The following is a 115,343-nucleotide window of genomic DNA, read 5'->3' as shown; positions in this document are numbered from 1 at the left end:
GCACGGAAGAGGCCGGAACAAGCCAGAAAAGCAATGTATCCATAATATTTTTGCTTTGAGGTTATATAAAATAGTTCGGGCTAAATATAACAATTCAGCCCGAATAAAACAAAGATACTGGATGTTTTCCTATGGAAAGAAAAACTACTCGACGGTGACCGCCGTTCCGGCGGCCGTAACCATGAGCATGGAGCCGCTTCCGCCTACGGTTTCGTAGTCAAGGTCCACGCCGATGACGGCGTTTGCGCCCAGGGCACGGGCCTGTTCCTCCATCTCCCGCAGGGCAGTCTCCTTGGCTTCGCGCAGCACTTCCTCGTAGGAACTGCTGCGTCCGCCTACGATGTCGCGTATTCCGGCAAAGAAATCACGGAACACATTGGCACCTATTATCGTCTCTCCCGATACGATGCCGTAATAGCGGGTTATCTTTCCGCCGTCAATCATGGATGTGGTTGTCAGTAACATAGTGCATTTGTTTTAAAAGTTATCTGTATGTATCAGTCGAAAAAAAGGGCCGGAAAGTTGCATCCGGCCCCGTTTTTTTTCGGAAAAAAGTCAGAACATGCGGCTCACCCTCTCTACTCCGGCCACCAACGCATCGACTTCCTGCCGCGTGTTGTACAGGCCGAAGGAGGCTCGGACGGTGCCTTCGATGCCCAACCGTTGCATCAGAGGCTGGGCACAGTGGTGGCCGGTGCGCACCGCAATCCCCAGGCGGTCGAGCAATGTTCCCAGGTCGAAGTGATGAATGTCGCCCACGAGGAAGGAGATGACGCTGCCTTTCTCGGCCGCTTCTCCGAAGATGCGCATGCCGGGCACCTGCCTCAGGCGCTCCATGGCGTAGGTGGTGAGGTCGTGTTCGTGGGCGGCAATGCGGTCCATCCCCAGGGCGGTGACGTAGTCCAGGGCACGCGCCAGGGCGGTTGTGCCGATGTAGTCGGGCGTTCCGGCCTCGAATTTGAAGGGCAATTCGTTGAAGGTCGTTCGCTCGAAGCTGACGTGCTGTATCATCTCCCCGCCGCCTTGGTAGGGCGGAAGCCTGTCCAGCCAGTCCTCTTTGCCGTAGAGAACGCCCACTCCGGTCGGCCCGTAGACCTTATGACCCGAGAAGACATAGAAGTCTGCATCGAGGTCTTGCACGTCAACAGGCATGTGTGGGATGCTCTGAGCGCCGTCCACCAGGACGGGTACGCCGTGGCTGTGCGCCGTGCGAATCATCTCTTTGACGGGATTGACGGTGCCCAGCACGTTGCTTACGTGCGCCACGCAGACCAGTCGGGTACGCTCGGTGAAGAGCTCGCGGTAGGCATCGAGGAGCAGTTCGCCGCGGTCGTTCATGGGAATCACCTTGAGCACGATGCCCTTCCTCGCCTGCAAAAGCTGCCAAGGGACGATGTTGCTGTGGTGTTCCATGGTGGAAAGCAGGACCTCGTCGCCGGCCTTGAGGCAGGCTTCTCCGTAGCTGTAGGCCAGGAGGTTGATGCTTTCGGTGGTTCCGCGGGTGAAGACAATCTCGTTTGTCGAGCGGGCGTTGATGAAGCGGCGTACGGTTTCGCGGCTTGCTTCGTGCAGTTCCGTGGCCCTTTGGGACAGGAAATGGACGCCACGGTGCACGTTTGCGTTGACGCTGTAGTACTCTTCCGTGATGGCTTCTACGACCGCGCGGGGCTTCTGTGTCGTGGCTCCGTTGTCCAGATATACGAGGGGTTTGCCGTACACGGTGCGGCTGAGGATGGGAAAGTCGTCCCTTATGCGGTCCACCTCATAAGGGACAGGGGTTTGTTGTTCTGCCATTTTCAATTGTCAATTCTCCATTATCCATTACAAATGGCGCATCCCTGGCACTTGTTCAGTTCGCCCCGGAAGCGCTTTTCCACCAGCAGATGCAGGCGATCCCGCAGTGCATCGAGGCGGATGGTATCGATTACTTCGCCCAGGAAGGCGAACATCAGCAGCATGCGGGCTTCTTTCAGGGGGATGCCGCGCTGCTGCATGTAGAACAAAGCCGCGTCGTCCAGCTGGCCTACGGTGGCTCCGTGGCTGCACTTCACGTCGTCGGCATAGATTTCAAGCTGCGGCTGTGTGTACATCCGGGCGTCGCGGGTGGCGCAAAGGTTGCGGTTGGTCTGCTGCGAAGAGGTATGTTGGGCCCCCGGTCTCACCAGGACTAAGCCGGCAAAAGCGCCTGTGGCCTGGTCGTCGAGGACGTACTTGAACAGTTCATTGGACGTGCATCGGGGCACGGCATGGTCGATGCTTGTGTGGTTGTCCACGTGCTGGTTCTTGTCGGCAACGGCCATTCCGCAGAGGTTAATCTCGGCATTTTCGCCGGCCAGGGTTACCTCAACGGTGTTTCGGGTCGTACCGTTGGTCAGCGTCATCCCGTTCAGAAGGACGTTGCTGCCTGCCTCCTGGCGCACGTACAGGCTGCTGATGCGGACGGTACTCGTATGCGTTTCCTCCAGTTCATAGAGGTCGAACACGGCATTGCGGCCCACAAAGACCTCCACAACCTGGGTGGCGAGGAAGTTTACGGCATCCATTGCGTGGTCACACACCAGGAGCCGTGCCTGTGCTCCCTCCTCCAAAACGATGAGCACACGGCGGTTCACCATCAGATTGACGTCGCTTCGGAGGATGTTAACCAGCTGTATGGGGCGCTCTACCACAACGTTTCGGGGCACGTAGAGCAGCACGCCGTCCTCGGCCAGGGCGGTGTTGAGGGCGGTCACTCCGTCTTTCGACGCATCGGCCAGGCGGGCGTAATACTGCTTCACCAGTTCGGGATGCTCCGTTGCCAGCTGTCGGAGGCTGCCGAACAGCACGCCTTCGGGCAGGTGCGACTTGGGCAGTGCCTTGCTGTAGAAGGCATCGTTCACCACAAAGTAGAGCGAGGTGCTCATGTTGGGCACGTCGCACTTGAACACATCATAGGGATTGACGGGGATGTCGAGCTGCTTCAAGTTGAGCCCATAGTCGGGTTCAAAGAGCTTGCTGACGTCGGTATACTTGTATTTCTCGTCCTTGCGGGTGGGGAATCCCAGGCGTTCGAAGTGGGCGAAGGCCGCAGCGCGCGGGGCATTCATCACCTCGCAGCTGTGCTGGCATACCATGGCTTCGCACTGCGAGAACAGGTCTATGTATTGTTGCTCAGGTTTCATCATCTCAATAAAGAATTATGAATGACGCATGAAGCACAAAGAATTGCCCTTCCGCCCATGCTTGAAAGGCAGCAATTCTTCATTCTTCATTCCTCATTCTTCATTTACTTGCTCTTTCTTTATCCAGTCGAAGCCGCGGTTTTCTATCTCCGTTGCCAGCTCGGGGCCGCCGGTCTTGACGATTCGGCCTCCCAGCAAGACGTGCACCACGTCGGGTTTCAGGTAGTCCAGCAGGCGTTGGTAGTGGGTGATGACCATGGCCGAGGTCTGCTTCGTGCGCAGCTTGTTGAAGCCTTCGGCCACGATGCGCAGGGCATCCACGTCGAGTCCGGAGTCCGTTTCGTCGAGGATGGCGAAGGTAGGTTCGAGCATCGCCATCTGGAAAATCTCGTTCCGCTTCTTCTCTCCCCCGCTGAAACCCTCGTTTACGGAGCGGTTGGCCAGCTTGCTGTCCAGCTCTACGATGGCCCTTTTCTCACGCATCAGCTTCAGAAACTCCGATGCCGACAGGGCAGGAAGGTGGCGGTACTTGCGCTGTTCGTTGACTGCCGTACGCATAAAGTTCACCATCGACACCCCCGGAATCTCGACCGGTGTCTGGAAAGACAGGAAGATTCCCTCGTGTGCACGGTCTTCGGGCGAGAGGGCCAGCAGGTCCTTGCCGTTGAAGGTGATGGAGCCGTGTGTCACTTCGTAGGCGGGATGGCCCACAAGGACATTGCTCAGCGTACTCTTTCCGGCACCGTTCTGACCCATGAGGGCGTGCACCTCGCCGTCGCGGATGGTGAGGTTGATGCCTTTCAATATCTCTTTGCCATTGATACTGGCATGCAAGTCTTTTATCTCTAGCATAATTTATGTAGTTAAGAATGAAGAATAAAGAATGAAGAATCACTTCTCCATTCCGACTTCCCCACTCCGTTTAAAATCCTAAATCTTCATTGTTCGTTCTTCATTTATCCCACGCTTCCCTCCAAAGAGATGCTCAGCAGCTTCTGTGCCTCGACGGCAAACTCCATCGGCAGCTTGTTGAGTACTTCCTTGGCATAACCGTTGACAATCAGTCCCACGGCGTCTTCGCTCGAAATGCCGCGCTGGTTGCAGTAGAAAATCTGGTCTTCACTGATCTTGCTCGTCGTGGCTTCGTGTTCAACGACCGCCGTTTCGTTGTGAATATCCATATAGGGGAAGGTATGGGCACCACACTTGTCGCCCAGCAGAAGCGAGTCGCACTGGCTGTAATTGCGGGCATTGTCGGCCTTGGGACTTACACGAACCAGCCCACGGTAGGAGTTTTCACTCCGTCCGGCCGATATTCCCTTGCTCACAATCGTCGAACGGGTATTCTTGCCGATGTGGATCATCTTGGTACCCGTGTCGGCCTGCTGGTAGTTGTTGGTCACGGCCACGCTGTAGAACTCGGCCACGGAGTTGTCACCCGCCAGTATGCACGAAGGGTATTTCCACGTGATGGCACTACCCGTCTCTACCTGTGTCCACGACAATTTGCTATTCACACCCTTGCAGATGCCGCGCTTGGTGACGAAGTTGTACACACCACCCTTGCCCTCAGCGTCGCCCGGATACCAGTTCTGCACGGTGCTGTACTTCACTTCAGCCCGGTCGTGTACCACGATTTCCACAATGGCGGCATGCAGCTGGTTCTCATCACGCATCGGAGCGGTACAGCCTTCCAGGTAGGAAACGTAGGCATCGTCATCGGCTACAATCAGAGTCCGTTCAAACTGCCCCGTGCCCTGTGCATTGATACGGAAGTAAGTAGACAGCTCCATCGGGCACCGTACCCCCTTGGGAATATACACAAACGACCCGTCGGAGAAGACGGCCGAGTTGAGCGCGGCAAAAAAGTTGTCACGGTAAGGCACCACAGATCCCAAGTACTTCTGTACCAGGTCGGGATGTTCGCGTATGGCCTCGCTCATCGAGCAGAAGATGATGCCTTTCTCCATCAGTGTTTCCTTGAAGGTAGTCTTCACGGAAACGGAGTCCATCACGGCGTCCACGGCCATGCCGCTCAGCGCCATCTGCTCCTCCAGAGGAATGCCCAGCTTGTTGAAGGTCTTGATCAACTCGGGATCTACCTCATCCATGCTCTTGGGGCCCTCCTTCTTCTTGGTAGGGTCGGCGTAATAAGAAATAGCCTGGTAATCAATCTCAGGAATACGGAGATGGGCCCACGTAGGCATCTCCAGCGTCAACCAGTGGCGGTAAGCCTTCAGGCGGAACTCCAGCATCCAGTCGGGCTCTCCCTTCTTTTCGGAGATAAGACGGATAATATCCTCGTTCAAACCCTTCTCGATCACATCGGTATGCACATCGGTCGTAAAGCCATACTTGTACTTCTCCTGCGTGAGTTCCTTGACGTATTTATTGGGTTCTTCTTGTTGCATATCTTGTCTATAATTCAAGTTCATCGTTCAGCCTATTGAAGAAGTTCACCGGCCACCTCCCGGGCTGCCGGCAAGAATATGCCCGCAAACTTCTCCATCGGATAATATAACACAGACTCCTGCTTCTTTGTTCTCTTGAGGAGAGTGTTGTCCGAATCAATATATTCAACCACACAAATGAGCAGGCTTACCAACAGAGCCGATTTCAACAAGCCCAATCCAGCTCCCAGCAAACGGTTGACCCACCCCAGTGCAACAGCTTCCATCGCTTTGGTCAGCAACGTGGCCAACAGCAGAAAAGCCAAGGGTACGGCCAGCCAAATGACAACAAAAGCAATGCCTTGCGCCACCGTCAGCGAGTCGGTAAGCGGCAGGAAGAAACGTTCGGCCACGGTTGCATACAGAGCTTTGGCAATCAGCAGACCCGCAACCAATCCCAGCAGGCCCGCCAATTGTTTCAGAAATCCCTTGGTAAAGCCCACAATCGCACCGGCTCCCAAAACAACGAGTATTACAATATCTATTGTTGTCATACCCTCCTCAATTTATATTATAACACCAGCCGCAGACAACACCGACAACGCAGATTTAACCTTTTCCCGCAAATCGGCAGCACGAACATTCGCGCAACATTAAAATCCGTGTCATCCGCGTTGTCTGCGGCTGAAAAATCTATTGTTCAGAATCAAAGCGTCTGCTTTACTTCCACTTCCTCATAAGTTTCAATGACGTCACCAACCTTGATATCGTTGCAACCTGTCAGGCTGATACCGCATTCGAAATTGGTGCCGACTTCCTTTACATCGTCCTTGAAACGTTTCAACGCATTGATATTGCCGGTAAATACCACGATACCGTCGCGAATCAGACGAGCCTTGTCGGTACGTTTCACCTTACCGGTCTTCACCATTGCACCGGCAACCATACCGACCTTGCTGATATTGAAGACTTCACGCACTTCGATGGTAGCCGTAACCTGTTCTTTCACCGTAGGAGCAAGCATACCTTCCATTGCAGCCTTCACCTCCTCGATCGCATCGTAGATGACCGAATACTTACGGATATCCACGCCTTCCTGCTCGGCCAGCTTAGCTGCCGCACCAGACGGGCGCACCTGGAAACCGACGATAATCGCATCGGACGCTGCGGCCAAAGAGACATCGGATTCGGAAATCTGACCGACACCCTTGTGAATCACATTGACCTGAATCTGTTCCGTAGAGAGCTTGATCAGCGAGTCGCTCAACGCCTCCACCGAGCCGTCCACATCACCCTTGACAATGACATTCAGTTCGTGGAAGTCACCCAAAGCCAGACGACGGCCCACTTCATCGAGAGTCAGCATCTTCTGCGTACGCAAGCCCTGCTCGCGCTGCAACTGCTCACGCTTGTTGGCAATTTCACGGGCTTCCTGCTCGGTTTCAATCACATGGAAAGTATCACCGGCGGCAGGTGCGCCATTCAATCCTAGGATAAGGGCAGGTTCAGACGGACCAGCCTGAGTCATACGCTGGTTACGCTCATTGAACATGGCCTTCACCTTACCATAGTTGGTTCCTGCCAGAACGATATCGCCGACTTTCAATGTACCATTAGAAACAAGTACCGTGGCCACATAACCGCGACCTTTGTCGAGCGACGATTCGATAATGGAACCCGTAGCCTTACGGTTCGGATTTGCTTTCAGCTCCAGCATTTCAGCTTCCAGCAAGACCTTCTCCATCAGTTCATGCACGCCGATACCCTTCTTGGCCGAGATGTCCTGTGACTGGTATTTACCGCCCCATTCCTCTACCAGGAAGTTCATATTGGCCAGTTCCTCCTTAATCTTGTCGGGATTGGCCGTCGGCTTATCAATCTTGTTGATGGCAAACACAATGGGAACACCTGCAGCCATAGCATGGTTGATGGCTTCCTTGGTCTGCGGCATGACATTGTCGTCGGCAGCTACAATGATGATGGCAATATCAGTCACCTTGGCACCACGGGCACGCATGGCGGTAAACGCCTCATGACCCGGAGTATCCAGGAACGTAATCTTACGTCCGTCTTCCAACGTCACGTTATAGGCACCGATATGCTGGGTAATGCCACCCGCCTCACCGGCAATTACATTTGCCTTGCGGATGTAGTCGAGCAACGACGTCTTACCATGGTCCACATGGCCCATCACAGTGACAATCGGCGCACGAGGCTGCAGGTCTTCCTCCGCATCCTCTTCCTCGACAATGGCCTGGGCTACCTCAGCACTGACATACTCGGTCTTGAAGCCAAACTCCTCAGCTACCAGATTGATAGTTTCCGCATCCAGACGCTGGTTGATAGACACCATGATGCCGATGCTCATGCAAGTGGCGATAACCTGCGTAACGGGGACGTCCATCATGCTGGCCAGCTCGTTGGCCGTCACGAACTCGGTCAGCTTCAGCACCTTGCTCTCTGCCCGTTCCTGATTTTCAAGTTCGTGCATGCGGTCAGCTACCTGTTCACGTTTTTCCTTACGGTATTTGGCTCCCTTGTTCTTTCCTTTCGATGTCAGACGGGCCAGCGTTTCCTTTACCTGCTTGGCCACATCTTCTTCGTTCACCTCCTGCTTGATGACAGGTTTCTTGAAGCGGTCCTTATTCTTCTTTCCGCCTCCCTGCTGGCCACCGGCATTGGCGCCCTTCGAGTGGTCGCTGCCTTTCTGATAGTTGGATACATTATTTATGTCAACCTTCTCCTTATTGATCCGGTTGCGTTTCTTTTTGCTGTTTCCTTCGCCATCCTGATCGTCTTTCAGCTTGTTGTCTTCCCGACGGATTTCTTTCATGATGGCTTCCTTCATCTGACGCTTCTGATCCATCCGCTGCTTTTCCTTTTCCTCGCGTTCCTTTCGCTTTTCCTCTTTGGACTTTTTCTTGGGACGGGTAGACTGGTTCAAAGCGGCAAGATCAATCTGGCCAATAACGTTAATCTTTGAGACGAATTCAGGTTTATGTAACTTGAAGATTTCTTCTTCGTGTTCTTTTGGAGCATCCATCTGCTGCGTTTTTTCTTCGTTTTCTATTTCTGTTTGCCCTTCGGCTGAAGAAGCCTCCTCCTCATGCGAAACGGCTTCTGCTTCCACTTCTCTCGTAGCTTTTTCTACTTCCACTTTTTCTGCGACAGGTGCAGCAGCCTCCTCTGAAGCGACTTCAGCAGCTTCTTCCGACGCCTTCACAACCGGTTGCGGCTCGGCGGCAATCGGTTCCTCTTTCTTTTGTTCAGGCTCTTCCGACACTTCAGGCTGCACAACAGGCTCCGGTTCAATCACAGGCTTCTTGCCGAGATTGCTCAAATCGATTTTACCTACAGGCTTGAACTTCGGACGAATATCTTCAGGAATCATAGTCTTGATTTCATCAGACTTTGCCTTGGTTTCGTCCTTGGTCTCATAACCCTCAATGGCGACTGAGCCCTTACGTTCTTTCGACTGACGCTCCTGCAAGAAACGTTCAGACTTTATTTTAAGGTCCTTATCTGTGCTGAATTCTTTCTTCAGCATCTCAAACTGTTCGTCGGTAATTTTTGTATTGGGGTTTGCCTCTACGACAAAACCTTTCTTTTGCAGGAATTCGACTGCCGTCGTAATGCCTACATTCAAATCTCTTGTTACTTTATTTAACCTTATCGTCATATATTACTTTTAATGATTTAATGTGCCAATGTGCCAGTGTGCTTCCAAGTTGTATACGTTCTTTCCTCAATGTGCCTCAACCGGGCTTAAGCAGCACACATTGGCACATCCAACCATCAGCACATCAATTACTCTTTTTCAAACTCCTGTTTCAGTATACGCAATACTTCATCCACCGTTTCTTCCTCCAAGTCGGCTTTCTCGATCAGCATTTCGCGCGGAGCGTTCAACACGGCTTTTGCCGTATCGATGCCGATGCCCTTGATGGCGTCGATTACCCAACCTTCTATTTCATCGCGGAATTCATCGAGATAGATGTCTTCATCCTCCAAGGTCGTATCATCCACCTCGCGGAAGACATCGATTGTGTATTCCGTCAGCATGCTGGCCAACTTGATGTTCAGACCTCCCTTACCGATGGCCAAGGATACTTCTTCGGGCTTCAGGAAGACTTCGGCCTTGTGCTCCTCTTCATTCAGACGGATGGAAGAAATCTTGGCCGGGCTCAGGGCACGCTGGATGAAGAGCTGGATATTCGACGTATAGTTGATGACGTCGATGTTTTCGTTGCGCAGCTCACGCACGATGCCATGGATGCGGCTGCCCTTCACGCCCACGCAGGCTCCTACGGGGTCGATGCGGTCGTCATAGCTTTCGACGGCAATCTTGGCACGTTCGCCGGGGATGCGGGCTATCTTGCGGATGGTGATGAGACCGTCGTTGATTTCGGGCACCTCCATCTCGAACAGACGCTGCAGGAACACAGGTGACGTACGGCTCAAGATAATCTTGGGATTGTTGTTCTTGTTGTCCACACGGGCCACTACGGCACGCGCCGTCTCACCCTTGCGGTAGAAATCGCTCGGTATCTGCTCGGTCTTGGGCAAGAGCAGTTCGTTGCCTTCGTCGTCCAACAAAAGGATCTCCTTCTTCCAAATCTGATAAACTTCGGCATTCACCACCGTACCTACCTTGTCAATATACTTGTTATAAAGGCTGTCCTTTTCCAGTTCCAGAATCTTGGAAGCCAAGGTCTGACGCAGATTCAGAATGGCACGACGGCCGAACTTGGCAAAATTCACTTCATCGGTCACCTCCTCACCTACTTCATACGAAGCGTCAATCTTCTGAGCTTCACTCAGAGAAATCTGCAGATTGGGATTGGTCAGGTCCTCATCGGCCACCACTTCCCGGTTACGCCATATTTCAAAGTCACCTTTGTCAGGGTTCACGATGACGTCATAATTCTCATCCGTACCAAACATTTTCGCAATCACGCTTCGGAACGACTCCTCGAGCACGCTCACCATCGTGGTTCTGTCTATATTCTTCAGTTCCTTAAATTCCGAGAATGTGTCAACCATGCTGACTGTTTCTTCTTTCTTGGCCATAATCTTATTTAAAGCTGATTAAGTATTTAGTATATTTTATTTCTTCGTACGTGAAGTCCAGGTCTTCGTCCACCATCTTCGGACGCTTCATTCCTTCTTCCTTCACCTTCTTCTGAACGGTAACGGTAAAATGCTGTTCGTCGGCATTCTTCAGTACGCCTGTCAGCTTGCGTCCGTCCTTGGTCATCACTTCCACTTCTTCGCCAATGTGGTTGAGGTACTGCTGAAGCACCTTGAAAGGCTGTCCGATGCCGGCCGAGCCCACTTCCAGTTCGAAGTCTTCGGCATCGCGGTTCAAGCGCGACTCAATGTAGCGGCTCAGGTCCACACAATCTTCAATCCAAACACCGTCCTTGTGGTCAATCTCTACCACAATCTTGTCATCCGGGCTTACGGAAACTTCTACCAGGAAATAATCCTTGTCCTTCAGCCACTCTTCTACAAGTTCACAAATCGTTTTTTTCTCTATCATACCAGATTAAACCGTATAAGAATAAAAAAGAGGAGCTTGACTGCCCCTCCACCTTTCATCCGTTTCCGACGGCAAAGATATAAATAATCTCTTCGAGTACAAAATATTAGAAGAAAAAAGTAGGAAAATCTGCCATCGGAGCCAGGGCCTTTGACGGAAAATCCTCGGAAACCCATTCTCTCCATACCGAAAGTCAGACGCAAAACAGGCCTCAGAGTTACCTGAAAGGACAACAGACAGTCAGACTGCCAGCTTCAATGGCATGATCGAAAACTCCCAAACGGGCCACAGAATGTAAAAATAGGAGAAAGCCCGAATACAAGCAGAAACATCCATTGGATCCATACTCAAGAGGTAACAATCCCTCCCGACATCCGCCACTCCCGGCAGAACGTCCATTATAACGAACAACGCAGATAATCAGCTGATAATCAATGCTGATTTTTTCAGATGCATCCTTTTATTTCCCTGAAAAGTTTTCAGGCTTTATTCAGGTAGCACCTGAAAGGTTTTCAGGTTAGGACTGAAAGGTCTTCAGGTAGGGACTGAAAGGTCTTCAGGTACTGCCTGAAAAACGACATCTGCAAGAGATGTTCATCCTATGGGGCGGGAGGCGCTATAAAAGCCTTCCATTCTGTAAAAATAAATGGTTCAGATCCGGTACATCCTGACCTGAACCATTCATACGAGACATCGGAAACCAGAGACTCAGAATTTACAAACGACCGACGTCCCCCTATCCTTGCCCTGAGGCAAACGGATGGTTTTCTTCACACCGTTGACTTCCAGCACCAATGAATCGCGTTGCTGTGTCGGTTCGCCGCAGAGTATCTGGTACGAACCACCCTGTCGCTTGACGCAATAAAGTCCCGGAGTATGGACAGACACCCTGAGGGAACTGTCCAACGTGAATGTTCCTTCTTCCCAAGCCGCAATCCACCAGGCATCCTCCTTGGCTGTGTGCACCACCTGCATCTTCTCCGTATTGGCCATCACCTTGAAGTTGTCCGTAGAAAAACGTTCCACCGCTTTCCTGTTGGCTTGGGGAAGAATGTAATACTGATAGGAAGCGCCATCCGGACGGCTTCCATGATTCATATAGAGACTGAACACCTTCCCTTCCTCGGTCTGCTCCCTATAAACCTGCATGACGTCATGCCAGCGGCCGGTCTTTTCTTCCACCTCGGCTACGCATTGCCCGTCCGGTATGACATATCCCTTTGGGCCATGGAGCAGACGGAGGCCTTTCCCGGCAAACGTCTGACGAGAAGACAGCTTCTTCCATCTGCCATCGGTCCATACCTCTGCCTTATCCTCGGCCCAGCATTGCTCTATCGAGGTGGTTACCGGCAACAGGCTGTCCGACTGTATTCCACTCCCCAAAACAACCAGTACCTCGGGAGTGAACAAACAATACTTACGCATTGTCAACCCGTCACGTTTCAACTCCATCACGCTCAATCCCTGCTTTCCGTCCGAAATGCCTCCGACAAAATCCGACCCGTTGCCCGGATAGTACGACTTCTTCAGCACAGGCATGGCGGCATCACTCGCATAAGTCGTAACGCCCGGCACCTTTCTCCAATCCCATACGGGAAAAATGTCCCAATATTCCCGTCCGGTACCATAAACAAACAAGGCGCCGTCTGCCAGATAATATCCCTCCTTGTTGTCTCCGTTCATGCTTTCTGTGCCAAGCACACGTGTAGAAGCCATTTTCAGGGAAGCCATCCACGTAGGCTGCCTCATGAGGGTATAGTCGGACTGCCAGAAGTGCTTGTGCCCGTCCAGCGCGTTGTTCGGGCTGAAACAATTGCGCATCATCCTCTCGGCCACCTCATTGCAAAAACGGTTTGTCCCGCCTCCCAGCTCTGCGGCAGCAAAAGCCACTCCCAAAGCCTTGTGTCCGGGTGCCGACTGAAACAACTGGCGCCCTAAAGCACTGACATCCATATTGCCCTTCCAAATAATCCACTGATAGCCTTGGTCGAGCAGCGAGCCTATCATGTCCAACTGCTCGTCCGAAAACGCCATCGATGTCCCTGCAAACAGGCCGGAAAAGAGGCTCATACTGCTGATATAGGCCAAGCCATAGTTACCGAACTGCTGCTGAGGACCATGCTGATGGAAGCTCCAATCGTCTTTAATGCCCTCCTTCTGTCCTGCACGGATTTCCGACACGATGGTATCCCGAGCCTGCTGCACTAAAGCGACATCATTTTCCAACAATGCCCGCATCATCACATTCCCGGCCAGCCATACCTTATTCTGCCCGGTCATGCCAAACCGTGAGTCTTTCATCAGCTCGACAGCCTGTTCCTTTTCATCGGCCGTCAGATGTTCTTCAAATAGAATGAAAGCCACACCCAGCGTACGCGGCACACCAATCTGATTGTAATACCAATTCGGACATCTCAATTTTTCCTTGAACCAGAATCCCAAAGCGGCATGTATGGCCTTCATTACTTCCTCCGATTGATAGAACTCACTATTCTCATCCTGACAGACTTTCACCAACCCGAGAATTCTTTCGGGATGCAGACGAGGTTCCCATCCCGAGCGTGTCTTGTCGGCATAATTAATATCCGTCCAAGCTCCCTCCTCATTCTGCCTGGCCAGCAATTCTTCAACAAAGGCCTTGCTGAAAGGGACCCGCTGCTGAAGCTCCATCACCACTCTGTCCGATGCTCCGAAACCCGGCGGATTGGCCTCCAATTCCCTTTGCAGCTCGTCCGTCAAAGGCGAACCTGTAATATATACTTTCTTAAAATTATTTTTGATCTTCACCAAATCGCCCATCCCACCATTTGCCTGAGCAATATGACCACAACAAAACAGGGAGCAAACAATCATCAACAAAGGAATGATACTTTTCTTTCCGCTATACATATTATATCTTTTATATACTATTGAACTACGCATTTTCTATTCAGCCTTTCTCTTTTTCATCTATTGAATATGTTCATGGATAGGCTTCAAATTGTCGGCCAGCTCTGAATAAGACCGATCGCCATACACAAACGCTGCTGTCCGCAAGACATCCGCCATCGCTTCGACCTTCGCATTGCCAATTTGCTTCCACGTCCAGACTTTCTCTTTTTTCAGGAAAGGGACGAACCAGTCGATCATCGACTTCAGATACATCTGTCCCTCGTGCGTATAATGCCATAAATCCACACCTATTTTTTCTCCCATCTTCGCCATAAGGATAAAGCCCTGCAAGTTCATGGTGGCATAGCTCCAGGAATTCGTCCTTTCCAGCTCGTATGGTTGACTTCCGTCTTTGTCCACCTGCTTCTGCAAACGTTTCTGCGTTGACTCGACAATCAGACGCTTCGCCTCGTCCACCTGCCCCAAAAACAGATTCATGGCCACACATTGGACATCATAATAAGTCCCGTGGTTATTGTGTGCCTTACTTTCATCAATTCCATACGGATGAGTCTGCAACCAAGTCAGATAATCCCGAATCCATCGCTTCAGCCCTTCATACACATTCTTGTCCCAGCTCTCGGCTCCGTGCATCAAAGTAATCCCCTCCAACAGACGGCCCATAAATCGTGTTTCAATGATTCCGATGCCACGCCCCTCACAGATGCCCGGAATAAATTGCCCGTATTTCAGATTGGGATTCATGCGGGTGGCCGGGTTCACAAAGAAAGTGTCAACCAGTCCAAACGCTTTCTTTGCATACCGTTCGTCATTCGTATAATAATAGGCATTTCCCAAAGTAAAGACACCGTCTATCACTTTCGACAATTGGCTGGCATCCGAATACTTATTCCTTTCCGGATTGCGTTCTCCATCCCTACGGACATAAGGCAAGCCGTCGGCCGTTTTCGGGTTAGGCCACCAATAGGGCCCCATACTGATATAATCATGTTTATCTCCACTGGGCGGAAGAACCTTCTTATAGGTTACCGAGTAAGGCCCTTTCTGCAATTGTTCATCGGCCCGTTTTATCCAACCGGTTCTTTCGTTCCGACCGGCCTCTGTACTCCGGACGTCCTCCATCCGTTTCATATCCAGACTCAGATACTTGTAGGATTCCTGAGCCGACACCCATCCAACACAAACGACAGATAACACCAACAATAAAAGCTTCTTGTTCATAACGCGGTCTTTTTGTATTATTCCTCAATGATTTTCTTCAACCGCATCAAAGCTTCCACATAATAATAGTCGGCATAGCTCAACGGCACATCCACTTCACTGCCAGCTTTAAAATAGCCGGTCGAATGTTTCAACACGAAATTGCAGTTCGTTCCTGCCTCGGCCAAATATTCGGGAGACGAAAGCGACCGCAACTGGTCTTCCGCATAAGCCAAATAGCCCGCAGCTTCAGACGACTGGTCTATCTGGCTCAACTCTATCAAAGCTGACGCCATGATGGCCGCAGCCGAGGCGTCACGGGTCGTATTCGGTATGTCGGGCGTATCAAAATCCCAATACGGGACCTTGTCTTCCGGCATACGGGGATGATTCATCAGGAACGAAGCAATGTGCTTGGCTTGTTGCAGATAAGCCTCATCGCCCGTTTCGCGTGCCATCATGGTATACCCGTACAACGCCCACGCCTGACCTCTGGCCCAGGCCGACTCGTCGGCATATCCCTGATGGGTCTGCTTTACGTCGGGAAGGCCTGTAATGGTATCATACGACACGACATGATACGTACTGTAATCTTTCCGGAAATGATTCTTCAGGGTAGTATTGGCATGTTCAGTCGCAATGTTGACCAACGTCGTGTCTCCAGTTTCCTTGCCAGCCCAGGTCAACAACTCCAGGTTCATCATATTGTCTATGATAACTGGAAACTGCCAGTCACCATGATTCCACGAGCGCAGTGCCTTCACTACAGGATTGTATCGTGTGCTCAGCGAACGAGCCCCCTGCACCAATACGTCGCGATATTGCTTATTACCAGTCAGACGTAACCCGTTTCCGTAACTACAATAAAGCATAAAACCCACATCATGGCTTGTCGTTACATATTGCACTTTCTCAAGACGATCGGTATATAACTCCGCATATTTCTTCAGCTCCGGCTTTTGGGTATATTCGTACAAATACCAAAGTTCCCCCGGAAAGAAGCCGCTGCACCACCAATAGCAGTTACTTGTTTCCAACTTTCCGTCCTTGATGCTCTTGGGCAAACGTCCTTCCGCATTTTCCAGTTCCTTCGCCATTAGTACGGCCTGCTCAGCAGCCCTGTCAAGTCCTCTTGAGATGACGGATTCCATAGACTCGGTTTTCGGTTGTCCGACACAAGAAGAGAGGAGGCACACCCCCAATCCATATACCATTTTTGTAATTAATTCTTTCATAACTCTTTTCTCTTTATTTTGTTTATTCTTTTCTTGTTTAAAATTCAATGACAACACTCTTCCCTGCGTATTCAGCCTGAGGCATTTGGACAATCATCTCAGTTACATCAGAAAAAGCATCGTATTCGTAAGAGGAAAGCATTGCTTTGTCAATAGGAAAACAATGTCCTTTTACAGACAAATGCATAGTCGACAACTTACGAGTAGGATCAGATACCGTCAGCGAAAGTATATTCCCTTGCGTATCAAAACGCAGCATATACATGCCGGGCGTATCCATTGCAAGAATCTTCCCTTTTCCACAATCCAGTTTACAAGCTTCATAGCATACAACATAAAGTACCCCGTTCTCCCGATGTTCTACCGCCTGCATCTGCCTGGTATTTGACAAAACCTGTACAGGAGAGTGTTTTACATATCTGGAAAGATGCTTCCTATCAACATGCGGAACCACATAATAGACATATTCCTTTCCACGAGGCTGTTTCCCATGATCAAGCAACAGTTTAAAAATAGAGTCTGTCACAATTGCCTTGGAAGAGCTGGTTTGGTGATTTACGCCGGCCCAGCTCCCCTTCACCAAATCATTCTTTATTTCAAGACTCTGAACCGTGGGGAAAATATAGCCTACATAATCGTGCCAAACCCAAGTCAGACAATCAGAAGAAATGCTGCCTGAAGCCAAGAGTCTCGTTTCATCAAATGTACCAGCCACGACCTCTCCAGACAAACGACATTGATTTATAGTTGTCACAATCGGGTATTCGGAAGCAGATTCGATACCAGTGCCCAAACAAACATACATGTCGTCAAAGAAGAACCAGCTTTTTCTGGCATGCAACGGATTATGAGGACTGGAAAAGTCGAATGCCGCCGCCCCATACAAACCGTCCGTCACACCGCCTACAAAATCCATTTTCCCCTTTTTCTGTATTTCCTTTTCGGAAGGCATCTCTTCCAACCGAACAGTTGTAGCGCCTGGGATACAGGACCAATCATAGACAGGAGCCAGATTAACATATTCCTCTCCATTCAAAGACAAATAATTGGTACCATCTCCCCTAAAATGATTTTTCAGTCCTTCACCATTATAAGGTTCCTCCATATTTCTGTTTCGGGAAGAAAACATTCGTACTGAAGTATAAAAACTGGGACGTTGGAATACAAAATGCTCACTCTGCCAGAAGAACTTAGCAAATGAAGCAGGAATATAGTCCTTGCCCTCCCTAGCCTTAACTACATTCTCCAGTTCTTCATGTCGGTAATCTGTAACTTTCATCAGCCTCGTTGGAGTAACAGAAGAAAAGACCAACCTTCCATGCCTTCTCGTTATATCTCTGTTTTGAATACCAGGATCTTCTATCCGTCCGTACACCATCTGTTTACAGATTCCGTCCAGATAATAATCGACTGCCATCCTGACAGCCTTCTCCGAAAAAGCATATCTGGTTCCGTTGACATTAGAGGCCCATTCTGCAAAAGCATCTACATAGCCCAATCCATACGACAACGTATTGTTGACACGATCTACACGATGATGAAAACTGTAATCAACCTGTATCCCTCTTTCCGTCGGTGCCACCAATTTGATTTCTCCTTCAATCACTTTCAGCACCATTTTCAGTTCCTTCTCGTCCCGACAGAACAAAGCCGTTTTGGCCTGCATGCCGGCAATCTTAATGCGGTCGCCACTAGGTCTGGCTCCCCATGCATTCAGATTTGCCCGCCGGGCGATTGGGAGCATACCCTCCTTTTGCTCTTCCCTCAGACTCTCATCCATCACTAGCAATAAAGAAATGAAAGAACCGGGAGTACCTATCTCATTATGCCACCAGTTGTCGCAACGGAAATCATGCGCCAACCAATATTTCAACGCCAAATCGAACTTCTCACGTAACTTTTCATCGCCCTGTAAAGGTGAACCAGACTGCCTGTAGGCACGTGCCATCAGCAACAGATTGTCCAGATGAATAGTATGACGGAAACCTGTACGAGATACATCCGTATAATCAATTCCCGGCCAAAATCCTTCAGGAGTCAAAGTACTCATAATTTGCTCAACCTTTTCAGCATCAGCCCGAGGTGCCAATACCTGTTCCACGAACAGACGACGCAACTTTTCTACATCATTGGCTGCAGACAATAGGGCTATACTTCCAAATAGAGCCAGTAACAAACAAATAAAAAGTTTAACTTTCATAGGGTAATAAATTAGTCAATTACAATTCATTTAGCCGTAAGCAAAACGAATTGCAAAAAATATCAAACAAATAGTCTTAACTAAGTTGATTCCTGCAAGTGATGCATTAAAATGAAATAACAATTACCGAAAGTATGTTGACTATCAGTTCATTATTCCAGCATATTACTTGATATCTCCAAAGCAGAATTCGGGCTGAAAGCATATCCTATCAAAATTCAGGATATTCTGAACATATGGCGCCTCACTTCTATGAAAATATAGTTTCCATTTATCTATTCTTTCATCCACAAATAACCATACAACCAGACTCATAAAATATTTGAGTGCTTTGGAATATCATTTCAGCCCGTAAAACCATCTTTTGTTCACTTTATATCCAGTACATCCTATGGTATCCTAATTTTAACAGTTCGTTTTTCTTCAACTAATTTTGGCCGTGCATATCTTCCTATCCTTTTCCCATGGCAGGATAGAATAGTATGACATCATTCCTAAAACGACTTATCACGTGTAAACCGTTTTCGCGCCGATATCAGTTCCACAAGATTCTTCTCCAAACTTTCCTCAGTTGCGTTGTCAGATACCCATCTACACAGAGCCCAAGGTTATGCATTTAAAAAATGATGGAATACTGTTAATTCACCAAAATCATTGAATTATGCTATTCTATTCCTTTTTCAGCTGTTAGCATATATTCCTCATCTATTTTTCTTACTCTTTAAAATACATACTTGACAATATTTCGACGACCAAAATTGACATATTTTAAACTTATCAATAACGATTCTATTGTTTAATCTTAATTTATTAGCAAGAATCTATTGAATTGAATAATAGAGCTATCATAAAACATACATCTATTTATACAAAATATTATAGTTACTTTGAATGATAGAATCTTCCATTTCTAATACGCAATTCTAGCTGTGCCTCAAACAGTGACTGTGGAAAGACCGTTTTTCCTTGTTCTACCCAAACTCCATCTGGTCTATCTGTATTATTATGCGTTCCAGAACTCTTAGTACCCTTACTTCCAATACTATAATTTTTAGCTGATGCCCATGGGCTTTGAACGCAAATCCTTTTAGCTATACAATTCCACAAATACTGATTGGCTCCAGCCCATCCATGGCCGGTTCCCCAATTTCCACGATCCTGTACCAATATATCGCCATCACTATCTATATTATCATATAACGTTCCTACATTCCAACGTTGATGAGGTCCCGTATCAGCATGAGCATTTCTTATTTTCACATTAGTAAACACGTTAGGACCAACTCCCTTAGAGCCTGTGACACAATCATGGCGTCCATGAGATGTTTCACAATTCCGAACTAAACAAGCCGAAGCGTCTGATATCAAGAAAGAATAAAGTCTACCACCTTCACGTTTTGCAACACCATCCAAACATTTACAATTTTCAATTGTAACGAAAAGAGATTTATCTCTAATTTCAGCCAGTCCATAAGCAAAATAACGAGAGGTGACATTACGAATCCAACTATGCTCCGTCTTAGTTATATCCACTGCCGTCCAACTATGTTCCTCATCATTAAAATATCCAGTTTTATCTCTCTTGGTTTCATCAAATTCACTAACGATCTGCATATTTTCTATTCCACAATGACTTATACGACCTTGTATTTCCGATTTATAAACAGCACCTCCACCATATTTCTTTTCCATAGACATTAGTATTGGGTTATCAAAATGGAGTGTATCACCTATTATTCGTGTAATAATACGCTCATAATCCAAGTTATATCCCTTGGCAGTCCAATTAGATCCACTATTGTCCCCAGGTGCATATATTTGATCCATCCGTAAATCATGAATCCAGTTATCTGTCCCAGGACGGAATATAGTCACATGATCTCCTTCATGGAAATCCATTACATTGTTAACAGTTACCCAAAAACGACCGACAGGTACATAGTCATCCTTTATATTATATGCTGCAGGAGCAGAAGGATTAAGCTGTCCACTTCCTTTGATATTAATCAGTCTATGATGTTCGTCTCCATCCTTCACACCTGCTGCGATTAATTTAGTGCCATTCTCATCACTTCCCTCACCACGTAATACAATTCCACTATTTTGTATATACAACTCATGCTGGATACGATAAATACCACTTTTCAACAATATAGCCCCCCTGAAATCTCCATTTAATGGCATAGCCGATAGTTCATCAATAGCCTTTTGTATCATAGCCGTAGCATCCTCGCTTTCTCCAGGAGAGGTCAAAGTTATTTTTACAGGCACACCATCCGGTATCGGGACTTCACTTCCCATATATCCAACATGGCTAAAGTCCGGTAAGGTTGTACCGAATTCATCTTCCAGTAAAGCCAAATCAAAACTGGTCTCGACTTGTGGATAAACAATAGATGAAGTCATGAAATCCTGAATAACAGTTATATCTTCTTTAAGTCCTGCTGCCACAATACGAATCATTGCCACCCGTTGACGAGTTATAGGATTGGCATCCACTACCACAACAAGAACATTATTTGTACCTTCTTTCACATCAAAGTTTACCCAGTTTGTCATTGATGTTACCACCTCTGCTTTCCACTCAACATTACAATCAATGTTAATTTCCTGAATACCCCCCTCCGCTGTAAACCGCAGCGAACTTGGCTGTACCTCCAATTCAGGAACAACACTCTCCTGTTCTATCCTCAGTTCGCTCTTCTGACTACCGCTGGAAACTAGAACCGTAGCAATACGTTTCTCACCGGTATTATTGGCAGCAACTTTTATAATAAGCATAGAACGATCAGATACACAAGTACACCAATCTGACCCAGCAGTCACTTTAACTTCCCAATCTCCAGTTGAAGTTACATTCACACTTTGTTCTCCATCTTCAGGACCAAAGAATAATGTTGATTCCTCTAACTGTAATGAAACATCATTTTCCACATCATCCGAACAAAACGAAAATATAATAGGAATAAAGAGTAATACCAAACACGACAAAAGACTAGAATATTTTATTCGACCACACAGCATATAAGTAACCTAATTAAGAAATTAAAAATAAAAGAAGAATGTACCTACAGCAAGCAGCCAATATGGTACATTCTTCTTTTCGTTACAAATCAATTAAACTTAGAAAAACTGCATAAACCTTCCGCAAAACCTGCATAAACAGGTTTACGCATATAATCTTTAGACCATAATCCTCTCTCATCGTCAACAATCTTCTCCTTCACAATTCCCCCCCATTGATTCACAGGGACTTGTTCTGCATAAGTAGACAACACAAAGGTATAAAAATCCGACATCTTCTTTTCTTGTTCCAACGTACGATTCGCAGCAGGAACTTCTATCCCCGTAACATCTACCATATTCATATCAAGAGCTGATATACGAATCAACTTACCAGTAGCTGCCAACTGTGCAAAAGCGTTTTTTATATGTTCCTCCTGAAGTTCTTGCGCAGTTTCATCAAGCATATATGTCAGATGCATCGTTGTTGAGATACCGTCTATAACCGTTTTATTATCACTTTCCCATTGATTAATCCAATGTATCAAGCTTTTCAATCTATCAAAATCTGCAATCAGATCTGTTTCGTTTACATACAAATTCAAATTTTCAGGCCCATATCGACGTACCAATTCTACAATTATCCGTGGATAATCTGCACCTAAATAATCTCCCCAATAAAAATCAGAGTCATTTCCATTATTAACCGATTGTAGATCATAGTAACCATCCCCGTCCATATCAACCACCGCCAAAGGCTTATCTATTACATTCCAATTTTCCACTACATCTTTTGAAGCTTCCATTAAGCCACCGATCCATTGGTCCATAGCCCAAATTAAAGTATCTTTCTTTTCTTCAGGAGTTTGAGGAATACCACCTGCAATCTCATAATACACAGAAATGTCATCAAACCAAATTGTACCATCAACCTCACCTACATTCAAATAAAAACGATAAATATTGCCTGAGACATTTGGACAAGAAACTGTAACTTCTTTCCATTCTGTAGATACATCAATATTCGGAGTAAATTTTCCAATTGCAGTAGAACTTCCGTTTTCTCTAAATTCCGACGATATTGTACAATTTCTGCTGGCCTTTACTTTCAGGTTCAAATAATAAGTTGTATTTTCTACTGCAGGAATTTCCGGCGAAAATTGCACAACCGTTTGACCTTTCGTAGCAGCATAACCGCTACCAACTATAATCTTATATCCCTTAGTTCCATTATAGCCTTCACCTTCAACAACTTTCCAGAAGTTACCATGATTCTTTATCGCATCTCCCCAAGCGCTCCATTTCCCCCCCTCTATGGTCAATCCATTCTCAAAATCAGTCTTCACCAAATATTCTTTCTTCATAGAGGAAGAACGAGTCTGAATTGTTTGCTCATCAGATAATGGCTTATCAGCAAGTAAAGTATTCAAATAAGTCACATTCTGATTCTCAGAACTACAAATTGCATGTCCAAAAACAGTCATATTTATTTTTTGGGCACTTTCAAAGAAAGTCTTCATAGGCTGAAAATTCATACTCCCATCATTTTGGACACAATCTCCATGCCACATACCACTAAGAGGATATAATTCATTAAAGTTCGAACCGACCAAACCATAAAGTATCTCCCCTTTAATAATATCTGAGGTATTTACTGCAGCTCCTACACTAACAAGAGAAGCATCATCCACATAAGATCTCAAAGTTGAATATTCATTTAGATATTCATATTTTATAATATCCTCCGGTTTTTCCACCTCAAAATCCGCCCAATTGTTTTCTGCACAAGAGATAGATATACCTAATACAGAAACCACATATAATAAAGCTTTATAACTCTTCATATTCCAATCTTTGAATTAGTCATTCTACATATTTCGGTGTAAATTCTTCTGGGACAACTCCCCTTCTCTGCCAAACCAAAGTATCTTTAGTAGCAACTTGCTTAACCTTAAAATCAATCTGATAATCCAAATAAAGGCCATCACGATCTTTATTCCCCCATGCAAGTTTTTCAGAATCTTTTAAATATTTACCAGACCCTGTAGCCGTATATTGGCTACTAGCAGATGTTATGGTACATTCTCCTTTTTCATTAAATGTCAACAATAAATCACAAGTCAAATCAGTTGGGGTTCCAGTTTCATCAACATGTTTAATTGCAACTGGGAAAATCACTGAATTCAAAGTTTGAGTCGTAGTCGAACAAATTTCATCCTTCTCCACATTTGGCTGGTGACGAACTACTGTTGTAGTCTTACCATTTTCTGTTATCTTATCGACACCTCTACGTAAATAATACGCATGATAGGGATTAATATATTTCACACAATAAAGAACGTAATCCATCGGTTTTACGTCCCAATATGAAGAATTAGTACGTACAGGGGTATCACCCTCAATGAGAGGTACACCTGACAATATACGATCTGCACCTGTCTGATTCTTAATAACAACAGGTATTACGTATGTATTCTTTAGCGCAGCCGGATCTGCAAAAAAAGCATCAGTCAACTGAACTTCTACACCTCCTTGATGTTTACCATTAAAATAGATTTTATTATCTGCTAATGAGTAATAATTCTCTGGCATCGGAAGTACACTCGAACCATCTTCGAAAAATAAATTATCACACAATGTATTATCTACAGCAATATCCAATTTGATATCACGCCCTTCATAGGCTCCACCCATCGTAGCATATATTTTACATTTATGCTGATTATCCAAACTAGTGTCATAATTATCCTCACCTAGTACAATAGTACGTACAGGATACTGATAAGGGAAGTAGACAGAAACTCCACCTTCATAATCAGGAAAATCAATGCCCCAATTTTTACATGAAAATAGGGTCAGACACACTCCTCCTGTCAACAATATCAATAAATTCTTAAACATTTTCATATCTAATCTAAATTTAATGGATTAATTTACCAACCAGCGTTCTGTTCCAAATTATTATATTTCTGAATTTCACTATATGGGATAGGACCATAATACATATAGTCTTTATATCTACGTTCTTCTGCATCAAAAGGCAAATAGACTAATGAACCAGCTCCTTCTACCTTCTGAATTTCAATTCCTTCTGCTGTTTCATTAAGTTCCTCAAGTCCAACTTTCCAACGACGTAAATCCCAAAAACGGAAATTTTCAAAACAAAGTTCCAAACGACGTTCATTGCGAATCAATTCACGCATTTTATCCTTATTATTTTTGGCTTCTTCCAAATAGGGATCACCATTCATCACACCTACACCAGCTCGTGAACGAATCGCTTTTATTACATCATAAGCAGAATAATTATGTGCCCCTTTACCTAAAGGTCCCCAAGCCTCATTAGCAGCCTCTGCATATGCTAAGAATATTTCTGTATAACGAATAAATGCCGTATAGTGTTTTTGCGTACTTGTTGAATTGGGAGTAAGATTAATATCTGAACGTAACTGCTTGCGCAAATAATACCCTGTTCGAGTAGATTTTCCATTTTCTCCATTCAAACGGTCTAAATTATCTCCGTAAACACCCGTTATAATGACACTATTCTTTACCCCTTGTGTTTCACCATTCACCAATACATAAGTTTTCAATCGAGGGTCACGATTTTCATATGGCTGAGTAGAGTCAAAAGATCCACGAGGATCATCTATAGGGTAACCATTTGCCATCGGGAAAGCATCTACCAAATTTTGGGTTGGATTTACTCTCCCCTTTCCATAAATTGATGGAGGATAATTATCCGCTTCACGAGTGTTATTATCTGAGATACGACCGCGCCATAGAATTTCTTGTGGATTATCACCTGCAGACAAGTTAGCAATCTCATTTACATTTGTGTACCAAGTCCACCCATCCGTATCCATTCCAGAAATACCCCCAATACGATCGAGTACTATAGCTGCATTATCAGCTACATTTTCCCACGTAATTCCAGATCCCTCACTAAATGCAGGACTGGCGGCCATCAATAAAAGTTGAGTTCGAACAGCTTCAATTATACGATTACTAATTCTCCCTTTCATATGTTGACCAAAAGCACGATTATAGCTTTCAACATTAGCACCTTCCTGAATATATTTCTCAGGAATTTCATTAACAGAAGATACATCTCCAAAGTCTAAAGGCAGTAACTCCATTGCTTGATTCATATCAGCTAATACCTGTTCTACGCATTTCTGATAGCTATCACGTGGTTTATTGAAATCTGAACTAGCATCTTCCGCTTCTAAATGCAAAGGCACTCCTAATAGTTCTCCACCGTTAGATTTTCCTGCGTGAGTCTGAAGCAAGAAGAATGTATGTAATGCACGCATAGCATAACACTCTCCTTTATAATGCATATAAAACATTTTATTGGCAGATTCATCTTCCGTCCAAGTAATTTGGTCAATATGCTTCAATACCAAGTTTATATTTTGTATTGCATAATAATGTCTTTTCCATCGTGATAAAGGATCACTATTAGAAGCCCAACTTCCCGTTGCCATTTTAAGATAACTATTATTAATATCGTTTGAAACGGCATCATCAGTTGCTAAATCACTCTGCGGAGCAGTAGTATATGGCAATAAAGCATAAGCTTGCCCTAAAATTCCCTGCGCAAAAGTCGGCTGACTATGCATCATGTTTTCATCATATATATTTTCCAAAGCTGGTTCAAACATATCATCACACGAACTTAGCAAAGGGATACAAAACAGCAATATTATCAGTTTACTTTTCATATTTCTTGTAGTTTTTGATTTAGAAAGTTGCTTTTATACCCAAATTATAAAAACGAGTTTGAGGCGCTGAACCTATATTAGTTTCAAAATGTTCACGTTCCTTCGAAATAGTCAATAAGTTCGCTCCACTCACATAAGCAGAAAGATCTTTAATTAGCTTCCCACGCAGCATTTTCTTAGGGAGATCATATGTCAACTGAATTTTAGCTATATCAAAACGACTCTTATTGCATAACCAAAATGTTGAACTCGTAAAATTATTATTTCCATTACCTGTGGTCAGACGCGGATATGTAGCTGTTGCTGCCGTTTCAGGTGTCCAACGTCCACGCACTACTTTTGAATATTTATCTTCACCAGATATCCAATAATAATTTTGATTATTCTTAAGGAATTGCCCACCTATATATCCAGTGCCCAATACAAACAAGGTGAAGTTCTTATACTTAGCTGTCAAATTAAGTCCCATCGTAAAAGGTGAATTAGATTGCCCCAAAGCAACCTGGTCTTTTGAATCAATCACATTATCATTATTCTGATCTTTATATCTCAAATCACCAGGCTTAGGGAGTCCTCCACCCAAAGTAGTCTGAGAAGGAGCAGAGGCTATTTCATCCTCCGTGTTAAAGAATCCCAAACATTCATACCCCCAGATAGTACTCAGTTCTTTACCTTGGCGATATTGATAAGTATATTCATAATTACTATCGTCTCTACGAGTTGCTTTCGTTACATAATACGTACCATTGATACCTGCTGAGAAATCCACTTCACCCAAACGAGTATTATAATTCAACGAGAAGTCAAATCCCATTCTACGATCATTATTATAATTAATATAAGGAAGAATATTTTGCTCATCTGAATAATCAAAATAACTTGGGAATAGATTAGAAGATTGTATGATACTTCCTTCAAGGGAATTAATGAAAAAAGAAGCATCAGCTGTCAATGTACGATTCCACAAAGAAGTTCGAATATTTGTAGAGAATTCCTTTCGTTTAATAAATGTCAGATCCTCATTACTTCCTCGTAAAGCATAACTCAACTTCATGCTACCACCATCATACCATCCCCAACTAGAGCCAGCTAAATTATAACCTCCTTTATACATATAATAATCAATACCTATATCTGTATTCAGAATACTACCACTTGCACTAATCATCAACTCATCTACAGCAGAACCTTTCAAGAAGTCTTCTTCTGCCAGATTCCATCCAATAGTCAATGATGGAGAAAAAGCATTACGATGTCCCTCTGCCAAACGAGCTGAATGGATCAAAGAACCACCAAACTCTGCATAATATTTATGTTGGTAATTATATGACGCTTGGATACCAAGATTTGCATTACAAGTTCGGTGATATTCCCCCGAAAATGTCTGCTGGAAACCGCTAACTAATAACATTGCATCCAGTTGATGCCCTCCATCAAATACTCGATTATAATCAAAATGTGCATTTAAGGACACAGTTCGGTCCGATACACTACCACTAATATTCTGTTTCCCAGAATTTTCATCATTAGTAGCACTCTTTTCTATACCAATAATCATATCCTGGCCATTGTAATTTCCCCAAGTAGGAATAAAAGTTGCATATTTTCGATCGTACTTCGTATTATAGGAAGTGGCATAATCCATCGAGAATTGTGTATGAAATGATAAGCCATTTAGCACTTTTCCTAAATCAATGTTTACACCCGCATCAAATTGAAGATTACGTTTCGTAGAACTACTCTTACCAGCAGCATAATAATCGGCAAAAACATTTGTCAAATCCTGCTGGGTTCCTGCCAAGAAATATTTTCCATCAATAATATTATTGGAAGTCTTTAACAATTCCCATACAGCTGTAGCATTAGGATCAATCATACTAAGCGGAATCAAAGGAGATATACGGTTAGGGCGGAATGTCGATGCCAACTCCCAATAATTTCCTCCGACGGTACCTTTTGAATTAGCAAAAGAAACGTTAGAATTAACATAAGCCGAAACAAACTCATTGATATTCACATCAACATTACCACGCACACTAAACCGATCATTCCGATTATATTTACCTTGGCCAAAATTCATTTGACTGCCATTATTAAAATAACTAATGTTCGCATAAAAGCGAGCACGTTCACTTCCAGCCATAAGTTCTGCCGTAACATCCGACCGATTATAAGCTTTCTGGATGTAATCCGACGAATAGAAATCAACATTCGGATAACGATAAGGATTTATCCCCGTACTCGAATAATAAATCTCATCAGCACCATACTTTGGTTCTAATCCATCATTCTGAAGAGCTTCATTATAAAGCGTCATATATTCAGCAGAACCTAAATATTCTGGATAAGCTTTAGCCACATTCCAACCAGTATTAGCACGTACATCAATCTTCAATGAAGAAACCTTACCACGCTTGGTTGTTACAAGAATAGCACCTTCAGCAGCACGACTACCATAAAGTACCACGGCTTGAGCTCCCTTTAAAAAAGTAATACTTTCGATTTCATCAGGCTTCACAGAACTCAAATCACGTGGCGCACCATCAACCAAAGCTAAATAGTCATTTAACCCCCAAAGAAGGCTATTATGCCAACCACCTACAAATGCCTGCATATTGTCCAATGTACCAGTATAATAATTCTTCTTCATCAAATCTTCTACATTAACAACCGATACACCTCCCAATCGATCTTTAGATGCTATTTTACGATAAGCAATTTGCACTTCTTTATTATCAGGAATCACCAATGAATCTCCTATCAACTCATTGCTACTTTGAGCTCCTATTGGATTCCATGCAGATACCAACAACAAAGATAATGAAAGAAGTTTTTTATGTATATGTTTCATTTCTGTTCACTTTTATAGTTAATACATTACCAGCCAGGATTTTGTGGGAATTCCGGATACAAATACACATCATCATTAGGAAGAGGAAGCCAGTAATGCTTTACTCCATATACACGTTTAAGAATTACTTCTTCCCTCCAATTGGCAACACGAGCATTACGAGGATCATTATTTTCAAAGAAATCATCATCCTCTAAACGATCAAATTCTTGAGATGTTTTAATATTATAAGGGTACTCTGTCAAAAGTAGCCATCGTTGCAAATCGTTAAAACGAAAACCTTCGAATGATAATTCTACAGCCCTTTCACGACGAACTTCATCCATAAATTTATGCGGATCACTTACATAAGACGCAGCAACATGGCCCGCTCCACAACGATCTCGAATAACATTAATAGCCTCTTCAGCTGTTTTGCTAAAATTACTAGCTTTATAGGAGGCACCGCTGATAGCAGCACCAGCTTCTGCATACATTAGATAAATATCAGCTAAACGCATATAGGAAGCATTCGTTTGAAAGGCTTGAGCATCCGTATAAGCCAAATCATGTTTATTTGCTGTATGAGGCACTAATTTATGAATAAAATAACCTGTACGACTTCCAAGCACAACATCCCTCATCTTTCCATTTGTACTCAATGTACAATATCTGAAATCATAATCCGGATTATCCTCTGTCAAATTCTTATTTAAGTATTTAAAACCATCAAACATAAAATCATGATAAAAACGAGGATCCCGTCCCTTAAAAGGATGTTCTTTATCAAAACCTGAATTAGGATCATCCAATGGAAGTCCATTAGCCATACCATAATAATTCACATAATTAGCAGTAGGCATTTTTATGTTATTACCTCTGACACCTAAACCATTCATTTTAGGACCATATTGAGTTACAAATCCCCATAAACTTGTATTATTTGAGCTCAACAATCCTCTAAAAATGGCTTCAGTAGCACCTGGCATTTTCCAATTCTGCTTAAGAGTATAAAAGACATCCGTATAACAATTTGCCGCAGACTTAGATTTCTCATGATCATAAATATTATCATATTTAAATTCAGCCAGCGCATACTGGGTTTGACCACTTTCGACCAATGTCAACAATTCCCCAAATGCTTCAGCAGCTTTCTTAGCATAATCCTTATTATAATCGTAAGTCTTTGCTCCTCCAAGTTGGGCTCCATGTTCCATCAAAGGACTCGCAGCCCATAAATAGACCCTACCAAGATAACCCAAAGCCATAATCTTATTTATACGAAGGTCATTCTTTCCCAAAGTATTTTTTCCAACCTCTGTGTCATCCCAATTAATTGGCAATAAATCGGCCGCACGACGAAAATCAGCAGCGCATCGATCTGCACACTCTTGATACGACAAACGAGGTAATTTCAATTCTTCAGAAGGACCAAATGTTCTATCGACATAGGGTAAACCACCTACCCATTGTATCATTTCTTCATGCCACCAAGCACGAAAGAAATATAATTGACCTTCAATCAAATCCCGTTCTTCTTGAGTTGCATCCACCAACTTGTCCAGATTCTCCAACCCTAGGTTTGCCTTACGTATACAATACCAAGCATTTTGCCACAAGGCCTGCAAACGTACCTTATTATGTCCGTCAAGTCGTGTCGGATCCGATTTTGAGTTATAAAGCCAAGTTTGATTATCATTCAACCACTGCCGGAAATTACCCAAATCAAATTGATTCGTAATTTTACTATCACCCCAACTGACATTTTGAATCTCATCTTCACCGAAATTATGATCTGCAGTACCTCCTCCTGCTTTCTGCTTATCAGGTATAGCATTATACATTTCTTCAATATATCCTTGGAAATTGAAGAAATTCTTAAAAGCGTCATCACTTGAGACTATAGCATCTACCTCCCTGTCCAAATATGCCGTACACCCACTGAAAACAATGGAAGAACAGGCGAACGAAAACACATATAATGATCTAGTTAATAATCTTTTTATCTCCATAATTACATTTTTAATTATAATGAAAATTTCACGCCCAGATTTACACGTTTCATAATAGGATAAGCTCCAGAACTTGTACTTGCACCTGTGAAATTACCTTCACGATCATCAGGCATACGTGACCACATCCACAAATTATTACCGCTAATGAAAAGTCGTAAATTGGAAACACCAATCTGACGGGTCCAATTATTTTTAAATGTATAAGAAACTTCCACGTTTTTCAAACGTATAAAAGAAGCATCATATACATACTGGGTCCCATTGTAAGCAGCTACCGGCTTAGTCAACCAACGGGGAGTTACAAAATCTGCAGAGTTTCCAGCCTCAGCCCACCAAGTACCTGTATCAAACACTACATTATAACGATTATTGAAACAATTCAATTGTACAGCTCGACTTACATTGTTCACACCATAAAATTGAGCAAAACAACTGAAGCCTTTCCATTCAAAGCCAATAGTCGTATTATAAGTATTTTGTGGAGTAGTAGGATGTCCATACGGTGCCTGATCATCCTGATTTATCACTCCATCACCATTGAAATCTATAATGTAATAATCACCTGGAATACGACTTTCATTATTAGAATCATGCTTAGGACTTCCATATAATTCATCATATGAACCAATAAATCCATCATCCAAATAATAACGTCCTTGCCCCATAGGATAACCTGCAGCTTGACGATAACTCGGTAAAAGAGGCATATCATCTTTTACAATTACCTTATTTTCGGCATGTGTCATGCTCATATTAGCCCACAAACGCATTCCATTCTCCAATTTCTTGTTAAAACGTAATTCCAACTCATAACCTTTGGTATTTACTTTACCCTTATTAATTGTGGCTGGCGTTGCTCCAAAATAGGAAGGGACAGCTCGACTAGAACCATTAATCAAGATATCCGAACGCTTATCACGGAACACTTCAATACTACCAGCGAACAAACCATCCAACAATGCATAATCAATACCTAAATTTAGTTTTCTTACTTTTTCCCAATGAACATCGTCATTTCCTATAACCGATTCCCTATACCAGCTATAAGGGCTCTTACCACCTCTCTTTGTTGGATCCATATAAGCCTGCCAACTGCTATTATATGCCCACTGATCTTGAAAAAGCCATCTGCCACTAATATTATCATCACCAATTTCACCGTAAGATACCCTTATTTTCATCATATCCAAGATCTTCTTCTCTCTTAAAAAAGCCATAAATGGTTCTTCACTAATCATCCAACCAATAGCGCCAGAGTTAAAAAAGGCAAAACGATTGTCCTTGCTGAATTTCTCTGAACCATTATAAGCACCATTGTATTCAATAAAATACCGCCCAGCCCAATCATAGGTTGTACGGAAAGCCCAATCTTCACGGAAATGAGGAATCTCACTACCCTGAGCTACCTCCTGACGACTAAACAGCCCCATAGCTGTCACACTATGTTTCCCGAAATCGCGCGCCCAATTCAATTGTAACTGATAATTCAGGCTACGCCGAGTTGCGCCATTATTTACAGAACCACTCTCAACAACCCAGTCCCAAATAGGATACATATCAAATTGATTATTAGTTTCAAATGGGAATTGATAAGTGACATTTCCTGTATCTGGATCTATATATTTTCTCCGTTGGTTGGATCCATTATTAGATTGAGGCTCACTAATTCCTCTATCATCTTCCTGAAACGTATTATCCCAAGCTATCATTCCCCTAAAGCTCAATCCCTTAGTAATAAAATCCAATTTTTGTTCCAACACAAAATCAGTCGTAATTCTAGTTGTTGTATGCTGAGCAGCTCCACCTGTAGCTATCAAATCCACCGAATTATACATATTAATATCAGATGGATAATAACCTAAAGATCCGTCACTATAAACAGGAAGAAAAACATCCGGTGGTGTGGTATATACACCAGCCCAAGCTCCAGCTTGTTTACTTGCCGATCCACTAGTGGCACTACTATAATAATAAGGACGCTCAGTTTGCCCACTTGACCCTGCCAAACTTACTTTAAAGACTGTGGTTTTAGTTATATTAAAGTCTAGATTGGTACGCATATTAATACGATCATAACCAAACCCATTATCATAACCACGTCCTGTTTTAAATTCACGATACAAGTCTCCTTCATGTACATAGTCCATTGACGCGAAATATTTTACAACTTTCGTGCCACCACTAATATTAACATTAGCGTTATAGGACATAGCAAAGTCTTTGAAAAGTACATCCTTCCAATCCACATTCGGATAACGTTCTCGTTGTTCTACAGTTGTTTGATTTCTAAAATTATCTATAAACGATTGTGGACGAATATCATTCCATGAGTCAGGATTCAGATTCAATTCATGTTCAATAATCATATTACGTGCCATATAAGCGTCATAAGAATCCAATTTGTCTGGAAGACGAGAAGGTGTCTTCATAACAGCGTTAGCCGACACATTTATTTTTGCTTTGCCTTCCGCACCTCTCTTTGTAGTTATCAAAATTACACCGTTAGCACCTTTTACACCATAAACAGCTGTTGCGGAGGCGTCCTTTAATACAGACAAAGTCTCAACAGAAGCCATGTCTACACTACTCATCGGACGTTCCACCCCATCAACCAAGACTAAAGGATCACTATTATTCCATGAACTAGCACCACGAATCGTTATCTTAGGTTCTTCACCACCCGGCATACCGTTATCTGAAGTTGTAATAACACCCGGCAAATTACCAGTTAAGGCAGCACCTATATCTGTAATACCTGCAGCACGCTCCAATACCTGTCCAGTAGTCTGAGTAATAGCACCTACTACACTTGCCTTCTTCTGCTGCCCATAACCAACAACAATCACTTCATCCAATTGCTGCGAATCATCCTCCAATACCACACGAAGTAACTTTTTCGAATTAGCTTTAACTTCCTGTGATTTCATTCCAATAAAAGACACAACCAATGTTGCATTCTCATTCGGAACAGACAAGGTGAAATTTCCATTAAGATCTGAAATTGTCCCCACCGCTGTATTCCCTTTCAATACGACAGAGGCCCCAATTACACTCTCGCCATTGGAATCCAAAATAATTCCTTTTACTTGCAGCCTTTGTGCCTGTAATTCCAGTCCTAACATTAACATTAACAAAAGCAGGCAAGGAATCTTTAAAATTTTTGATTTACATTCTTCCATTACATTTTTTTTAAACATTTTCATAACTAGATTTTAAGAAAACTTAGTCTACTGCAAAATGTCATTGCCTTTTACAGTCACATTAGCCCAGCTATTAGCCACTTCTTGAGTCTTTCATGATACAATAAATTAAGTTAAATATCCATTAATACTACATTTAAAACATTTCCAAAGGCATAACGCAAATAAAGCATTTTAATAAAAAAACACTTTTAAAATTTGCTTCAAATTTTATAGAAAATATTTCATTCTCAATCTATCATCAATAGATTACTACTTTACCAGCCCATAACACACTAATAATATTACATTTACATATTCACATAAATTATTAACCATTTATGTACAAGCAATCAACAGAACTTAACCGTTCCATTGGTCAATGTACTATTTGGAGTTTTATGACACATGCTACCGTGAATATACATCAAAAAACAAAAAGTTATCAACCGTTAATAAGAATCAAGGCATCAATATTTTGTATTTTAGCCATATTTTAATTGCTTAATTGGTGAATTTACTCCACATTAACTGCCTAACTTACTTTCGTGAGAACCCTAAAGATACAAAGAAGCCCAATCGGCAATTACCTGTATATAATTAATCGAATCCTTATATAATCTATAGAATATCATAATAACAGATAACGACCTTGTTCTATATCCTGATTATGAAATCTCACCAGACAAATAAATTAGTTCACTCAAAGACTATCATCAGCAGCAATCATTTCTCATCCACTATCTCAAAAAATTTCTCTGAGTTTAAAGACAAACTTATTTCAGGCAGTTTTTCATCCAGCTCCAAACGAATAACGGTAGCAACGTTATCAGGCATTTCCTTTGGCAACAAGATTTCTAACGAATTATTTCGCATATTTACTGGCAATGGAGTTTCGTCAACTAACAAGGTAGCATGTTTTGCCACGAAATTACCTTCCAAACACAATTTTCCATCAGATGGCCACTCAAACACACATAAGTATAATACAGAATTCTTAGCATTATCTTTCCGGGTACATTCTCCCCATGAAGGATGGAGATTACTCCGTTGCGTTCCATAAATAGCTTCACCATTTCTGCCCAACCAGTCGCCTAATTCATCCAAACAATGCCGGGCTTGGGTAGGAACGCTCCCCATAGCATCAGGTCCAACATTAAGCAAATAATTACCTCCACGTGCCGCAATCGTTATCAGGTTACGGATTATCTCTCGTGAAGATTTCCAGTTCTTCTCCCAGCTCTTATATCCCCATGAACTTCCGATATTCATACATGTTTCCCAATATACCCCATCAACATCTTTTGCAGCAGGTACACGCCCCTCAGGCGTCTTATAATCCCCTGGAAAATTAGGACGTTTTAACCGATCATTCACAATTATATGCGGATATTTAGCTAATTCATCCATAATATCCTGAGCTTGTTTATCAGTAATACGTTGTGGGGTATCAAAGAAAATGACCCCTAAATCCTTCCCATAGCGAGAAAGTAACTCACGAATTTGTGGTAACGCGACACGGTAAAAGTAATCCTCAAATGAAACAGAATATTGCAAACAATCCCATGCACCACCATGAACACGCGTATATTCATCAATTTCCACAGAATCAGGATTATCCCATCCTTCATTCATCCGTTTACGGGCTGTACTTCCACCCGCATTACACCAATCCTGAGATTGCGAATAATAAAAACCTATTTTCATTTGATAACGGCGACAAGCCTGCACAACTTCATCTACAATATCTCGATGAAAAGGGGTATAATCCACAATATTGAAAGGACTTGCTTCACTCTGAAACATAGCAAAACCATCATGGTGTTTAGTTGTGAAAACAATATATTTCATACCAGCGTTACGTGCCATCAAAACCAAACTGTCGGCATTAAAATGAACAGGATTAAATGTCGTAGCCTTAGCACGATATTCACGTACAGGAATTTTACATCGATTCATGATCCATTCAGCCCCTCCACGACGTTGTTTGTATCCATTATAGACACCGCCATACAAGCAATATGGTCCCCAATGAACAAACAACCCCAACTTTGCATCCTGCCACCAACTCATTTTCTCTTTTGCTGGCAACGGACTTTGGGCCACACACTCCATTACTACTAATACACATGAATAAATGAGAATTAGAAATCGTTTCATTGTTTACTTATTTAAAATTGTTAAATCCAGATTCTTATGCCGGGCCATTAGCTGGGCAACATAAAGAGAACGGGGAAATACATTCGACTCATTCTGACCTTCCCAACGAGCATCCGGACGACCGGACAAACGTCCTTGCACTTTCTTACCCTTCAAACCAATGCAATAATTATCGCCCGAAGCCCATGGAGACTGGATAGCTGCCCCCTTCGCCCTACAATTCCATAACACCTGAGTAACTCCAGCCCATCCGTGACCCGATCCCCAGTTGCCGCGATCCTGTACATTAATCTCGCCATCGGTATAAACGTTATCATACAAAGTCCCAGATGCCCAACGATGGTGCGGACCAATATCTGCATAAGTTTGCGATGCGATACAATTGTAAAACACATTCGGACCACATACTTTGGCACCTGTCACAAAATCATGCCTCCCTTCCGTTGCTTGACAATTCATAAACAAATTCTGCTGCCCGCAATTATTAAACGAATAGCGGAACCCACCTGTTATCATAGACTTCATTTCCAGACAACGGCAATCTGCCACCGTCACATTCTTGGAAGCCGTATCACAACTTATACCAGCATAACCGAAATAACGACATGTAATATTACACGCCCAACAATTTTCAACCTTATCAAAGAGTAAACCGATCCACCCATGGTTGGTATCCTCATAATCTTCAAACTCAGACTCTAAACATATACTCATGACACCAACTTCACGGATACGTCCATTAAACGAATATTTATAAACTTCTCCACCGCCATACTTTTCCTCCATCTGCATGACAATGGGATTATCAATATATATCCGTTTACCTTCTACCTTTATGACCTCACGTTCATAGGAAAGATTATATTCAGAAGCTTTCCATTGGCGGGTACCCTTTCGTTCCACAATACAATCCATCCGAATATCATGAATCCACTCATCTGTACCGGGACGAACAACAATTACACGATCACCTGGACGAAAAGCATTGGATTTCTCCACAGTAAGAGAAGTGGTCCCTACAGGGACAAAATGATCCGTAATGCGAACACGTGTCCCTTCAATTTCCTCCACACGGCCTTTACCTGATACCTTAATCAAAGGGAAACGTTCCTTACCTACAGCCAGCAAACAAGTCTCGTGCACATTATCACCCTCACCCATCAGCACGATACCGCTTTGACTGATCTGAATCGTACCATGCACAGGATACAAACCACGTTTCAGCAAAATCGTTCCACGATGTCCATCAGCATCCGGCTGCTTGCGCGACACTTCATCAATTGCCGCCTGAATCATCGGTCGATTATCCTTTCCCTCAACCGGAGTTAACACTACGTCTATCACTTTCGGAAATGGCAAGGAACGATTACCATGATGATAACCCACCTGACTGAAATCAGGAATAGTATTCCCCTTTTCATCAGGAATATAAATCAATTTACCCTCGGATGTAATCCGAACGAACGATGACTGCCAACCTGAAGACAATTTAATTTGTCCACACAGACTCGCAGAACAAAAAAGGCACAATATCAGCCAGAAACCTTGAAATAACCTCTTCATTTGTTTTTCATTCTTTATAAACTCACACGAATACTTTGCCCTCCAGACACTAATTTACTCATCACTGACTTCCCGTCTTTTCGAATATCCACCCGAAGTTTATTATTCTCTTCACGCGACACATGAATGTCAAAATCAGAATTGAAAGCACGTATTTTGTTCAGATTCATGTATGCCCATTCCTCCGGTAAACGAGGAGTCAGTTCAAAACTACGCAATCCGATGGGCCGAATGCCGAAAAGTCCTTCCGTATAAATGCGACAATATAGTCCACTCTCAGCAGAAAGATGGCGCTGATCACCTTCTGGCCAAGCCTCAATCGCATAAGGTACATGCTCACCCAGTAAACGACGACGAGAATATTTCTTTAAAAAGGCAACGCCTTTTTCTACTTCACCAGCCGCAATGGTTCCCCGAAGAGCATAAAGCGTAGACCGATCCCAAAAGGTCTTTGTACCAGCTTGTGTCAGCAAACCATCGTCTGTCCACAGACGAGAAGAGAACAATGCGTCAACAGTTCCCTCCGCACGGGTATAGATGCCCATAACCAGTGGCATGCAAATCCAAGAACGGAGAATATCGTTACCCTTATAATATCGGTAACTGTGAAAGCCCTCAATTTCAGAGCCAAAATATTCTTCAATGGCTCGCTCCATAGCCTTTGCCCTCTTCTCGTAATCATGGCATTGTTTTCTATCTATCCCGAGTTCACGCCCGAGCCAAGCTACAGAACGCAAAGCATCATAATACAAGGTCGATGTACAGAGATTGGCTTCACCTGCAGGAAAACGGTTCTCCAATTCATCAGAATCAGAAGCCACAACTCCCTCAGGTGTCAATTTCCGATTACAATACTCCAGACACCACTCGATAAGAGGCCACAATTCCTTTGCTTCAGCCAAATTGCCGCGAGCCAATGCATAACGAGCAGCACCATAAGCTATCATCGCCCCATCGCCACGATCCTTAGCACCATGCCACGTCCCAATTCCTTCCGAAATGATAGAACTGGGTATGGGCGTGTATTCAGGATTCATATAACGAGCAAAATGACGAAACGAATTCAGTGCTGACTCATTGCCGATACCATATCCTAAGAAAGGAAAGAAAGGGTTAATATATTCAGCCTGATCATTAGCCCATATTGCAGCATAATAAGCTTCTCCACCAGGGCCGTGCATCAGGCCTCCTTTTGTACGATAAATACTTTCAGCGCCACGAAGTTTGGCAAAAGCAAACATCCGGTTCAAGACTGGGTCAGGTGTCTCAAGCACCAGATTATTCCACCATTGTTTCACCAAATCCAAACGAGCAGAACGTTCTTTCTTCACATCCTCAACTGAAAGCAGAGACTTGTTGACACCCTGGACCTTCTCTCCAGAAAAAACTGCATAGAAATCCAACGAATCACCAGGATTTAACAAAAATACTCCCGAACTGGAAAGAGAAGCTTCCACACGATAACTTCCATATACCCCAGCTTCCTCAGGTGTTGTATAAGCGACCTTCCATTCAGGTACTCGTAGATTAATCGAATTTTGACTATTATTTTTGAATATATATTCCTCAATATATCTAGCAGACTCTGTCGAAGGATAGAAACAACGAGTCACATGAATCGTGTGGTGTTGTTCTTTTCGACGGTGAATATAGCTAAAGTCACTTTCCACGCGCATGATTCCGTTAAATGTCACGCTACGTACAATCTCGTGCAACAACGTTTGATCATTCACGGTGACCAACAATGGAATATTCACGTCGAAACGCTGTTTTAAATTATCCTGTGTCTTGTTGGGCTTCATCCGAAGCATGGGAAACACTAAGCTTCGATTCACATGAAATCTACAGTTAGCATCCACCCCGTAACGAAGCACTACAGACAATTGTTGTCCGCTCATTTCCAAATGATCTTCATGAGGTAGTCTCTCGCTTGGAATCCATTGAATAGATCCATCCTGACAAATATGCCAACGGTCAGCTACGTCTTCTACAGCCCCAACAGGAAGGTAGAGCCACAATGCCATTATACATAAAAAAAATTTCATATCTATCAATCATTTATTTTTCTGAAAATAAGAATAGCACTCTCGAATTTAGTACTCAATGGATTTTCGATTCCCTGTTCCATCAACTCGTTGCCACTAACTACCTGCTTATGGATGCGGAAACGAGAATTTCTTCCCTGTGGCAAATTTACTTCTTCAACTAGATAATCGGCATCAGAAGCCAACCCTTCCAAATAAACTTGAGGTACTCGACCATCTTCCAATTGATATAAATAAACAACAGCATCATTTTGATTAGGAGACACATAACTCAATGAAGCTACTGGATGATCATAAGGGGATATTAAACGGTAAATCTCTCCCTTCATTACCAATGAACGAATGCGTTCTTTATACAATCAGACGCCATCTGCAAGCAGTTCACGTTCACTAGTGGTAGCTTTGTCAAGTGCCAAGTCAATGCCAAAAGCACCGCTCAACGCCACATCGATGGCTAATTTCAGATGCCGCTTTCCCTTTCGAGTGACATGCGCAGAAATAGAACTTGCCGGGAAAAAATGAGAAAATCCCCATTGTATCTTGATACGAGCCAACGGATCGGTGTTGTCGCTTGGCCAAAAGCTGTGAAAATAAGGAAGTGCACCATAGTCCACACGTCCAGCTCCACCGGCACAAAGCATAGCCATGACATTAGGAAAATCCCTTGCAAAACGCCTCATTAATCTATAAAGAGTCCACGTATAATCCCTCCACAAATGACTCTGTTTATTAGGAGGTAAATAGCTGGATCCCGGCTGGGTAATATAACGGTTACAATCCCACTTGACATATGTTATGCCAGGATTAGGCCGTAACGTTTTATCGATAATACCCCATTCAAAAGCTTGTACTTCTGGCCGGGTCAAATCCAAGATCTCCTGATTCCGTCCCAAAATAGGAGCACGTCTAGGTTGAGTAATTATCCAATCCGGATGTTTCTGATAGAGTTCACTTTTCGGATTAACCATTTCCGGTTCCAGCCAAATTCCAAATTTCACTTTGCGCTTAAGCGCCTCGCGGGCAATATACGATAAGCCATGTGGCAATTTTTTAGCGGAAGGCTCCCAATCACCCAAACCGCGTTTATCGTCGTCACGCGAATAAAGGCCATTGCCAAACCATCCATCGTCCAACAAAAAAAGTTCTACACCTATCTGGCGTGCCTCGTCGAACAATTTCACCAACCGTTCTTCATCAAAGTCACAATGGGTAGCCTCCCAGTTATTTAGCAACACTGGACGATCTTTCTGTGAATCGCGTATACCATACTTCATCGCCCAACGATGATAACGTCGACTAGCTTCTCCTTTACCCTGTTTACTATAGGCATAAAGCATAGCCGGAGTAGTAAATATTTTACCTGTTTCCAACTGATAATGTGCCTCTATAGGGTTCATTCCTGTCAACAAACGAAGATTGCTGTTCCAGTCCATATCAAAAGCGAACTGGAAACTTCCACTCCACCGTAACGATCCGGCCAACGCTTCACCCTTCCTCTCGTCGGCTGGAGCATTCAAAGCAAGCATAAACGAAGGAATACGCATTTGATGGGTACGAACACCCAATTTAGAGTCCAAAATTTTAATTCCTCCTGAAAGACGTTCTTCTGACAAAGTTGCTTCTCGCTTATAATTACCGGAAAACTGAGTTAGCCAATATTCGTTGGCTTTAATAATCGGAGCAGCAGAAGCAAAACGGTAAAGAGTCACTGTACCATTTTCTTCATGTCGTACTTCATTCCAAATTTCCATCATACTTTGATTCTCATAACTACGAATATGGACATTGACGTAAAACGGATAAACAGGATCCTTTAATAAGATTGTCGTCTTCCGAATTCCTTTTTCCTCTTCCGTCGTCTGATGCCCCATATAGTGAAGTTCAGTAGATGTATTTCCATCTACGTGAGTGACCTGTAGAGCAGGCTCGGTCAGCACACCATTACCATAAGGAGGGAAAAATTCCCATTCGCGCGAAGGAATCTTAGAAGGCATGGGCACTTTTTGGACAGCATCACCGAATCCCAACTGATACAATCGATTGTCGGTACCAACCATAAAAGTCAGTTTCAGTTCGCCAGAAGTAATTTCAAACCATTCCTTTAGAGGGGAACTATCAGCCGCATGAAGCCAAAGTGTACAAACATAAAATAAAACTAATATGCCAATTCTTATCTTCATATATTTTTGTTATTATTTATCAGTTGTCATAAACTTCCACGTAACCTTGGCTATATTATCAAGCTTTCCCTTTTCTGCCTTGGAAATAGTACCCTTCAAACGATCTTTTTCATCATAGATTACATTGATTTCCCTCCAAGAAAATATTCCTTTCTTATAATCAAACGTTTCTCCGTCATCGTCATACAGGAAATATCGTCCTTCTGCTTTTCCATAATGCCGTATTTCCAGATTTATCTTCTGCCCTGCCTTAGGAGCATGCAACATAGGTTCCATCATTGGAATAATAGCCCCATCCTTAACAAAAACAGGGATATGGTCCAAACCAGGTGATACGGTTATCCGTTCACCGTTACCAACATACTCACCCGTATAGAAATCATACCAATTCCCTTTAGGGAGAACGACGTAACGTTCTTTCTGCCCTGTAAACATTGGAGCTACCAAAAGATACTCACCGGCCATGTACTGATCCTTTATTTCTTTCGAAATGGCTTCCATATATGGATTATCATCCAAATTATCATTTTCCACTTCCATACGAACCGATTGTTTTGGATTAAATCCGGATTCCAAATTGACGGCACGGAACGGAGGAATACCATCAAAATGATAACGCGCAAATTCTGTATACCAATAAGGCATCATCCGCATACGTAAGATTGCATATTCCTTAACTTGTTCAGCAACTTCTGGAAACGACCACGGTTTAGTGCCATTGGACCAAGCATTAATCATGGCCATCGGCGAAAATACCACAGACTGAAAACGTCTCAACCACTCTTCTCCCGTCTTAGAGCTGCGCACTTCAGGAGTCCACAACACTCCGCAAAAGCCTGAATTAACCAATGCTGTTATAAAATCCTGATGGCTATAATAATCATTATAAATCACATAAGGAAAGGAACTGGCTCCCGCATTGGATCCACGAACCAAACCGAATGTACGCTGATTATATTTTTCATATAACTTCGAAGTAGTACGTTGCATCCACAATCCATACGTCTGACGCATCTGTTCAGCAGGAATTCCACTCGGAAAAGTTGCCACATCGGGCCACAAATATCGATCATATCCATCTACCTCATCAATTTTATAACCACTAACACCTATACAAACATGCTCCTTTTCCAGTTTATCCATCCAAAGCTGACGAGCAAGACTGTCAGCCATATCGGGAACAATACCACACCATACCGTATGGGAACCGCTAACAGGATACATCCGCTTATATATATCTGATTCAGGAGAAAGATAAGGATTAGTCCACAAATTAATACGCACTCCCTTTTTTGCCATCTTTTTGATAAAATCAACAGGATTTGGGAAACGCTTTTTATCCCATTCCAACGTACAGGGATAAGCTTTACTTTGCCAACCAGGTTCCAAACCTATAAAATCCAATGGAAATCCACGACGTTCAAATTCATCTATTTCTCTTTCCACATCATCAGCCGTATATAATTTCTGCGTACGTTGTGTAAAACCCAGTCCCCAGCGAGGAGGCAAAGCGCCACCCCCACAATACAAATTATAACGACGAATGGCATCCATCGGAGTAGGCCCTGCAAAAAGAAAAATCTCCACACCTCGTGCAGGAACCAAAATAGAAACTGCATCAGAATAAGGAGCAGACGTCCAATCCTTATTTGTATTCCTGTCTCTGGCAATCGGGGCGTTAGGACTATCCTTACGTACGCCACTCCCTGCATAAACAGTCAAATAACGAGCTGAATTAACCAAAATGCCATAGCCCAAACTGGATACATAAAAAGGAACAGGGGCATGTGTACGTCCATTGTCTTTACCACCATAATGATCCACGTGTAGATTCAGAATTTTTCCACGCTGATGAACCGTCTGAAAATTTAGCCCAAACCCAAATATTTGTTCTTCCTTTTCCAACGGTATCTGAAGATATGTCTTTCCATCCTGAATTGTTCCAACAATTTCATTTGCCAACTCTGGCAAATGTACCTCAGGCAAGCGTGTAAAACCTTCTTTCAAAGGAAGAACCCCTGCGACCGCCAACAACGAATAATCCTCAGGCGTTCCTATTACACCTTTCCAAACACCAGGTGCCATTTGTTGCCACACAATCTGTGCTTGTACAGGATATAACAAAAAGCAAACAACTATTCCCAATATAATTTTTTTTGTTTTCATTTTAATTCCTAAAACATTAGTGTCCAATAAAAATGGACGAGTTAAAAATTTAATCAAATAGTCCTTCAAAAAGGGGACAATCGAGTTCTTTGACATCATTGAAATTAGTCTTATCGAACAGGTCACGTAAGTGGGTTTTGTCCGTTAGAGAGATACTTAGAATCTGCAAAACTTCGTAAATTGAGCGTTTCAATTGCATATCGTGTTGAACTATAGCTACGAGACAGTAAGTAATGATCGCCACACTGATTTGAATGCGGACAGCGTTTTCTGTTGTACCCCAGAACCTCTTTATTTTAAGGTGTTGCTTTAGCCATTTGAAAAAGAGCTCGACCAACCACCTTTTCTTATAGAGATTGGCAATATCCAATGCAGAGACATGTGTTGCATTCGTTAGGAAAGTAAACTCACGGTCATCCTCTTCATCGTAGTAACGAATGAGTCGGAATAACTCGGGATATTTCTTCTCTGAGAGATATCCGGTCAGTTTCACTTCAGCATCGGTCAGTACATACTTAGGCATCCTGCGCTTCCATTTAACCGTTGTACATTTCAAGTTCGTCTTAGCTCTGACAACGAAAAAGGAACCTGTCAGGTGAATCCGATATAATTCCTTAAAAGAATCATAAGCCCTGTCGAATATATAATAAGCATTTGGTTCATAATGGATTGAGTACATCGCCGTAGAGTCATGTTTCGATGCTGCGGTTACAGTATAGAAGGCAGGAACTTGTGCTTCAATGTCATATAAGACATGAGCTTTGACACCTCCTTTCTTTCTTCGGAACTTCGCCCATGGAAATGTGGCTAGACACAACGGAATAGTTGTTGAATCAAAAGCATACTTATTTCCTGGAATTTCCAAGATATTGGTTGCTCGCTTTTCGCAAGCTTCCTTCATCATATAGAATGCGAAGTCTTCAAAGATTCTGTAGTCACGATTCTGATTAGCATAAGCGAGGGTGGCTTTGGCTATTGGATTGCGTCCCAAGCCAAGATGATATTGCTTGGAACGATGCGCTTCAAAAGCTACAATTAGGTCGCGAAGGCTCTCACGATTGCTCAGTTGTCCGAACATCATAGCAAGTAACTGATTCCAGCAAGTGAATTGCTTCACGTAGCGATTACCATCATACTTGCGAACGAAGTTGTTGAACTGTGTTCTGTTCAGAAAAGCGGTAAGTTGAGCGAATACGTATTTATCTTGGTTCATAAGCGGTCTTCAATTTGACCGCTAAACTACAAATTCAAATCCGTTTCATTCAGAAATACTACTTAAAAGACTGTATTTCAATAATTTCAAAGACCGATTAGCCAACTTTTATTGGACAGTAGTGTTCCTAAAATAATTGTTATAAAATCATTTTATGTAAATTCATCATTTGATTTGTAGAAAAGCAGTAGCTACTCCCTCTGCCTTAACCGATACATAGGAAACACCGCCATTCAGTCGCACACGGATTCGAGCCCTGCCATTTTGGGCCTGTACCTTACGAGAACCGATAGAAGTCCCCTGATTCTGAATCAGAGCTCCGTCTCCAGTCAGGCCAAAGTAAACAAAATCGTCAGTATCCAGGCATTTCACACCGTTCCTGTCCACCAAATAAGCCTCAACCTCTGCTATTCCGTCGGCGACCATCGAGGAAGTTACCTCAAGGCGAGCGGGTTTCTCCCATTTTTCGGTCTGATATTCAAAGGAAACCTCATCTTCCACCACAACCTTTCCGTGCGAAACGGCTTTCAGCACATTCTTCCCTTTCTGAAATTTCATGTGCCAATGGAGGCCGGCGGCAGGGAAGTCCTGTGAATTTCTTTTTCTGATACCCTGGCTCACTCCATTCAAAAACAATTCGACCTCTCCATAATTGGAATAAACCAGCACCTCCTGCTCCTGGTCAGGCTCTCCCCAACGGATGGGCCACGTGTGTCCATAAATATGAACCATTGGCTTGCTGGCCCAATAAGACTGGAAGACGTAATATGCTTCCTTCTTCGTGAAATCGCGCTCCACCACTCCCTTCTGATTGACATAAGGGACAGGATTCTCAGGACGGACAGGTGTGGAAAAATCCTTGAAGGGCCAGTAGGCCGTACCCGTCAGCCACGGCATAGTTTCCTGTTCCTTCAGATGCCAGTCTATCAGGCGTACAATATAGGATTCGCTCCACTCGTTCTTCTTCTTTGTCCAAGCTTTCAGATAGCTTTCCGTATCCCAACCGCCATCAATAACCTCGTTGTGGCGACCGGCATGGCTGTCTCCGCCCCACTCCACATGCAGGAAACGCTTCACCTTCTCCATTTCTTTTCGCGAGGTTTCCTTGTAATCGGTAAACACACCGCCATACCATCCTCGCCAGATGGAAGGTGAATAAACATCCACAATGTCGCTACAGAAGGCACAACGGCGGATAGCCGTCAGGCGACTGGCATCCAAACGATGGGCTAAAGTATGCAATCCGCTCATGAATGCACGAATCTTGGCCTTGTCGAATTCAGGGAAATCATTGGGCCAATCATTCTCGTTGCCCAGCCCCCAGATGATGACAGAAGGATGATTGTAGTGTTGCTCTATCATATGAGTGAGCATCCGCTTGGCCTGCGCCTGATATGCCTCACCTCCCAAACCTCCTCGACACCAAGGGATTTCCTCCCACACCAGGATACCCAGTTCGTCACAAAGATTCAAAATGATTTCCGATTGCTGATAATGCCCCAAACGGATAAAGTTGACACCCATCTGCTTCATCATCTTCATCTCCTCCACCATCTGCTCTTCGGTCATCGCTGCTCCCACGCCGGCATGGTCTTCGTGGCGGTGGGTTCCCCTCAACAAAAGTCTCTCACCGTTCAAAAAGAACGGGCCTTTCTCCTGAAACTCATACGTACGGAAGCCGAAACGCTCCGTAGACTCCCATGTCTGTCCATCGGCCGTAACAGATACCCGACAGGTGTACAGATTCGGAGCATCTACATGCCACCAGACGGGTTTCTGAATCTCAATATCTTCCACATGAAAATCGCCCAACGGCACCATCGAATCTATCTGACGAGAAGCCACGACTTCACCTTGCGGATTCTCGATTTCGATAGAGACAAAAGCCGTTTTCACATCCGTGGGATTATAAAAATGTCCTGTAATGTTCACCGCTCCACGCTTGGAGGCAGGCACTTCGGGAGTAATCTGCAACGAACTGACCGAAACAGCAGGCGTATATACCAAATTGACATAACGGTAAAGTCCTCCATAAAGGTTAAAGTCTGACAAGTCGGAAGGAATCATTTCCGCATCGCGTGAATTGTCACAACGGATACTCAACGGCACTTTTCCCTTGAAACGTTCCGCATCTTTAGTTCCCAGAAAACGATTAACCGCTTCCGTAATGTCTACATTCCAGCTGTCGTAACCTCCTACATGAGAGGCTACCTTCTCCATATATACATATACTTCGGTCTTCTGCCCGGCTCCTTCAAACTCCAGCAACACACGTCCGCCGACATAAGGATTGTTCACATCAAGCTGCGTCTTGTACCAACCCGGCCCCTGATAATAATTCACATCAGGATCTACTCCATCTTCCGCATTGAAGCAATGCGGAAGAGTAACCGGCGTCCATATCGGCTGACATTCGGGCTGTCCCTTCCGTACAGGGCGCACCAGTTCCCAAACGTTGCCCACATCACCCTTCAGGAATTGCCAATCTTCAATCAATCTAATTTTTTTGTCTTTGGCCACAGGAATCTTGGCACACAAATCCATACTTACGCAACAAAGACAAAAAAGGAGAAAGCAACAACGTTCAATCCATCCACTCATATGCAATATATTTTTTAACATAAAACCACACCATTACTGTTTGGCATCCAAATAAAGCAGATTAAAACGATCATCGGACTGACGAACGCTATAGGACCAGAAAAGACGTAAATAATCGTCTTTTCTATCAGGATCCAAGCAAGTCGCAATGCGATACAAGTCCTTGCAGAAACTCTGTATTTCTCCATCCCAACCACTGATTTGCTGATAAGGCCATGCTTTCTCTCCCTTTTCTACATACGGAGTCAGGAAATCAACAGCCTTGTAGAAACTCCTCCCGTCCTCCGACTCCATCCGATCGATAGACAGACCAGCCCGTTTCGCCAGGAGCATGATATTGATGACATGGGTCAGATTTTCTCTGGAGTAGTGGAAAGCAAGCGTTCTGCGCAGTTCCTGCGGCTGGCTGCCGTCCGGCTCTACCTGGCGGAACAAGCGTCTTTCAGGGAAAGCCTTGATTGTCTTTTCAGCCAGCCCTCGGTTACCCGAATAGAGAGCGAAAGCAATGATCTGCGTATCGTAGGACACGCTATGATTATTCACACTGGTAGCCTCCTTCTTGCCTTGCGGACTTGTCAGCATCCATTCAGTCAAACGTTCAAACCACGCCTTCAGTGCCTTGCTATCCACCCCTGTAAACGAATGTGACTTTTCCAGCAAAGTCACTGCCTCCAACATTTCGATAAAGGAGTAGGTATCAATAAGTCCCGAACTACGTCCCTTGTTATTGTCCTTCCCCATCACCACCTGCGAATACTCCAGATTCGGATTCATACGAGTAGCTTCGTCCAAGAACCAAACGCGTACCTGTTTCGTAGCTTCAACCGCATACCGCTCTTCGCCGCTGAAATACCAGGCCAATGTCAATGCAATAACCCTGTCCACCATCTGTCCCAAGGGATAGCGGTCGTAATCGAAGATTTCAGGATTTACCTCTCCGTCTTTACTTATGTAGGGAAGTCCGTCAGGCTTCGAGGGATCAGGCCAATAATATCGGGCGATACTCATATAGTCGTGCTTGTCACCACTGGCCGGAACCTGTTTCTTCATCATGACTGAAAGCGGTTCCTGCTTCAACCAGTCGTCTGCTTCCTGAAGCAATGCCTGATAGGAAGTTGCATAAAAAGGAGTCTGAATCTGTTTCTTCACTTTGGCCAGATGCTCCATGTTCCAAACAGAAGTTACTTGGATGACGGGGATTTCTTTCGGCTCGGCTTTCAGCCCCAACACACAAGCACCAAGCACACCTAACAATAAAATAAATCTCTTCATTGGTATTAAATTTTACGTGACATCATTTACAAGTTTCACTTGTCACACACAAAAATAAGAAGCTGATTTCAGAATCATTATCAATAATATCTCCAATCCTGTTAAATTCAGCTCACCCACGCCTGCTCCCCCTGAAAAGGACAAATGCCCTACCCAAACCTTTTTCCCGAACACAAAACAGCCTTTTGTGCTGGGGAAAACAATGGTTCAGGCAGGGCAAAGCAATGCTTTTCGAAACGCACTACTCACCAACTGTCTAAAATCAATTATTCACAGAGTTTGTAAATCTCGCAAGCTGCCATCAGAAAAGCACCCGGTCCATAAAGTTCTGTCATCTCACGTGTCACTTTCTTCGGGTCGGCCCCGATAGGCTGCACCCAACATAGTTTTCCATCCGGATCCACTGCATCAGTCAAAGCTTTCCAACCCTTTTTGACAACGGACAGAAAATCCTTTGCCGGCAGATAACCATGATTGATGCCATACGCCAAGCCGTAAACAATGAATCCTGTTGAACTGGTTTCGGGCGAAGGATAACTGTCTGGGTCGAGCAGACTGGCATGCCAGTAGCCATCCTCACCTTGAAGTTCGGCCAAACGGGTAGCGAACTCAACAAACAAGGCTTCATAGAAAGGTCGGAACTCGGTATCATCATCCGGCAAGGTCTTCAGAATTTCGGCAAGACCCGCAATCACCCAGCCATTACCCCGTCCCCAAAAGACTTTCTGACCATTCGCTTCACGCTGGTCAAAGTAACGGCTATCCCGATAGAACATCTTCTCTTCCCTATCATACAGATAATTATAGGTGGCCTTGTATTCCGCATCCATAAAATGCATATATTTCCGATTTCCTGTCACACGATAAAGGCGGGTATATACCGCCGGAGCCATGAACAAGGCATCGCACCACGTCCAACGCTCCTGCCGCAGATGTGGCACTCTAAAATCGACACTACCATTGGAAGGATGGCCGACCAACCACTCTGTACGGGCCAATGTAGGCTCCAGCATATCCTTTTCCCTAAACTTCTCGTATAAATCTATATAGGTCTGAGCTACACAGAAATCATCCGCATGATACATACGGTTGCCCAATTGCCAACGTTGCCCCGAGAATGTCTTCATCATCCAATCGTAATATGTGGAGTCGCCCGAAAGCTCTGCCCAGTCGCACAACCCCATATACCAGGCACCAGCCACCCATCCCCGCTGATCCTTGGAACCATGCTGCGTATTAGGAAACTCACGAATTTGCCAATCAGCGACTTTCTTTCCTATATCTTCAACGCCCTTTCGACTCCATACATTCTCACTCCCAGCTTCGGTTCTCTGAGCTCCATTCGGTTCTCCACCATTGACCGCATAAGCAGCCACTATACTCGCGGACATACAAAAAGCCGCACAACAGACTTTAATCAATGTTTTCATGGATAGAATATTAATCTACGTTTATATTTATTTTGATGTCACAAAAATAGAAGTATTCCACCAAAGATTCTATCAATTATATCCAGCTACTTTTTAATATTGTCCCAAAACCAAGTAGTGCTTAACGAACCATTTGTAAGTAAAGCACAAACTGCTTATAAACAACCGTCCAATTACCTACAAGCTCAGCCAGTCTCCATCATACTTGTTCCTTCTTCATCTGTACCCACTCAGTCGGAGAGTATCCATAAAAATTCTTGAAGCAACTGGTGAAATAGGCATGGCTGTTAAAACCCGCATACACGGCTACTTCTGAAATCGTATACGATGTTTCCAGCAAAAGTTTTGCCGCTATTTCCAGTCTTTTATTCCGTATCAATTCCGTCGGCGACAATTCTGTAACAGCTTTCAACTTCCGATACAGGTTCGATCTGCTTAACCCCAATTCCGAGCTCAACAGATCAATGTTCAAATCAGGGTTGGAGATATTTTTCTCAATGACACCAAACAACTTTTGGGTAAAACGGTCATCACCCGACACTATTTCAATGCCCATTGCATCAGGCGAGAATTTCTTACCATACAATTTCTTCAACTTCTCTCGCGACAAAAGGATATTTTGTAACCTGCTTACCAGAATTTCAATGTTGAACGGCTTCACAATATAGTCGTCCGCACCAACCGAAAACCCCTCTTTAATGTGTTCTACCATCGACTTGGCAGTCATTAAAACTACTGGGATATGTTCCAACTGAATATCTTCTTTGATACGCCGGCACAATTCCAACCCATCCATTTTAGGCATCATAATATCGCTCAATACCAGATTCGGATATTTTTGCAAAGTCAGTTCCAGCGCATCCATGCCATTATCTGCCTCCACTATATAGAAATAGTTTTCCAAATATTCCTTCACATATTGACGTACATCCGCATTATCTTCTGCAAGCAAGATTGTCCATTTCCTTTCTGCAACTACTTTTTCCGGCTTTGTCTCCGAAACGATCACTTCTTCTGCCACAGAGCTTCCCCGTTCAATATCCCCTTCAGAATAAGCGGAAGATAAAACCGGTATATAAACGGTGAATGTACTCCCTTTCATTCGTTCAGAATCTACATTAATACATCCATGATGCAATTTGACTATCGTATAGACCAAACTAAGTCCCAAACCTGTTCCTACATCTGTAGGCAAATGTCCTTCAACTTGATAGAATGGCGTAAAAATATGTTTCAATTCATCCTGAGATATGCCACAACCGCTATCTGAGACACGAATAATTGCAAACTCCATCTCTGGAGGCATTTCTTCGGACAATACATTTCGAATACTTTCTGGAATCTCCTGATATTGACATCTTCTTAAGTACAATACTATCCTGCCATTATCTGGCGTAAATTTAATGGCGTTGGACAGCAGATTGAAAACTACTTTCTCAATCAAAGACTTGTCAAACCAAGCATAGAAAGGCACATTCTCTGCATCAAACTCAAAATGAATGGACTTCCGCATAGCCAAATGAGAAAAAGCCAGATGAATTTCTTGTAAAAAAGACGTCAGGTTACTTTTGGATATATGTAAGTCCAACTTTCCTTCCTGACTCTTTCTCAAATCCAACAATTGATTGACCAACAATAACAAGCGTTGTGCATTACTGTAAATCAAATCCAACTTGTTCCGAACGACATTCGTCAGCCCAGACATTGCCACCAGTTCCTGTAAAGGAGATATAACCAACGTCAAGGGCGTCCGCAATTCATGCGAAAAATTGGTAAACATACGTATCTTATTCTCATGAAATTCATCCTGTCGTTTTTGTAATTGCTGTTGATAATAAAGTTCCCTCTCCAGCTTTTGCTTCTTGGTGACATAATACATGATAAGGAACAAAACCGTCAAAACAAGCACGGCATAAAACAGATAAGCGTACCAAGTTCGCCACAAAGGAGGATGAATTTCAATCACGACCTTCCTTGTTTTCTCCTGCCAAATACCGTCATTATTGGACGCTTTTACTTCAAACACGTAAGTGCCTGGAGAAAGATTGGTATAATATGCCTCTGTACGGTTACCTATATAATGCCATTCCTTATCATAACCATGCAGAAAAGTCGCATACTGATTCTGATTGGGAAACACATAATTCAATGCACTGTAACTGACAGACAAGTTATTCTGATTATATTTCAAGTCTATCTTTTCCGTATCATCCAAGACTGCATCCAATATTTGGGTTTCATCCTGCGGATAGATGACCCGATTATTGACAGTCAAACTATTCAAAACCAACGATGGGACATAAGGATTGCGATGAATTTCTGCCGGGTTAAACGTAATGAAACCATTGTTCCCCCCAAAAACGATCTCTCCGTTCGGTAATACAATGCCGCTATGAGGTGTAAATTCTTCAATGCCAATGCCATTATTTAAATAATAGTTCACAAACGATTCCGAATGCGGATCAAACCGAGAAATGCCGCTTGTCGTAGACAACCATAAATTCCCATTCCCGTCTTCCACCATAGCAGCAACCTCATTATCCATTAATCCTTGCTTTGTTGTATACGATTTAACGATGCCTTTGCCATCCTCATACAAAGCAATGCCTCCTCCAAACATACTTATCCAGATTCTTCCACGTTTGTCTTTCACGATAGAAGTAACATAGTTGTCCAATAAACGGAAACTTCCTTTTCCACCGGCATAGTAATGCTGGTAATCCCCTGTCACCAAATTATATCTGAACAAGCCATGATTCCTGGAGCCAAACAGCATTACGCCCGGTGTCAATTCAAACAGACAACGGGCACTAAAGATTGGAAGATTTGTTCCATCCGCCGTTTTAAAGGTATTCTGCATCCTGCCATCAGGCCAGCGACATACCAATCCCCTTTCAGCCGCATTTGCAATCCACATACATCCTCTCCCGTCACGTAACATAGAATAAACTGCAGCGGTTTCTTGAGGCAATCGGTAGACAAGCCTATAAGTTTTTCGCTGAATATCAAATTTATAAACAGCACCTTTCGCTGTTCCGCACCAGATAGTATCTCCTTCTAAATACAAACATTTCACCATGTTTTGATTGTACTTCTGCGCAGAAAATCCCTCTATCGGGTAATAACTATATTTCGAGTCATCTCCTGTATAATTAAACAAAAGCATGCCCCCCCCTTCAGTTGCAATATACAAATCACCATTCCCTCCATACGTCATAATCCCATATACACTCAAATAGACGTTCAATGCCTCTGCCGGATCGTGGAAAACAAAACGATTATTCAACGTACTGGAATAGTTTACTCCACCAGAATAGGTGCCGACCCATAACGTCTGGCTTTTATCCACATACAATGCATAAATCGAAAAATGATTCAAATGTCCGCGCTTTAAGGATACATTCGGATGCCTTACAAAATGTTCTGTAGTCATATCCAATGCATATAATCCGTCAAAAGTCCCCACCAGCAACAGATTCTGATATTCTATTATTTTCCGGACATTACTGCTTAACAAATTATCTGATTGCGTAAATGCATGTAGGGTGCCCTGTTTCAAGTCTATCCGACAAAGCCCTGTATACTTGCTCCCTATCCAAACCATGCCTTTTGAATCTTCATAAATAGTCGACACAGAATTCCCGGGGAGACAGATGCCAGATGAAGAGTCTGTCAGATGCAAACGCTCCTGCAACTGCATATCATATATCCAAACTCCACCCTCTGAAGTACCTATCCAAAATTGTCCATCATGAGTTTCACATATTGAAGTGACATTATTGTTCTGAAGAGCCTTTACCTGCTGGGAAAGGTTATAACTACCTGTTCCCAAATCACAAATATACAACCCCTGACCTGTTCCAATCCACAAGCGATTACGGGAATCGACCAGCAGACTATTAATCGCCATTTCTTTAACCGACCGATACGGGCTATCAACAACACGTTTTAACTGGTTCGTCTTCATATTTAATACATTCAACCCATGGAATGTACCAATCCACAAATTCTGATGAGAATCTTCGGCCAAACAATAAATATGATTATTGCTTAGGCTCAATGAGTCTGTCGGATCATTTTTATAGATGACAAAGTTCTTCCCATCATAACGATTCAGTCCATTACGTGTGGCAAACCACATATATCCTTTGGAATCTTGGAGTATATCCAGCACTGAAATCTGCGATAATCCATCCCTCAAATTCAGGTTAGAAAAATAAAAATCCTGGGACGAATATGCGTAACTATTCAATATGAATATCCCAATAAAGATAACAAAAAGGTTTATGTGTTTCATGATATTTAAAGTCTTGTTAATGCCGCAACCCAAAACGGCCTCACAAAAATACATTTTTTTTTGAATGTACGTAATGTTTGCTTATACTATTAACAACAATGTTGCATGACTATCTAATAAAGCAAATCTGCCACCTCCCTTTCTTCAGACGCGCCCCTTGTTTTTTCAATTTCCCGTTTACCTTTATCCTCGTATAGCCCTCGGGCAGTTCCAAAATGGCAGTTGTCTCCTCAGGCACAACCAACTCCAATGTGCAGCCGACCGGAGTTTTCTTCAAATCGGTTCGAATGGAACGACCGCCGGAAAGCGGCACAGTCACCTTTACCTGATTCAGATTTCCCAAGTTAGGACAAACAGAAAAGGCCTTGAAGCCTGGCTCCACCACCTGGATACCTGCTATATAGCTGCTCAATATGGTCAAAGGGCCTCCGCTCCAAGCATGATTGTAGCTCCCTCCGCCAAAACCTTCATTGCCTATCCCCCAACCTTCCCACAATGTGGTCAACGGGCTGTCCACCATTGCCCCATAGCGCAGCCTCATCCGATCCATGGCATCCTGATAGTAGCCCATCTCACAAAGGGCCTGCAAGACGTATTTCTCCATATAGGGGCTGGCGTGATATTGTTCTTTGAAGAAAGGCCGGATAACGGGGTATAGTTCCTTCGGCAACACTCCTGCCACAATGGCCAAGGCCTGTGCACGATCATCGGGCAAGCCTTTATAATCGGGCGACTTATAATAAGACCCAGTCCAATATTTCTGATGAAAAACCTGATGCAAGCGAAGATTCACCTTGTCCGCCCAAGAGGCTTCTTCCACCTCACCCACCAAACGGGCCATGTGAGCATAGCCCTCCAATGCAATGGAATACCACAAGCTGAATAGAAGCTCCATATCCTTGTTGTCACCCCAATCACCCCAGGTCCATCCACCTTGTCGGGGGATGACAAGTCCGTCGGAAGCGATTTTCCAGACGTGGATATATTTCTTTACTTTGGGGAACACGTATTCAATCAGTTCTTTGTCGCCCGTCCCCATATAGTACGTCCAGAAGCCATAATAGCCCACGCTTGCCAGCATCTGCATGGGCAGTTCATCCTTGTAATTCCCGGCAGGTACAGGAGCAAAGATGGTGCTGTCTGTCCGTTGCCAGTCCATCAGCTCGCAGATACCCTTGCGCGTCAGCCGATGGGCTTTCTCGTCCAAGGCATAAAAGGCTTCACCCAGCTCGTTCACCACGTCGCCCCACCACTGGGCTCGCTCCCTGTCGGGGCAATCCATGTAGGTGTCGCGCATCGTGATGTAGAGTGTGCGTTGCGACTTCGTCCACAGGCGGGTCAGGAAAGGGTCGTCACACCAGAAGCTGCCTGCGAAATCCGTATCATAGCCCGTCTCGCGGTATTTCAACTCCAGCACCTCACAACCTTCGGGTATGGTATAAATAACGTAATGGCCGTTCATCCACCCGCGGCATTCAAACTCCTGAACACCCTCGCAAGTCGTATACTCTGCAAATACATTGGTGGCCGAACCGCCCTGATAGTCATCCGTACGGATGTCAATCCTATGGCCGGCCGCCGCTTTCAGTTTGATATAGGGAGTCACCTGCGCATTGTAAGGCAAATAAGCCAAAATCCGATTTCCCTGCCGCTCCGTTCTTGCATACGTTTTCAGGCCGTAGTCCTTCCACTGAGGGATGGGCCGAACCGCCAAACCATTCCATCCAGCCTCTTCCAACGAAACCAGCCGCGCCCTGCCCCAACCGCTGTCATCATAATCAGCCTGCTGGAAAGGGATATCCTTTCGCGCATCAAAACCGATGTTCGACTCAGGCAAACGATAGTTGGGTTCTTCTCCCTCGGGCAGGTAATACGCAGGATGCCTACGCACCTTCCAAGCACTGTCCGTATCCAACGCCTCGCCGTTCACCGACAGGCGGAAAGCCAGTCCAGGTGTCAGCGAATTGCGATGGCTGAAACCGTCCTTACCGAAATACCACACCAATACGGCCACCAGATTGTTCCCTTTACGCAAACCATGCGCCCCCTGAAGTACATCACAATATGTATCCTTCGGATTAGGGCCGCGTTTCAATCCGCCTTCCCTCACCTGCAATTCTCCGTTCACCCAAAGCCAATACTTGCTGTCTGCCGCAATACGCAGTTCCACCTCCGACGGTTCGTCATTCAAGGGCACATTCATGCGATAGCATAGCCACATGCCGGGCGACACAGCCTCCGAAGCAGGCAACGTCAAAACTTGTGCATACGTCATCCATATACATAAAAAAAAACGTAAATGAATAGATATACTTACTCACACCCCTACCTCTTTTCATATTTTTTACAACAAATCGAAAACAGACTTTTAAATCAATTACATCACACTTATTTGTTAGGCATCTCCCATTTCTTTGTCTTCATGCAAGTGATGTCCAGCACCTGATTACCTGCCTGCATGCGAAAGTCGCCCGCTTCGAGCACCCACTTGCCATCATAACCTACAAAGGCCAGGTCGGAAGCCTTCAGCTTCAGCGTGACGGTGCGGGTTTCACCCGGCTGGAGCTCGACTTTCTCGAAATTGCGGAGGCGGCGGTTGTCGGGGGTCAACGAAGCTACCAAGTCGCTACTGAAGAGCAGCACGCTCTCCTTGCCCGCACGACGGCCCGTATTCTTCACATCGACGGTGAAGGTGAGCACATCGTCGGCCGTAAAGTGTGCCTTGTCCACCCGCAGGTTGCTATAGGCAAAGGTGGTGTAGCTGAGTCCGTAACCGAAGGCCCATTGCACGTTGACCGCCGCATCGTAATTGTAAGCGCCCTCCATCGGCTTGCCGATGTGTTCGCACGGCTTGTAGTCGTAGGTCACCAGCGAATGGGGATACTTGGGATAGGTATAAGGCATCTTACCGCTGAAGTTGGCGTCGCCTGCCAGCAGGTTAGCCAACGCGTCGCCCCCATAGTTACCCGGCAGCATGATGTTGACAACAGCTTTGCTGAGCGGCTCGATGTCGGCAATGATACGCGGACGGCCTTCGTTCAATATCAGGATGATGGGCTTGCCTGTCTTGGCCAGGGCCTGCACCAGACGGCGTTGGTTGGCAGACAGGGTGAGGTCGTTCAAGTTGCCGGGCGTCTCGCAATAGGAGTTCTCGCCGATGCAGGCCACGATATAGTCGGCTTGGGCGGCGGCAGCCACGGCCTTTTCGATTTCGGGCGTATTCTCTTCCCACCAGTTGCCCTTCTCATTGTAGGTCACACCAGCTTCATAGATGATGTTCTCGGCACCGAACTTGTTGATGAAAGCTTCGAGGATGGTATGGTAGGGTTCTGAACAATCCTCGGCATTGCTTCCCTGCCAAGTGTACGACCAACCGCCATTAAGACAACGCATGGAATTGGCGTTTGGGCCGGTCAGCAGGATTTTCTTTCCCTTGGCCAACGGCAGAAGGTTGTCTGTGTTCTTGAGCAACACCAGCGACTCTTCGGCGGCCTGCAGGGCCACGGCAGCATGTGCGTCGCTACCGAAGAGCGGATAGTCCTTGAGATCATAATAGGGTTTCTCGAACAGATTGAGACGGTACTTCAGGCGGAGCACACGGCGCACGGCATCGTCAATGCGGCTCATCGGCACCTCACCCTCCTGTACCAGCTGCTTCAGCAGGATGCAGAAGTCCCAGCTGTAGGGGTCCATCGACATGTCAATACCAGCATTGATAGCCAGCTTGATGGCCTCTTTTTTGTCTTTGGCAATGTGGTCGCGGGCATAGAGGTTGTTGATATCGGCCCAGTCGGTCACAATCATGCCGTCCCAGTTGAGGTCTTCCTTCAGCCACTTGGTCAGCAGTTCGTAGTTGGCATGGAAAGGCAGGCCGTTGTTCATGGCCGAATTGACCATAATGGAAAGAGCACCGTTCCTTATCATTTCCAGATAGGGGGCGAAATGCTTCTCGCGCATGTCCTGCACGGTGATGGACGAGGGCGTGCGGTCCTTGCCCGACACAGGCACGCCATAGCCCATGTAGTGCTTCATGCAGGCAGCAATGTGGTTGGGGCCGATGTGGTTGGGATCATTACCCTGAAAACCCAGGACGGCTTCGCGTCCCATCTCAGCATTTACATAACAATCTTCACCATAGTTCTCCCACATACGCGGCCAGCGCGGGTCGCGGCCCAGGTCGGTGACAGGCGCATAAGTCCAGGGAATGCTGCCGGCCTTGGTTTCGTATGCGGAGATTTCGGCCTCGCGACGGGTCAGTTCGCGATTGAAGGCCGCACCCATATTGATGCCTTGCGGAAAGAGGGTACCGCCCCTCGTATAGGTGGTGCCGTGTATCTGGTCGACGCCATAGATGCAGGGAATGCCGATCTCCTCCATCGACTTCTTCTGAATGCGGCGAATGATTTCCTGCCACTTCTCTACAGGTTGTGCCTTACCCTGGGGTACGTTCAGGATGGAGCCCACCTTGTACTTGCCAAAGACCGAGTCGAGCATGGCCTCGCTCAAGCGGAAGTCCTTCGCGTCCTGCCCACCGCTACGGTCCTGCAGGACGTCGATGGTGAGTTCGCACATCTGCCCGATCTTTTCGTCGAGCGTCATCTTCTGCAACAGGCTTTCCACCTGCTGCTCTATCTTTTCGTCTCGGGGAATGGCAGGAGCCACTTGCTGGGCCCCTGCGCTCCATACATTTGCCGCCAATACCAGCGACAACATCCAATTCTTCTTCATGGTATCTATTCTTTTTCGTTTCAATTCTTGTCGGAAAGCATTGCTTTGCGAGGAGAAAAGCACCGTTTTCCTTGGCGGAAAACAATGTTTTTCTCCACCCGCCTCATCGGAATAGCAAAGGCACAAACTCCGTCAGGTAGATGCGCCAGTTTTTCCAGATGTGCCCTTCCTCCGTTTCGTAATACGTGTATTTATATCCCTTCTCATCCAACAGCTTGCGGAAGTCAGCATTGGCTTTATAAAGGAAGTCTGCCTTGCCTATCCCAATCCAGTACAAGGCTGGCTTCTTGGAGAACTGTATTTGCAGTTTCTTGTCAAAGTCATCATAAATGGGCGACTGCACCTTCTTGTCGGGCAGGATGGCTGCCGAAAACAGGCCGATGTAATCGAACATGTCGGGGTATTGCTTGGAAATGTGAAGCGAATGAAAGCCTCCCATCGAAAGGCCTGCGATGGCGCGATTTTTCTTGTTGGCCTTGGTACGGTAAGTCTTGTCAATGAACTTCACGACATCGGGGAAAGCTGTCTCAAAACTGCCTTCCATCGTCTTAGGCAGGTTCATCGTAGGAGGCAGCAGGCCGTAGTGGGTTTCGCCCGGAGCCGCTTCCTGCGAGGCGTTGCCATTGGTCATCACCACAATCATCGGCTCAGCCTTGCCTTGTGCTATAAGGTTGTCCAATATCTGCGAAGCACGGCCTAAGGCTATCCAGGCCTCCTCGTCGCCACCCATGCCATGGAGCAGATAGAAGACAGGATAACGTTTGCCGCTTGTCTCATAACCGGCTGGAGTATAGACCGTCATGCGGCGCTTCATGCCCAACGTAGGGCTGTCATACCAGACGCGCGCCACGGTTCCATGGGGCACATCGTTCACCTTGTACAAGTCGGCACGCCCTCCGTCGATGATGAATACATTGGTCACGCTGGCCACATCGCGAATCATGTAGACATTGCTGGGATCCATCATCTTCAGGCCGTCCACCAGAAAGGAGTAGCTGTAGAGTTCGGGAGCCAACGATTCGGACGTCGTATATTCCCACACGCCGTCTTTCCCTTCCTGCAGGTCGGCCACACCTGGCCCGTCAAACTTGCCGAAAGGAGTCTCGACCTTCTGCGAGGGCAGGAAATCGCCCGTCACCTGCACCTTCACGGCCTTGGGAGCCCGCAGGCGGAATGTCACCGTATGGTCAGCATGTATTTCGGGAGAAACAATCGGAGCGTTTCCCCACAGGGCCTGTTGCGCGAAGGCAACCATGCCCACCAGCATCAAAGCTGCAAGGAAAAAAAATCTTTTCATCATGGTTCTATCGTATTTACAAATTCTCATCGTTTTACCACGCCGAAGTTACACAGATTAATCGTCCGATGCAAGCAAAAAACCGCCCAATCCAAGAATATGTTCATTTCGTGCTGAAAGTTCGGAGATTATCGGTACATTTGCCGCAACAATCAATGAAAGAACACCGCTATGGCACACCGTCTGAACACCAACAAGCAATTCATGATAGGCAACGGCATCCTGGCCTTCGCCGTCATCTTCGTGGTCGTCCTCTTCGTCTACATGAGCATGCGCCTCCAGCGTGAACACGAAGGCGGACGCTACTATGCCGAACACTATACCTTCTCGCTGGTCAAGGGATTCGAAGGCGATTCCGTTTCCATCTTCCTCAACGACAGTCTGTTGCTGAACAAGACCATCGACTGCTCGCCGTTCGACCTTGAAGTGAAGCGCTTTGCCGAAGAGAGTGCCCTGATGATTGTGGACAATGCGACCGAACGGATTTCCCTCTTCGAACTGAGTGAAAAGGGAGGTACCTACCGCTTCGAGAAAGAAGGCGACGAAGTGAAGCAACTTCCGCAGGAGTAACACCCCACCCTTCCTACAAGGAAGCGGAAAAGGCTTTCAGTTCCTGCTTCAAAGCCTCGCTCCTGCCGTCGGTCAGACGGTCGAGCAATGCCCAGAACTCCGCACCATGATTCATGACGCGCGTATGCGTCAGCTCGTGCAACAGCACATAGTCGATAAGATGTTGCGGCAGAAGCAACAGATAGTAGGACAAATTGATGTCCTTACGCGCAGAGCAACTTCCCCAACGGCCGGAGCTGGAGTTGATTTTGACATCGTGGAAAGGCAGACCATGCCGCTTCGACAAGGCATACAGACGGGGCGGCAGCACCAGCTTGGCATTCCTCCGCAAAGCTTCGCCTATTACCTTCTTCAACCAGGCCTGGAGCTGCGGATCAGAAAAGTCAGTCCCCCGCGGACAGACAATCTGCGTCGCTCCAAACTCCGAACGTGCCTGAAACCGACGGGTATCCTGCTCCACCAGGCTCAACTTGAAATGCTCCGCTTCAATCCGATAATCCAAGTCTATCAGCTTCGCCCGTTTCTTTGCCTGCGCTTCACGCAGACGGGGACGCAGGGTTTCCAACCCCCTCCTGACATCTCCCCATGTCGCTCCCGTCGGAACAGTCACCATGAAGCCTCCCGCAACGGCGCGAAACGTCAGCCGACGGGCACGAGCATTGATCCGCACGCCAATCGTACCCAACTCGTCATCGGCAACCGCCTGCCCGATCATACACCGTTCTTTATCTTCCATTGTCTGTCTTTCCTTAAAAACACCTTTGCAAAAGAACAAACTTTCATGCAAAACCGCAAGCATCTTGTCCACAAAAGCGGACACACTGTCCGATAACGGACAATAGGCAAATCTAATTTATCCTAATTATCAATCGGTTACATTTTTGGTACGCTTCTTGCTTTATCTTCAACGAAAAATTAAAAAGAAAAAAGACGCCTGCCCTTGCAACGTTCGGCCTCCGACATCCGTCTAATTGATAAAACAAGAACATAACATTAAAGACTGACAGATATGAAAAAGTTAATGACTTACACTTCCATCTTCCTGCTGGCACTCTCGTTGAATGCCTGCGCCCAATCGTACACCCATCAGTTCAGCTCGGGCAGCTCCTGGCTGGGCGGCACAGAAGTCAAGGCAAGCAATAACTACGTGACCAAACAAATCAAGGTGAAAGACTTCAACCAGATATCGGTCGGCGGCAGCCTCGACGTCACCTACACACAAAAAGCCGGCAAACCGACAGTGAAAATCTATACATCGGACAACGTCGTCGACCTGCTTGACATCAACGTCAAGGACGGCAAGCTGAATCTGGGTTTCAAGAAAAACGTAAAAGTATCCTATAACAAGCTGGAAATCCGTGTGACGTCGGAAGACCTGAATACGGTGAACGTAGCCGGATCGGGCGACTTCGACTTCACCAACGGACTGAAAACCGACCGTCTGAAACTGAACGTAGCCGGATCGGGTGACATCACGGCCAACAATCTCCAGTGCTCACAAGGTTTCTCGGCCAGCGTAGCCGGATCGGGCGACATCACCTGCAACCAGCTTGTGGCTACCGACCTGAAAATCTCTGTGGCAGGATCGGGTGACTTGAAGATTGAAAATGCCCAGGCTACTTCAGTCAATGCCAGTGTAGCCGGATCGGGCACAGTAAAGATCAGCGGAAACGCCGACAACGCAGACTATAGTGTAGCCGGTTCGGGCGACCTCCTCACCAGCGATTTCAAGGTACAGCGCATCTCGGCCAGTGTAGCCGGTTCGGGCGAAATAAAATGCTATGCTGTAGATTTCCTCAAGGCCCGCGTCAGCGGCAGTGGCAGCATCGGCTACAAAGGCGACCCGCAACTGGATTACCCCGAAAAGAAGAAACTATACAAACTCTAATAACAACTAAACTCGACAAATCAAATTCTCTCTGACATCTGCCTGCGGGCAGACAAAACTCTCTGACAAAGGAAGGTCTATCTACGGGCCTTCCTTTTTTTATGGACAAAACCTACAGAAACAATAAAGGGACGCTGCATCACGCGGCATCCCATTTATTTTAGTTAGTTTTTATAAGATTTTTGAGAGAATTGAAACTTCACAGCCTCAACTGTTTTAATAAAGCACACTAACTATTTTTTAAAGCAAATGAAAATGTATATTTAAAAACAATGAAAATTCATCTTTTCTCGACCTCCATCTTTTTCTCCACATGGTTCAGACTGTCTATCATCTGTTTCTCATGTTCTTCGGAAGTCGAACCCGACAAAGCCACAGACGGTGCAGATACCTGCTTGTCTATCGCATCGGGAACGGTCACATCGCCCTCGTTATCAAAGATAGAACGCTGCATGACACTGCCCAACGAAAACATCAGGGCCACTACGGCAGCCGCCTTTGCCAAAGGCATGAAGCGTGAAAGCAACGTCATGCGGCGGGCTTTGAATACGGGAACTTCCACCTGAGCCAAAACTTTGCGGTCGAAGTCCTCACCCAGCCCTTCCTGCTGCAGGAACTGCTGGCATACGAACAAATCCTTGTAGCGGAGCAGGTGTGCAGGCACATCCTTACCGTTGAAAAACGCACGGAGCTGTGCCTCCTCCTCCAGCGAGGTTTCGCACTGCCAATAGCGTTCCAACAATTGTTCTATGTATTTAGAGTCCATAACCATCTATGTTCATAAATTTTTGTTTGACCTTCTGCCGCGCCCTGAACAAGTTTACCTTGACCTGCTCTTCCGTCAACCGAAGGGCTTCCGCTATCTCCTTGTAGCTTTTGCCCTCCACGTCGCGAAGCTGCATAATCAGGCGCTGCTTCTCGGGGAGCTCGCCGACCAATCGATGAACCAGTTTCAAGCGTTCCTTGTTCACCAGCTGGTCGTAAGGGCTCGATGCATCGGGCGTCTGTTCGGCTTCGGGGGTCAGCTCCACCGTCTGCGAGTCTTTCTTCTCGCTGCGGTCTATCGCCAGATTGCGGGCTACTGTCAGGCAGTAGGCTTCTACCGATTCCAGCCCGTCCCACTCGTCGCGCTTGTTCCAGACGCGTATCATCGTCTCCTGTACGATGTCTTCCGCCTCTGCCCTGTCGAACGTAATCCGTAGAGCCAGCCGAAAGAGTTTGTCCTTCAGCGGAAGAATATCGGTACGAAAGTCGATTTTTTGCATCTTCTTCTAATGAATTGACGGTTCAGTAATAGAAAAGTTACAGCGGGTATGCACTTTTTTTCGATTTATTTTCGGATGCGGGTGCCGCCCTGTCCGTTGATGGCTGATGCCAAGGTAATTACGACTTCGGACACACCGGCCTCCAAAGCCTCGAAAGAATTCTCCAATTTGGGAATCATGCCGCCCTGTATCACACCGTCGGCCACCAGTTGCTTGAATTCGGCTGGCGTAAGGACGGGGATGAGGCTGTCGTCGTCGTGCTCGTCGCGCAGCACGCCTTTCTTCTCGAAGCAGTAGACCAGGGTCACGTCGAAAAGGGTGGCCAGCGCTTTGGCCGTTTCGCCTGCAATGGTATCGGCATTGGTGTTGAGCATGTGGCCTTCGCCATCATGGGTCAGAGGAGCCATGACGGGCACCACTCCCTTGGCTATCAGGTCGCCCAGCAGAGCGGCATTCACCTGCTTCACGTCGCCTACAAAGCCGTAGTCGATATCCTTTACCGGACGCTTCACGGAGCGGATGACGTCCATGTCGGCACCGGTCAGTCCCAAGGCATTGACGCCACGGGCCTGCAAACCGGCCACGATGTTCTTGTTCACCAGACCTCCATAAACCATGGTGACCACCTTAAGCGTTTCGGCATCGGTAATGCGGCGTCCGTTTACCATGCGGCTCTCGATGCCCAGCCGTTCGGCCAGCTTTGTGGCCGAACGGCCTCCGCCGTGTACCAGCACCTTGCGGCCTTCGATGGCGGCAAAGTCGTCCAACAACCGCTGGAGGGTTGCCTCCTCTTCTACAATCTTGCCGCCTACTTTGATGAGTGTGAGTTTCTCTTTCATATTCTTTTATATATGAGTTCACCACAGAGGACACAGAGTTTCATCGGGTTTTCTTCTCCCTCCGTGTCACTCTGTGTCCTCTGTGGTGAAAGTTGGTTATTCCAAATAAGTATATCCGTACAGGCCCGAACGGTAGTTGGCCAGGAACTCCTTGCCTTCCTCGAGCGAGATGCGGCCTTCCTTGACAGACTGGGTCACCCACGTTTCGAGTTTGCGTACCAGTTTCTTGGGGTTGTACTGCACGTAGTCGAGCACCTCGGCCACCGTCTCGCCGTCAATGAGCTGGTCGATGGTATAGCCCTTGGAGTTGACCGACACATGGACGGCATTCGTATCGCCGAAGAGGTTGTGCATGTCACCCAGAATTTCCTGATACGCGCCTACCAGAAAGACAGCCAGGTAATAGGGCTCCTTGTCGCGCAGGGAATGCAGGGGCAAGGTCGTGGCATCGGGACGGGAGGTGACGAAGTTGGCTATCTTGCCGTCGGAGTCGCACGTCATGTCCTGTATCGTGGCCTCGCGGTCGGGCTTCTCGTCCAGGCGCTGGATGGGCATGATGGGGAACATCTGGTCGATGGCCCACGAGTCGGGCAGCGACTGGAAGAGCGAGAAGTTGCAGAAGTACTTGTCGGCCAGCAGCTTGTTCAGCTTGCGGAACTCCTCGGGACAGTGCTTCAGCCCGCTGGCGATGGAGTTGATTTCGCGGCAGATGCTCCAGTAGAGTTTCTCGATCTGGGCACGCGTATTGAGGTCGACAATACCGTGGCTGAAGAGGTCGAGCGCTTCCTCGCGTATCTGCTGCGCGTCGTGCCAGGGTTCGAGCATGCTGCGCTGGTTCAGGTTGTCCCAGATGTCGTAGAGTTCCTTCACCAGCTCGTGGGCATCCTCGCCCGGCTCCCAGTCGTCGTCCATCTGAGGCAGGGAGGCCGTCTCCAGCACCTCGAAGATGAGGACGGAGTGATGAGCAGTCAGGCTGCGGCCCGTCTCGGTGATGATGTTGGGATGCTGGAAACCGTGCTTGTCGGCCGCGTCGACGAAGGTCGACACGACGTCGTTGACGTATTCCTGTATGGAGTAGTTCACAGAGCTTTCGCTGTTGCTGGAGCGGGTACCGTCGTAGTCCACGCCCATGCCGCCGCCCGTGTCGACGAACTCGATGTTGAAGCCCATCTTGTGGAGCTGTACGTAGAACTGCGACGCTTCGCGCAGGGCGTTCTTGATGCGGCGTATCTTGGTAATCTGGCTGCCGATGTGGAAGTGGATCAGCTTCAGGCAGTCTTTCATGTCTTTTTTCTCGAGGAAGTCGAGGGCCTCGAGCAGTTCGCTGGACGTCAGGCCGAACTTGCTGGCGTCGCCGCCGCTCTCTTCCCACTTGCCGCTGCCGCTGGAGGCCAGCTTGATGCGGATACCGATGTTGGGGCGCACCTTGAGCTGCTTGGCCATCTTGGCGATGAGATTCAGTTCGTTCAGCTTCTCGACAACGAGGAAGATGCGTTTGCCCATCTTCTGGGCCAGCAGGGCCAGTTCGATAAAGCTCTCGTCCTTGTAGCCGTTGCACACCACGAGCGAGTCGGGGTCGGTATTGACGGCAATGACGGCATGCAGCTCGGGCTTGGAACCCGCCTCCAGACCGAGGTTGAACTTCTTGCCGTGGTTGATCATCTCCTCCACGACGGGACGCATTTGGTTCACCTTGATGGGATAGATAATGAAGTTCTCTCCCTTGTAGCCATACTCGTCGGCCGCCTTGTGGAAGCAGCAGGACACCTTCTCGATGCGGTTGTCCAGAATGTCGGGAAAGCGCACCAGCATGGGAGCGGTGACGTCGCGCAGCTGGAGTTCGTCCACCAGTTCCTTTAGGTCGACTTCCACGCCGTCCTTGCGGGGGGTTACCACTACGTGCCCTTTCTCGTTGATACCAAAGTAGGAAGTGCCCCAACCGGTGATGTTGTACAGCTCCTCCGAATCTTCAATACGCCATTTTCTCATTGTCTGTTACTTAGCTGTTTAAATTAGGTTGATATTTTGAACGCACAAAAATAAGCATAAATCTCGTAACGACGGCCATTGCGGGCGAAAATACACACGAATGACAAACATTTTACAGATCCAGCAGCCGACGGAGGCTGGCCACGGAGTCCGCAATCTGGCGGCGGTCCTCCAGACGGCTGCCGTCGAAGCGGTAGCGGGCCTGGCTGTAGTGGGGCATACGGCCCTCCAGCGCACGACCGATGAAGGTACGGAGTTCGTCGTCCGTCTTGCCCTGCAGGATGGGACGCTGCTGGGTGGCCACGCGCAGGCGGCGGAAGAGCACATCGACAGGAACGTCGAGAAACACCGTCTGCCCCTGGCGGTTCATGTAGTCCATGTTGTCGAAGAAGCAGGGCGTGCCGCCCCCGGTCGAGATGACCACATCCTCGAACTCGCCCGCCTCGTGCAGCATGTTGCGCTCCAGCTGGCGGAAGCCGTCCTCGCCCCGCTCGCGGAACAAGTTGGGGATGGATTGATGGAAACGCTCCTCGATATACCAGTCGAGGTCGATGAAGGTCAGGCCCAGCTGACGGGCAAAGGCCTTTCCCAGGGTAGTTTTTCCGGCCCCCATGTAGCCGGTCAAGAAGATACGTATCATAAGTATTGTAGGTAACAGCCTGTAGTTTGCAGGCAAAGGTAAGCAATTCTGCGATGTGTAGGTCCGGAAACGGGAAATATTTGTACCTTTGCCGCATGAAAAAGAAGCAGAAATACTACGTCGTATGGGCCGGCGTCGCCCCGGGCATCTACGACAGCTGGACGGACTGCCAGCTGCAGACCAAAGGTTACGAAGGCGCGCGGTTCAAGTCGTTCGACACGCGGGAGGAGGCCGAGCGGGCCTTCGCCTCGTCGCCCTACGCCTACATCGGCCGGAAGGCAGCCGCAAGGCAGCCGCAGAAAGCCGCCGACGCGGACGGACCACTGCCGCCCGAAGTGGTGGAAAACAGCCTGGCCGTGGACGCGGCGTGCAGCGGCAACCCGGGCCAGATGGAGTACCGCGGCGTACACGTGGCCTCGCGCCAGCAGGTGTTCCACTACGGTCCCGTCTATGGCACGAACAACATCGGCGAGTTCCTGGCCATTGTCCACGGGCTGGCCCTGCTGAAGCAAAAGGGACTCGACATGCCCCTCTACAGCGACAGCCGCAATGCCATCCTTTGGGTAAAGCAGAAGCGCTGCAAGACCAAGCTCCCCCGCGAGCCGCGCACCGAGACCCTGTTCCAACTCATCGAACGGGCCGAGAAGTGGCTGCGCGAGAATACCTACACCACGCCCATCCTAAAGTGGGAAACGGAGAAGTGGGGCGAGGTGCCGGCCGACTTCGGACGGAAATGATTCACTCTGCCAGCTATATACCCTAAGATTTAAGTTCCCCAAAACCAAGGCACAGACGTGTTATGACAATGCTGTGGCAGCGATTGTGCCATCGCTATGTCACAACCATTGCCACGCTTAAGACACAACGATTGCCACAGGCGTTGCACAACCACTGCCATAGCATTGGCAAAGCTGGCAGTAACCCAGAATGAGCAAATATTCCGATAAAGGATGAAAGAAGAATGCCTACTAACGAAGGTCGTAAGTATAGATATAGTTATCATAAGTCGGTTCTTCCCGCAGTCCCTGAGAACGGAGCACACGAGCTATCTTGGCCTGTTCTTCAGGAGAAACAAGGCGTTCACCGCTACGGACGCGATAGTAGGTTCGCGTACCGAAACAGCCCATCAGTCCCTGCTTGGCCGCCACAGCCTGGTCGTATGGCAAGGTGCGTATCTGCTTCAGCAGGCTGTCGATGCCTCGCACAAAGCATACCTTCTGAGCAGAAGCAAAGTTACGACATTTGCCCTCTTCAGACATTTGTCTGGCAGCGGCAAGGGAAAATATCTGGATATGGGTACGTTCTGCGGGTACCCCCTGAGCTAAAAGATAGCGCAGACACTGCCCTGCCTGCGGACAATCTCCATACAGACAAAGGGTATAGTACACGGGCAATTCATTGTAGTCGAAATCGGTTATCATAGGCAGAAAAGATGGTTTGGTCAGTTCAGCGACTGCATGTCGTTCAGCCGCTTGTAGTATCCGTTCAGGGCGAGCAGCTCCTCGTGGCGGCCGCGCTCCACAATCTCGCCTTCGTAGAGGACGCAGATTTCGTCGGCATTGCGGATGGTAGAGAGGCGGTGGGCGATGGCGATGGTGGTGCGCGTCTTCATCAGGCGCTCCAGGGCCTCCTGCACCAGTCGCTCGCTCTCCGTGTCAAGCGCCGAGGTAGCCTCGTCGAGGATGAGGATGGGCGGGTTCTTCAGGATGGCGCGGGCAATGCTGATGCGCTGACGCTGGCCGCCGGAGAGCTTGCCGCCGCGGTCGCCGATGTTGGTGTTATAGCCGTCGGGGGTCTCCATGATGAAGTCGTGGGCGTTGGCAATCTTGGCCGCAGCGATGACCTGCTCCATCGTGGCCCCCTCCACACCGAAGGCGATGTTGTTGAAGAAGGTGTCGTTGAAGAGGATGGCCTCCTGGTTGACGTTGCCGATGAGCGAGCGCAGGTCGCGGATGCGCACGTCCTTCACGTTGGTGCCGTCGATGAGTATCTCGCCCTGCTGCACGTCGTGGTAGCGCGGCAGGAGGTCGACCAGCGTCGACTTGCCCGAGCCCGACTGCCCCACCAGTGCGATGGTCCGTCCGCAGGGCACGGTCAGGTTGACGTGCTTCAGCACCTGGCGCCGTCCGTCGTAGCTGAAGCTGATGTCGCGGAACTCAATCTGATGCTCCAGCCCCTTCAGCGGCTTCGGATGGGCGGGTTCCTTGATAGGGTTCTCGGCCAGCAGTATCTTGTCGATGCGCTCCATCGAGGCGAGGCCCTTCGGAATGTTATATCCGGCCTTGGAGAACTCCTTCAGCGGATTGATGACACTGTACAGGATGACGAGGTAGAAGATGAACGACGGGGCGTCTATCGTGGAGCTGTTCTTCAGGATGAGCGTGCCGCCGAACCACAGGACGATGACGATGAGGCACGTGCCCAGGAACTCGCTCATCGGATGGGCCAGCGCCTGACGCGTAGCCACACGGTTGATGGCGTCGCGGTATTCGTTGCTGCACTTGTCGAAGCGGGCCTCCATCTTCTTCTCGGCAATGAAGGCCTTGATGATGCGCAGACCGCCCAGCGTTTCCTCCAGCTGGGACATGGTGTCGCTCCACTTGCTCTGCGCGTCGAGCGACTGGCGCTTCAGCTTCTTGCCCACGGTACCCATGATCCATCCCATGACGGGCACCACCAGCAGGGTGAACAGGGTCAGCTGCCAGCTGACGGCAATGAGCGTGGCAAAATAGACGATAATCAGGATGGGGTTCTTGATGAGCATGTCCAGCGAGCTGGTGACCGATGTCTCCACCTCGGTCACGTCGCCGCTCATGCGGGCAATGATGTCGCCCTTGCGCTCCTCCGAGAAGAAGGCCAGCGGCAGGCGCAGCACCTTGTTGTAGACCTGCCGGCGGATGTCGCGCACCACGCCCGTGCGGAGCGGTATCATCACCGCCGACGAGGCGAAGTAGGCCAGCGTCTTGAACAGCGTCATCACCGCCAGGAACACGCCCAGTATCAGCAGCGTCAGCGAAGCTCCCTGCGCGGCTATCAGCTGCGACACGCCGTAGTAGAAGTTGTTCACCACAATGTCCTTCAAGCCCATGCCCGCCGTGTCCCATGCCACGAACTCGTAGACCTTCGTATCCATCTTGAACAATATCTGAAGGATGGGAATAATCAGGGAGAACGAGAATATATTCAAAAAAGCCGACAGCAGGTTGAGGAACAGCGCCCACACCAGATACTTCTTGTAGGGCGGCACGAAGCGGCGCAGCAGTTGGAGAAATTCTTTCATAACTTATTCTATCGATGTCAGAGGGGACAAAGATAGTGCAATCCGAGGGAAGTACAAAATGAAAACCACGTTTTCAGATTTATACAGACCAACGACGGTCCCACTTATCAAAAGATTAGGAATAATCCCCCGCATCGCCACTTTTACCGTCCGTTCAGTTGGATAACTTGAAAAAAATACGTAGTTTTGCTTTCCTATAGTAAAATGGCATTAACTAACGAACCGAATAGAGTTATGAGCTTTACCGAACTTTGCAACCCCATCTTCGTGCAGTCCATCGGCGACTATCACAAGACCGACAACGTGGACACCCCCATCCGGAACCCCTATCCGCTGAAGAGCATTGAATACTACCTGTATCTGAAGAACTGGATAGACACCGTGCAATGGCACTTCGAGGACATCATCCGTGACCCGAACATCGACCCCGCCGAGGCCCTCACGCTGAAGCGCCGCATCGACAAGTCCAACCAGGACCGCACGGACCTGGTAGAGCTGATAGACAGCTATTTCCTGGACAAATACAAGGGCGTCCGCGTGCAGCCCGATGCCACCATCAATACTGAAAGCCCCGCCTGGGCCGTCGACCGCCTGTCCATCCTCGCGCTGAAGATTTACCACATGCGTCAGGAAGTGGAGCGCACCGACACCACGCCCGAGCACCACAAGCAGTGTGCCGACAAGCTGGCCGTCCTGCTGGAGCAGCAGAAAGACCTCTCCACGGCCATCGACCAGCTCCTGGCCGACATCGAGGCTGGACGCAAGTATATGAAGGTGTACAAGCAGATGAAGATGTACAACGACCCCGACCTGAACCCCGTACTCTACGGCAAGAAGTGATGAAGCTGTTGGTGATACGCTTTTCGGCCTTCGGCGACGTGGCCATGACGGTGCCCGTCATCGACAGCCTCGCCCGCCAATACCCCCAAACGGACATCACGGTGCTGAGCCGCCCCTTCGTACAGCCCCTGTTCGGAGGGATGCCTGCCAACGTCCGTTTCCGTGGTGTTGACCTGAACAACTACAAGGGCCTGGGAGGACTGGTACGCCTCTTCCGCGAACTCCACCGCGAGGGCTACGACACCGTGGCCGACCTGCACGACGTGCTCCGCGGCAAGGTGATCCGCACCCTCTTCCACCTGTCGGGAGCCCGCACCGCCCACATCGACAAAGGCCGGCGCGAGAAGCGTGCCCTGGTTCGGGACGGAGCATCGGCCCACCAACCGCTCCCCACCTCGTTCGCCCGCTACGAAGCCGTATTCAGCCAACTGGGATTACCCGTCCACACCACCTTCCGCTCCATCTATGGCGACGGGCAGGGCGACCCGGCTCTCTTCCAGGATATTACCGGCTTGCCCGACGGCAAGCCGTGGATAGGCATCGCCCCCTTTGCCGCCCATCGGGGCAAGATATTGCCCGCCTCCACCACCGAGACACTCATTGCCCATCTGGCAGAACGCAGTGATTGCCGGGTCTTCCTCTTCGGAGGCGGCAAGGCCGAAACGCCCCAATTGGAGAAATGGGCAACCACTTACCCAAACGTCACCTCACTGGCCGGCAAACTGAAACTGAATCAGGAACTGGCACTGATGAGCCACTTGCAAGTGATGGTTTCCATGGATTCGGCCAACATGCACCTGGCTTCGCTCACCGCCACCCCCGTCGTCTCCGTATGGGGAGCCACGCATCCCTACGCCGGTTTCATGGGCTGGTACCAGAGCATTGAAAACGCCGTGCAGACAGACCTGCCCTGCCGCCCCTGCTCCGTCTTCGGCAACAAGCCCTGCCGCCGCGGCGACTATGCCTGCCTGACGACCCTCCGGGCGGAAGACATCATCCAAAAAATAGATTCAATCATCCATCAACCTCAAAAGGAGAACAACGCATGAACTGCTACCTGTCACGCAACTACAAGGACCTGAACGGTGCCGGCAACAAGGCCAAAACCGATATGGAACAGATTATGGCCGCCATGGGGTTCAAGAACATAGGACTAAAACGCACTTTCTACCACAATCAGATCATCTCATTCTTTCTGACACTGGCCGGAGTCATCAAAGCGGTGTGTTGCCTGAGAAAGGGAGATGTGCTGCTGCTCCAATATCCGCTCAAGAAATACTTTGCTTTCCTCTGCAACGCGGCACACCTGAAAGGCTGCAAAGTCATTATCCTGATACACGACCTGGGTAGCTTCCGCCGCAAGAAGCTCACGATTCCCCAAGAAATCAGACGACTGAACCATGCAGACTATGCCATCGCTCTCAATCCAAGCATGCAGAAATGGATGAAGGAGCACGGCTGCACAATGCCTACCGGCAGTCTGGGCATCTGGGATTACCTCTCGCAGAGCCATTGCCCCTCCCGCATAGCCGCACCGATATCCTACAAGGTGGTGTATGCCGGCGCACTGAACCGACGAAAGAATGCATTCCTGTACCAGTGGGGGAATTATATCAAGCATTACGAGGTTTCTTTGTATGGCACCGAACCTGACGCCAACTCCATGGCCGGCAAAGAGCATTTCAACATCAAAGGGTTTACCCAGTTTGACCGCCTCATCGCCTCGGCCGACGGCCACTTCGGCCTGGTATGGGACGGTGACTCTGTACAGACCTGTTCGGGCAACTTTGGGGAATACCTGCAATTCAACAACCCTCACAAGACCTCCCTGTACATCCGTTGCGGACTGCCCGTTATCATCTGGGACAAAGCAGCCCTTGCACCTTTCATCCTCCGCCATCACATCGGGTTCTGCATCGGCAGCCTGGAGGAGCTGGATGCCAAACTGGACTCCCTATCCCCGGAAGAATACCTCCAGATGAGGGCAAACGTACTCCAAATGAACGATGACCTGTCCAAAGGGCATTATTTCCGACAAGCCGTTTCGGCAGCGCTCGAAGCCATCGGACATGCTCCATCCGCCTAACGCCTAAGCAACAGATAGCGGCAGACTTTGAACAGGTGCTTGACGTACAACTCGATTCTGCGCCCCAGTTTCCTTGTGCGCCAACTTCCATAAATGGTATGCAAGGCAAAAGCATCCGGATGAACATCCACTCCCCGGTTACAGGGAGTGAGATAATAACCGGGATAAATCACCACACCGTCCTCCAAATGCTGCTCCGTGTCTTCAGGTTTGTAGCCTCTGGCATAAGCCATGTCCAGCATCACCACCGGAGAAATCGTCAGGTCGTATGTGCCGTCCGGCTTCAGAAAAGGACGCTGGTTATAATAGTCGAACACCGCTTTGCAATAGGCATTCCCTTTCTCTCCCATCAGAAAAGCTGCCTGTAATTGCAACTGCTGGCCAATATGTTCATGAAAGGTGGCAAAGCCATGCTCAGGGATGAACCGGTCAAAGCGTTTCTTCATCAGGATATCACTGTCCATATACACTCCACCTTCCTTGTAGACAGCATAGAAACGGACCACATCGGCAGCAAAAGCCCACTTACGTGCCGCCAGAGCCTCGTCAATAAAGCGGCAACCGATAGCTTTGGCATCTTCGTACGTCCAACGGCGCACCTCATAATCGGGCAATACCCGTTTCCAACTATCCAGACAAATCTTTATCTCGACCGGAAAAGGATCGTTGCTGAACCAGCACAGATGGATGATTTTTGGTATCATAACTTCACTACTGTCCCGTAAAAGTGGATAAATAGTTCTTTGAAATTATTGAAATATAGTCAATTACACGGTCTTTTGAAATGAAACGGACTTGATTTTGCAACTTTGCAGTCTAATACAAATGGCTGCTATGTTCCAAGACAAATACGTATTCTCTCAATTAACCGCTTTTCTGAACAGGACTCAGTTCAACAACTATGTTCGCAAGTATGATGGCAACAGATATGTGAAACATTTCACTTGCTGGAATCAGATGCTCGCGATGATGTTTGGACAACTGAGTAACCGTGAGAGCCTGCGAGACTTAATCGTTGCTTTCGAGGCGCATAGGGCCAAGCAATATCATCTTGGTTTAGGTCGTGAACCGATAGCCAAGACAACTCTTGCGACAGCGAACCAGAACCGTGATTACAGAATCTTCGAAGATTTTGCATTCTATATGATGAAGGAAGCCTGCGAGAAGCGGACGACCAACATCCTTGACATTTCCGGAAAGAAATATGCGTTTGATTCAACAACGATTCCGTTGTGTCTTGCAACATTCCCATGGGCAAAGTTCCGAAGCAAGAAAGGAGGGGTGAAAGCTCATGTCTTATACGACATTGAAGCACAAGTTCCTGCCTTCTATACTGTAACCACTGCATCAAAGCACGATTCCACAGCAATGTCTTCAATCCATTATGAATCAAATGCTTATTATATATTTGACAGGGCTTATGACTCCTTTAAAGAACTCTATAGGATACATCTTACAGACTCTTTCTTTGTTGTCAGAGCCAAGACGAACTTAAAGTATAAGACAGTCAAATGGAAGCGAAGAATGCCAAAGAACATAATGACAGATGCGGAAGTGAAACTGACCGGATATCTCTCCGAGAAAAAATATCCTGAGTCATTCAGACTCGTCCGATATTACGACGAAGAGGATGACCGTGAGTTCACTTTCTTGACGAATGCAAAACAACTTTCTGCACTGGATGTCGCCAATCTTTATAAGAAAAGATGGTTAATCGAGCTGTTCTTCAAATGGCTCAAGCAGCATCTCAAGATAAAGAAATTCTGGGGCACAACAGAGAACGCTGTTCGCATACAAATCAGTGTGGCTATTATCACGTACTGTCTTGTGGCTATTGTCCAACATGATATGAAGTTGAAACGTTCAACCTATGAAGTTTTGCAAATTCTCAGTATATCATTGACTGACAAAACCCACTTGCGTGACCTGTTCGACAAGACTAATTTCAATGATGTCAAAGATCTAAATGATCCCCTGATTCCGGGGCTTTTTGATTAATTGTTTAACTCGTCCCATTTTAACGGGACACTAATGTCATAACTTTATTCGTTTAAATGTTCTATATCCGTTCACCCAATGCATGTATCCCGACAACCTTCTATTCCAGCGCCAGCAACGTTCTTTCCAGGTCAAGGCCGGCCGTTCGCCTCTCCACGGGGTCCTGTCGAGATAAGCAAAATAGAGATTACGCCACGGATGAAGGCAGCATGTGCCCCAAGGTTTCCGCTTGGAAGAGAAATGCACAATGACCCGATATTTCAGGATTTCGTCTGATACCGTACCTCCTTCCTGTGCTGTCAGATACCGCTTCCGGCGGAAGAGGTAATCGTGCAGATTGTAACGGTAGGGCAACCACAGGACATGCTGATACAACAATGCGTTCAGCACATCCTGGTCGTGATAAGGAAGGGAAGGATGTCCTTTGACGAAATCCAGTGCACGGCCGACAAAGTCCGATTGCCTCAGAAAATCCAGATGGAGCAACATGACACCACTATTGAAATAGTCGAAACGCGCAGGATCCATACCCAAACGGGTGCAATCCTCCGAAATGCCTTTATGCACATCCTTCACGGCCGCCAAGGCCTTGCCCGCCAAATCACATTTCCACAAATCGGCCAAGGAACCAACGACAACCAAATCGCAATCCAGATAAAGAACCCGTGAGATGGATGACGGGAGCACCGCCGGGATAAACAATTTACAATAAGCAGCCAGCGACACGTAGGACTGCGTTTCGGGGAAAACATCCAGAAGCAGGGAGTCTATCTCATAAAAATGTATCTGCTGTCCATACCGCTCTTCCACAAGTTCTTGAAGAGATCTCCGATAATCAGCATCCAACCGATTTCCCAACACATGAACGGAAACCTGCCCATCCTTGTTGTTCTCCAACAAAGACGTCAGCATCACGCAACAGTATTTCGCATAATTCGAATCTATGCAACAGGCAATATCTATCATATCGTCTACTTTAACTTCGCAAAAATAAGAAAAGGCGGGCGCAGAAGCAAATGAAAACAAGGTTTTCAACAGGAAATCGTTGCAAAAGTACAGGGCTATCGTTCGTACTAATGAAACAAATGCTAACTTTGCAAAAGAAAAAGTTAGACCACTACGGAATGGCAAAAAATGCAGATGTCCCCAACCTCGTAAAGGTCGTCATACCCATGTATACGACCCAAATCAGTTCTTTCGAGAAACTTTCTCTACAAAGAGCCTGCCAGATGCTGCATGCCTATCCGCTGGTCGTCATCAAGCCCCGATCACTGGATTTGTCTCCTGTATTGAAAAAATACCCCGTTCTGACGACAGAAGAGTTCGACGACGACTATTTCCGAAGCATTGCCGGCTATAACCGCCTCATGCTCTCCGAAGAGTTCTACCGACGCTTTGAGAACAGCAAATACATTCTCATCTGCCAGCTGGATGCCTACATTTTCAGAGACGAACTGACGGAATGGTGCAAGAAAGGTTATGACTACATCGGCGCTCCCTGGCTGGTGCGCCCCCTGTACCGTTCTTTCCCCATGAAACAATACCGTTGGTTGTTCCGCTCGGTCGCCACGCGCGCCACCGACTTCAAAGTAGGCAACGGAGGTCTCTCCCTGCGCAAGGTGAGCAGTCACCTGAAGGCTGTCCGCGAGTTACGGGATGTGATTGAAGAATTCTTGCGCCACACCAAGAACCATGTCTTCAACGAAGACGTGTTCTTTGCCGTCGAGGTCAACAAACATGGACTGGACTTCTCCTATCCATCCTATATGGAAGCTTTGAAGTTCAGTTTCGACAAATACCCGGAGCTATGCTATCGGCTGAACCATGAACAGCTGCCCTTCGGATGCCATTCCTGGTATAAGAAGAGGATGTACAAGTTTTGGTCGAAAATCATAAACGTATCTGAATTCCGCTAAAGTTCAAGATTGAAATCCGGCTTGTGACGCTTGATGTAATGCGTCCAGAATCTACGCCTATAATACAATATCCGTTCCGTACAATAAGTCGCATCTACCCCTCTTGCCGAAGCATAGTCCTGGGCCAGTTGCAGGAAGAAATCCTTTTGTCCCCAAAGCCTGGCAAAATTGGCGCACCCCTTCTCGACACTGACAGGGCCAAACTCCATCCGATTGATGTCCACCAACGAAAAATGATACTGCCCATCCACATAATCGAACAAAATGTTGCCAGGAGAATAGTCACGATGATAGATTTCCGCTTCATGCAGACGGGCAGTCAACCGGGCAAAAGCCGACACCACCTCCCGACAATCTGCTATCGAAGCATTGCCAAACTCATAAAATTTCCTCCGATAAGGACATTGAAGGCTTACGAAATAAGAATAACCTATCAATCCGCCCGCCCGTTCTTCCACATAAGCCACAGGGCGGGGAGTTTCAAAACCTTTTTGCAGAAGAATGTTGGGATAGGTAAAGGCGCGCTTCCCCTTCGGCACTCTGAAAAAGGAATAGACTATGCGATTAAAAAACGAGGGGACATGATAACGCTTGACATTCAGCAGGATACCATCCGCTTCCATCACTTTAATCACATTGCGGCCCACATGAATCGTCCGGCCGTCCCCCTGCTCGAAACAAACGGGGAGCTGCGTCAGGAAATCCTGCAAGTGCTCATATCCGGGAGTTATCTCTATCTTCAGCATATCGTCATCTACCTTTCAAATACCTCAACTTATATTTCAAATACTTGGGAAACAGAAGCCAAGAAACGCCATGGCCCAGATGGCGCTTCCAAAAGTTGCAGGCATCCTTTATCCCCAGCACGTCAAAACAACCTTTCTGCCACATGAACTTCATAAAATAGGCTTCCCCCCACAAATCGTAGCGGGCCAGCTCTTCGGGCGTCATCGGCACGGCAACCATCGGCAAACGGCTTTCCCACTTGACATGGAGTTTCTTCATCTCATCCAGCCACGCATACGAGAAGGAGCCTTCGGAAAAATGCTCCACCAGTACCGTATGGCATACATAATTGGTATACCGGCAGGCAACGGCCAATGAGAAATCGACATCGTAGGCATGGAAGCCTGTAAATGTCGCATCGTCGAAGGAAATCTCCTCCCAAACCTGACGACGCACGAACAGACACAAGCCATCCAACGTCACGACGGGAGAAAAATCTTCCTTATCAGGGTTTGCCTGGCGAAGATGATGCCCTCCCCGCATGAACTGGACGTAATGAAGACGCAAATCGCGACCACACGTATTCCAGCCGGTCAATCGCTTCAGTTTGACGATGCTCCCCGCAAAGCCAATCACCCCACAACTTTCCTCCCTCAACTTTCCTGCAAGCAACTGCCCCCAACCGGGCGTCTGAAAGGCCACATCCTCATGCACAAAACAGAGCAAATCATAACGGGCACGGGCGGCACACAGATTATACACCCGACACAAGCCATACCCTTTCTCCCTATTGTCAAAAACAATAAATTCGAAGGGAACACCAATCGTATCGGCGACATTCTGCCTCAACGCTTCGGCTGCTTCCGGCTTGACGGAACAACATATAATGGAATACATACGTCTATTTGATCCATACATTTAATGAACGGCAAAGTAACGAATAAAATCCTTACCACAAATGCTTTCATGCAAATTCATCGATTTTTTCCTGAAAATATGCGTCCGCCGATGGAAAAACACACTTATCTTTGCATCCTCAAAAAGACGAAACCACATGAAAGTTATAGTCGACGACAAAATTCCGTTTATCAGAGAACCGCTGGCAGGCATTGCCGACGAGACCGTCTACGTGCCCGGCAAGGACTTCACACCCGAACTTGTCAGGGATGCCGATGCCCTGATTGTCCGCACCCGCACCCGTTGCGACCGCCATCTGCTCGAGGGCAGCCGCGTACGCTTCATCGCCACCGCCACCATTGGCTTCGACCACATCGACACAATCTATTGCCAAGAGGCAGGCATTACTTGGCAGAATGCCCCCGGTTGCAACTCGGCCTCCGTAGCCCAATACATGCGCTCCTCCCTCCTGCTCCTCGAACAGCAGAAGAGGTTCCGACTGGAAGGCAAGACGCTGGGCGTCATCGGCGTAGGCAATGTAGGCACAAAAGTGGCGCAAGTGGGCCGCGAACTGGGCATGCGTGTCCTTTTGAACGACCCTCCACGCCAGGAGAAGGAAGGAGGAAACCTTTTCTCTCCGCTGGAGCAGCTGATGGAAGAATGTGACGTGCTGACCTTCCACGTCCCCCTCATCCGCGAAGGAGCCCACAAGACTTTCCACCTGGCCGATGCCGACTTCTTCAGCCACCTGAAGCGCCGGCCCGTCATTGCCAACACTTCGCGAGGCGAAGTGATTGAAACAGAGGCCCTGCTCCACGCCCTGCAGGAAGGACAAGTGTCGGACGCCGTCATCGACGTATGGGAGAACGAACCCGCCATCAACCTCGACCTGCTCGACCGTGTCTTCATCGGTACGCCCCACATCGCCGGCTACTCGGCCGACGGCAAGGCCAACGCCACCCGCATGTCGCTCGACGCCCTGTGCCGCTTCTTCCACATCGACGCCCGCTACCGCATCGAACCGCCCGCACCCGCCCAGCCGCTTATCGAGGCGCACAATCCGACAGAAGCCTATTTGGCCATGTACGACCCGCGGCGCGACGACCAAGCCTTGCGCCTCCACCCCGAACGCTTCGAGCAACTCCGTGGCGACTATCCCCTGCGACGTGAACAAGGAGCCTTCCAGGTGAAATACATATAAAACAATACTTCGGTAAATTTTTACCGATAAATTTAATTAAATAATAGAATCGGTGTTAGCCAGTTCAATATTATTAAAGAGATCATTGAAATACTGTCAAGAATGAATCGTTAAGGGGTAAGAAAAGTGATGAAAAATATATGATAAATAGCTGAAAATAAAGCATGAAAGTATTGCATAATTTGTTGATTATTAGTAAATTAGAAGTATCTCACCACTTTTAATTATGACCAAAGAATCACTCCTTATGCAATACCAATCCGAGTGCAGGAATGCTCTCGAATCAGTTGTAAATATAAGCAAATCTTTCCAGAAAGTATTCATGGATGCAATAAAATTGTTCATGGCCATACCTGACCGCATCAATTTCCTACAAATGGGACGATATGGATGTTTCTCAGAACAGACATACCGAAACAATTTTGAGAATGATGGCTTTGACTGGTTTTCCTTCAATGAAGCCATCATTAGAGAACACCTTAAAGGTGGTCGTAAGGCGATAGCCGTTGATCCGTCTTTCATTCCAAAATCAGGCAGCAAAACGCCATGGATTGGCTATTTCTGGTCCGGTTGTGCCGGTGAATACAAACGCGGACTGGAAATAACCGGTATTGGAGTTATAGACGTTGACAACCATGAATGTATGACTTTGGGTTCTGTACAGACACCTGACAACGCAACGCTGGAAAGCTGTGAGAAGAATCTTGTTGACTGGTACAGCTCTTACCTTATCAGCATACAGGAACAGCTGAAACGTATTTCTGGCACAGTCGTATGTGATGCGTTCTTTTCAAAGGCAACTTTCATCAAACCATTGTACGATAACGGTTTCCACGTAATAAGCCGTTTCAGGAATGATGCCGTATTGTTTTATCCCACCTTAGAAAATAGGACAGGAAAACGCGGACGTCCAAAATTACATGACGAGAAAATTGACTTTGAAAATCTGGACATCACAAGATGTACCGAGTACAAAGTGAACAAGGGTAAACTTTACGGACTGAAAGCATACTCCAAAGCGCTCAAACGCTTTGTGAGCCTGGCTGTATGGTATCCTATGGATGGAACGGACAAATGGCAGCTGTATTTCTCTACGGACGAAACACAGAACGCACAGGATGTTCTGGACTTTTACAGGACACGTTTCCAACTCGAATTTTGCTTTCGTGATGCCAAGCAATATGCCGGAATAACAAACTGTCAGTCTACAGACTTCAGGAAACTGGCATTTCACTTTAATGCATCACTTGCAGCGATAAACCTTGCCAAGGCTGCCTGTAAGAGGATGGGAATAAAATATTCCATATCATCATGCAAGTCAGTCATACACAATGCTTACATGCTTGAACGATTTATTCACGTGTCTGGGATTGAACCAGACACGCATTTAATTGACAGACTTTTCAAAGAACTCATTTTATTTACTGCCAAAGCCGCTTAGGCTAGGCTAATGGTTAACGAACTATTGTTATAAAATAAAAAGGCGTATATTTCATGAAAAAACAAAAAAACAACGCCAAGAAGCGCAACGTTAGCTTTGTCATTTTGACACATTGCCATCCCAACCGCCTGAGAATCGCTTGTTTCGGCCCAACGAACAAGCTAGTGGCAACGGACGAAGCGGAAACAGGGTTATTCGCTGGCGGACAAGAAGATAGCGAAATGTTTACATTTAAAATAGAAGAAAAGTAGAGGAAAAACGGACAAAAAACTGGCCGAAAAGCAGAAACCTGAGGGGAAAGTAGGTACTTGCGGACAAAAGAAGGCCGTTTTCTCCTGAGAAAGCGGCCTTCTTTCGTCTGAAAACATACAATCTGACGCAACGAAACAAGCAATCTGCCGACTGAAAGCATACAATCTCCCGCCTTCCAAACGGCTTTCGGAGGCTCCGAAAGGGGCTTTCTGCCCCTTTTCCCCCGCTATTTCGCCCTTTTCATAAAAAGGCGGAGTCAGCCGAAAGCGTATTCAACCAACATTTTGCCACCTGTGGGAATGAGATTCCGACAAAATGTCAAAGCTTGTCCCCATAGGCCAAGTCACCCGCATCGCCCAAGCCGGGCACGATGTACGAACGTTCGTTCAGCTCGGGGTCGATGGCGGCACACCACAGGACAACGTCGTCGTCGGGGAAAATCCGTTGCAGATGCTCCACGCCCTGACGGCTGGCGATGACACAGGCTATCAGCAGGCGGGCCGGACGCCCCTTGCTCAAGAAAGCGCGGTAGGCCAGCTCCATGCTCTCGCCCGTGGCCAGCATGGGGTCGACGAGCATCACCGTCTTCTGCGACAAGTCGGGGGCGGCGATGTACTCGATATGTACATCCAGCTCACGGCACTCCTTATCCTTATAATAGCGGTAGGCCGAGACGAAGGCGTTGCCCGCCCGGTCGAAAACATTCAGAAAGCCCTGATGCAGGGGCAGCCCGGCACGGAAGACAGTGGCGATAACCACCTGGTCGTCGGGCGTGCTGGCCGGCGCCACGCCCAGCGGCGTCTGCACCTGCTTCACCGAGTAGGTTAGTTCCTTGCTCATCTCGTAGGCCATCAGTTCGCCGATGCGTTCGATGTTGCGGCGGAAGCGCATGCGGTCGCCCTGAATGTTCACGTCGCGTATTTCGGCCACATACTGATTGATGACCGAGTTTGTCTCTGCAAAATTGATTACTTTCATAGTGTTTTTGTTTATTCGAACTGCAAAGTTACTACAAAAAAGTGGAATACGGAAGAATGAAGTAATAGAATTGATTTACAGAGGTTTCATTTAAGCTGCCGATTATCTCCAACGCCACCACAATCCTTGCCGAAGCCAAGTCAAGACGCCGCTGCGTTACTTGTTCGTAACCACACCATATAGGTGACGAAATGGGCAAGAATGGCAAAACAAGGCATTGTGATATAGTGAGTTACTGACAACTCACGCAACAAATCCGGTTACGGAAAAAGATTGCGCCGTTCCTCCGTGTTTTGCGTACCGACGAAGGATTCTTCACCGACTAATTTTGAACCTAAAAAAATTAAGGACGATGAAGAGTACATTTTCAGTTATCTACTACCTCAAACGTCAGGTAGTGAAAAAGGACGGGACAGTGCCCGTCATGGGACGCATCACGGTGGACGGAAGCCAAACGCAGTTCAGTTGCAAACTGACCGTCGATCCCAAACTGTGGGACACCAAAGGAGGACGTGTCACGGGGAGAAGCACGGCTGCACTCGAAACGAACCGTATGCTCGACAAGATGCGCGTGCGCATCAACAAGCATTATCAGGAAATCATGGAGCGTGACAACTTCGTCACTGCGGAAAAGGTGAAAAACGCCTTTCTCGGACTGGAACACCGCTACCATACGCTGTTGCAAGTGTTCCGGCAACACAACGAGGACTATGCCAAGCAGGTGGAGGCAGGCATGAAATCCAAAGGCACGTTTGACAAGTACAAAACCGTTTACAAGCACCTGCAAGAGTTTCTCACCATCCGCTACCACGTGAAGGACATTGCTCTGAAAGAGCTTACACCCGCTTTCATTTCCGATTTTGAAATGTTTCTGCGCACGGACAAACACTGCTGCACCAACACCGTGTGGCTGTATGTCTGCCCGCTTCGGACGATGGTGTTCATCGCCATCAACAACGAGTGGCTCACGCGCGACCCGTTCCGCGAGTATGAAATCAAGAAGGAGGAAACAACCCGCAGCTTTCTGACGAAAGATGAAATCCGCCTGCTGATGGAAGGCAAACTGAAGAACGCGAAACAGGAACTGTACCGCGATTTATATCTATTCTGTGCGTTCACGGGCTTGTCGTTTGCCGATATGCGCAACCTCACGGAAGAGAATATCCGCACCTACTTTGATGAACACGAGTGGATAAACATCAACCGCCAGAAGACGGGTGTGGTGTCCAACATCCGTATGCTCGACATAGCGAAGCGCATCATCGACAAATACCGTGGGCTGTGCGAAAACGGCAGGATATTCCCCGTACCCCACTACAACACGTGTCTTGCCGGAATCCGTGCCGTCGCCAAGCGTTGTGGCATTACCAAGCATATTACATGGCACCAAAGCCGCCACACGGCAGCCACGACGGTGTTCCTCTCCAACGGCGTACCCATCGAAACGGTCAGTTCCATGCTGGGACACAAGAGCATAAAAACAACGCAGATATATGCGAAAATAACCAAAGAGAAGCTCAATCAAGACATGGAGAACCTTGCCGCAAGATTGAACCAAATCGAGGAATTTGCAGGTTGTACCATCTAAAACAGAGAAGCCATGAAACGTGACATAATCATCATAGAGGACAAGGCGGTCAGCGTAACCGGTAACGATGTATGGATGACCGCTGGAGAAATCGCCGGACTGTTCCACACGGGTGTCCCGGCAGTGAACGTCGCCATCAAAACCATCCTCAAGGCGGACGTGTTAAGTGACTACGAGGTATGCCGCTACATTCAGCTTGAAAACGGCCTGTATGCGGATGTTTACTCGCTTGAGATTATCATCCCCGTCGCTTTCAGATTGAACACCTACTGCACGCACGTGTTCCGCACGTGGCTGGTAGGTAAAGCTCTCTCGAAAGAAAAGCGGCAGGCATACGTGATGTTCATACAGAACGGAAAAGCCGGGTATTGCTGAACATATATATAGACGAAACAAAAGGAAACGGACAGCCCCGATGGGGTTGTCCGTTTCCTTTTTTTGTTTTCATGCAGCCTTTATTCCATCGGCTTTCGGTAATTCGCCTCCAACAGTTCACGCAATCCCGATTCGGGGTAAAGTACCTTTCCTCCCAAAAGGATAAAGGGCAGCACCCTGTTGTTGCGGTATTCCTGCAAGGTACGGCGGCTCACACGGAGCAGCTCCGCCACCTCCCTATCCGTCAGGTAACGTTCCCCGTCCAGCGGCGGACGGTAACTTTCCAAAAATGCGGAGAGCCATTTAGAGCCTTTGCGCATATTCTGTACTACGGTGGCAAGCGGCTCGTCCTCCAGTGTAAAAACATCGTTGTTCTCGTTCATCATAACTTCGGATTCAGTGGGTGAATAATAAGATTATCTGCCGCCGGGATAGAGCGTACCGATAAGCGGAATCAGCCTTCTGACCTCTTCCGGCTTGTAATAGAATCTGCGGTTTATCTGCGAGTAGCCGATAAGCCGCTTGTCGCGTAACGTCTGTAACGTGCGCAGGCTGATTCTCAACTGCCCGCAGACTTCCTCGCCCGTGAGCCACCTTTCCAGCCGCCCTCCGTCGCTCTTGCGCCTCAGGGCGGCAACCTTCTCCGAGAGGGCGTTGAAGGATGCCACCATCATCTCGAAGGTCTTTTTCTCGATAGATACAATTTCCATATTCAAAACATTTCAGATTTGCCGCAAAGGTAACGCCGCCCCCGTGAACACATATCGTTTCCCGCTGAAAGGCTGTATGTTGCGCCGTCTGTCCGGGTTACGGAGCCATTTCCAATAAAAATCTTACGTGAGACACGTAGTGAGCTGTTAAAGCCCCTTTTGTTTATTGCCGAATTTTGCCGCAGGAACCAAAAGAAAGGACTGAATATGAAAGTAATAACGATGGAAAGTTCCGCCTTCACTACGTTGACGGAACAGATAGCCGAGATAGCGGCACACGTGCGTGCCGTTTCCGGCGAAAGAAAGGAAAAATCCGCAGACAGGTTGCTCACCACCCGTGAGGCGGCGCACCTGCTGAATGTGAGTACCCGCACCCTCCAGCGTATGCGCAGCGAGCATCGCATCGGCTATGTGGTGCTACGCGGCAAGTGCCGTTACCGCCAGTCAGAAATCGACCGCCTGCTTGCGGACTGCACCATAGTTGAGGATGCGGCAACACCTACGGAACTGAAACGCAACCATACGCTGCGCACGGGCGGCAACAAACCCAAAGGAAGGAGGACGTGACGTATGGAACTGCTTACCCGAAACAATTTCGAGAGCTGGATGCAGAAGCTGATGGAACGGCTCGACCGTCAAGACGAACTGCTGCTCTCCTTACAGCCGTCCGGCAAAGCCCCGAACCCGATGGAGCGTATCAGGATGTTCGACAACCAAGACCTCTGTATGCTGCTCCAGATCAGCAAGCGTACCCTGCAACGCTACCGCAGCATCGGCGCGTTGCCGTACAAGACGCTCGGCAAAAAGACCTATTACAGCGAAGAGGACGTGCTGACGTTCCTTTCCGGACACGTAAAGGACTTCAAAAAAGAAGATATAGCCTTCTACAAGGCTCGTATCCATAATTTCTTTCAAAAATAACCCATTAAAACATTTTTCAAATGGCAAAGAAAACAACTGAAAAGGACGTGCTGATAGTCCGTGACGAGAAGACGGGCGAGATCAGCGTGGTAGCCGGGCTGAATGCCGACGGCTCCCCCAAGCGCACCCCCGCGAAAGCGGAGAACGCGCAGAGTTTCCTGCAATTCGACCGCCACGGCGATGTGCTGGACAACTTCTTCAAAAACTTCTTCCGGCAGTGCAAGGAACCCAGCCGCTTCGGTTTCTACCGTGTCGCGGCAGACCAAGCCGACAAACTGATGGAGGTGATGAAAGACCTGCTGAAAGACCCCGAAGCCAACAAGGAACTGCTCGCGCCCCACAAAGTGGACACCTCCGGTTACGAGAAGCAGGTAAAGGAAGAGCAGACTACCGAAAAGACGGAACAAACGAAACAAAAACAGGAAGAAATGGAAAAGAAACAGGAACAGAATCAGGAAAGCCCACAGCAGGCGCAGGGCAGACGGGGCTACCAGCCCATCGACGAGAGCAAAATCAACTGGCAGGAGCTGGAAGAGAAATGGGGCGTGAAACGTGACGACCTTGAAAAGTCCGGCGACCTGACCAAGATGCTCAACTACGGTAAATCCGACTTGGTAAAGGTGTCGCCCAAGTTCGGCGGCGAGGCTTTTGAGCTGGACGCCCGCCTTTCCTTCAAGAAAGACGGTGAAGGCAATGTCAGCCTCGTGCCGCACTTCATCCGCAAGGAGCAGAAACTCGACGAGTACAAGGAACACAAGTTCTCCGACGAAGACCGTAAGAACCTGCGCGAAACGGGCAACCTCGGCAGGGTCGTGGACATCGTGGACAGGGAAACGGGTGAAATCATCCCCTCGTTCATCAGCATAGACCGCAAGACGAATGAGATCACGGATATTCCTGCAAGCAAGGTACGCATACCGGAGCGCATCGGAAAGACGGAAATCACCAAACAGGAACAGGATATGTTGCGTGCCGGGCTGCCCGTGCGCGACAAACTCATCGAACGCAACGACGGCAGGAAGTTCGTCACCACCCTGCAAGTGAATGTAGAGCAGCGAGGCGTGGAGTTCGTACCGGGAACCGGCAGGTCGCCCCGTACCGCCCAGACGCAGGAAGCCAAGAACAATCCCACGCAGGGACAGGCTCAGGGCATGGAAAATTCCGCAGCCCCACAGAAAGAGCAACGCCGCAACACGTGGACGAACGCCGACGGCAGCATCCGCCCCGTCAGCAAATGGAGCGGTGTGAACTTCACCGACCAGCAGAAAGCCGATTACGCGGCAGGCAAAGCCATCAAACTGGAGAACGTAACCGACAAGCAAGGCTTCCACGCCACGATGTACATCAAGTTCAACCCGGAGAAGGGACGTCCGTACCGCTACGACACCAACCCCGACAACGCGCAGAAGGTCGCCCCGTCCAACGAGAGCCGCACACAAGTGGCGGTGAACAGCGAAGGAAAGACCAACGAGGCGACCAAGAACCTGAAAGAGCCGTTGCAGAAAGGGCAGACCGCTCCGAAAGACGACAAACAGCAAAAGCAGCAGGAGAAGCCTCAGAAGAAAAACAACAAGGGCATGAAGATGTAACATCCCGTGTCCACCACTAAATCCAAAGTAACAATTCATAAAAAAGTAATCAGTATGAAGACAATCATTGCAGAAAAGCCATCCGTGGCACGTGAGATCGCCCGCATCGTGGGCGCGACAAAGAGAGAGGAAGGATATTTCGAGGGAGGCGGCTATGCCGTGACATGGGCATTCGGACACCTTGTCCAGCTTGCCATGCCCGACGGCTACGGCATACGCGGCTTCGTCCGCGACAACCTGCCCGTCATCCCCGGAACCTTCACGCTCATTCCCCGTCAGGAAAAGACTGATAAGGGCTACAAGCCCGACAGCGGCGTGGTGTCGCAGATAAAAATCATCAGCCGTCTTTTCAAGGATAGCGAACAGATCATCGTGGCGACCGATGCAGGACGCGAAGGTGAGCTTATCTTCCGATACCTCTACCATTACACCGGATGTACCACGCCTTTCGTGCGCCTTTGGATAAGCTCTCTTACCGACAAGGCTATCCGCGAAGGACTGCGCAACCTCGAAGAAGGGAGCAAGTATGACAACCTCTATCTTGCCGCCAAAGCACGGAGCGAATCCGACTGGCTTGTGGGCATTAACGGCACGCAGGCACTCTCCATCGCCGCCGGACACGGCACGTACTCCGTCGGACGGGTGCAGACGCCCACGCTGGCGATGGTGTGCGCACGCTATTGGGAGAACCGCCGTTTCACTCCCGAAACCTACTGGCAGCTTCATATCGCCGCAGACACAGGCGACGGCGAAGAGGTGAAACTCTCATCTTCCAAGAAATGGAAAGAGAAAGAACCTGCCACAGCACTATATAATAAGGTAAAGGAAGCCGGCTTTGCCACTGTCACAAAAGCCGAACGTAAAGAGAAGATAGAGGAAACTCCGCTCCTGTATGACCTGACCACGCTCCAGAAGGAAGCCAACGCCAAGCACGGCTTCACGGCAGAGCAGACGCTTGAAATCGCGCAGAAACTCTACGAGAAGAAGCTCATCACCTATCCGAGAACCGGAAGCCGCTATATCCCCGAAGACGTGTTCGCGGAAATCCCCAAGCTGCTATCCTTCGTTACCGGACTTCCCGAATGGGCGGGCGAAGTAGGTGTCCCCGTCACGCCCACCCGCCGCAGCGTGGACGGCGGCAAGGTCACAGACCACCACGCCCTGCTCGTCACGGGCGAGAAGCCGCTGTTCCTCTCCAAAGAGGACGGCATTATCTACCACATGATAGCCGGGCGCATGATGGAGGCATTCTCCGAAAAGTGCGTCAAGGACACCGCCACCGTCACGGCGGATTGTGCCGGAGTGGAGTTCACGGTGAAAGGCAGCGTCATCAGACAAGCCGGATGGCGTGCCGTCTATTTCGAGGACGACAAGGAGGAGACTTCCATCCCCTGCTGGCAGGAGGGCGATACGCTGGCACTGAAAGCCACCTCCATCACGGAGGGAAAGACCAAGCCCAAGCCGCTGCATACCGAAGCCACCCTGCTGTCCGCAATGGAAACGGCAGGCAAGGAAATAGAAGACGACGTGCTGCGACAGGCATTGAAGGATTGTGGCATCGGCACGCCTGCCACCCGTGCAGCCATCATCGAAACGCTTTTCAAACGCGGTTACATGGAACGTTGCAAGAAGTCGCTTGTACCCACCGAAAAAGGGCTTGCCCTCTACTCGGTCGTGAAGACGATGCGCATCGCCGACGTCGCCATGACGGGCGAATGGGAGAAGGATCTGGCACGCATCGAGCGCGGGGAACTGCCTGCCGATACCTTCCGCAAGGAGATAGAGGCGTACACGCGGGAGATTACATCCGAACTGCTCTCGTGCGACAAACTGTTCGCCCGCAGGGATTCCGGCTGCAAGTGTCCCAAGTGCGGAACGGGCACAATGCAGTTCTACGGCAAGGTGGTACGCTGCGACAACGCGGAGTGCGGGCTGCCCGTGTTCCGCCTGAAGGCGAATCGTACTCTCTCCGACGACGAAATCAAAGACCTGCTCACGGACGGACACACGAAACTGCTCAAAGGCTTCAAGAGCAAGCAGGGCAAGAGCTTTGATGCCGTGGTTGCCTTTGACGGGGACTACAACACGACTTTCGTGTTCCCCGAAAGGAAAACGGCCAAGAAATTTTCAGGACGGAAGAAATAGTATTAATTTTGCCACTGGTTCAGAGTAATGAATTGTTCTTCGATACCGGATTACACTCATACTTTGGATTTAGTGGTGGCACTCGGAGGGATACCGGGTGCCTTTTTCTTCTCCTTTCAGACAATTATCCCGGTCATGATTTACCAATCCACTAAATTCCAAAGTAATGAACAACAAGAAGAAAAACGAGGGGCAGACCGACTTTTCCTACTACGGTCTGTACCTGCTGGACTATCTCAGAACGAACAAATTTGAACAAGCGACCGACGAAGCCTTCATCCGTGAACGCGTCGACCGTGCCGCCGGAACGTATGAACGGGCAAGGCTTGAAGGCTATCCCGCCGATGGTGCGCAGGAACTGGCGATGCGCACACTGCTGGAGGGGCTTCACTACTCCAAGTACGCCATCCTGCGCGAAGTCGTAGAGAACGAGTTTTCCGATGACGTGCCGGAAGCGAAGCGTGAATCTTTTACCCGAAAACTGCTGCCACTTGTCGGAAACGTATTCTCCATTTATGACCTCTCGGACGACAATTTCGCCCTGTCGCCCGATTACGACCTGCTCTACACGGAGCTGACGGGGGCTGTCGTCCTTTATATAGAGGAATATGGCGTTTAACCGCAAACAAAGGTTGCGGGACAACATCGAGGCGATACGGACGGCATTCGTCCTTGACAGGGAACAACGCACCCCCACCGCACGCGAAAGGCTCTTGTTGGAGCGTTATTGCGGTTTCGGCGGTCTGAAATGTATTCTGAACCCTGAAAGGGAACTGACGGATGCCGTCCACTGGGCGAAATCCGACCTCGAACTGTTTGCCCCTACCGTGGAACTACACAAGTTACTACGGGAGAATACAAAAGACGATACGGAGTATAAACGGTACATGGATGCCATGAAGCAATCCGTCCTGACCGCTTTCTATACTCCGCCGGAGATAACAGGCACTATTGCGGATGTGCTACATGAACACGGCATACGTCCCGACCGGGTACTGGAACCGTCGGCAGGCGTTGGCGCATTTGTGGATGCCGTATTAGAGAACAAGCCGGACGCGGACATCATGGCTTTTGAGAAAGACCTGATGACGGGCAAGATATTGAGACACCTGCATTCCGACCAGAAAGTAAGGATACAGGGGTACGAGAAAATTGAAAAGCCGTTCATGAACCATTTTGATCTGGCTATCTCCAATATCCCGTTTGGCGATGTGGCTGTGTTCGACCCGGAATTTACCAACAGCCATGACGTGGCAAGACGGTCGGCATCCAAGACGATACACAACTATTTCTTTCTGAAAAGCCTTGATGCGGTGCGTGAAGGCGGAATCGTGGCGTTCATTACCTCGCAGGGGGTGTTGGATGCCCCGACCAATGCGCCCATACGCGAGTATATGATGAACCACGCCAATCTGGTGGGCGTTGCCCGTCTGCCGAACAACCTTTTTACAGAAAATGCGGGTACGGAGGTGGGCAGTGATTTGATTATCCTGCAAAAGAACAGCGGAAAGAACGGGGAACGGTATTATAATGAGAAACTTTTTGTGCAAACAGAACAGACCCCTATCGGCACTTCCGTAAATGGGTATGTATGGAGCATCGGTTCGCTTTCCCACACGGATTTGATCAAAAGTACCGACCCTTACGGAAAGCCTGCCTATAAGCTCATGCACAGAGGCGATACCGTACAACTGGCGGAAGATTTACGGGAACATCTGAAAATAGAACTGCACCAACTCAACAGGGAACTCTACGAAAGACATAGCCTGCATCCGACGCAAACGGAAAGTACGGATAAAAGTATGAATGTGGAAGTACAGCCGTCTCCAAAAGTGGAAGCGGCAACTTCTACCGCTAATGTTTTTATCACAGAAGCGGAGAAACCGAAATCTCAATCCATAGACGAGAAGCCGGAGATTGAGCCACGCCAGACGAATCATTCAAATGCCGTTCAGCTCACTCTGCTTGACCTTTGGGGTATGCCCATAGAAGAACCTGCCAAAAAGAAAAAGGCAACCAAAAAGGAAAACAAGGCAAAGCGTGTACCATCCAAACCGAAGCCGCCGGTTATGGCTGCATCTCCTGTTGAATCCGTCAAGCCTGCACCCGAAAGCAAGGAGGCAAAACCGGAAAATGCCGGGAAACAAAGCGACCCTGACGACATCTATGCAACACTGGATTGGGAAACCAATCCGCCCATCAACGGTTTTTACGAAACGATGATGAGCCTGACACCGGAACGGCGCAAGGCTCTACGGCTTGAAGCGGAACGGCACAGACAGGAACAACTGAAAAAGTCGGGTGTCAAGGACACGCTGAATCCAGCCTTTGTGCCTTCGTCGGGTAACCAAGCGGAGCAAAAGGAAGCAGCAAAACAACCCAAAGCACAGCTGGAAGCAACTCCCGTTCCTGTTACGGACAATAGCCAAAGTGAGAAAGCAACCACTTCACTATTCCCTGAATTTGAAACGGAAAAGCCGAAGGAGGAAGTACCCGACCTTACGCCGCGTCCCTACCACCGCACGCCGGAAATGCACTTGCGTGAAGGCTCGTTAGTGGCTGACAGTGGGCGTCGTAACATCGGTTATCTGAAAGACATCACGCCTTACGGCGCGACATTCCAGCCGCTTGGACTGACAGGCTATCAGAAAGAGAAGGCGTTGCTGTATGTGTCGCTCCGTGACGCATACGAGCGTCTGTACCGTTATGAATCGAACAGGCGCGAGGAAAACCCGCAGTGGCGTGAGCATCTGAACACCTGCTATGACGAGTTTGTCATGCGCTACGGCAACCTCAACGCCAAGCAGAACGTGAAACTGGTGGTGATGGATGCAGGAGGACGCGACATCCTTTCGCTGGAACGTGCGGAGGACGGCAGGTTCGTCAAGGCGGACATTTTCGAGCGTCCCGTTTCCTTCTCGGTAGAGAGCCATGCCAACGTAAGCTCTCCCGAAGAGGCACTCTCCGCATCGCTCAACAAGTTCGGCACGGTCAATCTCGACTATATGCGGGAGATAACCGACAGTACGGAGGAGGGATTGCTTGACGCCCTCAAAGGACGCATCTTCTACAACCCGCTCGTAACCGGTTACGAGATAAAGGACAGGTTCATCGCCGGGAACGTGATAGAGAAGGCGGAACGCATCGAGGCATGGATGGGCGACAACCCCGAAAACGGGCGTATGCCGGAAGTGAAGCAGGCGTTGGAGGCTCTGAAAGAAGCCGAGCCGCCGCGCATCGCTTTTGAAGACCTCGACTTCAATTTCGGGGAACGCTGGATTCCGACGGGCGTATATGCCGCCTACATGAGCCGTCTTTTTGACACGGACGTGAAAATCGCCTACTCCGCAAGCATGGACGAATTTTCGGTGGCGTGCGGCTACCGCACCATGAAAATCACGGACGAGTTTTTAGTGAAGGGCTATTACCGGAACTATGACGGCATGCACCTGTTGAAACACGCCCTGCATAACACCTGCCCGGATATGATGAAGTCCATAGGAAAGGATGAACACGGAAACGACATCAAGGTACGCGACAGCGAGGGCATACAGCTCGCCAACGCCAAGATTGACGAAATCCGTAACGGGTTCTCGGAATGGCTGGAAGAGCAGTCGCCGCAGTTCAAGGAACGGCTGACGACGATGTACAACCGCAAGTTCAACTGTTTCGTGCGCCCGAAATATGACGGCTCACACCAGACCTTTCCGGACCTCAACCTCAAAGGGCTGGCAAGCAGGGGTATCAAGAGCGTCTATCCGTCGCAGATGGATTGCGTCTGGATGCTCAAACAGAACGGCGGTGGCATCTGCGACCACGAAGTCGGTACAGGCAAGACGCTGATAATGTGCATTGCAGCGCATGAGATGAAGCGTCTGAACTTGGCGCACAAACCGATGATTATCGGGCTGAAAGCCAATGTCGCGGAGATTGCCGCCACCTATCAGGCGGCATACCCGAACGCGCGGATTCTCTATGCCTCGGAGAAGGACTTTTCGACCGCCAACCGCGTGCGTTTCTTCAACAACATCAAGAACAACGACTATGATTGCGTCATCATGTCGCACGACCAGTTCGGCAAGATTCCGCAGTCGCCGGAGTTGCAGCAGCGCATCCTGCAAGCGGAGCTTGACACGGTGGAGGAAAACCTCGAAGTCTTGCGGCAGCAGGGCAAGAACGTATCGAGGGCGATGCTGAAAGGTCTGGAAAAGCGCAAGCACAACCTTGAAGCGAAGCTGGAGAAGGTGGAACACGCCATCAAGTCGCGCACGGACGACGTGGTGGACTTCAAGCAGATGGGCATCGACCATATTTTTATTGACGAATCGCATCAATTTAAGAACTTGACTTTCAACACGCGGCATGACCGTGTGGCTGGTTTGGGCAACTCGGAAGGAAGCCAGAAAGCCCTGAATATGCTTTTTGCCATCCGCACCATACAAGAGCGCACGGGTAAGGACTTGGGGGCGACGTTCCTATCCGGCACGACCATCAGCAACTCGCTGACGGAACTGTACCTGCTCTTCAAGTACCTGCGCCCGAAGGAACTGGAACGGCAGGATATCCGGTGCTTTGACGCATGGGCGGCTATCTTCGCCAAGAAGACGACCGATTTCGAGTTCAACGTGACGAACAACGTGGTGCAGAAGGAGCGTTTCCGCTACTTCATCAAAGTGCCGGAGCTTGCCGCCTTCTACAACGAGATAACCGACTACCGCACGGCAGAGGATGTGGGTGTGGATCGTCCGCACAAGAACGAGATACTGCACCATATACCGCCCACGCCGGAGCAGGAGGACTTCATTCAAAAACTGATGCAGTTCGCCAAGACGGGCGACGCCACGCTGCTCGGTAGACCGCCCCTGTCGGAAACGGAAGAGAAGGCAAAGATGCTGATCGCCACCGATTACGCACGGAAGATGGCTCTCGATATGCGCATGATAGACCCGAACTACGAAGACCACCCCGACAACAAGGCTTCCCACTGTGCCAAGACGATTGCGGAGTATTACCATAAATACGACGCGCAGAAAGGCACGCAGTTCGTGTTCTCGGATCTGGGGACGTACCAGCCGGGCGACGGGTGGAACGTGTACAGTGAGATAAAGCGGAAGCTGACGGAGGACTACGGCATACCGGCAAGCGAGGTGCGCTTCATTCAGGAGTGCAAGACCGACAAGGCGCGCAAGGCGGTGATAGACGCCATGAACGCCGGAACGGTGCGCGTGCTGTTCGGTTCCACCTCCATGCTCGGAACGGGCGTGAATGCGCAAAAAAGGTGTGTCGCCATCCATCATTTGGATACGCCTTGGCGACCGTCCGACCTGCAACAGCGTGACGGACGGGGAGTCAGGGCAGGCAACGAGATTGCCAAGCATTTTGCCGGGAACAATGTGGATGTCATCATCTACGCGGTGGAAAAGTCGCTGGACAGCTACAAGTTCAACCTGCTGCACTGCAAGCAGACGTTCATCTCGCAGCTTAAAAGCGGGGCGATGGGCGCGCGTACCATCGACGAGGGGGCGATGGACGAGAAATCGGGCATGAATTTCTCGGAGTACATGGCGTTGCTCTCCGGCAATACCGACCTTTTGGACAAGGCGAAACTGGAGAAGCGTATCGCATCGCTTGAAGGGGAACGCAAGTCGTTCAACAAGGGCAAGCGCGATTCGGAGTTCAAGCTGGAAGCCAAGACGGGGGAACTGCGTAACAACACGGCTGTCATCGAAGCCATGACGGAAGATTGGAACCGCTTTCTTTCCGTTGTGCAGACGGACAAGGAGGGCAACCGCCTGAATGCGGTCAAGGTGGACGGCGTGGATTCTACCGATGAAAAGGTTATCGGAAAGCGTTTGCAGGAGATAGCCAAGAACGCCACTACGGGCGGGCTGTACAAGCCTGTCGGGGAACTTTACGGCTTTCCGATAAAGGTGGTAAGCGAGAGGATACTCAAAGAGGGGCTGGAGTTTACCGATAACCGCTTCGTGGTGGAGGGAAACTACAAGTACACCTACAACAACGGGCATCTGGCGATGGCTGATTCGGTAGCCGCCGCACGTAATTTCCTGAACGCATTGGAGCGGATTCCGTCCATAATCGACCAGTACAAGGGAAAGAACGAGGTGCTGGAAAAGGAAGTTCCGCAGTTGCAGGAGATAGCGGGCAAGGTATGGAAAAAGGAGGACGAACTGAAACAGCTTAAGTCCGAACTTGCCGCACTTGACCGAAAGATACAGCTGGAACTTGCGCCGCCTACGCAGGAAGCCGACGAAAAAGAAAAGGATGGACAGGAGGTCAAGCCTGTTTCGGAAGGTGTACGGAGCATATCGCCACAACAAACTGATGATGCACCGCAGATACGCAGCCCGGTGAATGAGCGAAATCCAACGGGCAACATCATTGGCGACCATGTCATCATCGGACGACCGGGTTTTCAGTTAAAGAATAAAAACCGATCGAAAGGGATAAAAATTTAAAATTAGGAATTTTATATAAAATCCGCAACCTATAGGGTTTAGTGGGATTTTGCTTGCAAAGCGACAAAATTCATTTTATTGTACATATTTCTTGCACAACAGAAATGTCGCAGACACAAAATCCCCTTACCCCATAAAGCGACTTGAGGTAATACGCTGGTTTAACCAGAAAAGCATGGTCTTTAACCAAAGTCTGTCTTGAACAGGTTGGCATAAGCATTGTTGTCTGAGTAAATATTCAATACATGCCTACGTGATGTCTTAATCCATTTCGCAGGAACAGAGATGAACTTGAAAACAAAGGTCTTGATTCTGCTGGTGGCACGCAATCCAAATTCATGGGTTTTCAATCTCTGCATAATAGCTTTGTAGAAGTTTCTGATGAGAGCTGTCATAAGCAGGAATACAGTATTCTGTGCCATGAACGATTTTGGCAATCGATTCCAGCCAAAGCCATTGTTCATGTCATCGAAGATGCGTTCCTTGCCACCACGAAGATTGTAGAATTCCACGATGTCTCTTGCACTCGACTTGTAATCGTTAGTCAGTATACATCTGTAGGTATATTCGCCTTCCCAAATGTCAAGGTCTCCATCTATTCGCCTTTGTCTCTGTATGACAAGACGATACGGTTTTCCTTTCCATTTCTCAACAAGGATGGAATTCAGCTCAAATTCAATACCGTTGATTTCAACAGTTTTCCATCCAGTCAAGGCAAACATGGAATCGTAGAAGGAAGAGCATCTGTTGGCACGAATATAAAAATGCCTGCAATGAGCCTCTACCATATCTACGATTTCCTCCGAGCATGAGCCGCAATCCATGCGGGCACGGGATATATATACTTCTGATGCCTCCAGTCGCTTGAAGATTCTTTCCAAAGTCTCTCTTTGGTTGAAGCGCACGTTTGTGTTGCCGTCTCTATTTTCAATACCGACAATCATGTCGTTAATGACTGCCACACCTGGACTATAGCCCAGGAACTTCTTGTAGGTTGGTTTTGCATCATGCTTCTCTGTTTCAATGAACTGATGGTCAAAGTCAAAATCATACTCTTGACCGGATTTCAATTGACCAGTAGCAAGCAGGGCTTTGATCAATAAGCAGTTCATCTTGTCTGCAGTATTGAAATCATAGGAGTTGCCAGAAGCAGATTTATAGGTGATGTTCTTACAAGTCAGTTCTTCGATAGCACGCAATATGGTGTCTGCGCTGCAAGTGCGAAGAGTTGGATGAAGAGACAAATGTTTCATCAAGTGAGTTGTAACATCCTCAATACATGAGCCGCCACAAAGATATACGCACATCAGAGAGCGTAGAATTTCGCTATATTGATAACCAAACATAGTGCATCTCAATCCCAAGGTGGAATCTATGGTTTGAGCTAAAAGAGCATCAAATTGCTCCATAATAGAAAAAATTCCTCCAAAAGGAGTGAGTTTCCCAGATTTTATTTGTATCTTTGCCATGTCATATTAGAGTTTTGCTTGTCTTCTTTTCGCAACACTAAGCGAAGTGAAAATTCTGACATGGCAAAATCCTGGGCAACTTTTTGTTGCTCAGGCACTTATAAATAATGTTAAACTATAGTGTTGCGGAATTAAGGTTGAACTCAAGAAGTATTCACCTGTAAGAAGTTACTAATGACAAAAAAGAAATTGCCCGTTCGTTTTACGGGTCAGCACTTTACTATTGATAAAGTGCTAATAAAAGATGCAATAAGACAAGCAAATATAAGTAATCAGGATACGGTTTTAGATATTGGGGCAGGCAAGGGGTTTCTTACTGTTCATTTATTAAAAATCGCCAACAATGTTGTTGCTATTGAAAACGACACAGCTTTGGTTGAACATTTACGAAAATTATTTTCTGATGCCCGAAATGTTCAAGTTGTCGGTTGTGATTTTAGGAATTTTGCAGTTCCGAAATTTCCTTTCAAAGTGGTGTCAAATATTCCTTATGGCATTACTTCCGATATTTTCAAAATCCTGATGTTTGAGAGTCTTGGAAATTTTCTGGGAGGTTCCATTGTCCTTCAATTAGAACCTACACAAAAGTTATTTTCGAGGAAGCTTTACAATCCATATACCGTTTTCTATCATACTTTTTTTGATTTGAAACTTGTCTATGAGGTAGGTCCTGAAAGTTTCTTGCCACCGCCAACTGTCAAATCAGCCCTGTTAAACATTAAAAGAAAACACTTATTTTTTGATTTTAAGTTTAAAGCCAAATACTTAGCATTTATTTCCTGTCTGTTAGAGAAACCTGATTTATCTGTAAAAACAGCTTTAAAGTCGATTTTCAGGAAAAGTCAGGTCAGGTCAATTTCGGAAAAATTCGGTTTAAACCTTAATGCTCAAATTGTTTGTTTGTCTCCAAGTCAATGGTTAAACTGTTTTTTGGAAATGCTGGAAGTTGTCCCTGAAAAATTTCATCCTTCGTAGTTCAAAGTCGGGTGGTTGTCAAGATGATTTTTTTGGTTTGGTGTCGTCTTTTTTTAAGCTGCCGCATAACGGTTTGCAGCTATACGCAGGCAGGGATTTTTACCACTAAGCTACCTACGATGAACTGAACTTTAAATTTACCACTTTCCTGTCTTACGAAGCACGAACCCCCTGCTTGCGTATAGGTGATGTTATGCGGTCGGCTTTCATTTTCTCATCTTTCTCGTTAATTTGTTGCATAAAGTTACTAAATTTGCAGTCAAGCAATTTCAATTTTTGAATTATGTATTTCAGCAGACCTTGGACTTCTATCTAAGTGATAGGCAGTCCTGAATAAATTCCAATCAATCTTTTAGGGCAAGACAATCAGTCTATGCTTTGTGTGTGCTGTCATTTTTTTTGATGGCATTGCTTTGTCGTAGTTGCTCTGTCGGGTAATACTGTCTATTCACTTCTCTGTGATTTGAATTCAAGAAATATTAATAGGGGCTATCCAAAAGGTCTAAAAGTAAATCATATCCCCTCTGCAAGTATCTGTAGGAGAGTGATTGCAAGACTTTCTTTCTTTTTGGGCAGCCTCTATTAAATTTATTTGCTCTTTCTTGATTTATGTTTATAAACATTATACCAAAAACATTCCAACTAACCTTGTTTATGTTTTGTCAGCCACCATTTGCACAACCATATTTGACTCCCAAAGAGAATGAATTCGATAAGATAACTTGCTGCATACCCACAATAAGGGGCTAAATAGAATACGAATGGGAAATAGATAACAGCACCGACAACAGATTGCGTTATGTAGTTGGTTAAACTCATTTTACCATAAAGCTGTAATGTGGAAACCGCTTTATTTGACACATTCCTTATGACACAATAATATGAACGAGAATATTTCTACAGAATCATCAGTAAAACAGAAAAAAATACTAATTTTGTTTTTGATGATCCTTCCAAAAGGAATTAGAAAAAATGTCTAATTCTAACTTATAGAGGAAAAAGCAACAATTAAATATTAAAGAATAAAAGATACGAAAAATATGACGCCAAAAGAGATACTACAAAAATGGATTGACTGCTTCAACGCCGCCGATGCAGTCGCTTTGGCAAACTTATACGCTCAGGATGCCATAAACCATCAAGTCGCAAACACCCCAGTTATAGGAAAAACAGCTATCCATGAAATGTTTGTAAATGAATTTGCAACCTCAAAAATGGTTTGTATTGTTGAGCATATATTCGAGGATGGAGAATGGGCTATCATGGAATGGAAAGATCCGCTCGGGTTGCGAGGATGCGGATTCTTTCATGTGCAAAACGATAAAATAGTTTTCCAAAGAGGTTATTGGGATAAGCTCAGCTTTCTCAAACAGCACGGTTTACCCGTAGAGAATAGTGATGAAAATCCAAACACATAACACCGTCCGATATGGGAATCATCATTCATTCTTTAGAGTCCGTTTCTTTCAAAGATTTGTATGCGGCATTCTCATCTGCATTCAAAGATTATGATTTCTCTTTGAATGCGGATGAATTGCGACGCATGCTCGACCGACGAGGATACAATCCACAACTATCTTTCGGAGTATTTTTCGAAGGACGGCTGATTTCTTTTGTGCTTAACGGAACAGGCATGTACAACAACATCTTGACTGCCTATGACACAGGGACGGGAACCGTACCTTCATTCCGGGGATTACACCTAACCCAAAAAATATTCACTTTCAGCCTCGAATTGATATGTCAACAAGGAGTTCGGCAATATGTACTGGAAGTTTTGCAACACAATCACAAAGCAATAAAAATATATCGCAAATTAGGCTTTGAAACACAGAGAAATTTCAACTACTACTCTGCCAAACTGAGCGATATTGTTCCTGTATTGCAAGTAAACCATACCGCATGTCGCATACTCCCATCGGATTTAAAAAACTGCCTTAACCAAACGGCCTGGTTCGATTTTCATCCTTCATGGCAAAATGACAGGGCTTCACTGGAACGCGGAATCGACAATTTGGACATATTGGGAGCTTATGAAAGAGAAGAACTTGTCGGATTTGTTATCTTTGAACCGGCATCTGGCGATATTTCATCCCTCGCAGTTGCAAAAGATTACCGGCGTAAAGGAATAGGCAAGTCTTTGCTTAAAAGTGCTGTCAGTCATTTTCAAAGCGATGTACTCAAATTTACTAATGTTGATTGCGATTGTGAATCAGTCACTGGTTTCTTGTCATCATTAGGACTTACCCCAAAAGGACAACAGTTTGAAATGGTCAGAAAAATTTAACCTACATTTATATGAATAGCCCTCATCATCAAATAACAAATTAATAATACCAAATAAAAATACGTATAGATTAAAAAAGTTTAAAAAAGTTCTTTGTGCTTTTGTCAGGGAACTTTTTTTTCGTAAATTTGCGTTCAATTATGCGGCAGTAATAATATACATATTAATACGAGTTAAGAATCCTGTAGTTTTCTACATGCTACGAGGAGGTATTAAAAGGTGCGTTTCGGCAATGCATCTATTGTAGTATATTATTGCTTAATCAAATGAACATTATAAATTTAGGAATTCTTGCTCACATTGATGCAGGAAAAACTTCCGTAACCGAAAATCTGCTATTTGCCTGCGGAGCAACGGAAAAGCGCGGCAGTGTTGATAAAGGTGACACCATAACAGACTCTATGGATATAGAAAAACGTAGAGGAATTACTATTCGGGCTTCTACGACATCTATTGTTTGGAATGGTGTGAAATGCAATATCATTGACACTCCGGGACACATGGATTTTATTGCAGAGGTGGAGCGGACATTCAAAATGCTTGATGGTGCAGTCCTCATATTATCGGCAAAGGAAGGCATACAAGCACAAACAAAGTTGCTGTTCAAGACTTTGCAAAAACTGCAAATCCCGACAATTATATTTATCAATAAGATTGATCGTGCCGGCGTAAATCTTGAGCGTTTATATCTGGACATAAAAACAAATCTGTCGCAAGACGTCTTGTTTATGCAAACGGTTGTCGATGGAGTCGTTTACCCGATTTGCACCCCAACAGATATAAGGGCAGAACACAAAGAATTTGTATGCAACCATGACGACGATATATTAGAACTATATTTGGCGGATAAAGAAATCTTACCGGCAGATTATTGGAATGCGATAATCGCTCTTGTGGCAAAAGCCAAAGCCTATCCGGTCTTGCATGGATCAGCAATGTGCAATATTGGCATCAATGAGTTGTTAGACGCCATCATTTCTTTTATATTTCCTCCGGCATCAGTCCCCAATAGACTTTCAGCTTATCTTTATAAAATAGAACATGACCCCAAAGGGCATAAAAGAAGTTTTCTAAAAATTATTGACGGAAGGCTGAGACTTCGAACCGTTATAAAAGTCAATGATTCTGAAAAATTCATCAAGATTAAAAATCTAAAAACCATTTATCAGGGCAAAGAGATAAATGTTGATGAAGTGGTTGCTAATGATATCGCAATTATAGAAGATATAGAAGAATTAAGAATCGGAGATTATTTAGGTGTTAAACCTTGTCTGATTCAAGGATTATCTCATCAGCATCCCGCCCTCAAATCTTCTGTCCGACCAGACAAGCCCGAAGAGAGAAGCAAGTTGATATCCGCTCTAAATGTATTGTTTATTGAAGACCCGTCTCTGTCCTTTTCCATAAATTCATATAGTGATGAATTGGAAATCTCGTTATATGGTTTAACCCAAAAAGAAATCATACAAACATTGCTGGAAGAACGATTCTCCGTAAAGGCCCATTTTGATGAAATCAAGACTATCTACAAAGAACGACCTAAAAAGAAGGTGAATAAGATTATCCATATCGAAGTCCCTCCCAACCCTTACTGGGCCTCCATAGGACTGACTCTTGAACCTTTACCGATAGGGTCAGGGTTGCAAATCGAAAGTGAAATCTCCTTTGGTTATCTGAACCATTCTTTTCAAAATGCCGTTTTTGAAGGAATCCGTATGTCTTGCCAATCGGGATTGCATGGATGGGAAGTGACGGATTTGAAAGTAACCTTTACTTATGCCCTTTATTATAGTCCGATAAGTACCCCTGCCGATTTTAGACAATTGTCTCCTTATGTCTTCAGGTTGGCTTTGCAACAATCAGGAGTGGATATTCTCGAACCGATGCTCTATTTTGAGTTACAGATACCACAAGTAGCAAGTTCCAAAGCTATTACAGATCTGCAAAAAATGATGTCTGAGATTAAAGGTATCAGTTGTAATAATGAGTGGTGTCTTATTGAAGGGAAAGTTCCATTAAATACAAGTAAAGACTATGCCTCAGAAGTAAGTTCATACACTAAAGGCTTAGGCACTTTTATGGTTAAGCCGTGTGGGTATCAAATAACAAAAGGCGGTTATTCTGATAATACCCGTATGGAAGAAAAGGATAAACTTTTATTCATGTTTGAAAAATCAGTATCATCAAAATAATGGAACGATCCAGGAATTTCTATAAGACAAAACGGTTGGGGTATATACTTATCTCCGTTCTTATCGGATGTATAGCATATAATAGCTTCTATGAATGGCAGGAGATAGAAGCATTAGAACTTGACAATAAAAAAATAGACGAGTTCCGAAAAGAGATAAACAATATCAATATTCAAATGATAAAATTCTCTCTATTTGGTGAAACAATACTGGAATGGAACGATAAAGATATCGAACATTACCATGCACAGCGTATGGCAATGGACAGTATGCTCTGCCGTTTCAAAGCTACCTATCCGGCAGAGCGTATAGACAGCGTACGCCATCTTCTCGAAGATAAGGAACGGCAGATGTGCCAAATCGTGCAGATACTTGAACAGCAACATGCCATCAACGATAAGATACCCCGTCAAGTACCCGTAATCGCGCAGAAAAGTGTGCAAGAACAACCCAAGAAACCTAAACGAAAAGGATTCTTGGGCATCTTCGGCAAAAAGGAAGAAGCGAAACCAACTGTGACTACCACGATGCACCGTTCCTTTAACCGGAATATGAGAACCGAACAACAGGCGCAAAGCCGCCGTCTGTCGGAACACGCCGATAGCCTTGCCGCCCGTAACGCGGAACTTAACCGACAACTACAAGCCCTAATCCGCCAGATGGATGAGAAAGTACAGGCCGACCTGCAAAAACGTGAAACAGAAATAGTTGTCATGCGTGAGCAATCATTTATGCAGATAAGTGGTCTGACAGGATTTGTCCTTCTGCTTTTGGTAATTTCATATATCATTATCCATCGGAATGCCAATCGTATCAAACGATATAAAAAAGAAACGACAGACTTAATTGGACAACTGAAACAATCTGTGGAACAAAACAAGGTACTGATTATCTCTCGCAAAAAAGCTGTGCATACCATCACCCACGAGTTGCGTACACCGCTGACGGCGATAACCGGATATGCTGGGTTGATGGACAAAGAACGCGACACCGATAAAATAGGGATATACATTCAAAATATACAGCAATCCTCCGATCGGATGCGTAGGATGCTTAACACACTACTTGACTTCTTCCGTCTGGACAACGGTAAAGAGCTACCCAATATATCTCCATGCAGGATTTCAGCAATTACGCATATTCTTGAAATGGAGTTTATACCTATCGCCATGAACAAGGGACTGACTTTGACCATAGAGAACCGAACGGATGCGGTTGTCCTGACCGATAAGGATCGTATTCTGCAAATCGGGAACAATCTGCTGTCAAACGCTATGAAGTTCACTGATAACGGCAGTGTATCCCTGACAATGGATTATGATAACGGTATGTTGAAACTTGTCGTTGAAGATACGGGAACAGGCATGACCGAAGATGAACAACGACGGGTATTTGGCGCGTTTGAACGACTGTCAAACGCAGCCACAAAAGACGGCTTCGGATTAGGATTGTCAATCGTACAGCGTATTGTGGCGATGCTTGACGGCACTATCCGGCTGGAAAGCGAAAAAGGCAAGGGAAGCCGTTTCACGGTGGAAATACCCGCACATCCTGCCGAAGAACTGCCAAAACAAACGGTTAAAAAGCATGTTCGTCACGAAGAAAGGCATTACGATGTTATTGCCATTGACAATGATGAGGTGTTGCTACTTATGCTGAAAGAAATGTATGCACAGGAAGGAATACACTGTGACACCAGCACCGATGTGGCGAAGCTGATGGAGTTGATACGGAAAAAGGAATACGCCCTGCTGCTTACTGACCTGAATATGCCGGAAATAAACGGCTTCGAGTTGCTGGAGCTTCTGCGCACCTCCAATGTGGGCAACTCAAGGGCTATCCCGGTAGTGGTAGCAACCGCTTCGGGCAGTTGCAGCAAGGAAGAACTTATCGAACGTGGATTCGCCGGATGCCTGTTCAAACCCTTCTCCATATCGGAACTGTTGGAGGTTTCAGACAAATGCGCCCAGAAAGGCACATGGGACGAAAAACCGAACTTTTCCACCCTGCTGTCCTATGGCAATGAATCAGTCATGCTGGAGAAGCTGATAGCGGAAACTGAAAAGGAAATGCAGTCGGTCAGGGATGCAGAACGGCGGCACGCCCTTCAGGAACTGGATGCCCTTACACACCACCTGCGAAGTTCGTGGGAGATACTCCGTGCCGACCAGCCACTAAGAGAACTTTATAAACTACTTCGTGGAAGTGCCGTTCCCGATAATGAGGCATTACACAATGCCGTGACTGCCGTACTGAATAAAGGTTCAGAAATCATCCGACTGGCAAAAGAAGAAAGGAGAAAATACGAAAATGGATAAGACAAAAATCATCGTGGTGGAGGACAATATCGTATATTGTGAGTTTGTCTGCAACCTGCTGGCACGGGAGGGATTCCGTACCGTGCAGGCTTTCCACCTCTCGACAGCAAAGAAACTTCTGCTACAAGCGACAGAAAACGACATCATAGTTTCAGACTTGCGTCTTCCTGAAGGCGATGGCATCGATCTATTGCGCTGGATGCGCAAGGAAGGCATGATGCAACCGTTCATCATCATGACCGACTATGCCGAAGTGCATACGGCAGTGGAAAGCATGAAACTCGGTTCGTTGGACTACATACCCAAACAACTTGTGGAGGACAAACTCGTCCCTCTGCTTCGTACCCTATTAAAAGAAAGGAGTATCGGAAGAAAACGTATGCCGGTGTTTTCTCGTGACGGCTCGGCATTTCAAGTTATCATGAAACGAATAAGGCTGGTGGCTCCCACTGACATGAGCGTGCTGATATTCGGCGAGAACGGCACTGGTAAGGAGCATATCGCACACCAACTGCACGACAAAAGCAAACGGGCAGGAAAACCGTTCGTCGCGGTGGACTGCGGTTCACTCACCAAAGAACTTGCGCCATCGGCTTTCTTCGGACACGTCAAAGGAGCGTTCACAGGTGCGGACAACAACAAGAAAGGCTATTTTCACGAGGCGGAAGGTGGTACGCTGTTCTTAGACGAAGTTGGTAACCTTGCACCGGAAACCCAGCAAATGTTACTCCGAGCTATACAGGAACGAAGATACCGCCCGATAGGTGATAAGACGGATAAAAGTTTCAATGTCCGTATTATCGCCGCCACCAACGAAGATCTGGAGACAGCTGTGAATGAAAAACGATTCCGACAAGACCTGTTATATCGTCTGCATGACTTCGAGATAACCGTTCCGCCGTTGCGCGACTGTCAGGAGGACATCATGCCGTTGGCTGAGTTTTTCCGAGAGATTGCGAACAAAGAACTGGAATGTGACGTTATTGGATTTGACGGAGAGGCCCGTAAGACATTGCTGACCCACGCTTGGCCGGGCAATGTCCGTGAGCTTCGACAGAAAATCATGGGTGCGGTGTTGCAGGCGCAGACCGGACTTGTCACGAAAGAACATCTGGAACTTGCCGTGACGAAACCGACTTCACCCGTCAGCTTCGCCCTACGCAACGACGTAGAAGACAAGGAACGGATTTTACGTGCGTTAAAGCAGGCGAACGGGAACCGCAAGATTGCCGCCGAACTGCTCGGAATAGGACGTACAACGCTATACAGCAAGCTGGAAGAGTATGGGTTGAAATACAAATTCAGGCAATCATAGCCGGTAATTCACTGAATTTAGCTATCTTTGCATGAACATTTGAAGGTAAACGGTGATTGGGGAGCCTTTCGCCGCCGATATATAACATAAGACCGCAAGGCGTTTCGAGCGAAAATCTGGTAAATTGACACTACGGAGACGATTGCGTGATGCTTATGCTATGCCTACGCATAGCGTGCATTCACGTACTCTCCGTAAAAGGCTTTACCAGAGCCGTCGCTTGAAAGTAGTGTGAATTGCACGCTACTTTTTTGCTCCTTGCCCAACGAAAGGAAAAGACTATGGGTAAAGTTCAGATTCTCGCCGTCCTCACGATAGACGGGTGTCATTCTTCAGAATTATATGGCAAAGCGTATGAGGATTTACGCCTTGACCGCTGCGATATTGACAAAATAAGGGAAAACGCGCTTTACCATGTCACGCCGGACTACTCCATCTCCATGTTGGACGAATGGCGGAAAGACAATACCAACATCTGCTATCTCGCAGAAGCCACTCCCGACAATTCGGACTATATCAACGGGCTGTTGCGTATGCGGGTGGTGGATGAGATTATCCTATATACCGTGCCTTTCATATCGGGAACAGGACGGCATTTCTTCAAGTCGGCACTACCTGAAGTACGCTGGACACTCTCCTCACAAAAGAGTTTTTCCAACGGAGTATGCCGGAGCATCTATACACGTATGGAATCCGGGAAATAGTCGAAATGTTCCATAGAAGAACACTTTTATAATCCGTTTAATAAAGCAATGTTCTGAAAAAAAACATTTTAAGGCTACCACAATTCATGGCGGATAAAAAATATCAATTTTTATTTCACTGAAATCCAGTACGTTGTAAAGACCGTGCCGGATTTTTTGCTTTTTGGTCGCGATTTTTGCCAATATTATTCATGTGCGCATACCGAAAACAGAGTGTAAAATTTCAAAATTGACAGGACATGAATTATTTTTTATTGGCGGAAACCGATTTCTTCCGCCGGATAAACGAAGCCGGGGACTGCAATATGGAAAAAGCATACACGGCTTTCGCCACCCAAGTGATTGAACTGTGTATCGGCAGCCCGGACACGAACCGGACCATCATCGCATTGGCTTACATCGAAATCGAGTTACAGCATCATCCCGTGCATAACCTTCCCGAAGAAAAGAAGGAAATAGCCAACTATGTCAGCAAGGCTCTCTCTTTCGTAAGGAAGATGCAGAAGTTTCTTGCCGCTCCCCAAGTGCCGCCACTAATCCCTATCCAAACATCCACCGACAACACAAACGATAATACCGCCTCACCCTTGCAATGGACAGGCAACGCCATCGACCTCGTGGAGCTGATATACGGCATCAACGAGATGGGCTGTATCAACAACGGCAATATGCCGCTCAAACAGCTTGCCCCACTTCTGTACAAGATATTCGGTGTGGAATCAAAGGACTGCTACCGTTTCTACATCGACATCAAACGCCGGAAGAACGAGAGTCGCACCTATTTCCTTGACAAAATGCAGGAAAAACTGAACGAGAAGATGCTCCGTGACGAAGAGATGGAGCGTATGAGAAGATAGACCGACTATGACATCCCCAAAGAATAACGGGCGGAACAAGGTATTAAACTTGCTTCGCCCGCTTTCAGTTTGACCAGCATGTGTATCATCTAATGGGTGCAAGTCCCTAACGAGCCCAGGTAGTGGGAATCGTCCAGCCAGAGAGACAAGGGTGTCCATCGCGAGGTGGAATCTGAAAGAAGTCAGCGGCAAACATCTGGCCCAACGTACAGAAACTTGATATAAGGCTATATGTGAGGATGAGATGGCTGAAAGCATCAAAGTCCGATAACTACCCGGAATCACACATAGTAAATCAAGTGGGTATAAGATGGAAAGATGATACGCTTAACTGGTGAGGTCTCACGGACGTGGTGATTAGTTGCTCTTACGAAAGCCACGGCGCAAAACTTGCCGTGAGAAGTCAGCAGATGCCATAGTAGTGGAGCGGACGATAGCGCTACACGAAGGGCAGAACCTAATAATTAAGCGATAGTAATAGAGAGTTACCTTATGAAAGAACGAATGCAGAAAACATCAGCCTTTGCTAATGACTGCCTCCAAAGAGATAGGTCGGAAACCGAATGGTATGGGGGAGTGCAGACTTTCATGTGGATGACCGAAGACAACATCGTGGAAGTTCCATTCGACCGGGAGCACCTGTTGGAAGTAATCCTCAGCCCCGACAACATGAACAAAGCCTACAAGGCAGTAGTTCGCAACAAGGGCAAAGGCGGTATCGACAAGATGTCATGTGAGCAGTTGCTTCCATGGCTATTGGCTAACAAGGATGAACTGATACGCTCCCTGCTTGACGGTACATACCGTCCGAATCCTGTCCGCAGGGTGGAGATACCCAAGGGTAATGGCAAGATGCGCCTTTTGGGCATCCCGACCGTGGTTGACCGCATGGTGCAGCAAGCCATCAACCAAGTATTGACCATCATTTATGAGCCTCAATTCTCGAAAAGAAGTTTCGGCTTCCGCCCGAGAAGAGGGTGCCTGAGCGCACTGCAAGAAGTTCGGAAGACAGTTGATGAAGGCTACAAATATGTAGTTGACCTCGACCTTGAACGCTTCTTCGATACAGTGAACCACAGCAAACTCATAGAACTTCTGAGTCGTACGATAAAGGACGGCAGGGTGGTCAGTTTGATACACAAGTATCTTCGCAGCGGTGTGATAGACAAAGGACTGTGGCACGCAAGCGAGGAAGGTACTCCGCAAGGAGGTCCGCTGAGTCCGCTCCTGAGCAACATCATGCTGAACGAGTTGGACAAGGAACTCGCTCGCAGAGGTCACCCTTTTGTCCGCTATGCCGATGATGCGATGATATTCTGCAAGTCCAAGAGGGCTGCGGAACGTGTGAAATCGTCCATAACCAATTTCATTGAGGGGAAACTCTTCCTCAAGGTGAACAAGGAAAAGACGGTCGTCTCAAACATAAGAGGTGTGAAGTATCTCGGCTATTCCTTTTATGTACACAAAGGTAGATGCCAACTCACCGTACACCCCAAGTCCAAGGCGAAGATGAAATCCATCCTTAAAGAATTGACAAGTCGGAGCAATGGGTGGGGATATGAGAAGAGGAAGCAGAAACTGAAAGAGTACATAGAGGGCTGGGTAGGGTACTATCACCTTGCGAACATGAAACGTCTCTGCCTTGAAACCGATGAGTGGTTAAGGCGACGGATACGCATGTGTATATGGAAGGCTTGGAAACTCCCGAAAACCCGAATCAAGAATCTTATCAAATGCGGGATTAACGAATATAATGCCCGCAAGTGGGGTTACTGTAAGGGTTATTGGAGAGTGAGTGGCTCGCCAATCATGCAGATAGCATCTTCTACAGCCAATCTTAGAAAGGCGGGCTTTCCTTGTTTGCTTGATTCGTATCTCGAATGGAATCCAAAATAGGAACCGCCGTATGCGGAACCGCATGTACGGTGGTGTGAGAGGTCGGTAAACGTGAAAGTAGGAGATAAACACCTACGATTAGCGTTTACCTCCTACTCGATTTTGCCGCCCGTCAGCCCGGTTATTTCTGCTGTAACAGGTGTTTCAGATTGTCGTCGTTGGCAATCCGCTCCAGTTCCTCCTGAACAATCTGCTTGACTTCCTCCTTGATGCGCCTGTAATTCGCCTGCACCGTTTCCTTCATGCGGTCGTTACCGTCCTCGTCCGTGAAGTCGGTAATGACGGGTATCTTCTTGTAGGCTTTCTCCTCGCGTTTCACCTTCTCGGCGTCCACGACAATCTCGCAGTGAAAAATCTTCTGTTCTATACGCTCGTTGAAGTTGTCGGACACAGAACCGACAAACATTCCCTGCGTCAAGCCGGAAATCTTGCTCGGCGGGATAAGCGCATCCATCTGTGTATTGATGGAGGTGGAAACGTCCTGCCTATTGATGGATATGGACTGCCGTTTCTGTAACACCTTTCCGAAGCGTTCGGATAGCGTCTTGGCGGTTTCACCCACCACCTGCCCGGAGAAGATGTTTCCGACAGTATTCATCACGACTTTGGCTTCCTTATCGCCATAGTCACGCACCAACTGGCTGAAATCCTGAAAGCCCAGACACACGGCAACCTTGTTGCTTCGTGCGGTAGCGATAAGGTTATCCAACCCCTTGAAATATATCGTCGGTAGTTCATCTATAATAACCGACGACTTCTGCATCCCCTTCTTGTTGATGAGCTTTACGATACGGGAGTTATACAGACCGAGAGCCGCACCGTAAATATTCTGACGGTCGGGATTATTACCCACGCATAGGATTTTCGGCTCTTCGGGATTGTTAATGTCCAGCGTAAACTCGCTGTCCGACATTACCCAATAGAGTTGTGGGGAAATCATGCGCGAGAGCGGAATTTTTGCACTTGCTATCTGTCCCATCAACTGCTCCGCAGCACCTCCGAGCCATGCGTCCATGAACGGAGAAAGGTAGTTTTCCAGTTCCGGGTAAGAGGTCAGAATCGGGAAAATATCCTCGTAACGGCGGTTAAGGAACTCAATGGCATGGGGAAACGTGCAATACTTACCACCCTTATAGATTTTGAGATACCATATAATGCTGGCAAACAGAATAATAGGTGATTCTACAAAGAAGTCGCCCTGCTTCTGCACCCACGTTTTATTGAGATTGAGCATAATCGTGTACGCACTCTCGTAAGCATCCGTAATATCCTCCATGAAGTCCGGGTGAATGGGATTACAACGGTGCGAGCGTCGTGGGTCGTCAAAGTTTATCACATAAAACTTCGGCTTCACCTTGTAGCCCTCCGGGTGGTTCAGCAGATGGTTGTATGCTATCGTGGACAAGTCGCTGAATTTGAAGTCGTACACATACATTGAGAAGCCCTTTTCAATCTGCTGCTTGATGAAATTATTTACCACCGCATAGGATTTACCACTGCCCGGCGTACCCAACACGATGGAAGCCCTAAAGGGATTCACGACATTGATCCAGCCGTTGTTCCAACGCTTTTTGTAGTAAAACCGTGTTGGTAGATTGACCGAATACTCACTTTCGATAAGCCGTGTTTCCTGCATGAAGCTCTCGTTCTCGTTGTTGAATACATCGTCCATAAGGTTGTGCTTCAACAGACGGCTCATCCACAGACCGCCCATCAGCAGGCAGACATAACCTGCGCCAACGGTCAGAATATACAGTCCCGTCACCGCCTCTATCGGGAGCGGCAAAGCCAGTATCCACCAGTTGAGGAAGAACAGCACAAAGCCAACGGCAAGGGCTGTCCAGATTCTTCCCCAAGTGATTTTCTCACCCTTCACGCCCTTTGTCCCCAGACAGGACAGGGCAAGCAGGAGGACGGCAAACAGTTTCGTGTACAGGATGGAACGGAACAGCCCCGCTGTGCGGTTGAAGTTCATCAGGATTCTGTCCACCACACCGATGTCCACACCCCAAAGCCGGATTGCTTCGTAGCAGAACCAGTACACATTCATGACCACTAAAATAATACTCACGGCACGCAGAAAATCCATGATTTTCGCCAATGCCCTCAAATCGTCTTCTTGTTGTGACATACATTGATTTTTTGATTGTTGATATTTTTGATTACATTCCCAAGCCCTTGCGCTTCTTCTTTTTCTTTTTGCGCTGCATCGCCCGGATGAAGGCTTCCTCTTCAGCATCCACTGCCGGACCTTCGGGGGCAAACAGGTTCATGCCACCGGAATGGCTCTCGTATTCCCCGCCGGAATAGCCTTGTTTGTCCTCTTGTCCCTCCACCGTAACGGAAAGAGGAATCGGAGGCTGTCCGGCGTAAGGCAGCGTGAAGTGTTCCTGCAAGGCGTTGGCGGAAAGTTCTTTGCCCATGCGTGAGCCGTTCAGCACGCAGCCCGTGCGGTGGTCGATAAACGTGGCTCCATAGATGCGCCCTTCCTCCGTGTAGCGCAGTACGGTGTCGATGCCCTTCCCTTTGAGCGCGGCTACAAACTTCTCCTTGTCATACGTGCCTTCCAGCACGGAAAGGACGGTGCGTTTCGTCATGTCAGCAAGTTTCCTGTCCTTAATCTCCTGCTTGGAACGGGCAAACTTCTTCTGCACAGCTTCATAGCCGACAGACTTCCCGAACAGCGAGGACTTGAAAGGATTGCCGACCTTGTTGCCCTTATCGTCCGTGACGGAATAGACCAGCCCGTGATACTCGCATCCGCGCACATTGCCATGCGCTTCCTCCACCGTCATATTATATAAGGAAAGGAGTGCGCGGTATTCGCCCATCGTCTGGAAGCGGTACTGCCCGCTGATAGCCTTGACGATATTTCCCGCCTGCTTCTTTACGTCGCCCGCAGAGGCGTCCACCTTGTGCAGCGGCGTGTCAAGACGGCGGTTCTTGCGTTCCGCGTCGTGCAGCCCGTACTTCCGTTCCAGTTCACGTGTTATCTGCTTGCTCCGGTAAAAATTGTTCCGGGTGTCTATGCTCCTGCCGTTCTCGTCCACCCTGACCGTCACAATATGCAGATGGTGGCGGTCGATGTCCTCATGCTTGAAAACGAGATACGGCTGGTTGCCGAAGCCCATCTTCTCCAGATATTCCCGTGCGATGTTCTGAAGCTCCGTGTCCGTCAAAATATCGTCGGGATGCGGATTGAGCGAGATATGCACCACCGGTTTCTCCACCTTCGACCGCACGGGCATCATGCCGAGAAAGTCCTCCATAGCCCGGTGGATGTCCATCGTTCCCGTACCGTCATTGTAGATGCGGTTGGTCGTCAGAAGCCGCCCTTTCGCCTCGTTGATCTTCTCCCCGTTGTAGGCAAGTGCGCCGTACAACGAATTTCCTA

Annotated in this window: 82 protein-coding genes and 1 pseudogene (3 of these 83 only partly in view); 28 read left to right on the top strand and 55 right to left on the bottom strand. The window is 47.1% G+C overall.

Translation table 11 applies throughout. The annotated features are described in order from the left end of the window. From BQ7483_RS16360 to BQ7483_RS16190, 35 genes are all read right to left on the bottom strand, one after another. Positions 1-43, bottom strand: partial view of a sodium-translocating pyrophosphatase gene (locus BQ7483_RS16360; protein ID WP_072546618.1) — the 5' portion only. The gene continues 2,159 nt to the left of window position 1, outside the view; the window shows 43 of its 2,202 coding nt (coding positions 1-43); it begins with the start codon at positions 41-43; the stop codon falls past the left edge of the window. A 101-nt stretch (positions 44-144) separates the two neighbouring features. Continuing rightward, complete coding sequence (locus BQ7483_RS16355) at positions 145-465, bottom strand: heavy metal-binding domain-containing protein (RefSeq protein ID WP_072546617.1); 321 nt, start codon at positions 463-465, stop codon at positions 145-147. A gap of 90 nt (positions 466-555) precedes the next feature. Continuing rightward, positions 556-1,794 (bottom strand): aminotransferase class V-fold PLP-dependent enzyme, encoded by a 1,239-nt coding sequence (locus BQ7483_RS16350; protein WP_072546616.1) that lies wholly within the window; start codon positions 1,792-1,794, stop codon positions 556-558. Positions 1,795-1,814: 20 nt separating this feature from the next. Next, the gene (gene sufD, locus BQ7483_RS16345; RefSeq protein WP_072546780.1) at positions 1,815-3,161 is read right to left on the bottom strand and encodes a Fe-S cluster assembly protein SufD; all 1,347 of its coding nucleotides are present in this window, start codon (positions 3,159-3,161) and stop codon (positions 1,815-1,817) included. Between the two features lie 93 nt (positions 3,162-3,254). Continuing rightward, a complete protein-coding gene (gene sufC / locus BQ7483_RS16340) occupies positions 3,255-4,013 on the bottom strand; it encodes a Fe-S cluster assembly ATPase SufC (protein ID WP_072546615.1) in 759 nt (252 codons plus the stop codon). Positions 4,014-4,117: 104 nt separating this feature from the next. Beyond that, positions 4,118-5,572 (bottom strand): Fe-S cluster assembly protein SufB, encoded by a 1,455-nt coding sequence (gene sufB / locus BQ7483_RS16335; RefSeq protein WP_072546614.1) that lies wholly within the window; start codon positions 5,570-5,572, stop codon positions 4,118-4,120. Between the two features lie 32 nt (positions 5,573-5,604). Then, on the bottom strand, positions 5,605-6,105 hold the full coding sequence (locus tag BQ7483_RS16330) for a CvpA family protein (protein WP_072546613.1): 501 nt from the start codon (positions 6,103-6,105) through the stop codon (positions 5,605-5,607). A gap of 152 nt (positions 6,106-6,257) precedes the next feature. Further along, positions 6,258-9,230 (bottom strand): translation initiation factor IF-2, encoded by a 2,973-nt coding sequence (gene infB, locus BQ7483_RS16325; RefSeq protein ID WP_072546612.1) that lies wholly within the window; start codon positions 9,228-9,230, stop codon positions 6,258-6,260. A 128-nt stretch (positions 9,231-9,358) separates the two neighbouring features. Continuing rightward, on the bottom strand, positions 9,359-10,621 hold the full coding sequence (gene nusA, locus BQ7483_RS16320) for a transcription termination factor NusA (protein ID WP_072546611.1): 1,263 nt from the start codon (positions 10,619-10,621) through the stop codon (positions 9,359-9,361). Between the two features lie 4 nt (positions 10,622-10,625). Then, positions 10,626-11,093, bottom strand: coding sequence for a ribosome assembly cofactor RimP (rimP, locus tag BQ7483_RS16315; RefSeq protein WP_022019566.1), 468 nt, complete (start codon positions 11,091-11,093; stop codon positions 10,626-10,628). A 708-nt stretch (positions 11,094-11,801) separates the two neighbouring features. After that, positions 11,802-13,982: a polysaccharide lyase family 8 super-sandwich domain-containing protein gene (locus BQ7483_RS16310; protein ID WP_235847389.1), complete on the bottom strand. Its 2,181-nt coding sequence runs from the start codon at positions 13,980-13,982 to the stop codon at positions 11,802-11,804. A 60-nt stretch (positions 13,983-14,042) separates the two neighbouring features. Further along, the gene (locus BQ7483_RS16305; RefSeq protein WP_072546610.1) at positions 14,043-15,206 is read right to left on the bottom strand and encodes an alginate lyase family protein; all 1,164 of its coding nucleotides are present in this window, start codon (positions 15,204-15,206) and stop codon (positions 14,043-14,045) included. Positions 15,207-15,223: 17 nt separating this feature from the next. Beyond that, positions 15,224-16,420, bottom strand: coding sequence for a glycoside hydrolase family 88 protein (locus tag BQ7483_RS16300; protein WP_072546778.1), 1,197 nt, complete (start codon positions 16,418-16,420; stop codon positions 15,224-15,226). A 37-nt stretch (positions 16,421-16,457) separates the two neighbouring features. Further along, positions 16,458-18,620, bottom strand: a complete 2,163-nt coding sequence (locus BQ7483_RS16295; protein ID WP_072546609.1) for a polysaccharide lyase family 8 super-sandwich domain-containing protein — start codon at positions 18,618-18,620, stop codon at positions 16,458-16,460. A gap of 882 nt (positions 18,621-19,502) precedes the next feature. Further along, positions 19,503-21,602: a BACON domain-containing protein gene (locus tag BQ7483_RS16290; RefSeq protein WP_162274262.1), complete on the bottom strand. Its 2,100-nt coding sequence runs from the start codon at positions 21,600-21,602 to the stop codon at positions 19,503-19,505. Positions 21,603-21,733: 131 nt separating this feature from the next. After that, positions 21,734-23,467 (bottom strand): endo-1,4-beta-xylanase, encoded by a 1,734-nt coding sequence (locus BQ7483_RS16280; RefSeq protein WP_022019572.1) that lies wholly within the window; start codon positions 23,465-23,467, stop codon positions 21,734-21,736. 19 nt (positions 23,468-23,486) lie between these two features. Next, positions 23,487-24,530, bottom strand: coding sequence for a DUF5627 domain-containing protein (locus BQ7483_RS16275; RefSeq protein WP_072546608.1), 1,044 nt, complete (start codon positions 24,528-24,530; stop codon positions 23,487-23,489). 26 nt (positions 24,531-24,556) lie between these two features. Then, entirely contained in the window at positions 24,557-26,350 is a 1,794-nt protein-coding gene (locus BQ7483_RS16270; RefSeq protein WP_022019574.1) for a RagB/SusD family nutrient uptake outer membrane protein, read from the bottom strand. A 19-nt stretch (positions 26,351-26,369) separates the two neighbouring features. After that, the gene (locus BQ7483_RS16265) at positions 26,370-29,201 is read right to left on the bottom strand and encodes a SusC/RagA family TonB-linked outer membrane protein (protein WP_072546607.1); all 2,832 of its coding nucleotides are present in this window, start codon (positions 29,199-29,201) and stop codon (positions 26,370-26,372) included. A gap of 26 nt (positions 29,202-29,227) precedes the next feature. Beyond that, positions 29,228-31,192: a RagB/SusD family nutrient uptake outer membrane protein gene (locus tag BQ7483_RS16260; RefSeq protein WP_072546606.1), complete on the bottom strand. Its 1,965-nt coding sequence runs from the start codon at positions 31,190-31,192 to the stop codon at positions 29,228-29,230. Positions 31,193-31,206: 14 nt separating this feature from the next. Then, the gene (locus tag BQ7483_RS16255) at positions 31,207-34,374 is read right to left on the bottom strand and encodes a SusC/RagA family TonB-linked outer membrane protein (RefSeq protein ID WP_072546605.1); all 3,168 of its coding nucleotides are present in this window, start codon (positions 34,372-34,374) and stop codon (positions 31,207-31,209) included. A 726-nt stretch (positions 34,375-35,100) separates the two neighbouring features. Next, positions 35,101-36,534, bottom strand: coding sequence for an alpha-L-fucosidase (locus BQ7483_RS16250; RefSeq protein ID WP_072546604.1), 1,434 nt, complete (start codon positions 36,532-36,534; stop codon positions 35,101-35,103). 3 nt (positions 36,535-36,537) lie between these two features. After that, positions 36,538-38,097, bottom strand: a complete 1,560-nt coding sequence (locus tag BQ7483_RS16245; RefSeq protein WP_072546603.1) for a hypothetical protein — start codon at positions 38,095-38,097, stop codon at positions 36,538-36,540. 14 nt (positions 38,098-38,111) lie between these two features. Continuing rightward, positions 38,112-40,142, bottom strand: coding sequence for a glucosidase family protein (locus BQ7483_RS16240; RefSeq protein WP_139247680.1), 2,031 nt, complete (start codon positions 40,140-40,142; stop codon positions 38,112-38,114). Between the two features lie 5 nt (positions 40,143-40,147). Beyond that, positions 40,148-40,471: a GH36 C-terminal domain-containing protein gene (locus BQ7483_RS18090; RefSeq protein WP_235847387.1), complete on the bottom strand. Its 324-nt coding sequence runs from the start codon at positions 40,469-40,471 to the stop codon at positions 40,148-40,150. A 30-nt stretch (positions 40,472-40,501) separates the two neighbouring features. Next, positions 40,502-42,322 (bottom strand): alpha-galactosidase, encoded by a 1,821-nt coding sequence (locus tag BQ7483_RS16235; RefSeq protein WP_235847386.1) that lies wholly within the window; start codon positions 42,320-42,322, stop codon positions 40,502-40,504. Positions 42,323-42,334: 12 nt separating this feature from the next. After that, positions 42,335-44,488: a glycoside hydrolase family 31 protein gene (locus BQ7483_RS16230; RefSeq protein ID WP_072546775.1), complete on the bottom strand. Its 2,154-nt coding sequence runs from the start codon at positions 44,486-44,488 to the stop codon at positions 42,335-42,337. 49 nt (positions 44,489-44,537) lie between these two features. Next, the gene (locus tag BQ7483_RS16225; RefSeq protein WP_072546602.1) at positions 44,538-45,701 is read right to left on the bottom strand and encodes an IS4 family transposase; all 1,164 of its coding nucleotides are present in this window, start codon (positions 45,699-45,701) and stop codon (positions 44,538-44,540) included. Between the two features lie 165 nt (positions 45,702-45,866). Continuing rightward, positions 45,867-48,302 (bottom strand): glycoside hydrolase family 2 protein, encoded by a 2,436-nt coding sequence (locus BQ7483_RS16220; RefSeq protein WP_407657226.1) that lies wholly within the window; start codon positions 48,300-48,302, stop codon positions 45,867-45,869. Positions 48,303-48,335: 33 nt separating this feature from the next. Then, positions 48,336-49,574: an alginate lyase family protein gene (locus BQ7483_RS16215; RefSeq protein ID WP_083535769.1), complete on the bottom strand. Its 1,239-nt coding sequence runs from the start codon at positions 49,572-49,574 to the stop codon at positions 48,336-48,338. A 266-nt stretch (positions 49,575-49,840) separates the two neighbouring features. Beyond that, complete coding sequence (locus BQ7483_RS16210; protein WP_083535768.1) at positions 49,841-51,004, bottom strand: glycoside hydrolase family 88/105 protein; 1,164 nt, start codon at positions 51,002-51,004, stop codon at positions 49,841-49,843. 199 nt (positions 51,005-51,203) lie between these two features. After that, a complete protein-coding gene (locus tag BQ7483_RS16205; RefSeq protein WP_204246017.1) occupies positions 51,204-55,301 on the bottom strand; it encodes a hybrid sensor histidine kinase/response regulator transcription factor in 4,098 nt (1,365 codons plus the stop codon). Positions 55,302-55,410: 109 nt separating this feature from the next. Then, the gene (locus BQ7483_RS16200) at positions 55,411-57,576 is read right to left on the bottom strand and encodes an alpha-L-rhamnosidase-related protein (RefSeq protein ID WP_072546601.1); all 2,166 of its coding nucleotides are present in this window, start codon (positions 57,574-57,576) and stop codon (positions 55,411-55,413) included. A gap of 113 nt (positions 57,577-57,689) precedes the next feature. Further along, complete coding sequence (locus BQ7483_RS16195) at positions 57,690-60,029, bottom strand: glycoside hydrolase family 3 N-terminal domain-containing protein (RefSeq protein ID WP_072546600.1); 2,340 nt, start codon at positions 60,027-60,029, stop codon at positions 57,690-57,692. A 103-nt stretch (positions 60,030-60,132) separates the two neighbouring features. Then, a complete protein-coding gene (locus BQ7483_RS16190) occupies positions 60,133-61,326 on the bottom strand; it encodes an esterase (RefSeq protein ID WP_072546770.1) in 1,194 nt (397 codons plus the stop codon). A gap of 171 nt (positions 61,327-61,497) precedes the next feature. Here BQ7483_RS16190 and BQ7483_RS16185 point away from each other — a divergent pair, with 171 nt between their 5' ends. Continuing rightward, the gene (locus tag BQ7483_RS16185; RefSeq protein ID WP_022019996.1) at positions 61,498-61,896 is read left to right on the top strand and encodes a hypothetical protein; all 399 of its coding nucleotides are present in this window, start codon (positions 61,498-61,500) and stop codon (positions 61,894-61,896) included. A gap of 13 nt (positions 61,897-61,909) precedes the next feature. Here BQ7483_RS16185 and BQ7483_RS16180 read toward each other — a convergent pair whose 3' ends face one another. Further along, complete coding sequence (locus tag BQ7483_RS16180) at positions 61,910-62,632, bottom strand: YgjP family zinc-dependent metalloprotease (RefSeq protein ID WP_235847385.1); 723 nt, start codon at positions 62,630-62,632, stop codon at positions 61,910-61,912. 273 nt (positions 62,633-62,905) lie between these two features. Between BQ7483_RS16180 and BQ7483_RS16175 the strand changes: the two genes are divergently transcribed. Further along, positions 62,906-63,784, top strand: a complete 879-nt coding sequence (locus BQ7483_RS16175; protein WP_072546598.1) for a head GIN domain-containing protein — start codon at positions 62,906-62,908, stop codon at positions 63,782-63,784. 280 nt (positions 63,785-64,064) lie between these two features. On the opposite strand, the gene BQ7483_RS16170 is transcribed toward BQ7483_RS16175, so the two are convergent. From BQ7483_RS16170 to BQ7483_RS16150, 5 genes are all read right to left on the bottom strand, one after another. Continuing rightward, positions 64,065-64,550 carry a hypothetical protein gene (locus tag BQ7483_RS16170; protein ID WP_072546597.1) on the bottom strand — a complete coding sequence of 162 codons (486 nt, stop codon included), beginning with the start codon at positions 64,548-64,550 and terminating at the stop codon, positions 64,065-64,067. Then, positions 64,540-65,049: an RNA polymerase sigma factor gene (locus tag BQ7483_RS16165; protein WP_022019992.1), complete on the bottom strand. Its 510-nt coding sequence runs from the start codon at positions 65,047-65,049 to the stop codon at positions 64,540-64,542. Before BQ7483_RS16165 ends, BQ7483_RS16170 begins: the two co-directional genes overlap by 11 nt. Positions 65,050-65,114: 65 nt before the next feature. Beyond that, positions 65,115-65,888: an acetylglutamate kinase gene (gene argB / locus BQ7483_RS16160; protein WP_072546596.1), complete on the bottom strand. Its 774-nt coding sequence runs from the start codon at positions 65,886-65,888 to the stop codon at positions 65,115-65,117. A gap of 96 nt (positions 65,889-65,984) precedes the next feature. After that, positions 65,985-67,877: a biosynthetic arginine decarboxylase gene (speA, locus tag BQ7483_RS16155; RefSeq protein WP_022019990.1), complete on the bottom strand. Its 1,893-nt coding sequence runs from the start codon at positions 67,875-67,877 to the stop codon at positions 65,985-65,987. Positions 67,878-67,989: 112 nt separating this feature from the next. Further along, complete coding sequence (locus tag BQ7483_RS16150) at positions 67,990-68,517, bottom strand: shikimate kinase (RefSeq protein ID WP_072546595.1); 528 nt, start codon at positions 68,515-68,517, stop codon at positions 67,990-67,992. A gap of 95 nt (positions 68,518-68,612) precedes the next feature. Here BQ7483_RS16150 and BQ7483_RS16145 point away from each other — a divergent pair, with 95 nt between their 5' ends. After that, entirely contained in the window at positions 68,613-69,254 is a 642-nt protein-coding gene (locus tag BQ7483_RS16145) for a ribonuclease H1 domain-containing protein (RefSeq protein ID WP_072546594.1), read from the top strand. Positions 69,255-69,485: 231 nt separating this feature from the next. Here the strand turns inward: BQ7483_RS16145 and BQ7483_RS17655 are convergent, their stop codons facing one another. Together BQ7483_RS17655 and BQ7483_RS16135 are read right to left on the bottom strand one after the other, a co-directional pair. After that, a complete protein-coding gene (locus BQ7483_RS17655) occupies positions 69,486-69,938 on the bottom strand; it encodes a DUF6078 family protein (protein WP_139247679.1) in 453 nt (150 codons plus the stop codon). A gap of 20 nt (positions 69,939-69,958) precedes the next feature. Next, positions 69,959-71,797, bottom strand: a complete 1,839-nt coding sequence (locus BQ7483_RS16135) for an ABC transporter ATP-binding protein (RefSeq protein ID WP_072546592.1) — start codon at positions 71,795-71,797, stop codon at positions 69,959-69,961. 234 nt (positions 71,798-72,031) lie between these two features. On the opposite strand from BQ7483_RS16135, the gene BQ7483_RS16130 reads away from it, so the two are divergent. From BQ7483_RS16130 to BQ7483_RS16120, 3 genes are read left to right on the top strand one after another with little or no spacing between them, the layout of a single operon-like run. Next, entirely contained in the window at positions 72,032-72,637 is a 606-nt protein-coding gene (locus BQ7483_RS16130; protein WP_072546591.1) for a DUF4254 domain-containing protein, read from the top strand. After that, positions 72,634-73,686: a glycosyltransferase family 9 protein gene (locus tag BQ7483_RS16125; RefSeq protein WP_072546590.1), complete on the top strand. Its 1,053-nt coding sequence runs from the start codon at positions 72,634-72,636 to the stop codon at positions 73,684-73,686. The genes BQ7483_RS16130 and BQ7483_RS16125 overlap by 4 nt, the downstream gene beginning before the upstream one ends. After that, positions 73,683-74,723 carry a glycosyltransferase gene (locus BQ7483_RS16120; RefSeq protein ID WP_072546589.1) on the top strand — a complete coding sequence of 347 codons (1,041 nt, stop codon included), beginning with the start codon at positions 73,683-73,685 and terminating at the stop codon, positions 74,721-74,723. The genes BQ7483_RS16125 and BQ7483_RS16120 overlap by 4 nt, the downstream gene beginning before the upstream one ends. Here the strand turns inward: BQ7483_RS16120 and BQ7483_RS16115 are convergent. Next, positions 74,720-75,427: a glycosyltransferase family 32 protein gene (locus BQ7483_RS16115; protein WP_072546588.1), complete on the bottom strand. Its 708-nt coding sequence runs from the start codon at positions 75,425-75,427 to the stop codon at positions 74,720-74,722. The genes BQ7483_RS16120 and BQ7483_RS16115 overlap by 4 nt on opposite strands. A 130-nt stretch (positions 75,428-75,557) precedes the next feature. On the opposite strand from BQ7483_RS16115, the gene BQ7483_RS16110 reads away from it, so the two are divergent. Continuing rightward, complete coding sequence (locus BQ7483_RS16110) at positions 75,558-76,721, top strand: IS4 family transposase (protein WP_072546769.1); 1,164 nt, start codon at positions 75,558-75,560, stop codon at positions 76,719-76,721. Between the two features lie 36 nt (positions 76,722-76,757). Here BQ7483_RS16110 and BQ7483_RS16105 read toward each other — a convergent pair whose 3' ends face one another. Then, positions 76,758-77,687 (bottom strand): glycosyltransferase family 8 protein, encoded by a 930-nt coding sequence (locus BQ7483_RS16105; protein ID WP_139247678.1) that lies wholly within the window; start codon positions 77,685-77,687, stop codon positions 76,758-76,760. Between the two features lie 158 nt (positions 77,688-77,845). Here BQ7483_RS16105 and BQ7483_RS16100 point away from each other — a divergent pair, with 158 nt between their 5' ends. Further along, on the top strand, positions 77,846-78,637 hold the full coding sequence (locus BQ7483_RS16100; protein WP_072546586.1) for a DUF5672 family protein: 792 nt from the start codon (positions 77,846-77,848) through the stop codon (positions 78,635-78,637). Here the strand turns inward: BQ7483_RS16100 and BQ7483_RS16095 are convergent. Both BQ7483_RS16095 and BQ7483_RS16090 read right to left on the bottom strand, forming a co-directional pair. Continuing rightward, positions 78,634-79,380 (bottom strand): lipopolysaccharide kinase InaA family protein, encoded by a 747-nt coding sequence (locus BQ7483_RS16095; protein WP_072546768.1) that lies wholly within the window; start codon positions 79,378-79,380, stop codon positions 78,634-78,636. The two genes, BQ7483_RS16100 and BQ7483_RS16095, sit on opposite strands and share 4 nt — an antisense overlap. Before the next feature lie 7 nt (positions 79,381-79,387). Beyond that, positions 79,388-80,260 carry a glycosyltransferase gene (locus BQ7483_RS16090; protein WP_072546585.1) on the bottom strand — a complete coding sequence of 291 codons (873 nt, stop codon included), beginning with the start codon at positions 80,258-80,260 and terminating at the stop codon, positions 79,388-79,390. 157 nt (positions 80,261-80,417) lie between these two features. Here BQ7483_RS16090 and pdxB point away from each other — a divergent pair, with 157 nt between their 5' ends. The 3 genes from pdxB (at position 80,418) to BQ7483_RS16075 (ending at position 83,153) form a co-directional block, all read left to right on the top strand. Further along, the gene (gene pdxB, locus BQ7483_RS16085; protein ID WP_072546584.1) at positions 80,418-81,461 is read left to right on the top strand and encodes a 4-phosphoerythronate dehydrogenase PdxB; all 1,044 of its coding nucleotides are present in this window, start codon (positions 80,418-80,420) and stop codon (positions 81,459-81,461) included. Positions 81,462-81,687: 226 nt separating this feature from the next. Beyond that, positions 81,688-82,902: a transposase gene (locus BQ7483_RS16080; protein WP_072545385.1), complete on the top strand. Its 1,215-nt coding sequence runs from the start codon at positions 81,688-81,690 to the stop codon at positions 82,900-82,902. 53 nt (positions 82,903-82,955) lie between these two features. After that, the gene (locus BQ7483_RS16075) at positions 82,956-83,153 is read left to right on the top strand and encodes a hypothetical protein (RefSeq protein WP_072546583.1); all 198 of its coding nucleotides are present in this window, start codon (positions 82,956-82,958) and stop codon (positions 83,151-83,153) included. 319 nt (positions 83,154-83,472) lie between these two features. Here BQ7483_RS16075 and upp read toward each other — a convergent pair whose 3' ends face one another. Further along, positions 83,473-84,132, bottom strand: coding sequence for a uracil phosphoribosyltransferase (gene upp, locus BQ7483_RS16070; RefSeq protein WP_022020230.1), 660 nt, complete (start codon positions 84,130-84,132; stop codon positions 83,473-83,475). A gap of 352 nt (positions 84,133-84,484) precedes the next feature. On the opposite strand from upp, the gene BQ7483_RS16060 reads away from it, so the two are divergent. Together BQ7483_RS16060 and BQ7483_RS16055 are read left to right on the top strand one after the other, a co-directional pair. After that, entirely contained in the window at positions 84,485-85,720 is a 1,236-nt protein-coding gene (locus BQ7483_RS16060) for a site-specific integrase (protein ID WP_072546582.1), read from the top strand. Between the two features lie 12 nt (positions 85,721-85,732). Next, entirely contained in the window at positions 85,733-86,095 is a 363-nt protein-coding gene (locus tag BQ7483_RS16055) for a RhuM protein (RefSeq protein ID WP_072546581.1), read from the top strand. Between the two features lie 80 nt (positions 86,096-86,175). Here the strand turns inward: BQ7483_RS16055 and BQ7483_RS16050 are convergent, their stop codons facing one another. Continuing rightward, positions 86,176-86,481, bottom strand: a complete 306-nt coding sequence (locus BQ7483_RS16050) for a helix-turn-helix domain-containing protein (protein WP_072546580.1) — start codon at positions 86,479-86,481, stop codon at positions 86,176-86,178. A gap of 30 nt (positions 86,482-86,511) precedes the next feature. Further along, positions 86,512-86,811 (bottom strand): helix-turn-helix domain-containing protein, encoded by a 300-nt coding sequence (locus tag BQ7483_RS16045; RefSeq protein ID WP_072546579.1) that lies wholly within the window; start codon positions 86,809-86,811, stop codon positions 86,512-86,514. Between the two features lie 201 nt (positions 86,812-87,012). Between BQ7483_RS16045 and BQ7483_RS16035 the strand changes: the two genes are divergently transcribed. The 6 genes from BQ7483_RS16035 to BQ7483_RS16010 all read left to right on the top strand — a co-directional run bounded on the left by BQ7483_RS16035 (position 87,013) and on the right by BQ7483_RS16010 (position 97,936). Then, positions 87,013-87,372, top strand: a complete 360-nt coding sequence (locus BQ7483_RS16035) for a helix-turn-helix domain-containing protein (RefSeq protein ID WP_235847384.1) — start codon at positions 87,013-87,015, stop codon at positions 87,370-87,372. A 3-nt stretch (positions 87,373-87,375) separates the two neighbouring features. Next, entirely contained in the window at positions 87,376-87,726 is a 351-nt protein-coding gene (locus BQ7483_RS16030) for a helix-turn-helix domain-containing protein (protein ID WP_072546577.1), read from the top strand. Between the two features lie 20 nt (positions 87,727-87,746). Further along, the gene (locus BQ7483_RS16025; protein ID WP_072546576.1) at positions 87,747-89,315 is read left to right on the top strand and encodes a DUF3945 domain-containing protein; all 1,569 of its coding nucleotides are present in this window, start codon (positions 87,747-87,749) and stop codon (positions 89,313-89,315) included. Positions 89,316-89,369: 54 nt separating this feature from the next. Then, a complete protein-coding gene (locus tag BQ7483_RS16020; RefSeq protein WP_072546575.1) occupies positions 89,370-91,460 on the top strand; it encodes a type IA DNA topoisomerase in 2,091 nt (696 codons plus the stop codon). Positions 91,461-91,626: 166 nt separating this feature from the next. After that, positions 91,627-92,079 carry a DUF1896 domain-containing protein gene (locus tag BQ7483_RS16015; RefSeq protein WP_072546574.1) on the top strand — a complete coding sequence of 151 codons (453 nt, stop codon included), beginning with the start codon at positions 91,627-91,629 and terminating at the stop codon, positions 92,077-92,079. Next, positions 92,069-97,936, top strand: coding sequence for an N-6 DNA methylase (locus BQ7483_RS16010; protein ID WP_072546573.1), 5,868 nt, complete (start codon positions 92,069-92,071; stop codon positions 97,934-97,936). The genes BQ7483_RS16015 and BQ7483_RS16010 overlap by 11 nt, the downstream gene beginning before the upstream one ends. 182 nt (positions 97,937-98,118) lie before the next feature. Here BQ7483_RS16010 and BQ7483_RS16005 read toward each other — a convergent pair whose 3' ends face one another. Continuing rightward, on the bottom strand, positions 98,119-99,405 hold the full coding sequence (locus tag BQ7483_RS16005; RefSeq protein ID WP_072546572.1) for an IS1380-like element IS942 family transposase: 1,287 nt from the start codon (positions 99,403-99,405) through the stop codon (positions 98,119-98,121). 174 nt (positions 99,406-99,579) lie between these two features. On the opposite strand from BQ7483_RS16005, the gene erm(F) reads away from it, so the two are divergent. Continuing rightward, the gene (erm(F), locus tag BQ7483_RS16000; protein ID WP_002682030.1) at positions 99,580-100,380 is read left to right on the top strand and encodes a 23S rRNA (adenine(2058)-N(6))-methyltransferase Erm(F); all 801 of its coding nucleotides are present in this window, start codon (positions 99,580-99,582) and stop codon (positions 100,378-100,380) included. A gap of 642 nt (positions 100,381-101,022) precedes the next feature. Here the strand turns inward: erm(F) and BQ7483_RS18085 are convergent. Beyond that, a pseudogene (locus BQ7483_RS18085) lies at positions 101,023-101,302 on the bottom strand (DUF418 domain-containing protein); the annotation flags it as partial. Positions 101,303-101,420: 118 nt separating this feature from the next. On the opposite strand from BQ7483_RS18085, the gene BQ7483_RS15990 reads away from it, so the two are divergent. From BQ7483_RS15990 to ltrA, 8 genes are all read left to right on the top strand, one after another. After that, positions 101,421-101,798, top strand: coding sequence for a nuclear transport factor 2 family protein (locus tag BQ7483_RS15990; RefSeq protein WP_005944282.1), 378 nt, complete (start codon positions 101,421-101,423; stop codon positions 101,796-101,798). An 11-nt stretch (positions 101,799-101,809) separates the two neighbouring features. Beyond that, entirely contained in the window at positions 101,810-102,667 is an 858-nt protein-coding gene (locus BQ7483_RS15985; RefSeq protein ID WP_005944281.1) for a GNAT family N-acetyltransferase, read from the top strand. 266 nt (positions 102,668-102,933) lie between these two features. Further along, positions 102,934-104,859, top strand: a complete 1,926-nt coding sequence (gene tet / locus BQ7483_RS15980) for a tetracycline resistance ribosomal protection protein (protein ID WP_065739727.1) — start codon at positions 102,934-102,936, stop codon at positions 104,857-104,859. Beyond that, entirely contained in the window at positions 104,859-107,177 is a 2,319-nt protein-coding gene (locus BQ7483_RS15975; RefSeq protein WP_072546571.1) for a hybrid sensor histidine kinase/response regulator, read from the top strand. The genes tet and BQ7483_RS15975 overlap by 1 nt, the downstream gene beginning before the upstream one ends. Beyond that, positions 107,170-108,492 carry a sigma-54-dependent transcriptional regulator gene (locus BQ7483_RS15970; protein ID WP_072546570.1) on the top strand — a complete coding sequence of 441 codons (1,323 nt, stop codon included), beginning with the start codon at positions 107,170-107,172 and terminating at the stop codon, positions 108,490-108,492. Before BQ7483_RS15975 ends, BQ7483_RS15970 begins: the two co-directional genes overlap by 8 nt. A 281-nt stretch (positions 108,493-108,773) precedes the next feature. After that, positions 108,774-109,196 (top strand): dihydrofolate reductase family protein, encoded by a 423-nt coding sequence (locus BQ7483_RS15965; RefSeq protein ID WP_072546569.1) that lies wholly within the window; start codon positions 108,774-108,776, stop codon positions 109,194-109,196. A gap of 239 nt (positions 109,197-109,435) precedes the next feature. After that, positions 109,436-110,053 (top strand): RteC domain-containing protein, encoded by a 618-nt coding sequence (locus BQ7483_RS15960; RefSeq protein ID WP_032578779.1) that lies wholly within the window; start codon positions 109,436-109,438, stop codon positions 110,051-110,053. 492 nt (positions 110,054-110,545) lie between these two features. Further along, positions 110,546-111,949: a group II intron reverse transcriptase/maturase gene (gene ltrA, locus BQ7483_RS15955; protein ID WP_072546568.1), complete on the top strand. Its 1,404-nt coding sequence runs from the start codon at positions 110,546-110,548 to the stop codon at positions 111,947-111,949. 121 nt (positions 111,950-112,070) lie between these two features. Here ltrA and mobC read toward each other — a convergent pair whose 3' ends face one another. Beyond that, positions 112,071-114,080: a conjugal transfer protein MobC gene (gene mobC / locus BQ7483_RS15950; RefSeq protein ID WP_072546567.1), complete on the bottom strand. Its 2,010-nt coding sequence runs from the start codon at positions 114,078-114,080 to the stop codon at positions 112,071-112,073. 31 nt (positions 114,081-114,111) lie between these two features. Continuing rightward, positions 114,112-115,343, bottom strand: the 3' portion of a protein-coding gene (gene mobB / locus BQ7483_RS15945; protein WP_072546566.1) for a conjugal transfer protein MobB. The gene runs 19 nt beyond the window's last position; only the last 1,232 of its 1,251 coding nucleotides appear in the window; its start codon lies beyond the right edge, outside the window; its stop codon occupies positions 114,112-114,114. Then, positions 115,341-115,343, bottom strand: the final stretch of a protein-coding gene (mobA, locus tag BQ7483_RS15940) for a conjugal transfer protein MobA (protein ID WP_072546565.1). It continues 426 nt past the right edge of the window; the window shows 3 of its 429 coding nt (coding positions 427-429); its start codon lies beyond the right edge, outside the window; it ends in the stop codon at positions 115,341-115,343. Before mobA ends, mobB begins: the two co-directional genes overlap by 22 nt.

Source organism: Mediterranea massiliensis, from assembly GCF_900128475.1.
Classification (GTDB): Bacteria; Bacteroidota; Bacteroidia; order Bacteroidales; family Bacteroidaceae; genus Bacteroides; species Bacteroides massiliensis_E.
The sequence above is the reverse complement of the archived record's forward strand: the minus strand, read 5'-3'. Positions and strand labels throughout refer to the sequence as shown.

Coding starts and splice junctions, on each gene's coding strand:
- BQ7483_RS16355 (WP_072546617.1), bottom strand. CDS start 465: ATGTTACTGACAACCACATCCATGATTGACGGCGGAAAGATAACCCGC.
- BQ7483_RS16350 (WP_072546616.1), bottom strand. CDS start 1,794: ATGGCAGAACAACAAACCCCTGTCCCTTATGAGGTGGACCGCATAAGG.
- sufD (WP_072546780.1), bottom strand. CDS start 3,161: ATGAAACCTGAGCAACAATACATAGACCTGTTCTCGCAGTGCGAAGCC.
- sufC (WP_072546615.1), bottom strand. CDS start 4,013: ATGCTAGAGATAAAAGACTTGCATGCCAGTATCAATGGCAAAGAGATA.
- sufB (WP_072546614.1), bottom strand. CDS start 5,572: ATGCAACAAGAAGAACCCAATAAATACGTCAAGGAACTCACGCAGGAG.
- BQ7483_RS16330 (WP_072546613.1), bottom strand. CDS start 6,105: ATGACAACAATAGATATTGTAATACTCGTTGTTTTGGGAGCCGGTGCG.
- infB (WP_072546612.1), bottom strand. CDS start 9,230: ATGACGATAAGGTTAAATAAAGTAACAAGAGATTTGAATGTAGGCATT.
- nusA (WP_072546611.1), bottom strand. CDS start 10,621: ATGGCCAAGAAAGAAGAAACAGTCAGCATGGTTGACACATTCTCGGAA.
- rimP (WP_022019566.1), bottom strand. CDS start 11,093: ATGATAGAGAAAAAAACGATTTGTGAACTTGTAGAAGAGTGGCTGAAG.
- BQ7483_RS16310 (WP_235847389.1), bottom strand. CDS start 13,982: ATGTATAGCGGAAAGAAAAGTATCATTCCTTTGTTGATGATTGTTTGC.
- BQ7483_RS16305 (WP_072546610.1), bottom strand. CDS start 15,206: ATGAACAAGAAGCTTTTATTGTTGGTGTTATCTGTCGTTTGTGTTGGA.
- BQ7483_RS16300 (WP_072546778.1), bottom strand. CDS start 16,420: ATGAAAGAATTAATTACAAAAATGGTATATGGATTGGGGGTGTGCCTC.
- BQ7483_RS16295 (WP_072546609.1), bottom strand. CDS start 18,620: ATGAAAGTTAAACTTTTTATTTGTTTGTTACTGGCTCTATTTGGAAGT.
- BQ7483_RS16280 (WP_022019572.1), bottom strand. CDS start 23,467: ATGAAGAGTTATAAAGCTTTATTATATGTGGTTTCTGTATTAGGTATA.
- BQ7483_RS16275 (WP_072546608.1), bottom strand. CDS start 24,530: ATGAAAATGTTTAAGAATTTATTGATATTGTTGACAGGAGGAGTGTGT.
- BQ7483_RS16270 (WP_022019574.1), bottom strand. CDS start 26,350: ATGAAAAGTAAACTGATAATATTGCTGTTTTGTATCCCTTTGCTAAGT.
- BQ7483_RS16265 (WP_072546607.1), bottom strand. CDS start 29,201: ATGAAACATATACATAAAAAACTTCTTTCATTATCTTTGTTGTTGGTA.
- BQ7483_RS16260 (WP_072546606.1), bottom strand. CDS start 31,192: ATGGAGATAAAAAGATTATTAACTAGATCATTATATGTGTTTTCGTTC.
- BQ7483_RS16255 (WP_072546605.1), bottom strand. CDS start 34,374: ATGGAAGAATGTAAATCAAAAATTTTAAAGATTCCTTGCCTGCTTTTG.
- BQ7483_RS16250 (WP_072546604.1), bottom strand. CDS start 36,534: ATGAAACGATTTCTAATTCTCATTTATTCATGTGTATTAGTAGTAATG.
- BQ7483_RS16245 (WP_072546603.1), bottom strand. CDS start 38,097: ATGAAGAGGTTATTTCAAGGTTTCTGGCTGATATTGTGCCTTTTTTGT.
- BQ7483_RS16240 (WP_139247680.1), bottom strand. CDS start 40,142: ATGAAATTTTTTTTATGTATAATGGCATTGTGGCTCTACCTTCCTGTT.
- BQ7483_RS18090 (WP_235847387.1), bottom strand. CDS start 40,471: ATGAAGGGAGAGATTTACCGTTTAATATCCCCTTATGATCATCCAGTA.
- BQ7483_RS16235 (WP_235847386.1), bottom strand. CDS start 42,322: ATGAAGATAAGAATTGGCATATTAGTTTTATTTTATGTTTGTACACTT.
- BQ7483_RS16230 (WP_072546775.1), bottom strand. CDS start 44,488: ATGAAAACAAAAAAAATTATATTGGGAATAGTTGTTTGCTTTTTGTTA.
- BQ7483_RS16225 (WP_072546602.1), bottom strand. CDS start 45,701: ATGAACCAAGATAAATACGTATTCGCTCAACTTACCGCTTTTCTGAAC.
- BQ7483_RS16220 (WP_407657226.1), bottom strand. CDS start 48,302: ATGAGTGGATGGATTGAACGTTGTTGCTTTCTCCTTTTTTGTCTTTGT.
- BQ7483_RS16215 (WP_083535769.1), bottom strand. CDS start 49,574: ATGAAGAGATTTATTTTATTGTTAGGTGTGCTTGGTGCTTGTGTGTTG.
- BQ7483_RS16210 (WP_083535768.1), bottom strand. CDS start 51,004: ATGAAAACATTGATTAAAGTCTGTTGTGCGGCTTTTTGTATGTCCGCG.
- BQ7483_RS16205 (WP_204246017.1), bottom strand. CDS start 55,301: ATGAAACACATAAACCTTTTTGTTATCTTTATTGGGATATTCATATTG.
- BQ7483_RS16200 (WP_072546601.1), bottom strand. CDS start 57,576: ATGACGTATGCACAAGTTTTGACGTTGCCTGCTTCGGAGGCTGTGTCG.
- BQ7483_RS16195 (WP_072546600.1), bottom strand. CDS start 60,029: ATGAAGAAGAATTGGATGTTGTCGCTGGTATTGGCGGCAAATGTATGG.
- BQ7483_RS16190 (WP_072546770.1), bottom strand. CDS start 61,326: ATGAAAAGATTTTTTTTCCTTGCAGCTTTGATGCTGGTGGGCATGGTT.
- BQ7483_RS16185 (WP_022019996.1), top strand. CDS start 61,498: ATGGCACACCGTCTGAACACCAACAAGCAATTCATGATAGGCAACGGC.
- BQ7483_RS16180 (WP_235847385.1), bottom strand. CDS start 62,632: ATGGAAGATAAAGAACGGTGTATGATCGGGCAGGCGGTTGCCGATGAC.
- BQ7483_RS16175 (WP_072546598.1), top strand. CDS start 62,906: ATGAAAAAGTTAATGACTTACACTTCCATCTTCCTGCTGGCACTCTCG.
- BQ7483_RS16170 (WP_072546597.1), bottom strand. CDS start 64,550: ATGGACTCTAAATACATAGAACAATTGTTGGAACGCTATTGGCAGTGC.
- BQ7483_RS16165 (WP_022019992.1), bottom strand. CDS start 65,049: ATGCAAAAAATCGACTTTCGTACCGATATTCTTCCGCTGAAGGACAAA.
- argB (WP_072546596.1), bottom strand. CDS start 65,888: ATGAAAGAGAAACTCACACTCATCAAAGTAGGCGGCAAGATTGTAGAA.
- speA (WP_022019990.1), bottom strand. CDS start 67,877: ATGAGAAAATGGCGTATTGAAGATTCGGAGGAGCTGTACAACATCACC.
- BQ7483_RS16150 (WP_072546595.1), bottom strand. CDS start 68,517: ATGATACGTATCTTCTTGACCGGCTACATGGGGGCCGGAAAAACTACC.
- BQ7483_RS16145 (WP_072546594.1), top strand. CDS start 68,613: ATGAAAAAGAAGCAGAAATACTACGTCGTATGGGCCGGCGTCGCCCCG.
- BQ7483_RS17655 (WP_139247679.1), bottom strand. CDS start 69,938: ATGATAACCGATTTCGACTACAATGAATTGCCCGTGTACTATACCCTT.
- BQ7483_RS16135 (WP_072546592.1), bottom strand. CDS start 71,797: ATGAAAGAATTTCTCCAACTGCTGCGCCGCTTCGTGCCGCCCTACAAG.
- BQ7483_RS16130 (WP_072546591.1), top strand. CDS start 72,032: ATGAGCTTTACCGAACTTTGCAACCCCATCTTCGTGCAGTCCATCGGC.
- BQ7483_RS16120 (WP_072546589.1), top strand. CDS start 73,683: ATGAACTGCTACCTGTCACGCAACTACAAGGACCTGAACGGTGCCGGC.
- BQ7483_RS16115 (WP_072546588.1), bottom strand. CDS start 75,427: ATGATACCAAAAATCATCCATCTGTGCTGGTTCAGCAACGATCCTTTT.
- BQ7483_RS16110 (WP_072546769.1), top strand. CDS start 75,558: ATGTTCCAAGACAAATACGTATTCTCTCAATTAACCGCTTTTCTGAAC.
- BQ7483_RS16105 (WP_139247678.1), bottom strand. CDS start 77,687: ATGATAGATATTGCCTGTTGCATAGATTCGAATTATGCGAAATACTGT.
- BQ7483_RS16100 (WP_072546586.1), top strand. CDS start 77,846: ATGGCAAAAAATGCAGATGTCCCCAACCTCGTAAAGGTCGTCATACCC.
- BQ7483_RS16090 (WP_072546585.1), bottom strand. CDS start 80,260: ATGTATTCCATTATATGTTGTTCCGTCAAGCCGGAAGCAGCCGAAGCG.
- pdxB (WP_072546584.1), top strand. CDS start 80,418: ATGAAAGTTATAGTCGACGACAAAATTCCGTTTATCAGAGAACCGCTG.
- BQ7483_RS16080 (WP_072545385.1), top strand. CDS start 81,688: ATGACCAAAGAATCACTCCTTATGCAATACCAATCCGAGTGCAGGAAT.
- BQ7483_RS16075 (WP_072546583.1), top strand. CDS start 82,956: ATGAAAAAACAAAAAAACAACGCCAAGAAGCGCAACGTTAGCTTTGTC.
- upp (WP_022020230.1), bottom strand. CDS start 84,132: ATGAAAGTAATCAATTTTGCAGAGACAAACTCGGTCATCAATCAGTAT.
- BQ7483_RS16060 (WP_072546582.1), top strand. CDS start 84,485: ATGAAGAGTACATTTTCAGTTATCTACTACCTCAAACGTCAGGTAGTG.
- BQ7483_RS16055 (WP_072546581.1), top strand. CDS start 85,733: ATGAAACGTGACATAATCATCATAGAGGACAAGGCGGTCAGCGTAACC.
- BQ7483_RS16050 (WP_072546580.1), bottom strand. CDS start 86,481: ATGATGAACGAGAACAACGATGTTTTTACACTGGAGGACGAGCCGCTT.
- BQ7483_RS16035 (WP_235847384.1), top strand. CDS start 87,013: ATGAAAGTAATAACGATGGAAAGTTCCGCCTTCACTACGTTGACGGAA.
- BQ7483_RS16030 (WP_072546577.1), top strand. CDS start 87,376: ATGGAACTGCTTACCCGAAACAATTTCGAGAGCTGGATGCAGAAGCTG.
- BQ7483_RS16025 (WP_072546576.1), top strand. CDS start 87,747: ATGGCAAAGAAAACAACTGAAAAGGACGTGCTGATAGTCCGTGACGAG.
- BQ7483_RS16020 (WP_072546575.1), top strand. CDS start 89,370: ATGAAGACAATCATTGCAGAAAAGCCATCCGTGGCACGTGAGATCGCC.
- BQ7483_RS16015 (WP_072546574.1), top strand. CDS start 91,627: ATGAACAACAAGAAGAAAAACGAGGGGCAGACCGACTTTTCCTACTAC.
- BQ7483_RS16010 (WP_072546573.1), top strand. CDS start 92,069: ATGGCGTTTAACCGCAAACAAAGGTTGCGGGACAACATCGAGGCGATA.
- BQ7483_RS16005 (WP_072546572.1), bottom strand. CDS start 99,405: ATGGCAAAGATACAAATAAAATCTGGGAAACTCACTCCTTTTGGAGGA.
- BQ7483_RS15990 (WP_005944282.1), top strand. CDS start 101,421: ATGACGCCAAAAGAGATACTACAAAAATGGATTGACTGCTTCAACGCC.
- BQ7483_RS15985 (WP_005944281.1), top strand. CDS start 101,810: ATGGGAATCATCATTCATTCTTTAGAGTCCGTTTCTTTCAAAGATTTG.
- tet (WP_065739727.1), top strand. CDS start 102,934: ATGAACATTATAAATTTAGGAATTCTTGCTCACATTGATGCAGGAAAA.
- BQ7483_RS15975 (WP_072546571.1), top strand. CDS start 104,859: ATGGAACGATCCAGGAATTTCTATAAGACAAAACGGTTGGGGTATATA.
- BQ7483_RS15970 (WP_072546570.1), top strand. CDS start 107,170: ATGGATAAGACAAAAATCATCGTGGTGGAGGACAATATCGTATATTGT.
- BQ7483_RS15965 (WP_072546569.1), top strand. CDS start 108,774: ATGGGTAAAGTTCAGATTCTCGCCGTCCTCACGATAGACGGGTGTCAT.
- BQ7483_RS15960 (WP_032578779.1), top strand. CDS start 109,436: ATGAATTATTTTTTATTGGCGGAAACCGATTTCTTCCGCCGGATAAAC.
- ltrA (WP_072546568.1), top strand. CDS start 110,546: ATGAAAGAACGAATGCAGAAAACATCAGCCTTTGCTAATGACTGCCTC.
- mobC (WP_072546567.1), bottom strand. CDS start 114,080: ATGTCACAACAAGAAGACGATTTGAGGGCATTGGCGAAAATCATGGAT.